The 113,904-nt window shown below is 61.3% G+C and carries 104 protein-coding genes, 9 tRNA genes and 1 pseudogene (1 of these 114 running past the window's edge); 50 read left to right on the top strand and 64 right to left on the bottom strand.

Annotation, left to right across the window (positions count from 1 at the left end; all coding sequences use genetic code 11):
* The 9 genes from ACW4DH_RS11500 to ACW4DH_RS11540 form a co-directional block, all read right to left on the bottom strand.
* On the bottom strand, nt 1–614 hold the 5' portion of the coding sequence (locus ACW4DH_RS11500) for a RodZ domain-containing protein (RefSeq protein ID WP_459636538.1). 442 nt of this gene lie to the left of the window's left edge; 614 of the gene's 1,056 nt are visible here — the first part of the coding sequence; it begins with the start codon at nt 612–614; its stop codon lies beyond the left edge, outside the window.
* Between the two features lie 39 nt (nt 615–653).
* Entirely contained in the window at nt 654–1,391 is a 738-nt protein-coding gene (pilW, locus tag ACW4DH_RS11505; RefSeq protein WP_459636539.1) for a type IV pilus biogenesis/stability protein PilW, read from the bottom strand.
* A gap of 127 nt (nt 1,392–1,518) precedes the next feature.
* Entirely contained in the window at nt 1,519–2,646 is a 1,128-nt protein-coding gene (rlmN, locus tag ACW4DH_RS11510; RefSeq protein ID WP_459636540.1) for a dual-specificity RNA methyltransferase RlmN, read from the bottom strand.
* Between the two features lie 99 nt (nt 2,647–2,745).
* Nucleotides 2,746–3,171 (bottom strand): nucleoside-diphosphate kinase, encoded by a 426-nt coding sequence (gene ndk, locus ACW4DH_RS11515; protein WP_459636541.1) that lies wholly within the window; start codon nt 3,169–3,171, stop codon nt 2,746–2,748.
* Nucleotides 3,172–3,351: 180 nt separating this feature from the next.
* Entirely contained in the window at nt 3,352–3,678 is a 327-nt protein-coding gene (locus ACW4DH_RS11520; RefSeq protein ID WP_459636542.1) for a HesB/IscA family protein, read from the bottom strand.
* Nucleotides 3,679–3,698: 20 nt separating this feature from the next.
* Nucleotides 3,699–4,880, bottom strand: a complete 1,182-nt coding sequence (locus ACW4DH_RS11525; RefSeq protein ID WP_459636543.1) for an aminotransferase class V-fold PLP-dependent enzyme — start codon at nt 4,878–4,880, stop codon at nt 3,699–3,701.
* Between the two features lie 68 nt (nt 4,881–4,948).
* A complete protein-coding gene (gene iscR, locus ACW4DH_RS11530) occupies nt 4,949–5,419 on the bottom strand; it encodes a Fe-S cluster assembly transcriptional regulator IscR (protein ID WP_459636544.1) in 471 nt (156 codons plus the stop codon).
* A 145-nt stretch (nt 5,420–5,564) separates the two neighbouring features.
* A complete protein-coding gene (cysE, locus tag ACW4DH_RS11535) occupies nt 5,565–6,446 on the bottom strand; it encodes a serine O-acetyltransferase (protein ID WP_459636545.1) in 882 nt (293 codons plus the stop codon).
* A 146-nt stretch (nt 6,447–6,592) separates the two neighbouring features.
* Nucleotides 6,593–7,354, bottom strand: a complete 762-nt coding sequence (locus tag ACW4DH_RS11540) for an RNA methyltransferase (RefSeq protein ID WP_459636546.1) — start codon at nt 7,352–7,354, stop codon at nt 6,593–6,595.
* A gap of 239 nt (nt 7,355–7,593) precedes the next feature.
* Here ACW4DH_RS11540 and ACW4DH_RS11545 point away from each other — a divergent pair, with 239 nt between their 5' ends.
* Nucleotides 7,594–8,388 (top strand): inositol monophosphatase family protein, encoded by a 795-nt coding sequence (locus ACW4DH_RS11545; protein WP_459636547.1) that lies wholly within the window; start codon nt 7,594–7,596, stop codon nt 8,386–8,388.
* A gap of 158 nt (nt 8,389–8,546) precedes the next feature.
* On the opposite strand, the gene mntR is transcribed toward ACW4DH_RS11545, so the two are convergent.
* Both mntR and ACW4DH_RS11555 read right to left on the bottom strand, forming a co-directional pair.
* Complete coding sequence (gene mntR / locus ACW4DH_RS11550) at nt 8,547–8,969, bottom strand: manganese-binding transcriptional regulator MntR (protein ID WP_459636548.1); 423 nt, start codon at nt 8,967–8,969, stop codon at nt 8,547–8,549.
* Nucleotides 8,970–8,981: 12 nt separating this feature from the next.
* Entirely contained in the window at nt 8,982–10,262 is a 1,281-nt protein-coding gene (locus ACW4DH_RS11555; protein ID WP_459636549.1) for an Nramp family divalent metal transporter, read from the bottom strand.
* Between the two features lie 477 nt (nt 10,263–10,739).
* On the opposite strand from ACW4DH_RS11555, the gene ACW4DH_RS11560 reads away from it, so the two are divergent.
* Nucleotides 10,740–11,375, top strand: a complete 636-nt coding sequence (locus ACW4DH_RS11560) for a hypothetical protein (RefSeq protein ID WP_459636550.1) — start codon at nt 10,740–10,742, stop codon at nt 11,373–11,375.
* Between the two features lie 73 nt (nt 11,376–11,448).
* Here ACW4DH_RS11560 and ACW4DH_RS11565 read toward each other — a convergent pair.
* The 5 genes and pseudogenes from ACW4DH_RS11565 to ACW4DH_RS11585 form a co-directional block, all read right to left on the bottom strand.
* A pseudogene (locus tag ACW4DH_RS11565) lies at nt 11,449–11,517 on the bottom strand (hypothetical protein); the annotation flags it as partial.
* Between the two features lie 61 nt (nt 11,518–11,578).
* Nucleotides 11,579–15,532, bottom strand: coding sequence for a hybrid sensor histidine kinase/response regulator (locus tag ACW4DH_RS11570; RefSeq protein ID WP_459636551.1), 3,954 nt, complete (start codon nt 15,530–15,532; stop codon nt 11,579–11,581).
* A gap of 103 nt (nt 15,533–15,635) precedes the next feature.
* On the bottom strand, nt 15,636–16,151 hold the full coding sequence (locus ACW4DH_RS11575; protein ID WP_459636552.1) for a hypothetical protein: 516 nt from the start codon (nt 16,149–16,151) through the stop codon (nt 15,636–15,638).
* 90 nt (nt 16,152–16,241) lie between these two features.
* Nucleotides 16,242–18,023: a sodium:solute symporter family protein gene (locus ACW4DH_RS11580; protein WP_459636553.1), complete on the bottom strand. Its 1,782-nt coding sequence runs from the start codon at nt 18,021–18,023 to the stop codon at nt 16,242–16,244.
* A gap of 5 nt (nt 18,024–18,028) precedes the next feature.
* On the bottom strand, nt 18,029–18,289 hold the full coding sequence (locus ACW4DH_RS11585; protein WP_459636554.1) for a DUF4212 domain-containing protein: 261 nt from the start codon (nt 18,287–18,289) through the stop codon (nt 18,029–18,031).
* Between the two features lie 636 nt (nt 18,290–18,925).
* Between ACW4DH_RS11585 and ACW4DH_RS11590 the strand changes: the two genes are divergently transcribed.
* The 3 genes from ACW4DH_RS11590 to ACW4DH_RS11600 are packed head-to-tail and all read left to right on the top strand — an operon-like array spanning nt 18,926 to nt 21,668.
* The gene (locus tag ACW4DH_RS11590) at nt 18,926–20,743 is read left to right on the top strand and encodes a DUF294 nucleotidyltransferase-like domain-containing protein (protein ID WP_459636555.1); all 1,818 of its coding nucleotides are present in this window, start codon (nt 18,926–18,928) and stop codon (nt 20,741–20,743) included.
* A gap of 30 nt (nt 20,744–20,773) precedes the next feature.
* A complete protein-coding gene (locus ACW4DH_RS11595; protein WP_459636556.1) occupies nt 20,774–21,391 on the top strand; it encodes a 3'-5' exonuclease in 618 nt (205 codons plus the stop codon).
* A 55-nt stretch (nt 21,392–21,446) separates the two neighbouring features.
* Nucleotides 21,447–21,668: a hypothetical protein gene (locus tag ACW4DH_RS11600; protein WP_459636557.1), complete on the top strand. Its 222-nt coding sequence runs from the start codon at nt 21,447–21,449 to the stop codon at nt 21,666–21,668.
* 52 nt (nt 21,669–21,720) lie between these two features.
* Here ACW4DH_RS11600 and norR read toward each other — a convergent pair whose 3' ends face one another.
* The gene (gene norR, locus ACW4DH_RS11605) at nt 21,721–23,289 is read right to left on the bottom strand and encodes a nitric oxide reductase transcriptional regulator NorR (RefSeq protein WP_459636558.1); all 1,569 of its coding nucleotides are present in this window, start codon (nt 23,287–23,289) and stop codon (nt 21,721–21,723) included.
* A 197-nt stretch (nt 23,290–23,486) separates the two neighbouring features.
* Between norR and ACW4DH_RS11610 the strand changes: the two genes are divergently transcribed.
* Both ACW4DH_RS11610 and ACW4DH_RS11615 read left to right on the top strand, forming a co-directional pair.
* The gene (locus ACW4DH_RS11610; RefSeq protein ID WP_459636559.1) at nt 23,487–24,662 is read left to right on the top strand and encodes a globin domain-containing protein; all 1,176 of its coding nucleotides are present in this window, start codon (nt 23,487–23,489) and stop codon (nt 24,660–24,662) included.
* Between the two features lie 347 nt (nt 24,663–25,009).
* Complete coding sequence (locus tag ACW4DH_RS11615) at nt 25,010–25,399, top strand: SirB2 family protein (protein ID WP_459636560.1); 390 nt, start codon at nt 25,010–25,012, stop codon at nt 25,397–25,399.
* Nucleotides 25,400–25,459: 60 nt separating this feature from the next.
* Here the strand turns inward: ACW4DH_RS11615 and hemN (ACW4DH_RS11620) are convergent, their stop codons facing one another.
* The 3 genes from hemN (ACW4DH_RS11620) to ACW4DH_RS11630 all read right to left on the bottom strand — a co-directional run bounded on the left by hemN (ACW4DH_RS11620) (nt 25,460) and on the right by ACW4DH_RS11630 (nt 29,369).
* Complete coding sequence (gene hemN / locus ACW4DH_RS11620) at nt 25,460–26,851, bottom strand: oxygen-independent coproporphyrinogen III oxidase (RefSeq protein ID WP_459636561.1); 1,392 nt, start codon at nt 26,849–26,851, stop codon at nt 25,460–25,462.
* Between the two features lie 129 nt (nt 26,852–26,980).
* Complete coding sequence (narL, locus tag ACW4DH_RS11625; RefSeq protein WP_459636562.1) at nt 26,981–27,634, bottom strand: two-component system response regulator NarL; 654 nt, start codon at nt 27,632–27,634, stop codon at nt 26,981–26,983.
* A complete protein-coding gene (locus tag ACW4DH_RS11630; protein ID WP_459636563.1) occupies nt 27,624–29,369 on the bottom strand; it encodes a histidine kinase in 1,746 nt (581 codons plus the stop codon). Before ACW4DH_RS11630 ends, narL begins: the two co-directional genes overlap by 11 nt.
* Before the next feature lie 210 nt (nt 29,370–29,579).
* On the opposite strand from ACW4DH_RS11630, the gene ACW4DH_RS11635 reads away from it, so the two are divergent.
* From ACW4DH_RS11635 to ACW4DH_RS11650, 4 genes are all read left to right on the top strand, one after another.
* Complete coding sequence (locus ACW4DH_RS11635) at nt 29,580–32,276, top strand: nitrate/nitrite transporter (RefSeq protein ID WP_459636564.1); 2,697 nt, start codon at nt 29,580–29,582, stop codon at nt 32,274–32,276.
* 90 nt (nt 32,277–32,366) lie between these two features.
* Entirely contained in the window at nt 32,367–33,554 is a 1,188-nt protein-coding gene (hmpA, locus tag ACW4DH_RS11640) for an NO-inducible flavohemoprotein (protein ID WP_459636565.1), read from the top strand.
* 81 nt (nt 33,555–33,635) lie between these two features.
* Entirely contained in the window at nt 33,636–34,040 is a 405-nt protein-coding gene (locus ACW4DH_RS11645) for a ribonucleotide reductase subunit alpha (RefSeq protein ID WP_459636566.1), read from the top strand.
* A 627-nt stretch (nt 34,041–34,667) separates the two neighbouring features.
* A complete protein-coding gene (locus tag ACW4DH_RS11650; protein ID WP_459636567.1) occupies nt 34,668–38,435 on the top strand; it encodes a nitrate reductase subunit alpha in 3,768 nt (1,255 codons plus the stop codon).
* A gap of 181 nt (nt 38,436–38,616) precedes the next feature.
* On the opposite strand, the gene ACW4DH_RS11655 is transcribed toward ACW4DH_RS11650, so the two are convergent.
* A complete protein-coding gene (locus ACW4DH_RS11655) occupies nt 38,617–38,766 on the bottom strand; it encodes a hypothetical protein (protein WP_459636568.1) in 150 nt (49 codons plus the stop codon).
* A gap of 65 nt (nt 38,767–38,831) precedes the next feature.
* Here ACW4DH_RS11655 and ACW4DH_RS11660 point away from each other — a divergent pair, with 65 nt between their 5' ends.
* Complete coding sequence (locus ACW4DH_RS11660) at nt 38,832–40,055, top strand: amino acid deaminase (protein ID WP_459636569.1); 1,224 nt, start codon at nt 38,832–38,834, stop codon at nt 40,053–40,055.
* Between the two features lie 76 nt (nt 40,056–40,131).
* On the opposite strand, the gene ACW4DH_RS11665 is transcribed toward ACW4DH_RS11660, so the two are convergent.
* Nucleotides 40,132–40,668 (bottom strand): cell wall hydrolase, encoded by a 537-nt coding sequence (locus tag ACW4DH_RS11665; RefSeq protein WP_459636570.1) that lies wholly within the window; start codon nt 40,666–40,668, stop codon nt 40,132–40,134.
* 161 nt (nt 40,669–40,829) lie between these two features.
* Nucleotides 40,830–41,054: a hypothetical protein gene (locus tag ACW4DH_RS11670; RefSeq protein ID WP_459636571.1), complete on the bottom strand. Its 225-nt coding sequence runs from the start codon at nt 41,052–41,054 to the stop codon at nt 40,830–40,832.
* Nucleotides 41,055–41,908: 854 nt separating this feature from the next.
* Here ACW4DH_RS11670 and ACW4DH_RS11675 point away from each other — a divergent pair.
* Entirely contained in the window at nt 41,909–42,994 is a 1,086-nt protein-coding gene (locus ACW4DH_RS11675; RefSeq protein ID WP_459636572.1) for a hypothetical protein, read from the top strand.
* A 225-nt stretch (nt 42,995–43,219) separates the two neighbouring features.
* On the opposite strand, the gene ACW4DH_RS11680 is transcribed toward ACW4DH_RS11675, so the two are convergent.
* The 3 genes from ACW4DH_RS11680 to ACW4DH_RS11690 form a co-directional block, all read right to left on the bottom strand.
* Nucleotides 43,220–43,990 carry an EAL domain-containing protein gene (locus ACW4DH_RS11680; protein WP_459636573.1) on the bottom strand — a complete coding sequence of 257 codons (771 nt, stop codon included), beginning with the start codon at nt 43,988–43,990 and terminating at the stop codon, nt 43,220–43,222.
* A 140-nt stretch (nt 43,991–44,130) separates the two neighbouring features.
* The gene (locus tag ACW4DH_RS11685; protein WP_459636574.1) at nt 44,131–45,063 is read right to left on the bottom strand and encodes a DMT family transporter; all 933 of its coding nucleotides are present in this window, start codon (nt 45,061–45,063) and stop codon (nt 44,131–44,133) included.
* A complete protein-coding gene (locus tag ACW4DH_RS11690; protein WP_459636575.1) occupies nt 45,063–45,536 on the bottom strand; it encodes a DUF4174 domain-containing protein in 474 nt (157 codons plus the stop codon). Before ACW4DH_RS11690 ends, ACW4DH_RS11685 begins: the two co-directional genes overlap by 1 nt.
* 480 nt (nt 45,537–46,016) lie before the next feature.
* On the opposite strand from ACW4DH_RS11690, the gene narH reads away from it, so the two are divergent.
* The 7 genes from narH to ACW4DH_RS11725 all read left to right on the top strand — a co-directional run bounded on the left by narH (nt 46,017) and on the right by ACW4DH_RS11725 (nt 52,268).
* The gene (gene narH / locus ACW4DH_RS11695) at nt 46,017–47,660 is read left to right on the top strand and encodes a nitrate reductase subunit beta (RefSeq protein ID WP_459636576.1); all 1,644 of its coding nucleotides are present in this window, start codon (nt 46,017–46,019) and stop codon (nt 47,658–47,660) included.
* Nucleotides 47,653–48,390 carry a nitrate reductase molybdenum cofactor assembly chaperone gene (narJ, locus tag ACW4DH_RS11700; RefSeq protein WP_459636577.1) on the top strand — a complete coding sequence of 246 codons (738 nt, stop codon included), beginning with the start codon at nt 47,653–47,655 and terminating at the stop codon, nt 48,388–48,390. Before narH ends, narJ begins: the two co-directional genes overlap by 8 nt.
* 15 nt (nt 48,391–48,405) lie before the next feature.
* Nucleotides 48,406–49,083 carry a respiratory nitrate reductase subunit gamma gene (narI, locus tag ACW4DH_RS11705; RefSeq protein WP_459636578.1) on the top strand — a complete coding sequence of 226 codons (678 nt, stop codon included), beginning with the start codon at nt 48,406–48,408 and terminating at the stop codon, nt 49,081–49,083.
* A 27-nt stretch (nt 49,084–49,110) separates the two neighbouring features.
* Complete coding sequence (locus ACW4DH_RS11710) at nt 49,111–49,932, top strand: peptidylprolyl isomerase (protein WP_459636579.1); 822 nt, start codon at nt 49,111–49,113, stop codon at nt 49,930–49,932.
* Between the two features lie 45 nt (nt 49,933–49,977).
* Complete coding sequence (gene moaB, locus ACW4DH_RS11715) at nt 49,978–50,562, top strand: molybdenum cofactor biosynthesis protein B (protein ID WP_459636580.1); 585 nt, start codon at nt 49,978–49,980, stop codon at nt 50,560–50,562.
* Nucleotides 50,559–51,776: a molybdopterin molybdotransferase MoeA gene (locus ACW4DH_RS11720; protein WP_459636581.1), complete on the top strand. Its 1,218-nt coding sequence runs from the start codon at nt 50,559–50,561 to the stop codon at nt 51,774–51,776. Before moaB ends, ACW4DH_RS11720 begins: the two co-directional genes overlap by 4 nt.
* A 123-nt stretch (nt 51,777–51,899) precedes the next feature.
* Complete coding sequence (locus ACW4DH_RS11725) at nt 51,900–52,268, top strand: putative zinc-binding protein (protein ID WP_459636582.1); 369 nt, start codon at nt 51,900–51,902, stop codon at nt 52,266–52,268.
* A gap of 88 nt (nt 52,269–52,356) precedes the next feature.
* Here ACW4DH_RS11725 and ACW4DH_RS11730 read toward each other — a convergent pair whose 3' ends face one another.
* The 10 genes from ACW4DH_RS11730 to ACW4DH_RS11775 all read right to left on the bottom strand — a co-directional run bounded on the left by ACW4DH_RS11730 (nt 52,357) and on the right by ACW4DH_RS11775 (nt 61,367).
* Nucleotides 52,357–52,671, bottom strand: a complete 315-nt coding sequence (locus ACW4DH_RS11730; protein ID WP_459636583.1) for a c-type cytochrome — start codon at nt 52,669–52,671, stop codon at nt 52,357–52,359.
* Nucleotides 52,672–52,764: 93 nt separating this feature from the next.
* Complete coding sequence (locus ACW4DH_RS11735; RefSeq protein ID WP_459636584.1) at nt 52,765–53,010, bottom strand: cytochrome C oxidase subunit IV family protein; 246 nt, start codon at nt 53,008–53,010, stop codon at nt 52,765–52,767.
* A gap of 7 nt (nt 53,011–53,017) precedes the next feature.
* The gene (locus ACW4DH_RS11740) at nt 53,018–53,632 is read right to left on the bottom strand and encodes a cytochrome c oxidase subunit 3 (protein ID WP_459636585.1); all 615 of its coding nucleotides are present in this window, start codon (nt 53,630–53,632) and stop codon (nt 53,018–53,020) included.
* Nucleotides 53,629–55,470 (bottom strand): VWA domain-containing protein, encoded by a 1,842-nt coding sequence (locus ACW4DH_RS11745; RefSeq protein ID WP_459636586.1) that lies wholly within the window; start codon nt 55,468–55,470, stop codon nt 53,629–53,631. Before ACW4DH_RS11745 ends, ACW4DH_RS11740 begins: the two co-directional genes overlap by 4 nt.
* A 67-nt stretch (nt 55,471–55,537) precedes the next feature.
* Nucleotides 55,538–56,959, bottom strand: a complete 1,422-nt coding sequence (locus ACW4DH_RS11750; protein WP_459636587.1) for a cbb3-type cytochrome c oxidase subunit I — start codon at nt 56,957–56,959, stop codon at nt 55,538–55,540.
* A gap of 36 nt (nt 56,960–56,995) precedes the next feature.
* The gene (locus tag ACW4DH_RS11755) at nt 56,996–57,442 is read right to left on the bottom strand and encodes a c-type cytochrome (protein WP_459636588.1); all 447 of its coding nucleotides are present in this window, start codon (nt 57,440–57,442) and stop codon (nt 56,996–56,998) included.
* 82 nt (nt 57,443–57,524) lie between these two features.
* The gene (locus ACW4DH_RS11760) at nt 57,525–58,346 is read right to left on the bottom strand and encodes an AAA family ATPase (RefSeq protein ID WP_459636589.1); all 822 of its coding nucleotides are present in this window, start codon (nt 58,344–58,346) and stop codon (nt 57,525–57,527) included.
* A 281-nt stretch (nt 58,347–58,627) separates the two neighbouring features.
* Nucleotides 58,628–59,356: an anaerobic ribonucleoside-triphosphate reductase activating protein gene (locus tag ACW4DH_RS11765; RefSeq protein WP_459636590.1), complete on the bottom strand. Its 729-nt coding sequence runs from the start codon at nt 59,354–59,356 to the stop codon at nt 58,628–58,630.
* 53 nt (nt 59,357–59,409) lie between these two features.
* Nucleotides 59,410–59,586 carry an anaerobic ribonucleoside-triphosphate reductase gene (gene nrdD / locus ACW4DH_RS11770; protein ID WP_459636591.1) on the bottom strand — a complete coding sequence of 59 codons (177 nt, stop codon included), beginning with the start codon at nt 59,584–59,586 and terminating at the stop codon, nt 59,410–59,412.
* A gap of 23 nt (nt 59,587–59,609) precedes the next feature.
* Nucleotides 59,610–61,367, bottom strand: coding sequence for a ribonucleoside triphosphate reductase (locus ACW4DH_RS11775; RefSeq protein ID WP_459636673.1), 1,758 nt, complete (start codon nt 61,365–61,367; stop codon nt 59,610–59,612).
* Between the two features lie 181 nt (nt 61,368–61,548).
* On the opposite strand from ACW4DH_RS11775, the gene ACW4DH_RS11780 reads away from it, so the two are divergent.
* The 6 genes from ACW4DH_RS11780 (at nt 61,549) to ACW4DH_RS11805 (ending at nt 66,603) form a co-directional block, all read left to right on the top strand.
* Nucleotides 61,549–62,019: a hypothetical protein gene (locus tag ACW4DH_RS11780; protein WP_459636592.1), complete on the top strand. Its 471-nt coding sequence runs from the start codon at nt 61,549–61,551 to the stop codon at nt 62,017–62,019.
* A 111-nt stretch (nt 62,020–62,130) separates the two neighbouring features.
* Nucleotides 62,131–62,526 carry a YbaN family protein gene (locus tag ACW4DH_RS11785; protein ID WP_459636593.1) on the top strand — a complete coding sequence of 132 codons (396 nt, stop codon included), beginning with the start codon at nt 62,131–62,133 and terminating at the stop codon, nt 62,524–62,526.
* Nucleotides 62,523–63,719, top strand: a complete 1,197-nt coding sequence (locus tag ACW4DH_RS11790; protein WP_459636594.1) for an NnrS family protein — start codon at nt 62,523–62,525, stop codon at nt 63,717–63,719. The genes ACW4DH_RS11785 and ACW4DH_RS11790 overlap by 4 nt, the downstream gene beginning before the upstream one ends.
* Before the next feature lie 69 nt (nt 63,720–63,788).
* Nucleotides 63,789–64,565 carry a meso-2,3-butanediol dehydrogenase gene (gene budC / locus ACW4DH_RS11795; RefSeq protein ID WP_459636595.1) on the top strand — a complete coding sequence of 259 codons (777 nt, stop codon included), beginning with the start codon at nt 63,789–63,791 and terminating at the stop codon, nt 64,563–64,565.
* Between the two features lie 127 nt (nt 64,566–64,692).
* Complete coding sequence (gene ttcA, locus ACW4DH_RS11800; RefSeq protein ID WP_459636596.1) at nt 64,693–65,544, top strand: tRNA 2-thiocytidine(32) synthetase TtcA; 852 nt, start codon at nt 64,693–64,695, stop codon at nt 65,542–65,544.
* 108 nt (nt 65,545–65,652) lie between these two features.
* Entirely contained in the window at nt 65,653–66,603 is a 951-nt protein-coding gene (locus ACW4DH_RS11805; RefSeq protein WP_459636597.1) for a LysR family transcriptional regulator, read from the top strand.
* Nucleotides 66,604–66,720: 117 nt separating this feature from the next.
* Here ACW4DH_RS11805 and ACW4DH_RS11810 read toward each other — a convergent pair whose 3' ends face one another.
* The 12 genes from ACW4DH_RS11810 to ccoN form a co-directional block, all read right to left on the bottom strand.
* Nucleotides 66,721–67,014 (bottom strand): hypothetical protein, encoded by a 294-nt coding sequence (locus tag ACW4DH_RS11810; RefSeq protein ID WP_459636598.1) that lies wholly within the window; start codon nt 67,012–67,014, stop codon nt 66,721–66,723.
* 255 nt (nt 67,015–67,269) lie between these two features.
* A complete protein-coding gene (fnr, locus tag ACW4DH_RS11815; protein WP_459636599.1) occupies nt 67,270–68,013 on the bottom strand; it encodes a fumarate/nitrate reduction transcriptional regulator Fnr in 744 nt (247 codons plus the stop codon).
* Nucleotides 68,014–68,134: 121 nt separating this feature from the next.
* Complete coding sequence (gene hemN, locus ACW4DH_RS11820; protein ID WP_459636600.1) at nt 68,135–69,520, bottom strand: oxygen-independent coproporphyrinogen III oxidase; 1,386 nt, start codon at nt 69,518–69,520, stop codon at nt 68,135–68,137.
* Nucleotides 69,521–69,590: 70 nt separating this feature from the next.
* Nucleotides 69,591–70,367, bottom strand: coding sequence for a sulfite exporter TauE/SafE family protein (locus tag ACW4DH_RS11825; protein WP_459636601.1), 777 nt, complete (start codon nt 70,365–70,367; stop codon nt 69,591–69,593).
* The gene (gene ccoS / locus ACW4DH_RS11830; protein ID WP_459636602.1) at nt 70,367–70,630 is read right to left on the bottom strand and encodes a cbb3-type cytochrome oxidase assembly protein CcoS; all 264 of its coding nucleotides are present in this window, start codon (nt 70,628–70,630) and stop codon (nt 70,367–70,369) included. The genes ACW4DH_RS11825 and ccoS overlap by 1 nt, the downstream gene beginning before the upstream one ends.
* Nucleotides 70,627–73,110, bottom strand: a complete 2,484-nt coding sequence (locus ACW4DH_RS11835) for a heavy metal translocating P-type ATPase (protein WP_459636603.1) — start codon at nt 73,108–73,110, stop codon at nt 70,627–70,629. Before ACW4DH_RS11835 ends, ccoS begins: the two co-directional genes overlap by 4 nt.
* Nucleotides 73,110–73,622 (bottom strand): FixH family protein, encoded by a 513-nt coding sequence (locus ACW4DH_RS11840; protein WP_459636604.1) that lies wholly within the window; start codon nt 73,620–73,622, stop codon nt 73,110–73,112. The genes ACW4DH_RS11835 and ACW4DH_RS11840 overlap by 1 nt, the downstream gene beginning before the upstream one ends.
* A 2-nt stretch (nt 73,623–73,624) precedes the next feature.
* Entirely contained in the window at nt 73,625–75,055 is a 1,431-nt protein-coding gene (ccoG, locus tag ACW4DH_RS11845) for a cytochrome c oxidase accessory protein CcoG (RefSeq protein WP_459636605.1), read from the bottom strand.
* Between the two features lie 314 nt (nt 75,056–75,369).
* Nucleotides 75,370–76,293, bottom strand: a complete 924-nt coding sequence (ccoP, locus tag ACW4DH_RS11850) for a cytochrome-c oxidase, cbb3-type subunit III (protein WP_459636606.1) — start codon at nt 76,291–76,293, stop codon at nt 75,370–75,372.
* Complete coding sequence (locus ACW4DH_RS11855; protein WP_459636607.1) at nt 76,290–76,508, bottom strand: cbb3-type cytochrome oxidase subunit 3; 219 nt, start codon at nt 76,506–76,508, stop codon at nt 76,290–76,292. The genes ccoP and ACW4DH_RS11855 overlap by 4 nt, the downstream gene beginning before the upstream one ends.
* Nucleotides 76,509–76,511: 3 nt before the next feature.
* A complete protein-coding gene (gene ccoO, locus ACW4DH_RS11860; RefSeq protein WP_459636608.1) occupies nt 76,512–77,120 on the bottom strand; it encodes a cytochrome-c oxidase, cbb3-type subunit II in 609 nt (202 codons plus the stop codon).
* Between the two features lie 21 nt (nt 77,121–77,141).
* Nucleotides 77,142–78,566, bottom strand: a complete 1,425-nt coding sequence (gene ccoN / locus ACW4DH_RS11865) for a cytochrome-c oxidase, cbb3-type subunit I (RefSeq protein WP_459636609.1) — start codon at nt 78,564–78,566, stop codon at nt 77,142–77,144.
* A gap of 176 nt (nt 78,567–78,742) precedes the next feature.
* Here ccoN and ACW4DH_RS11870 point away from each other — a divergent pair, with 176 nt between their 5' ends.
* The 11 genes from ACW4DH_RS11870 to ACW4DH_RS11920 all read left to right on the top strand — a co-directional run bounded on the left by ACW4DH_RS11870 (nt 78,743) and on the right by ACW4DH_RS11920 (nt 88,807).
* The gene (locus ACW4DH_RS11870; protein WP_459636610.1) at nt 78,743–79,459 is read left to right on the top strand and encodes an alpha/beta family hydrolase; all 717 of its coding nucleotides are present in this window, start codon (nt 78,743–78,745) and stop codon (nt 79,457–79,459) included.
* 77 nt (nt 79,460–79,536) lie between these two features.
* Nucleotides 79,537–79,612, top strand: a tRNA-Val gene (locus ACW4DH_RS11875).
* A gap of 53 nt (nt 79,613–79,665) precedes the next feature.
* Nucleotides 79,666–79,742 (top strand) — tRNA-Asp (locus tag ACW4DH_RS11880).
* 59 nt (nt 79,743–79,801) lie between these two features.
* Nucleotides 79,802–79,878 (top strand) — tRNA-Asp (locus tag ACW4DH_RS11885).
* Nucleotides 79,879–79,934: 56 nt separating this feature from the next.
* A tRNA-Val gene (locus tag ACW4DH_RS11890) sits at nt 79,935–80,010 on the top strand.
* 3 nt (nt 80,011–80,013) lie between these two features.
* Nucleotides 80,014–80,090 (top strand) — tRNA-Asp (locus ACW4DH_RS11895).
* 221 nt (nt 80,091–80,311) lie between these two features.
* Nucleotides 80,312–82,324, top strand: coding sequence for an FAD-dependent oxidoreductase (locus tag ACW4DH_RS11900; protein ID WP_459636611.1), 2,013 nt, complete (start codon nt 80,312–80,314; stop codon nt 82,322–82,324).
* Between the two features lie 164 nt (nt 82,325–82,488).
* Nucleotides 82,489–83,538, top strand: a complete 1,050-nt coding sequence (locus ACW4DH_RS11905; RefSeq protein WP_459636612.1) for a threonine aldolase family protein — start codon at nt 82,489–82,491, stop codon at nt 83,536–83,538.
* A gap of 322 nt (nt 83,539–83,860) precedes the next feature.
* Nucleotides 83,861–85,783 (top strand): PrkA family serine protein kinase, encoded by a 1,923-nt coding sequence (locus ACW4DH_RS11910; RefSeq protein WP_459636613.1) that lies wholly within the window; start codon nt 83,861–83,863, stop codon nt 85,781–85,783.
* Nucleotides 85,784–85,925: 142 nt separating this feature from the next.
* Entirely contained in the window at nt 85,926–87,206 is a 1,281-nt protein-coding gene (locus ACW4DH_RS11915) for a YeaH/YhbH family protein (RefSeq protein WP_459636614.1), read from the top strand.
* A 53-nt stretch (nt 87,207–87,259) separates the two neighbouring features.
* Nucleotides 87,260–88,807 carry a SpoVR family protein gene (locus tag ACW4DH_RS11920; protein ID WP_459636615.1) on the top strand — a complete coding sequence of 516 codons (1,548 nt, stop codon included), beginning with the start codon at nt 87,260–87,262 and terminating at the stop codon, nt 88,805–88,807.
* 70 nt (nt 88,808–88,877) lie between these two features.
* Here ACW4DH_RS11920 and ACW4DH_RS11925 read toward each other — a convergent pair whose 3' ends face one another.
* Entirely contained in the window at nt 88,878–89,192 is a 315-nt protein-coding gene (locus tag ACW4DH_RS11925) for a high-potential iron-sulfur protein (protein WP_459636616.1), read from the bottom strand.
* Between the two features lie 278 nt (nt 89,193–89,470).
* Between ACW4DH_RS11925 and ACW4DH_RS11930 the strand changes: the two genes are divergently transcribed.
* The 3 genes from ACW4DH_RS11930 (at nt 89,471) to ACW4DH_RS11940 (ending at nt 91,253) form a co-directional block, all read left to right on the top strand.
* A complete protein-coding gene (locus tag ACW4DH_RS11930; RefSeq protein ID WP_459636617.1) occupies nt 89,471–89,947 on the top strand; it encodes a methylated-DNA--[protein]-cysteine S-methyltransferase in 477 nt (158 codons plus the stop codon).
* 72 nt (nt 89,948–90,019) lie between these two features.
* A complete protein-coding gene (locus tag ACW4DH_RS11935; RefSeq protein ID WP_459636618.1) occupies nt 90,020–90,295 on the top strand; it encodes an Lrp/AsnC family transcriptional regulator in 276 nt (91 codons plus the stop codon).
* Between the two features lie 106 nt (nt 90,296–90,401).
* On the top strand, nt 90,402–91,253 hold the full coding sequence (locus tag ACW4DH_RS11940; protein ID WP_459636619.1) for a DNA/RNA non-specific endonuclease: 852 nt from the start codon (nt 90,402–90,404) through the stop codon (nt 91,251–91,253).
* A 161-nt stretch (nt 91,254–91,414) separates the two neighbouring features.
* On the opposite strand, the gene ACW4DH_RS11945 is transcribed toward ACW4DH_RS11940, so the two are convergent.
* The 8 genes from ACW4DH_RS11945 to ACW4DH_RS11980 form a co-directional block, all read right to left on the bottom strand.
* Complete coding sequence (locus tag ACW4DH_RS11945; RefSeq protein ID WP_459636620.1) at nt 91,415–93,562, bottom strand: acetate--CoA ligase family protein; 2,148 nt, start codon at nt 93,560–93,562, stop codon at nt 91,415–91,417.
* Nucleotides 93,563–93,586: 24 nt separating this feature from the next.
* The gene (locus ACW4DH_RS11950) at nt 93,587–94,426 is read right to left on the bottom strand and encodes a p-hydroxycinnamoyl CoA hydratase/lyase (protein WP_459636621.1); all 840 of its coding nucleotides are present in this window, start codon (nt 94,424–94,426) and stop codon (nt 93,587–93,589) included.
* A 170-nt stretch (nt 94,427–94,596) separates the two neighbouring features.
* Entirely contained in the window at nt 94,597–96,210 is a 1,614-nt protein-coding gene (locus ACW4DH_RS11955) for a benzaldehyde dehydrogenase (RefSeq protein ID WP_459636622.1), read from the bottom strand.
* Nucleotides 96,211–96,391: 181 nt separating this feature from the next.
* The gene (locus ACW4DH_RS11960; protein WP_459636623.1) at nt 96,392–96,841 is read right to left on the bottom strand and encodes a MarR family winged helix-turn-helix transcriptional regulator; all 450 of its coding nucleotides are present in this window, start codon (nt 96,839–96,841) and stop codon (nt 96,392–96,394) included.
* A gap of 704 nt (nt 96,842–97,545) precedes the next feature.
* A tRNA-Leu gene (locus ACW4DH_RS11965) sits at nt 97,546–97,632 on the bottom strand.
* 44 nt (nt 97,633–97,676) lie between these two features.
* Nucleotides 97,677–97,763: transfer RNA gene (locus ACW4DH_RS11970), tRNA-Leu, on the bottom strand.
* A 20-nt stretch (nt 97,764–97,783) separates the two neighbouring features.
* Nucleotides 97,784–97,870 (bottom strand) — tRNA-Leu (locus tag ACW4DH_RS11975).
* Nucleotides 97,871–97,963: 93 nt separating this feature from the next.
* Nucleotides 97,964–98,050 (bottom strand) — tRNA-Leu (locus ACW4DH_RS11980).
* Between the two features lie 202 nt (nt 98,051–98,252).
* Here ACW4DH_RS11980 and rnr point away from each other — a divergent pair.
* From rnr to hemH, 10 genes are all read left to right on the top strand, one after another.
* Nucleotides 98,253–100,712, top strand: coding sequence for a ribonuclease R (gene rnr, locus ACW4DH_RS11985; protein ID WP_459636624.1), 2,460 nt, complete (start codon nt 98,253–98,255; stop codon nt 100,710–100,712).
* Between the two features lie 95 nt (nt 100,713–100,807).
* Nucleotides 100,808–101,557: a 23S rRNA (guanosine(2251)-2'-O)-methyltransferase RlmB gene (gene rlmB / locus ACW4DH_RS11990; protein WP_459636674.1), complete on the top strand. Its 750-nt coding sequence runs from the start codon at nt 100,808–100,810 to the stop codon at nt 101,555–101,557.
* A 275-nt stretch (nt 101,558–101,832) separates the two neighbouring features.
* Entirely contained in the window at nt 101,833–102,231 is a 399-nt protein-coding gene (rpsF, locus tag ACW4DH_RS11995) for a 30S ribosomal protein S6 (RefSeq protein ID WP_459636625.1), read from the top strand.
* Between the two features lie 26 nt (nt 102,232–102,257).
* Nucleotides 102,258–102,485 (top strand): 30S ribosomal protein S18, encoded by a 228-nt coding sequence (gene rpsR / locus ACW4DH_RS12000; RefSeq protein ID WP_297460623.1) that lies wholly within the window; start codon nt 102,258–102,260, stop codon nt 102,483–102,485.
* 13 nt (nt 102,486–102,498) lie between these two features.
* Nucleotides 102,499–103,350 carry a hypothetical protein gene (locus ACW4DH_RS12005; protein WP_459636626.1) on the top strand — a complete coding sequence of 284 codons (852 nt, stop codon included), beginning with the start codon at nt 102,499–102,501 and terminating at the stop codon, nt 103,348–103,350.
* A gap of 15 nt (nt 103,351–103,365) precedes the next feature.
* Nucleotides 103,366–103,812, top strand: coding sequence for a 50S ribosomal protein L9 (rplI, locus tag ACW4DH_RS12010; protein ID WP_459636627.1), 447 nt, complete (start codon nt 103,366–103,368; stop codon nt 103,810–103,812).
* Nucleotides 103,813–103,991: 179 nt separating this feature from the next.
* Entirely contained in the window at nt 103,992–105,380 is a 1,389-nt protein-coding gene (gene dnaB, locus ACW4DH_RS12015; RefSeq protein WP_459636628.1) for a replicative DNA helicase, read from the top strand.
* Nucleotides 105,381–105,449: 69 nt separating this feature from the next.
* Nucleotides 105,450–105,749, top strand: a complete 300-nt coding sequence (locus ACW4DH_RS12020; RefSeq protein WP_459636629.1) for a hypothetical protein — start codon at nt 105,450–105,452, stop codon at nt 105,747–105,749.
* Between the two features lie 273 nt (nt 105,750–106,022).
* Nucleotides 106,023–106,325 (top strand): DUF6482 family protein, encoded by a 303-nt coding sequence (locus ACW4DH_RS12025; protein ID WP_459636630.1) that lies wholly within the window; start codon nt 106,023–106,025, stop codon nt 106,323–106,325.
* 189 nt (nt 106,326–106,514) lie between these two features.
* Complete coding sequence (gene hemH / locus ACW4DH_RS12030; RefSeq protein ID WP_459636631.1) at nt 106,515–107,504, top strand: ferrochelatase; 990 nt, start codon at nt 106,515–106,517, stop codon at nt 107,502–107,504.
* 83 nt (nt 107,505–107,587) lie between these two features.
* On the opposite strand, the gene ACW4DH_RS12035 is transcribed toward hemH, so the two are convergent.
* From ACW4DH_RS12035 to ACW4DH_RS12065, 7 genes are all read right to left on the bottom strand, one after another.
* On the bottom strand, nt 107,588–108,004 hold the full coding sequence (locus ACW4DH_RS12035; RefSeq protein ID WP_459636632.1) for a Na+/H+ antiporter subunit G: 417 nt from the start codon (nt 108,002–108,004) through the stop codon (nt 107,588–107,590).
* Between the two features lie 8 nt (nt 108,005–108,012).
* Nucleotides 108,013–108,282: a K+/H+ antiporter subunit F gene (locus ACW4DH_RS12040; RefSeq protein ID WP_459636633.1), complete on the bottom strand. Its 270-nt coding sequence runs from the start codon at nt 108,280–108,282 to the stop codon at nt 108,013–108,015.
* The gene (locus ACW4DH_RS12045) at nt 108,276–108,773 is read right to left on the bottom strand and encodes a Na+/H+ antiporter subunit E (protein WP_459636634.1); all 498 of its coding nucleotides are present in this window, start codon (nt 108,771–108,773) and stop codon (nt 108,276–108,278) included. The genes ACW4DH_RS12040 and ACW4DH_RS12045 overlap by 7 nt, the downstream gene beginning before the upstream one ends.
* Nucleotides 108,770–110,290 carry a monovalent cation/H+ antiporter subunit D gene (locus ACW4DH_RS12050; RefSeq protein ID WP_459636675.1) on the bottom strand — a complete coding sequence of 507 codons (1,521 nt, stop codon included), beginning with the start codon at nt 110,288–110,290 and terminating at the stop codon, nt 108,770–108,772. Before ACW4DH_RS12050 ends, ACW4DH_RS12045 begins: the two co-directional genes overlap by 4 nt.
* Nucleotides 110,287–110,637: a Na+/H+ antiporter subunit C gene (locus ACW4DH_RS12055; RefSeq protein ID WP_459636635.1), complete on the bottom strand. Its 351-nt coding sequence runs from the start codon at nt 110,635–110,637 to the stop codon at nt 110,287–110,289. The genes ACW4DH_RS12050 and ACW4DH_RS12055 overlap by 4 nt, the downstream gene beginning before the upstream one ends.
* Nucleotides 110,637–113,435, bottom strand: a complete 2,799-nt coding sequence (locus tag ACW4DH_RS12060; RefSeq protein WP_459636636.1) for a monovalent cation/H+ antiporter subunit A — start codon at nt 113,433–113,435, stop codon at nt 110,637–110,639. The genes ACW4DH_RS12055 and ACW4DH_RS12060 overlap by 1 nt, the downstream gene beginning before the upstream one ends.
* A 90-nt stretch (nt 113,436–113,525) precedes the next feature.
* Nucleotides 113,526–113,702: a hypothetical protein gene (locus tag ACW4DH_RS12065; protein WP_459636637.1), complete on the bottom strand. Its 177-nt coding sequence runs from the start codon at nt 113,700–113,702 to the stop codon at nt 113,526–113,528.
* Nucleotides 113,703–113,904: the final 202 nt, after the last annotated feature.

The raw sequence follows: 113,904 nt of genomic DNA on the forward strand, positions 1-113,904 counted from the left end.
GGATTCTCGTCTCCGGCCCCGGAGGTATCCGTCGGATTCATTTCGGCCGCGGGGGGCGCCGTTTGAGCGGGCTCTTCCTGCGACGGAACGCCTGCGACTTCGCCGCCTTCGGTAACGGTCTCGCCATTGAGCTTTTCGACCGCGATCGGCTCGGAGTGACCCAGGCCGAACAGGTCGTTTCCTTCACGACTCTGCCACCATAGCAGGGTCAAGGCGATCAGACCGAGAATCACCAGCAGTGTGACCAGCTTGAATATCCAGGCCCCCAGGCGCGACGGTGGCCGGGCGGGCTGCACCGTGCTGGTCGCCCTGCGCTCCCCGTCGCCGCGCCCATGCAGCGTGTTATAAGCTTCGACCACGGGGCGCTCGTCGATTCCCAGCAGGCGCGCATAGGCGCGCAGATAACCGCGCCGGTAGGCCACCACGGGTACCTGGTCGTAACGATCCTGCTCAAGCCCGGCGACGACAGCCGGACGCAGGTTGAGCTGTTCGGAAACCGTATCCAGCGCCAGACCCTGACGTTCGCGCTCACGCTTGAGCATGGCACCCGGCGCTTCCTGGGCAGAGGAGACGGGATGATCGGTCTGTTCCAAGGATTCGTTGTTCTCGCTCATGAAGAGCATCCTTCTTTAATCGGTGGTCAGGGTCGCGCCTCAGGAGTCGCTTAGCTGCTTAAGGTAAAAGTGGGCCGTAACATCATCGCCACGCGCCTTAGCGACATCATGCGCCAGTTGTAGGCTATCAGGCGAGGTGCCAGCCAAGGTGAAATAGCGTTGTAGCTGTTCCCAGGCCTGAGAGTCGTTACCCTGCGCGTGCTCGAGCCGTGCCAGCGTCAGCAGGCTTTGCGCATCCCGCGGGTTGAGAGCCTGGGCGCGCTCGAGGCTCTCGCGGGCTGTCTCGAGGCGGCCCTGTTGATACTGACACTGGCCCAGGTTGGCAAACAGCTGGCCCCGGTTGGAATAGGTCACATCCTGGGCCGCGTACTCAAGCTCCTGGCAAGCGGCATCAAGGCGCCCCTGCGCGTAGAGGAACGCCGCATAATTGTTGCGCGCCCGGGTGTAGTCCGGCCTGGCATTCAGAGCACGCTGGAAAAACGTCTCGGCAAGTTCGTTCTCGCCCTGACGTTGATAGAGCAGAGCCATGCCCTCCAGGGCTTCAGCGTCCTGGGGGCCGAGCTTCAGCGCATGTTCCAGCGCATCCTGAGCCCGCGGCAGGTTGTTGCGCTTGAGGTATGCCAAGCCCAGCCGGGTGTAGGCGGCGATGGCGTCATCATTGCTGGCTGCGTTGTAGGGATTGCTGCTCGCGACCTGAGTGGCACATCCCGACAGTAGCAACGCACCGCACAAGACGGCGCTCAGCAAGCGTATCAACGGTAAACGACGACGGGACATGCGCTTCTCTCAACAATTCTGACCATCAGCAAGTCTGGCCGTAGAGCCGGACGCTACCTCGTAGGTATGCGGCGTAAAACGCGCGTACCATCAAAGCGCCGCGCCCGGTTGAAGTCAAGGCGTCGGCCTAGTCGGCGTCGAGCTGAATCGACTGGATATAGCGCTCATGGCGACGTGTACGATCCTTGACGCGCCCCACCAACTGACCGCAGGCGGCATCGATATCATCACCACGGGTGGTACGCACCGGGGCGGTATAGCCGAGATCATAGAGCCACTGCTGAAAACGCATGACCTGATTGCGCGACGGTTTCTCGTATCCCGAATGCGGAAAAGGATTGAAGGGAATCAGGTTGATCTTGCATGGCAGCTCGCGCAACAGCTCGGCGAGCTGTTCGGCATGCTGCTGCTGGTCATTGACATCCTTGATCAGCGTATATTCGATGGTCACCATGCGTGTGTCGTCGCACTTGGCCAGGTAGCGCTGGCAGGCGTCGAGCAAGGTGCGAATGTTGTACTTGCGGTTGAGCGGGACCAGTTCGTTGCGTAACTCGTCATTGGCGGCATGCAACGAAATCGCCAGACTTACGTCGAGTTCGTCGCCGAGCTTGTCGATCATCGGCACGACGCCGGAGGTCGACAGCGTTACCCGCCGCTTGGACAGGCCGTAGCCGTTGTCATCGAGCATCAGCTTCATGGCCGGCACGACATTGGGATAGTTGAGCAGTGGCTCGCCCATGCCCATCATCACGACATTGGTCACGGGGCGGTTGGCGGTATCGCGCCGCGGCCCGACACTGCGTTGCGCCACCCACACCTGACCGATGATCTCGGCGGCCGTCAGGTTGCGCTGAAACCCCTGCTTGCCGGTGGAGCAGAAGCTGCAGTCCAGCGAGCAGCCGACTTGTGACGAGACGCACAAGGTGCGGCGATTACCGCTTTCCGACGGGATCAGCACCGTCTCCACGTAGCTGCCATCCTCGACTTCCAACACCCATTTACGGGTGCCATCGCTCGAAGTGCCCTCGTAGACCACGCCGGGGCCGCGAATCTCGGCGACATCGGACAGCCGGGTGCGCAGAGCCTTGGAGAGGTTGGTCATGGCGTCGAAATCATCACAACCCTCATGATGAATCCACTTCATTACCTGGGTGGCGCGAAACTTCTTTTCGCCGATGGAGGTAAAGAAGGCTTCCATCTGCTCGCGCGACATGCCGAGAAGATTGGTGCGGGGAGTGTCGTTGGTGGCGGTCATGGTGGTCAGCTTCGGTAGGGCGGTGAAGGATGAGCCCGAGCGGGAAGCGCTGCAGTAGCGCTTCCCTTGGAACCTGTTCACGGGCGTGAACAGAGATACTTAGCGCGGGCAGATCTCGTCACTGCTGAAGAAATAGGCGACTTCACGCTCGGCGGAAGCCGGGGAGTCGGAGCCGTGTACGGCATTGGCATCGATGGATTCGGCGAAATCGGCGCGGATGGTGCCCGGCGCGGCGTCCTTGGGATTGGTGGCTCCCATCAGGTCGCGGTTCTTGGCGATGGCGTTGTCACCTTCCAGCACCTGAACCATCACCGGGCCGGAAGTCATGAACCCTACCAGCTCACCGAAGAAGCCGCGCTCCTTGTGCTCGGCATAGAAGCCTTCGGCCTGCTCCTGAGAGAGATGCAGCATCTTGGCGGCAACGATCGAGAGACCCGCCTTCTCGAAGCGGGTATAGATTTCGCCGATGACGTTCTTGGCGACTGCGTCGGGCTTGATGATGGATAGGGTGCGCTCGTTAGCCATGATGAATCTCTCCGTGGCGATGAATCTGGATTGAGTGAGACAGCAACGCGCCGCACAGGGCGACGCGTTGGGAGACGTATTTGGCGAGAGCCGAAGCCGACGCCGAAAAATCGCCGTATTATAGCGTGTCAGTGCGCGCTACGCACCCGCTGCACGCGCCCTTTGCGCCATGTCGCGGCATCAGACGCTGAAGCTCTCTCCGCAACCGCACTCATCCTTGACGTTAGGGTTGTTGAAACGGAAGAAGCGGTTGAGTCCTTCGCTGACATAGTCGACTTCGGAGCCATCGAGAATGGCCAGCGCCTCGGGATCGACGAAGACTCTGACACCGTGATCCTCGAAAGTTGCTTCGTGATCCTTGATTTCGTCAGCGACATCCAGCACGTAGCTGTAGCCGGAGCATCCGCTGGGCTTGACTGCCACGCGTAGGCCCAAGCCGTGCCCCCGTTCGTCGAGAACATGGCGAATCTGCTGGGCAGCGGCGCGAGTAATGGAAATATGGGCCATAGGACCTCTCCTTTCCTGGGTCAGGAGGCGCGAGGCGCCTCCTGAGGTGATGATGACTGGCGCAAAGCGCCCAGAGCGTGGCTCAACTCACCGACAGCGGTATCGATCTCGGCTTCGGTAGTGAAACGGCCGAAGCTGAAGCGGATCGAGGCCAGGGCCCGGGGGCGTGTGACGCCAAGCGCCTGTAATACATAGGATGGTTCGACGCTTGCCGAATTGCACGCCGAGCCGGTGGATACCGCCAGACCCCGCAGGGCCATCAGCAGCGACTCACCGTCGACGCCGTCGAAGGCCAGGTTGAGAATGTTGGGCACCGAGACGGCGATATCTGTGTTGCGACGAATGCCTCCAATCCCGGCGAGCCCTGCCAAAAAACGTTCACGCAACCGGGTGACGTGGACGTTGTCGGCATCGCGCTCGGCGTCGGCCAAGGCGAACGCCTCGCCCATGCCGACGATCTGATGGGTCGGCAGCGTCCCGGAGCGCATGCCGCGCTCATGACCGCCACCATGAATCAAGGCTTCAACACGAATATCGGGGCTGCGTTTCACATACAGCGCCCCGACGCCTTTGGGGCCATAGGTTTTGTGAGCCGACATCGACAACAGATCGATACCCATGCGCGCCACATCCAGCGCCATCTTGCCGCTGGCTTGGGCGGCGTCGACGTGAAAATACGCCCCGTGCGCATGCACGACTTCAGCCAGCCCGGCGAGATCATGGATCGTGCCAAGCTCATTGTTGACCGCCATCAGTGACACCAGCACGGTATCGTTGCGCATGGCGTCGCGCAGTTGTTCCGGTGTCACGCGGCCATCGGGGCCGGGCGTCAGCCAAGTGACCTCGAAGCCTTCGGCCTCCAATGCCGTAGCGGTGTCGATGACCGCCTTGTGCTCGATGCGCGAGGTCACCAGATGGCGACCCCGGGCGCGGTTGGCGCGCATGAACCCGGTGAGGGCCAGGTTGTCGGCCTCGGTGGCGCCCGAAGTCCAGACGATCTCGCGCGGGTCGGCGCCGATCAGATCGGCGACCTGGCGACGCGCGCTCTCCACGGCTTGCTCGGCCAACCATCCCGGCATATGGCTGCGCGAGGCCGGATTGGCAAACACACCGTCGGGGGTCAAATGGCGCATCATGCGCTCGGCGACACGCGGGTCGACGGGAGTGGTGGCGGCGTAGTCGAGATAGACAGGTGCAGTCATGAGCGTGGCATCGTCGTGTTGAGGACAGTCATTTAAAGGCAGTCGCGCCCGACAACAGCATAATTCCGCTAGTGGGGCACGATGGCGATCGTGTCGCTGGTGGTCCGTTGACGCTGACGTTCGGCCACGGCGCAGACTTCATGCCGGGCGACCAGATCCTTCAGCGTGATGCCGTCGAGAAAGCCATGAATCTCGTCGGACAGCTCACACCATAGATGATGGGTCAGGCAGGTGTCGCCCTGCTGGCAATCGGACAATCCCTGGCAGCGTGTCGCATCCACCGATTCATCGACGGCATCGATGACTCCGGCGACTGAGATACGTTCTGCAGGGAGGCCGAGCAGATAGCCGCCGCCCGGGCCGCGCACGCTCGTGACCAGATGCGCACGCCGTAACCGGGCGAACAGCTGTTCAAGATACGACAACGAAATCGCCTGGCGTTTGGAAATGTCGGCCAAACTGATCGGGCCCTGCTCGGTATGCAGCGCCAAATCCAGCATGGCGGTGACGGCGTAGCGTCCCTTGGTGGTCAAGCGCATAAGAATATCGGTCAGGCAGTCGAATGGGTCAGGTAAGGCGCTGCGAACCGCCGGTCAGATATATCGGCAATTGGCACATATTGTCACCATTATGGGAAAACCCAGTAATTCGGTCAACCATTCGTCATGCGCGTGTCGTCCAGAATCACTCGGCGCGGCGTAGCGAGGCCTGTTCAGGGTTCGATGACGGATTTGCATCGGTCGCGGACGGGGTATCATCCGCCGCCTTTTCGCCGACAGGCGGGCAGGGATTTTCGAGAATGCCAGCGAAATCCTCGTCGCGCAGTTCGGGGAGCTGGCCGGAGCGATAACCGGCATCGAGCTTGCGCAGCGTCATGCACATCTGCTCGATGCGCTGATCCACCGCATGCATGTGGTCGAGCATGGCTTGCAACGAGCGCGCCATGGGATCGGGCATATCCTGGCTGACGCCATAGGCGTCGAAGCCGAATTTCTGGCAGATGGCCTCGCGACGTGCAGGATCGATATCCAGTGCCTCTTCGCTGTCCGGCTCGGCACGTTTGACGATCTTGCCGGGAATGCCCACTACCGTCGCTCCGTCGGGGACGGCCTTGGTGACCACGGCGTTGGAGCCGATCTTGGCCCCGCGGCCCACGCTGAAGGGGCCGAGTATCTTGGCGCCCGCACCGACGATCACCCCATCCTCAAGCGTGGGGTGGCGCTTGCCCTTATGCCAGCTGGTACCGCCCAGGGTCACGCCGTGATAGAGCGTCACGTCATCGCCGATCTCGGCGGTTTCGCCGATCACCACGCCCATGCCGTGGTCGATGAAAAAGCGCCGACCGATAGTGGCGCCGGGGTGGATCTCGATGCCAGTGAACCAGCGCGCCAGCGTCGACAGGGTGCGCGCCAGCCACTTGGCGTTGTGACGCCACAGCCAGTGACTGACATGATGCATCAATAGCGCATGCAGGCCGGGATAGTTGGTCAGGACCTCGAAGAAGTTGCGCGCCGCCGGGTCGCGGGCAAACACGCTGTCGATGTCTTCGCGCAGTCGATCAAACATGAGGGTGTCCTTGTCTTGCGCCAGTCGTTGCTGGCGTCTCGCGGTCGGCGGCGGGGCGGTGCAAATGGCCGGACTGGCTGCTCATTATTGGGGCGCGAACAGCGCCCTGCAAGCGCCGGCGACCGACGTCCGGCAAGGCAAGGAGGTTACTCATCGCCTGACGGGCGGGTCCGCTTGTCCACCGCGGTGAGAATGCCGCGCAGAATGTTCATTTCCATGCGATCGAGACGGCTGCGCAGGAACAGGCGCCGCAGGCGAGACATCAGCTGGCGGGGGTTGTCAGGATCGTGAAAATCGATGGTGGTCAGGGTGCGCTCGAGGTGCGCAAAGAAGCGCTCGAGATCCTCATGGCTGGCCGGCGGGTTGTCCCACTCCACGCCGAAGGGCATCGGCGCCAGCGTGTCTTCCTGCTGCGCCAGCCACGCCTGACGACATTCGTAGGCGAGTACCTGTACGGCCGCGGCAAGGTTGAGCGAGCTGAAATCAGGGTTGGTGGGAATGTGCACGTGTTGATGACAGCGCTGCAACTCGGCGTTACTCAAGCCGGTGTCCTCACGGCCGAAAACCAGGGCGACCCGAGCATTGTCCGGGGCGAGTTCGGCGGGCAGGCGCTCGCCGAGCTGGCGCGGAGTCAGCATCGGCCAGGGCAGATGGCGCGAACGGGCGCTGGCGCCGACCACCAGGGTACAGTCGGCGACGGCCTCCTCGAGGCGGGCATGTTCCACGGCCTGGGTAACGAGTGCATTGGCACCCGATGCGCGTGAATAGGCTTCGAGGCTCTGCGCAACGCAACGCGGCGCCACCAGAGCGAGATCCGTCAGGCCCATGTTCTGCATGGCGCGGGCTGCGCCGCCGATATTGCCGGGGTGGCTGGTGCCGATAAGCACGATGCGGATGCGGTCGAGCATAACAATTGCCGATTGGATAGGGAGCGCGAAGTTTACCATGATGCTACGGTCGAGCTGAAAAGTGCCTGCGCTGACGCATGTGGCGTTAAAAGCCGGTTCGTGCGCGAGCGCCCCCTGGCTTTTTGTTGGCTTTCCAGGCCACAGCCGGTGCGCTTTGCGCGCAGGCGATGGCGGCGCTGCCCGGTATCTGCTAGTATGCGCGCCGTTCTTTAACAGTTCCTGACTTCCAAGGCCCGATCATGCATCCGATGGTCCAATTCGCGTTGCGCGCCGCGCGCAGCGCCGCCGAACAGTTCATTCGCGTCCGCGATCGTATCGAGGTTGCCCACGAAGAGCGTAACCTCGATGGCTTGCTCGAGGACACGGCCCGCAATGCCGAAACGTTAATCGTACACCAACTCAGCCGCGGTTATCCGCAGCATGGCGTGTCCGGTCGCTATACTCCGCACCGTGATGGCGAAGGGGAGGGCCGTGATACCCACTGGCGAATCGAACCCTTCCACGGCTATTCCAACCTGTCGGTGGCCGCGCCCGGCTTCGCGCTGTCGGTGGTCTGCCTGGTCAAGGGCCGCCCCGAGCACGCGGTGATCATCTGTCCGTTTACCGATGACGAATATCTCATCAGTCGGGGGCGTGGCGCCCAGCTCAACGGCAAGCGTATCCGCGTGACCAAGACTACCGCCATCGGCGGCTCGCGCGTCGCACTGGGGTTGCCGGAAAGCTGGCTGCGCCACCGTCATCTGCCCGCTTACCTGACCCTGGTTCAGCAACTCGGCCCGCAAGTCGAAGTGCTGCGCACCAGCGGTTGTCCGCTGCTCGACATTGCCGAGATGGCGGCCGGACGTGTCGATGCCGCTTTCGTGCTGGGACTCGAAGAACAGGATCAGTTGGTGGGCTCGTTGTTACTCAAGGAATCAGGAGCGCTGACAGGCGGCCCCGACGGCAGCCCGAGCGTTGCGATCGAAGGTCAACTGATGGCCGCCGGCCCGCGCCTGTACAAGGCGCTGGTGCAGCAGCTCAAGCCGCACTTCTAGTACGGCACGAACCTAGCCGCAATATTGCGTAGATAAAAGCCCGCTCGTTTTGAACTGCACCCCGGAAGTTGGACAGCCAAGCCAACCTTCGGGGTGTTTTTATGAAGATGGATAGAAGGTTCCACGGATAAAGCGATCCATGCCGTTGAGAACGCTATCTATGAGGAGGTAGTCTGTTGAGCGAGAAAGCGCCGCATCGCCGTGACGGTGGCTTCGCTGCAGTGATGCTCGATTCCTTCGGAATCAGCGCGGGCGATCTCCTCCGGCACGCCCAGCTTGCGGAGCGTATCCAGCACGATGGTATGGCGAATCGCGACTTGCTCGGCCAGCGCTTTGCCCGATTCGGTCAGGAAAATGCCGCGGTAGGGACGGGCGAGTGCCAGGCCCTCGCGCTTTAGACGTCCAATGACCTTCGAGACGGCGGCCGTACTGACGCCGAAGCGCTCAGCGAGATCGCTGGCGCGCGCTTCCCCCATGCTGGCGTGAAGATGGGCGATTTCCTCCACGTAATCTTCAACCAGCTCGGTTTGGTGATCCTGTCGAACGCGTTTGAAGTGCTCGTGTTTTGGCATCGGAATCATAATCAAGCCCACCTAGTCGCCAAAAAAAGTGAAGAATAATACGTAAACATTGAGTGCAATGATCACGCTACAGATCAGCCCGCCGATCCAGGTCACTGCGCGCGTATTGACCAGGTTGCCCATGAGCTTGCGATCGGCGGTGAAAAACAGCAGCGGAAGCAGTGCGAACGGAATGCCGAAGCTGAGTACGACCTGGCTGGCCACCAATGCCTTCTGTTCGGAGACGCCGAGGATGATGATAGCCAGGGCCGGTGCCATGGTGATCAGCCGTCGAAGCCAGATCGGGATGGTGAAATTGACGAAGCCCTGCATGATGACCTGACCCGAGAGTGTCCCCACGACCGAGGATGACAGGCCCGCCAGCAACAATGCCATGCCGAAGATGTGGCTGGCCATCTGCTCCCCGAGCATCGGTGCCAGGAGCTTATAGCTGTCGCTGATCGTGGCGACATCAGTGCGGCCCTGTTCGTGAAATACCGCTGCGGCCATCGCCAGCATGCTCAGATTGACCAACCCGGCGATCGCCATACCGATGATGACATCCCAGCGGTAGAACTTCATCAAGCGTAGCCGTTGGGCGTCATCGGTCGCCTGGATGCGACGCTGCGACAGTGCCGAATGCAGATAGATGACATGAGGCATGACCGTGGCCCCAAGAATGCCGGCGGCCAGGTACAGCGCGTAGCTGTCGGGAAAACCGGGGATCAGCAGGCCTTTCAACAGCGGTACGGGTTCCGGGCGGCCGAGCAGCATTTCCAGCACGAAACCTGCCGCTACTGCCAGAATCATGGAACCGATGACGATTTCCATGAGCCGAAAGCCGAAGCGCTGCATCAACAGTGCCAGATAGGTAATCGCCCCGGTGAGCAGGGCGCCTTCCATCAGGCTCAGGCCGAACAGCAAGTTGAAGGCCAGTGCGGCACCCAGGAATTCGGCGAGATCGGTTGCGATGGCTACGATTTCCGCCTGAACCCAATACCCCCACACCACGGGGCGAGGGAAGCGCTCGCGGATGACTTCGGGAAGATTCTTCCCGGTGGCGAGGCCCAGGCGAGCGGAGAGACTCTGGATCAGCATGGCCATGAGGTTGGCGGTCAGCACGACCCACAGCAGAGCGTAACCGTAGCGAGAGCCGGCTTCGATATTGGTGGCGAAGTTACCGGGATCGATATAAGCGACGGCCGCAATCAGCGCGGGGCCAAAGAACGATATCCATCCCCAGCGGCTCCGCTGACCGCTAAGCGCGGAAGCGGCTGTACTCCGGATCGACTGGTCAGAAATCGACTTAAACATGCAAGGGCTCTTTTAACCATGGTTAACATCTTGAGTGAAGGTTAACTTGGGGTCTGGAGGTTGCCCAATAGTTTTTCGTCAAGCCGTGTAAAGTCTCGGCCTATCGAGTCGATTTTTCCGGTCAGCCGCCTGGAACGGCGGCACTGTAACGGTGTACCCGTCACCAGGGCTAACGTGCGTCAGTACTATCGTAGATCCGGCGGGCAATAAGTCAGTGTCATCATTGAGTCGGCATTTTTGATGATCGAGTAGAAGTGGCAATCCCGACGGGGCTCGTGCTGCATGGCTCGCAGCGACATCACTGGCTCCATCCGTAGCGGTCGCAGTGGTACGAGGGACCTCTCATCGGTCAACTCAATAGAAAGTGGGCAGCCCGAGCTGTAAAATAAGACGCTGCGAGGCAGGATGATGGTGTGCCGGAAGTGGGGCAGATCCTTGGCTGATAGTGGTGTGTCAAAGTTAAAGGGCTAAACTGATATGCTGGACGTTTTGATATTCATAACGATTTACATTGGCGTCACCATCTCTATCTATCAAATATATGATATTTATTACAAGCTGGACTCTCGGGACGACGAAGAAATGTCGTCCGCCGAGAATGGAAGTTTTCAAAGCTTATCGCTAAAGGCGAACGAGTATGCAAGGACAGGCGCCTCACCGGGTTTCATGCAAGCGGTAAAAAATGTCTTTGGATGTGATCTCGATCATCGAATCGTACTTGCGGCCTTTGCCGGAGAAAAACCACAAATCAACGCAGCGCCACTACTACGCCGAAAAAACAATATAGTTTGCAATGGTAAGATAAGGATTCTTCATCTTCCTTTCTGGAAAACGAACCCTCCCACGAAAGACATCAGGGGCGTGCTGCTTCCTGTCGTTATCATCAATAGCCTTTTGGTCCTTTTTCTGGCGGGCTTGAGTGTTTACACCCAAAGTTATGAAGTTACAGTAGATTACCTCTGGTGGTTTAATAGCGAATTTACTTTAATGGTGCTGATTTATACGCTGATATTGATTACGCACTTTTTGTCCAAGTTTGGCTTGTACATGCACGACATCTATCAGATCGGCAAGCTGAACGGTAGTTTTTGCGCAGACCATGGCGGCAGGTAAATGGAACGCTTAAATGTGTGTTCGGGCCGATTGCATTGTTGGGAAATGAACTGACCAATAGCTGAGAGTTCATTCAGCCGGCGCTCAAGGCCTGAGTCATGTACTGCACGGAGCTCAGGCCTTTTAGTTTCACCTTGATGCGCTCACGTCAGCGGGCCGGCACATCGCCGGCCCGAAATTCACAAAGGCTGCATCCGACGGGTTCAGGGTGTCTGGCGCATCGCCCGCCCGGCCTGCAGAGTGCGGGTCAGCAAGGCACGCAGCGCTGCTGGGCGAACCGGCTTGAGCAGTAGTTGATAACCGCCCCGACGGACCTCCTCGGCGACTTCATCGGTGCGGTCGGCGGTAATCACGATGCCGGGTACCGGCCCTTGGCACAGCTCTTCAAGCGCTTCGAGTGCCATCAGACCGGTAATCTCATTATCGAGGTGATAATCGGCAAGAATGGCTTCGGGGTCGCCGTCAAGATGGCGCAGCACCGACTTGGCGCCGCCGATCGTGGTGGCAGTAAACACCTCGCAGCCCCAGCCGCTGAGCATGGCCTTCATGCCCTCGAGGATCAGCGTTTCGTTGTCGATACACAGGATGCGTGCTCCCTTGAGCTTGTTACCGATCCGCCTTGCTGGCGTCTCCTCGGGGCTCTGCTCGGCAAGCTGGCCATGCACGATAGGCACCGAGACCGAGAATACCGTGCCGATGCCCTCCCATGAGCGGACCTTGATCGGATGGTCCAGCACACGGCTCATCCGCTCGGCGATGGACAGCCCCAGTCCCAACCCTTTTTCACTCTCCTTGTGTCGCGAGGCCTGATCGAGGCGCCGAAACTCCTGAAATATTTCGCTGAGCTTGGACTGGGGAATGCCGGGCCCGGTGTCCCATACCTCGATAAAGAGCCGCTCCCCATGGCGGCGACAGCCAAGCAGCACCCGGCCCTGCTGGGTATAACGGATGGCGTTGGAGAGAAAGTTCTGCACGATACGCCGTAACATCTGGGCATCGCTATCCACCCAGGCTCGGGTCGTCACCACATCCATGTCGAGGCCCCGGTCTTCGGCCATGACTTCAAACTCGGCACGCAGCGGCCGCAGGATATCGGCCAGGGCGAAGTGTGCGCGGCGCGGTGTCAGGGCGCCGGCATCCAGTTTGGAAATGTCCAGCAGCGTGCTGAGGAGCTCTTCGGCGGCCTGCAGAGAGTTGTCGATATGGCCGATGGTGCGTTTCAGGTCGACGGCATCGACCTGCTGACCCAGAGCCGAGGTAAACAGACGCGCGGCGTTCAAGGGTTGCAGCAGGTCATGGCTGGCCGCCGCCAGGAAACGGGTCTTGGAGGTGTTGGCATCTTCGGCGAGCTGCTTGGCCTGGCGTAGCGCCTGCTCGGCCTCGGCACGTACGCGGTTCTCCTGGCGCAGGGCGGCGTTGGCCTCGGACAATGCCTGGGTACGCTCGCGGACGCGCTCTTCGAGGTTCTCGTTGGTTTCGCGCAGGGCGATTTCCGCCAGGCGGCGCTCGGTGATGTCCTGATAGAGGGCGAAGAAACCCAGGATGCCGCCGGTATCGCTGAAGTGGGGGGTATAAGTCACTAGCATGTAGCGGTTGCCGCCATCGCCGTCGTCCAGCGAAATTTCGAAACTCACCCGCTCGCCGGCAAGTGCCCGGTGCATCCAGGGGGCACGCTGCTTGGCCACTTGGCGGGGCATGACGGTTTCCGCCCGTTCACCGATCACCGCGTTGCGGTCGATGCGCATGGCGGCCTCGTAGGCGCGGTTGGTGAAGAGGTAACGGCACTCCTTGTCGAAGTAGGCGATGAGCGCGGGCACGTTGTCGGTATAGATGCGGATGTTGTTTTCGGAGCGGATCAGCGCCTCTTCGGTGCGTTTCTGCTGGGTAATGTCCTGATAGGAGTAGACGAACCCGCCGCCGGGAATCGGATTGCCTTGCACGTCGAGCACACTGTCATCCTGGCGATAGCGCACATAGCGGTGCGGCTGCCCCTGGCGGATGTTCTCGAGCAGCAGATCGACGTGCTCCTCGGGATCGCCGGGGCCGTATTCGCCGTTATGGGCGTTATAACGAAATATCTTGTCGATTGGCGCCCCGACGCGAATGAGGTTGTCGGGAAAGCGGAACAGCTCCAGATAGCGCTGGTTCCACACCACCAGCCGCATGTTCTGGTCAACCACGCTGATGCCCTGATTGATGTTTTCGATGGTGGCCTGGAGCAGGGCACGGTTGAATTCCAATACCTGCGAGGCTTCGTCGACGATGGAAATAACGTCGGAAATGCCGATGCCGCGCCCCTGCAAGGCGGAATTGACCACGATGCGTGCCGAGGAGGCGCCGAGTACCGAGGCCAGGAAGCGTTCGGTGAACTGGATCACGTCGATGGAGGCACGGCTGTTGTCTTCCAGCATCGTGCCGCTGCGCTTGGCATAGTCTTCGAAGGCCCGCGACACCTGCTCCGCACCGAGAAAGCGCTGACACAGCACCTTGAGATCGCCCACCGTGGTAGCGCCGGTCCAGGGTCGGTTGACCGAGGTCTGGCGGGTTTCGATGCTGTCGACGAACAGCGAAGCCTGGATGCGTTCGACCACGCGCTGCGAGGTGACCTGCGAGACGAAGATATAGCAGAACAGATTGAGCCCCAGCGACAGCATGACGCCATGCGTGAAAGGGTCGCCGACGCTGAGGCCGAACAGCTGCGAGGGTGAGAGCCAGGTGATGCCCCACGGGCCGCTGTGCAGCCAGACCGACGATAGTAACCCCGCCTTGACCAAGGTCGGTAACAGCAGGGTGTAGGCCCATACCGCAAAGCCGGCATTCATGCCGACGATGACTCCCAAGCGGTTGCCGCGCTTCCAGTACAGCCCGCCGAGCAATGCCGGTGCGAACTGGGCCGCCGCGGCAAACGAGAGCATGCCGGTCGAGGCCAGGGAGCTGTACTCCGCGATCAGTCGGTAGAAACCATAGGCCAGGGTGAGGATGACGATGATGGTCAAGCGCCGGGCACGCAGCACCAGTCGTCCGTAGTCGCGTGGCTGGGTGTCGAACCAGCGCAGGCGAAAGAGCAGCGGGATGACGATTTCGTTGGAGATCATGATCGAGACCGCGACCGCCGCCAGGATGACCATACCGGTGGCGGCCGAAAAGCCACCGATGAAGGTCAGCAAGGTCAGCCATTCGTGGCCGCTGGCCATGGGCAGTGCCAACACGAAAGTGTCGGGTTCCACCGAGCCGTCGGGAAACAGCGTCAGACCGGCGGCGGCGATCGGCAGCACGAAGAAGCCGATCGCCAGCAGATACAGCGGAAACAGCCAACGTGCCCGGGCGGCATCGTCGGGATGGGTATTCTCCACCACGGCGACATGAAACTGACGAGGTAGGCAGAAGATCGCCAGCATGGCGAGCAGGGTCTGGGCCCAGAATCCCTGGCCGAAGTCCTGCTCGGCCAACTGGCGTTGCAACTGCAGGAAGGTATCGGCGCGACCGAACAGATCGCCGATGCCGTCGAACAGGCCCCAGGTGACGAAGATGCCCAGCACCAGAAAAGCGAACAGCTTGACCAGCGATTCGAAGGCAATGGCGTGGATCAGTCCCTCATGATGCTCCGTGGCATCGGTATGCCGGGTGCCGAAGAGAATCGCGAACAGCGCCATGACCACCGCCACGTAAAAAGCGGTATCCCCGAACAGCGGGGTGCGCGTCATGTCTGAGGTAACGGTCAGCACCTGAAAGGCCGCGGAAACGGCCTTCAACTGCAATGCGATGTAGGGCAGGGTGCCGATCAGTGCCACCAGGCTGGCGAACACGGCCAATGACTGGGTCTTGCCATAGCGCGAGGCGATGAAATCGGCGATAGAGGTGACGTTCTGGCGCTTGGCGACCCGGATCATCTTGGCCAGTACAGGCCAAAACAGCAGGAAGGTCAGCAGTGGACCGACGAAGATGCTGGCAAACGACCAGCCCGAGGCGGCCGCCTGTCCCACGGCGCCGTAGAATGTCCATGATGTGCAATAGACGGCCAGGGCAAGGCTGTAGACGATGGGGCGACGGCGGACCATGCCGTGCGTTTGTGCACGGCGATCGCCACGCCAGGCTATGGCGAACAGCACGGCGATGTAAAACAGCGAGACGGCGATCAACAGCCAGCCAGGAAACATGCGCTACCCCCTTTCGTTTGCGGCCATTCTAGGGCAATACGCAGGGCAACGGCAGTAGATGGCAGAGTGGGCGTATGAATAATCGGTGTGTCAGGGGGGGCCGTCAGGTGGCGGAGCAAACCGCCTGGAACAGCGGGGCTGATGCCTCGATGCGGTGCAGTTGCGTGTAACGCGGCTGATGGCTCTCGCCGGCCAGCGGGACCATTTCCTGCATCGTGCAGTTCAACAGGTAGGCCTGATGGGATACCTGATCGGTGTGCTGGCGCTCGAAGCGGTAAAGGATGAACTCGGCGAGGCGATCCCCGCCGGCGTCCTGCGTAACGAGGTGGCTATGGTCGATGACACTGAAGGCGGTGGTCAGGGGGAAGACGTAAGTCCAGGGGCGCCAGAACATCTGATGGGCTTCCGTGGACACGACCTGTGCCGATTCCGGCAGTTGAGCCTGCTTGTACTCGAACCAGGTATATTCGTAATGGATCTGGTAGCCGAGAACACCCAGACCGCCCAGCGCTGGAATGATCCAGCGGGGCAGGCGCTTGCCGCTGAGCTGTCGCAGAATCAGCCCGATCCCCGCAGCTCCGAGGCCAGCGAACACGGCCGCTATCAATTGCCAAATCATATGTGCGTCTTCCTGATGGAAACGGGCTTCCCGCTGGGAAGCCCGATATGGTGTGGTTCCACGACCCGGCTTGGCCGGGACTATTATGGCTTAGTGGTCGATGGCGCCACCAGCCCCTTTGGGGTAGCGCACGCTTTCCACCAGATCCTGGATCTCCTGCGGTGGTGCCTCGGTGGCGTTGGAAACGAGGTAGGCCACGGCGAAGTTGATGATGGCCCCCACGGCACCGATGGACAGCGGTGAGATGCCCAGTACCCAGTTTTCCGGGGTATCCGGCAGATTGTTGGTGCCCGGAATGAAGAACCAGCCCTTGTAGATGAAGATGTACACCAGGGTGAAGATCAGGCCGGTGAGCATACCGGCGATGGCGCCCTTGTTGTTCACCCGCTTGGAGAAGATCCCCATCATCAGTACCGGGAACAGCGAGGCGGCAGCGATACCGAAGGCCAGGGCCACGACCTGGGCCGCAAACCCTGGCGGATTGGCGCCGAGGTAGGTGGCCACGACAATGGCGACGGACATCGAGATGCGCGCCGTCAGCAGCTCGCCCTTCTCCGAGATGCCGGGATTGATCGCCCCCTTGACCAGGTCATGACTGATGGCCGAGGAGATCGCCAGCAGCAGGCCGGCAGCGGTGGACAGTGCCGCGGCCAGGCCGCCGGCAGCGATCAGGCCGATCACCCAGCCGGGCAGGTTGGCGATCTCGGGGTTGGCCAAGACCATGATGTCGTTGCTGACCACCAGTTCGTTGCCCGCCCAGCCGCGCTCCGAGAAGTCGGCGGCGTCGTTGTAGAGCTGGATGTTGCCATCGTTGTTCTTGTCCTCGAAGGTGATCAGACCGGTCTCTTCCCAGGTCCGGATCCAGTCGGGGCGGTTCTCGTAGGCGATGGGGTTGGCGGCGGCGTCTTCATAGTTCTCGACCTGGCCCGCCATGTCCGGATAGATGGTAGCCATCAGGTTCAGGCGTGCCATGGAAGCCACGGCCGGTGCAGTCAGATAGAGCAGGCCGATGAACACCAGCGCCCAGCCCGCGGACCAGCGTGCGTCGGCCACCTTGGGGACGGTGAAGAAGCGCATGATGACGTGCGGCAGGCCAGCGGTACCGATCATCAACGACAGGGTGAACAGCACCATGTTCAGCTTGTTGTCGACCATCGCCGTGTAGGCGTCGAAGCCCAGGGCAGTGACCACCTCGTTGAGCTTGGCCAGCAACGGTTCGCCGGACGCGTTGTGCTCGGAGAACAGACCGAGCGGCGGGATGGGGTTGCCGGTCAGCTCGAGAGAAATGAAAATCGCCGGAATGGTGTAGGCGATGATCAGCACGATGTACTGGGCCACCTGGGTATAGGTGATGCCCTTCATGCCCCCCAGTACCGAATAGAAGAACACCACCACGGCGGCGATGATCAGGCCGGTGGTCGCATCCACTTCCAGAAAGCGCGAGAAAGCCACGCCGGCACCGGCCATCTGGCCGATGACGTAGGTGACCGAGGCCACGATCAGGCAGATGACGGCTACCATACGCGCCGGCTTGCTGTAAAAGCGGTCGCCAATGAATTCGGGAACCGTGAACTTGCCGAACTTGCGCAGGTAGGGAGCCAGCAGCAAGGCCAGCAGGACATAGCCGCCGGTCCAGCCCATCAGAAAGGTGGAGGCGCCATAGCCTGCCGAGGCGATGATGCCTGCCATGGAAATGAACGAGGCGGCGGACATCCAGTCGGCCCCGATCGCCATGCCGTTGGTGATGGGGTGGACCCCGCCGCCGGCGACGTAGAAATCCTTGGTCGAGCCGGCCTTGGCCCATATCGCGATACCGATGTACAGGGCAAAGGAGGCGCCCACGAATAACAGGTTGATTACGAATTGACTCATGCCGGTTACTCCTCGAGCCCGAATTTCTTGTCCAGCCGATTCATCTTCCAGGCGTAGAAGAAGATCAGGACGATGAAGACCAGAATGGAGCCCTGTTGTGCGAACCAGAAGCCCAGGTCGGTCCCCCCGACGGGAATGCCTGACAGCAAAGGCCGCAGCAGAATGGCACAGCCATAAGACACCAGCGCCCAAACGATCAGACAGCCGGTGATCAGACGGACATTCGCCTTCCAGTACGCATCAGCATTGCTTTTATTTTCTGCCATGATGTTGCTCTCCGCGTTGTAACGAAAAATGTATCGAAAATGGTTCCGGTACGGCAGACATCCCCTATCTGCGATAACCTGCCGCCATGACTCCCAGCGACAAGCCTGTCGTTATGCGATGCTGTGATGATGAACAGCAGGCTTTCTCGTATAAGGCAACCGCTAAGTCTGATTTCTCGCAGTGAATCCGCATCCCGTAACGTCAGATGTTGTTGTCGCCGGGGCGTATTATCAGCATGCGGATGCCCTGCGTGGTTCGTCACCAATAGTGGGCAATAAATGGAAAAAATGAAATCCAATTCTTTAGTATTATGCATCCGCATTCTAGATAACGTTTTTTAAATATGCTGTATAAACAATAAGTTAAATAAGTTTAGCTGCCTATTAATTCTGCTTTGGGGAAATTAATGAGACGATGGTATAAAAAACAATACATAGCCCAATAGTCCAAATCTCTCCGGTGTAGAACCATAGTCTATCTAGTCAAAAGACATGATGTTTATATTCTATATTGGACGTTGTCAGCATAATGTTCATGGTGGTTCGCTGAAACTTCGGGGCGGTTTTGAAAATGCCCGGGCCGTTCGCTGCGAGGTGGAATGAACGGTACGGATTCGACATCACGAGGGCAGCTCGATGGTCCATGTTGATCTGTCACAACCGCCTTTTACGCTGCTCGACGAAAAGGCGCGATCGCGGGTCAGCCGCGGGCTCGACCTGGCTTATTACGATGCGGGCGACACCATCCTCGATAGCGGGCAGCCCGGCGAGTTCGTCTTTATCATTCATAAGGGCGAAGTTGCGGAGCTGGACATGACGGCACCCGAATCCCATCGACGTATCGGACACTACACGAACGGCGATATCTTCGGGGCGATCAGTATTCTAAACGGCAAGAGCCGCTATCGCTTCCAGGCCGAGCAGGAGAGCCTTTGCTACCTGTTGCCTAAAGCGCTGTTCACGGCGTTGTGTGAAGACACGCCCTCGTTCGGTGCGTTCTTTCAGCAGCGGCTGGCGGAAAAGACCCGGCGACTGCTCGAGCGGCGTGCCGACGGCGGCGTGACCATGGCCGGTTTCATGCTCGCGCGGGTTTCCGAGTGCATGCGTGAGCCATTGATCGTCTCCCCCGAGACGACGCTGGCCGAAGCCGCCACGCGGCTCAATACGCGTCATGCCGACAGCCTGCTGGTGAGCGATGGGCTGCGCTGCGGGATGGTCACCAAAACCGACCTGCTCAACGCCGCCATCATCGAGGGCATGCCGAGTGCGTCGCCGGTTCTGGGCATTGCCCATTTTGCCCTGGTCAGCATCCGTCCAGAGGCCTATCTGTTCGAGGCGCTGATCCGCATGACCCGCCACGAGGTGGCGCGGGTAGTCGTCATGGTAGGCGAAAAGGCGACGGGCGTGGTCGAGCTCACCGATGTGCTGAGTTTCTTCTCGAGCCGCTCTTATATGGTCGGCTTACAGATCGAGCAGGCTGGCAGTCTCGACGAGCTCGCCCTGGCCAGCGCCAAACTGCCGGATCTGATTCGCAGTCTCATGGCGCAGGGAATCAAGCTGCGCTTTGCCATGGAATTGATGGCCGCGCTCAATGGCCGCATCGTGTCCAAGGCGTTCGAGTTTGTCGTGCCCGAGCATTACCAGGCTCAGAGCTGTCTGCTGGTGATGGGCAGCGAAGGGCGCGGTGAACAGATTCTCAAGACCGATCAGGACAACGCCCTGATCCTCGCCGATGGCAGTGACTGGGCGACGGTCGCCGAGAGCATGCAACGTCTGAACGAGGCGCTGCTGTCACTGGGATACCCGCCCTGTCCCGGTAACGTGATGGTGTCCAATTCCGAGTGGGTCGCCACGGAATCGGCGTGGCGCGGCAAGATCACCCGCTGGGCCACGAGCCGTGACGGCGCCTCGCTGATGAACCTGGCCATCATGCTCGATGCGCATGGCATGGCGGGCAATGTCGCCCTGCTCGACAAGCTGCGCGAGCATATCTTCGAGCGCTGTTCCGGAGATGAGCTGCTGCTGTCGCAGTTCGCGCGCGCTGCACTGCGCTTTTCCACCCCGCTGACCATGTTCGGCTCGGTGAAGCGTCCGGAGCACGGAATCGATATCAAGAAGGGTGGCATCTTTCCCATCGTGCATGGCGTTCGGACTCTGGTGCTGGAGCGGCGCATCGCGACTACCTCGACGTTTGCCCGGCTGGATGCGCTGGTGACGGATGGACGCCTCGATGCCGAGTTTGCCGAAGACCTGGGCGCCGCGCTGTCGCTATTCGCCGAGTTACGCTTGAAACAACAACTCGAGCAACGGGACGGTGCTGCACAAACGGGCGATGCCAACCGTATCGTGGTACAGCGCTTGTCTTCGCTGGAGCGTGATTTGCTGCGTGAAGCGCTGCACACGGTCAAGGAGTTCAAACAGCGCCTGTCGCACCGCTATCACCTGGAATACTAGAAAGCATCTGTCATTGCGAGGAAATGCGTCATGCTGAGGACCCTGCGTCGTGCCAGCGATCGTCGCCGCCATGGCGATGGCGATTATGGCTGGTTGTTCGTGCCCTATGTGGGTGAGGAAATGGTCGCGCTGGATTGCGAGACCACGGGGCTCGACCCGAAGACCGCCGAGTTGGTATCGATTGCCGCCGTCAGGTTGCGAGGCGACAGGGTGTTGACCAGCGACTCGCTGGATATTCGTCTGCAACGTCCGGAGGGCCTATCCGGCGAGTCGATCAAGATTCACGGCCTGCGAGGTGTCGATCTATACGGAGGCGAGGCGCTAGGGGATGCGTTGGCGCAATTGCTGGACTTCGTCGGCAATCGTCCGCTGCTGGGTTGGTGCATCGATTACGACATGGCGGTGATCAATCGTCACCTGCGGCCGCGTTTCGGATTCGACCTACCCAATGAATGCATCGATGTCGCCCAGGCCTATGCGCGGGAAATACGCCGCACGCATCCCGAACTGGAACCGCATCTGGGTTTCGAGGCGATCGCCGACGCGCTGGGGGTGCCCATCATCGGGCGTCACACTGCACTGGGCGACGCCGTTACCACTGCCCTGATGTATTTACGCTTGAAAAAGCCTGCGCCCGCTCAGGCATGAACGCTCCTCGGCATCGGTCTGCACTGAAGAGTCATTGAATAAAGGAGGCGCCACCATGGCCGTATTCGAAAATCTGTCGTTGCTGACAGGGTTGGCCGTGGTACTGCTGGCCTACACGCTGTACCTGCGCCGCACCCAGGATATTCGCGGTATCCTGATGTTCTGGACACGGCGTCTGGTCATGACGCCGCTGGAATTCCGGTTGCAGCGTGGCGGTGTCGTGCTGATGTTTCTGGGCGTGCTGCTGCGTTATCTCTCCATACTGCAGCTGTTTTGATACCCAGGCAGGGCGCGCGCTAGCGCTGCGATCACCTGGGCATGCAGATGACTCAGGCCGGCTTGAGCCCCAGGCGTTTGGCCAGCCGATGCAGGTTGCTGCGATCAAGCTGTAACTGGCGGGCCACGCCGGCCCAGTTGCCGTTGCACTGCTCCAGGGACTGTGCAATCAGTTGGCGCTGAAAGGCATCGGTGGCCTCGCGTAGCGCAGGTATGGACGTGGCATCGGTGTCCGGAGCGGGCACGATCGATGGGGCCGCAGGCGTAACAAATGCAGGGGCATGTGGCGTCTGCGCCAGGTCGAGATGATGCGCTTCAATGCGGACCACGGTTTGGCGACGAATATCGCCTGCGCGGGTCTGCTCCGCCACGGCGCGCAGCGCGGCTCGCGCCAGGGTGTGTTCCAACTCGCGAACGTTGCCCGGCCAGCGCCATTCGAGCAGCCGCGCCTGTGCCTCGGGCGCCAGGCGCAGATTGGCCAAGCCCAGGCGGATGCGATTGTCTTCCAGAAAGTGCCCGGCCAGCACCGGCAGGTCGATGTAACGTTCACGCAGTGGCGGGACACGCAGCGGAAAGGCGTTGAGGCGATGGTAGAGATCCTCGCGAAAACGTCCTGCAGCGACTTCCTCGGCCAGGTTGCGGTTGGTAAGGGCAATGATGCGCACATCGACCTGTTGCGGCCGCTCGCTACCCAGTGGCTGAATCTCCCCCTCCTGTAGCGCGCGCAGCAGTTTGGGCTGCAACGCCAGAGGCAGCTCGCCAACCTCGTCAAGCATCAGCGTGCCGCCATCGGCCATGGCGAAATGGCCGCGATGATCACGTACCGCCCCGGAGAAGGCGCCACGGCGGTGCCCGAACAGCTCGCTCTCGATCAGGCTCTCGCTGATGGCGCCGCAATTAACCCGCACCATGGGACCGCGGCGACGTGTGGAGCGGGCATGCAGGGCGCGGGCGATGCGTTCCTTGCCGACGCCGGTCTCGCCGTACACCAGCACGCCCATGTTGGTGGCGGCCACCAGATCGATACTGGCGTCGAGTTCGCGCATCGCCGGGCTGTGCCACTGCAGGGAGATGTCCGCATGGCTGGCATCGTCCAGCACTTCGCTGAGACGCAATCGAGCGGTATCCAACTGCTCGGCCAGTCGCAGGCAGGTCGCAAGCAGGGCGGCAGAGGCGATGAGTTCGCCCTCATCCAGCGCCGTCAGGCTTCCCGGCGTTAGGGCATCTAGGGTCAGCATGCCGATCAGGCGCGAACCATCGCGCAACGCGACGCCAATGCAGTCGTGGACCTCGCTCAGCGTCTCGTCGAGCAGACCGTCGAAGGGGTCGGGGAGCTGGCTGTCCTGCGGAAAGCGGCACACGCCGGGGTGTGCCGCTATCGTTGCCAGACGCGGATGCGCGTCAAGCGCAAAGTGGCGGCCAAGCACCTCCCTGTCCAGGCCGAATACCGCCACGGGACGCAGCTCGCCTTCGACCATCACCAGTAATGTGCTGGCGTCGGCAGGGTAGTCGCGGACCAGGGCGCGCAGCAGGTCGGCCCAGTAGGGTTGGGTCTGTCTCCAGTTCTGTCCTTCGCTGAGTTGTTGCAGCAGATGTTTGAGAGCGATCAGGAATGCGGTCATTTTTACCCTCAGGGGGAGGTTGTTGTCGAAATGACGTCATTATTGTTGTCATAAAATCACGCAGGAGCGCACCAAGGCAAGTCCAACGTTTGAAGAAAATCGAGGTTAACGCTTGATTTAAAAGGATGTAACAAAACTGGCGTGCTTTTTGCCATAGACAGGGGGCAGTTATACGAATCCTCTCAGAAGGAGCCTCAATGCTCACCCCTGACCAAGAACGCATCATCGCCGCCACCGCCCCTCTGGTCGCGGAGAATCTCGACACCATTACGCAGCGCTTCTACCCGCTGATGTTTGATCGCTATCCCGACGTCAAGGCGCTGTTCAATGCCAGCCATCAGGCAAGCGGCGCCCAGCCACGAGCGCTGGCCGGCGCGGTGCTGGCCTACGTGCAGCTGCGCCAGGATCCCCGCGATACCAAGGCTCTGCTGGCCCCCATCGTCAGCAAGCACATCGCCCTGAATATCCGCCCCGACCAATACCCCATCGTCGGCGAATGCCTGCTGTCGGCGGTCGCCGAAGTGCTGGGCGATGCCGTGACGGTGGATGTTGCCGATGCGTGGGGCGCGCTTTATCAGGAGCTCGCCGGGCTGCTGATCGAGCTCGAAGATCACCGTTACCTTGAATTTGCCTCGCGTCCGGGTGGCTGGCGGGGCACGCGCGGCTTTCATGTCGCTGAGACCGTCGACGAGAGCTGCATGATTCGCTCCTTCGTGCTGGCGCCCGAGGATGGCGAAGCGGTCGCCGATTTCATGCCCGGCCAGTTCGTGGGCCTCAAGCTATCGATCGACGGGGAGCCGGCGTATCGCCATTACAGTCTTTCCGCCTCGCCCAATGGCCGCACCTATCGCATCTCGGTACGCCGTGACGCGCAGGGCAAGGCCAGCCGGTACTTGCACGATCGTTTGCAGGTCGGTGACAGGATCGAGCTGTTGCCACCCGCAGGCGAACTGGTTCTGGATGATAGCGAAGCACCGCTATTGTTGCTGAGTGGCGGGGTCGGGCAGACGCCGCTGCTGCCGCTGGCCCGCCAAGCGCTGGGGCAGGGCCGGCAGGTGAGTTACCTGCATGCGGCACTGGATGGCCGACATCGTGCCTTCGCCGAGGAGATTGAGACATTGAAGGGGCGTTATCCAGAATTGCTGACGGCGGTCTCGATCTACGAACGGCCCCAGGGAGAAGATACGCCGGAACACGTCGGGCTGGTGACGCCCGAACTGATCTCCCTGTATCTGCCAGGCGGCAGTCCTCAGGTCTACTTCGTCGGCCCGCAGGGCTTCATGTCATGCATCGACGACGCCCTGGAAGCGCTGGGCATTCCCCCAGCTCAGCGCCATTATGAGCACTTCGGCCCGGCCCGACCGTTGCACTGAACCCGCGCGGCACTGAACCGATGCGGTAATGAACCGGCCGGCGCCGTGACGAGCGCCGGCCGAAACGCATCGCCGATAGGGCCTCGAGGCGCTAAAAGCCGAGATCCGGCGCTGGTCAACGAGCGCGGCGACTGGCAGGCCCGTGTCGACGCACTCGAGAGAGGGCAATACGCTGCCTGCCCGCCGAACGCGAGCTGTACCTTGCGCTGGCATGAGTTCCCCATGTGCGACGGTGCGTAGACCCATAGCCATAGGCCTGACGGCGTAGACAGAGTGATATTGTGACGTGCATGAGGCAGGCTCACGAAGCTCTGCGACATGACGACCCGCCTGCCCAAGGAATCCGCATGGACTATTTACTGATCAAGCATATACATATGAGCGCGGCCGCCCTGAGCATTTCGCTGTTCACGCTCAGAGCCTGGTGGTCGGTGCGCGAATCGCCACGGCTCAGCCAGCGTTGGGTGCGGGTACTGCCGCATCTGATCGATACCGTACTGCTGACGGCGGGCGTGACGCTGATGATCATGCTGCACGCCTGGCCGACCCAACAGCCGTGGCTGGCGGCCAAGCTCGTCGGGCTGGTGGCCTATATCGGAGTGGGAACGCTGGCGATCAAGCGCGGACGTACGCCGCGCTCGCGGGGGTTGGCGGCGTTGTTTGCCATAATGATCTTCGCCTATATCGTGGGGGCGGCCATTGCCCACCATCCGCTTTCCTGGTGGTGGCTCGTCTGAGTCGCATCGGCCTTCGGCGAGGCCGGTTCCGGCCTCGCTGCTTCACCTGCCGCAGCGCGCTCAGATGGCGCGCGAAAAGCGTTTGGGCTGTTGTGGCTGCTTGAGATAGTGGTCGAAGACCATCGCCACGTTGCGCATCAACAACCGGCCGGTGGGCTTCAGCTCGATGGCATTCGGCTGAACGTCGATCAGACCGTCGGCCTCGAGCGTGCCGAGGGAGGCCAGTTCTGCAGCGAAATAGGCGGCGAAGTCGATACCGTGCTGGCGTTCGATGCTGGCGAAATCGATGCGGTCGTGGCACATCAGCTGATTGATCACGTCGCGGCGCAGCTCGTCGTCGGCGTTGAGCTCGTAACCGCGGCATACCGGCAGCTCCCCTGCCTCGAGGGCCTGGTAGTAAGCCGGCAGCTCTTTGCGGTTCTGGCTGTAGCTGGCGCCGACCTTGCCGATCGAAGTCACGCCCAGGCCGATCAGATCGCAGTCGGCATGGGTGGAATAGCCCTGGAAGTTACGCTGCAGCGTGCCGTTCTGCTGGGCCAGGGTCAGCTCATCGTCGGGCAGGGCGAAGTGGTCCATGCCGATATAGACGTAGCCGGCCGCCGTCAGGCGCGCAATGGTGAGTTCGAGTAATTCCAGCTTGCGTTCGGGCGGGGGCATGTCCTCGGGACGAATCAGCCGCTGAGCGCGGAACAGCTCCGGCAGGTGCGCGTAGTTGTACACGGCCAGGCGGTCGGGGCGCAGCGCGATCACCTTGTCGAGGGTGGCGTCGAAGCTGGCCACGGTCTGCTTGGGCAGGCCGTAGATCAAGTCCACGCTGACCGAGCGGAAGTTAGCCTGGCGGGCAGCGTCGATCAACTCGCGGGTCTGCTGCTCGGTCTGGATACGGTTGACCGCCTTCTGGACTTCCGGATCGAAATCCTGCACGCCGAAGCTGAGCCGGTTGAAGCCGATCTCGGCCAGGGTGGCGATCTGGGTGGGCGTCACCGTTCGCGGATCGACTTCCAGCGAGAACTCCCGGTTTTCGCTGTAATCGAGTTGAAAGTGCCGCTCGAGCTCGGCGAACAGCTCGGCGAGCTGCCCGCTGGTGAAATAGGTCGGCGTCCCGCCGCCCAGATGCAGCTGTTCGAGCTTGCGGCTTTGGTCGAACAGCGGCGCCTGCAGGGCGATTTCGCGCTTGAGATACTCCAGATATTCTGCGGCACGCTCGGTCTTGTGGGTAATGATCTTGTTGCAGGCGCAGTAGTAGCACAGGCTGCGGCAGAACGGCACATGGACATATACCGACAGCGGCTTGGGTCGCGCCAGCGCATTGCTGGCTTGTGCGACCCGGCGATACTCCGACGGCGTATAGCCGGCATGAAACTGCGGCGCCGTGGGGTAGGAGGTGTAACGCGGGCCGGGGCGGTCGTACTTCTCGAGCAGCGGGCGATCGAAGCGCAGGTCATGGTCCATCGTGTCGTCACCATTGGCAGGGGGGGCGTGCTGGCGTATTGCAGATATTGTTAAGTTTTCGCAGCACTATAGCGGGTGACGGGCTTGACGATGTTGATGTGCGTCATGCCGACGGCAGGCAGGCCATGGTCAGGAAATTCCCTGCTGGGCCGCCCACACGGCGGCTTCGGTACGCGAACGCATGTTGAGCTTCTTCAGCAGATGGCGGACGTGGACCTTGACCGTGCCTTCGCGGATCTCCAGCCGGTGCGCGATCAGCTTGTTGGAATGCCCCTTGACCAGCAAGCGCAGGATCTCCCGCTCGCGCCGGGTGAGGTTTTCGGCACTGGGGCCGCTCGGGGCCGAGGGACGCCGCAGGGCGCCGGCCAGCAGCGGAGTCAGCCGGCTGTCGAATGTCATCTCTTCCTGCGCCAGGCGATCCAGTGCCTCCAGCAGTTTTTCGGGGGCCATGTCCTTGAGCAGATAGCCGTTGGCGCCGGCGCGAATGGCGGCGATGATGTCCTCCTCCTGATCGGAAACCGTGAGCATCACGATGGGCACGCCGATACCGGCCTGACGCATGGCCTTGAGTACGCTGATGCCATTCATGTCGCGCATGTTGAGGTCGAGCAGGATCAGATCGGGAGCAATCTCCTCGACCTGGGCGAGTGCCTGGGCACCGCTGTCGGCTTCGCCGAGGCAGAACAGCTCGTCGCTCATGTCGAGCAACTGGCGAACACCGCTGCGAAACAGCGGATGATCGTCGACGATCAGTACTCCGAGTCGTTCGGCATCAGATGTCATGCTGTGTTCCTCTAGGTGTGAAGGAGAGATCGACACGCGCGCCTCCCAGCGATGAGGGCGAGAAGTGTAACGTACCGGCCAGGCTGCGTGCGCGTTCCTGCATGATGATAGTGCCGTAGTGCTGTGGGCGGCTCAGGTCGGCGGGCAGGCCGATGCCGTCATCCTCGACGCGCAGCATGACGCGTCCGTCAGCGTGATGTAGCGCGACGTCGACATGGCGGGCCTGGGCGTGCTGGACCACGTTGGCCAGCGCCTCGCGCAGGATTTGCACCAGGTGCAACTCCTCTTGCGGCGCCAGCAGGTCGTCACTCAGAGTCTGATGCTTTTCAATGCGCAGTTCGCCGCGTTCGGCAAATTCCCTGACGGTCGCCGAGACGGCACTGTTCAGACCCTGCTCGGTCAGACGCAGGCGGAACGTGACCAGCAGTTCACGCAGTTGACGGTAGGCATGGTCGATGCCTTGGCGCAGCTCGGCGAGTACGGCGCCGAGCTCGCTACTGGCTTCGCCGTTATCGAGATGCGGCTTGAGCTGGCGCTGCAGGCGCAGCGCCTGAATATTGAGATAACTCAGCGACTGGGCAAGCGAATCGTGCAGTTCGCGGGCAATGACCGCCCGCTCGTCCATCAGGTCCAGACGCCGCTGCTGGCGGCTGTGGGCCTGCAGGGCCATGGCCGCGCTCAGGTGGTCGGCGACGGTTTCGCAGATCAGCTGTTTCCATGCAGGCAGGGGCGTGTCGTCGGGTTGGGTGATCACCAGGGTGGCGTAACGGATGCCGGCGTCCTGTAGCGGGAAGCTCAGCGCGTGCGTAGCGCCGGCTGTCGAGGCCTCGGCCGGTTGCAGGCTGAGGGTGGCCGGCGCCAACAGCGAGGCGAAGGGGGCCAGCGCGTAGTCATAGTCGATGTCACGGGGCGCGGTGGCCGCCAGATAGCGCGCATTGGCATAGAGCAGGCTCAAGGCCTGGTGGCTCTCCTGGAGGCGCTGGGACTTGTCCTGAACCTGATTCTCCAGGTCCCGGTAGACCAGTGCGAGTTGCTCGGCCATGTCATCGACGGTGGCCGACAGCAGGCCGATCTCATCGTCGCGACGATAATGGCTGCGGGCGGTGAAATCACCCCGGCGCAGCGCCTCGACCACGTTCAGGAGATGACGCAGCGGAGGCAGGATGTGGCGGAATACCTGATAGCCGCCGTAGGCGAGGACGGGCAGCGTCAGCAACAGAAAGGTGATCTGCAGCCACTGCAAGCGTCTCAGTCGTTGTTCGGCGGCCTGCTGCATCAACCCGACCAGCCCGTCGAGCTGCATGACGTAAGTCTCGAGCTGCTGGGTCAGCGCAGCGTCAAGGGCTGTCGGAGATTGAAGCGCGGATTTCAGCCGAAGCTGCCATTGATGCTGTAAGGCATGCAGGCGTTGGGTCTGAGCAGCTTGTGGCTTGGCCAGAAGCTGCGTGTCGGAGAGTTCGGCATAAGTGGTATCCACGCCATCGAGCAGTTGCTGCCAGTACGCTGGCTCGGCGCGGGCAGCCACCGCCAGCAGGCGCCAGGTCTGCATGCGCAACGAGCCGGCCCGGTTGATGGCCTGGGCGTCGCCCTGGGCGGTTTCGGTGAGATAGAGGGTCGCGAACATACTGCATAGTGCCAGCAGCGTTATGGCGCCTAGCGTTGCGCTCATGGCGAAAGTCAGTGAGTGACGCAGATACGCCAGAATGCCTACTACCCCTAAAGATTCTTTTCTCAATAGCGATGTACTCCTTAAGAGGTAATTAACTAACGAATACGCCATGATTTCATAGATATAGCCGCTTTATTTCGCTACCTAATATGGGCAGGTGGCCGCTTTACGAGAAAAGATGCCTTCGCCGAGTTTGATATGGGTCAACAGGGTAGCGTCTGGAAGACGCCAGAGTATCCCCGTCGATGCCTCAATCGACCCACAGGGGGATATATCATGGCGACTTCCGCTTCACCGTCCCGCCGCGACCAGCATCGGGCACTCGGGTTGTCCACACTGGCGTTCACGCTGTGTTTTGCGGTATGGACCATCTTTTCGATCATCGGCCTGCGGATCAAGCAGGAAATGGGGCTGTCCGACACTCAGCTCGGCTTGTTGATGGCCACACCGGTATTGACCGGCTCGATCAGCCGGCTGTTTCTGGGGATCTGGACGGACCGTTTCGGCGGGCGCTGGGTGTTTAGCATCGTGATGCTGGCCACCGCCGGTTGCGTCTATCTGCTGACGCTGGCCTCCAGCTATCCCATGCTGCTGCTCGCCGCGCTGGGTGTCGGCCTGGCCGGGGGCGCCTTCATCGTCGGCGTGGCCTATACTTCGGCCTGGTTCGAACCCCGTCACCAAGGCACCGCGCTGGGACTGTTCGGCGCGGGCAACGTGGGGGCGGCAGTCACCAATTTCGGTGCGCCCTTCCTGTTGCTGGCCATGGACTGGCGCGGTGCGGCACTGGTCTACGCCACGGTGCTGGCGATCATGGGCGTGGTCTTTCCCCTGCTGGCCAAGAACGACCCGCTGAGCGAGGAGCGTCGCCGCAATCCGGTACCGCTCAAGGCCCAGTTGGCCCCGTTGGCCGAGATTCGCGTATGGCGCTTCTCGCTTTATTACTTCTTCGTCTTCGGTGGCTTCGTCGCCCTGGCACTATGGCTGCCGTACTACCTGACCCAGGTCTACGGCCTGAGTCTTGCCGCGGCGGGCATGGTGGCTGCGCTCTACTCGATTCCCGCCTCGCTGTTTCGCATCCTCGGCGGCTGGCTATCCGACCGCTACGGCGCGCGGCGGGTCATGTACTGGACACTAGTGGCCTCGGCGCTGTGCACCTTCCTGCTCAGCTACCCCCCCACCGAGTACGTGGTCGCGGGCGTGCATGACGAGATTCGCTTCTCCTTCTCGCTGGGATTGGCAGGCTTCATCGTACTGATCTTCGTGCTGGGCTTTTTCATGTCGCTGGGCAAGGCGGCAGTGTTCAAGCACATCCCCGTCTACTATCCCCGTCATGTCGGCGCCGTGGGTGGCGTGGTGGGCATGGTCGGTGGCCTGGGCGGTTTCTTCCTGCCGCTGACCTTCGGCATGCTCAACGATGTCATCGGCGTATGGCAGAGCAATTTCATGCTGCTGTTCGTGGTGGTCGTCGCCGCGCTGGCCTGGATGCATTACGCCATCCGCCGTGCCGAACGCGAGGAGTGGCAGCGTCAACAGCCGCACACCGACCTGCCGGAGCTGTCGACCCCCAACCGTTTCGTGCTGGAGGACTGGCGCCCCGAGGATCCGCAGTTCTGGGAAACCATCGGCAAGCGCATCGCCACGCGCAACCTATGGATCTCGATTCCCAACCTGCTGCTGGCCTTCGCCGTGTGGATGGTATGGTCCGTGGTGGTCGCCAAGTTGCCTCAGGTAGGATTCGACTACACCTCCAACCAGCTGTTCTGGCTGGCGGCGCTGCCGGGGTTATCCGGTGCCACGCTGCGCATCTTCTACTCCTTCATGGTGCCGATCTTCGGTGGCCGGCGCTGGACGGCGATCTCCACCGCCTCGCTGTTACTCCCGGCGCTGTGGATCGGCTTTGCCGTACAGAATCCGCAAACGCCTTATCTGGTCATGCTGATCCTGGCGCTGCTGTGCGGTTTCGGGGGGGGTAACTTCGCCTCGAGCATGGCCAACATCTCGTTTTTCTATCCCAAGCGCGAAAAAGGTAACGCCCTGGCCCTGAACGCCGGATTGGGCAATCTGGGGGTCAGCGTCATGCAGTTTCTCATTCCGCTGGTCATTACCGCCGGCGTATTCGGTGCCTTGGGGGGCGAGCCCCAGACCGGCGGGGAGGGCGCGCGCCTCTGGCTGCAGAATGCGGGGTTCGTCTGGGTGCCGTTCATTATCATCGGCACCGTGGCAGCCTGGTTCGGCATGAACGATATCGCCAGCGCACGCTCTTCCTTTTCCGACCAGGCGGTCATCTTCAAGCGTAAGCACAACTGGCTGATGTGTGTGCTTTATACCGGGACCTTCGGCAGCTTCATCGGTTATTCCGCAGGGTTTCCGCTGCTCGCCGCCAATCAGTTTCCCGAAGTCGATGTGCTCAAATTCGCCTTCCTCGGGCCATTTATCGGAGCGCTTTCCCGTGCCGGCACCGGCTGGGTCTCGGACCGCTTCGGCGGCGAGCGGGTCACTTTGTGGGTGTTCGCGGCGATGATCGCTTGCGTGGGGGGCGTGCTGTTCTTCCTCGGAATCAAGGATCAGCCTGGCGCGTTCTGGGGCTTCTTCGCCATGTTCCTGCTGCTGTTCTTCTTCACTGGCGTGGGCAATGCCAGCACCTTCCAGATGATCCCCGAGATCTTCCGTCAGGAGGTGGCACGCCTGATGCCCCACCTCGACGCTCCGGCGCAGCGCCAGCAGAGCGAGAAGGAATCTGCGGCGACCATCGGCTTCACTTCGGCCATCGCCGCCTATGGGGCCTTCTTCATTCCCAAGACTTTTGGCAGCTCCATTGCCTTGACCGGAGGGGCCGGGCCGGCGCTTTACGGGTTCATCGTGTTCTATGCGATCTGCATTGGGTTGACCTGGTTCTACTACACTCGGCGCAATGCCGAAATCCGTTTTCGTGACGCATCTGGCGTCACGTCTACCTCCGCTGCTGCGCCATGACCGATCGGGGCCGCCGTCGCCGGCGGCTCCGACATCGATGACAAACCTGCACAAGCGGAAAATAGACTGTCCGATTCCCGAGAGGTGTTCATGTCACGCGAGCTCAACGACAAGCAGCTAGAAGTGATCAACCAGACCGCGCCGGTGGTGGCGGAGCACGCCGAAACCATCGCCAGCACGTTCTATCCGCTGATGTTCGAGCGTTATCCCCACGTCCGCTCGATGTTTAACATGCGTCACCAGCAAACCGGTGCTCAGCCGCGTGCGCTAGCCCGGGCGGTGGTCAGTTACGCACTCAACCGTAGCGATCCCGAGGCGCTCGAGCAGCTCATGGTGCCGATCATCAACAAGCATGTCGCAATCAACCTACAGCCCGATCAGTATCCGATTGTCGGTGAATGCCTGATGGAGGCGATCGGCCAAGTGCTTGGCGACGCCGTCACGCCTGAGGTGGCGGATGCCTGGGGCGGGCTGTACTGGGAATTCGCCCATCGGTTGATCGATGCCGAGGAGTCGAACTATCAACGTCTCGAGCAGTCTCCCGGCGGTTGGCGCGGCGAGCGTGACTTCACGCTCGTCGACCGCGTTCAGGAGAGCGAGGAGGTGGTGTCCTTCTACTTCAAGCCCAGCGATCAACAGCCGATCATCAGCTTCAAGCCCGGCCAGTACATCGGCATTGCGTTGGATATCGAGGGCCAGCATGCGTTGCGCCAGTACAGTCTGACCTCCGATCCCCAGGCGGATTACTACCGCATCTCGGTAAAGCGCGAGGCGCAGGGCATTGCCAGCCGCTACCTGCATGATCGTTTGCGAGTCGGTGACCATGTCCGTTTGCTGCCGCCGGTCGGTGAGTTGATCCTCGACCAGCGCGAGGCGCCGGTCATGTTGATCAGCGCCGGTGTCGGTCAGACCCCGATGCTGTCAATGGTCGAGCAGGCATTGGGCGCCAATCGCCGCGTCATCTACCTGCACGGGGCACGCCATCATCAGGTTCACGCCTTCCGCGAGCATATCGACGCACTGGTCGAACGCTACGGCGATCGGCTGACCTATCGTTTCGTCTACAGCGAACCGACTTCCACGGACACCGAGCGCTACAAGGGGATGATCGACCGCCGCCTGCTGGCCGATTACCTGCCCGAAGGGGAAACGCCTAGCTGCTACTTCATCGGGCCGTTGCCGTTCATGCGTGATATCGACATTGCGCTGGAGGAACTCGGCGTGCCGGCCGAGCATCGTCACTATGAGTATTTCGGGCCGACCGCCGCCCTGCGATGATTCATCATGGAATCGCCAGCCGATTCCATGGTGTCGCGTGGTTTCTCACGCATTGATCTCTTTCCCCCTGAGGAGACGTCTGTGTCCATTTCCTGCTATGCCGATCTGTTGGCCGAAGCGCGCCGGCAACCCGAGCCCCAACGACTGCTGTTCGTCTTCACCCGCGCCGAACTGCCCGACAACCCCGACCAGGCGCAGCGCGAGCGCTTCGAGCAGGGGCAGGGCGGTGTACTGACACCGGCGTTATGCGTGGATAAGACGCCGGAAGAATTGAGCGACATGCCGGCGCTGGTCGAGGAGTCGCGGCGTACCGGTGTCGACTGGGACATCGTCTTTGTCGCCGCCCTGGCCGGCGACGGTCGCCAGTCTCCCACCAGCGAGGAGGCGGAGGGCCCTCTGCAGCGCATGGTCGAATCGCTTCAGATGGGCAGCATCGATAACTTCCTGGCCTTCGATCGCCACGGTGATGCGGTCAGCTTTCAGTGAGCCGACAATAGCCGGTCGAGTCCGGCGGGATTCTCCCATGCGGTAAACGCGCCTCGCATTAATGTTCTGGCCGTGCCGAGCACGGCCGATACATTTCCTGCCTGCCTCTCTTGCGTCTCTCTCTGTTTCGCGCTCGCCCTTCGTTATCGTTTCTGCCGAACCTCACGCCTGTCCTTTTGCCGCGACGAATAGACAGTTCGTTGCGCTGCGCTGGCATCGTGCGACGGGGCCTTCCTGGCCGAGGGGTAACGCTTTCTACCTCCAAATAATCCTGCCCTTTAAACACTTACCTCTAAATAGGTAGAGGGAAACTAAAATCTCATGGTTATTAGAAGGATACTGGGATGGGGTTGTGTATCGCTTACGGCATAGCGTCATGCAGTGACGGTTGAGGGGCAGTGACGTGCTTGACCTGTATCAAAAAACGCCCCGCGCATAGGTCGCAAAGTGGCCTCCTGAACAGGCGCTGCAATGGGTCAGTGGGGATAAGAACCGACATGCACGGTGTCGTTACCCCAACCTTCACGCCGACGATTTTCATTGAGGTATGGCGCTGACCGGGTGGGGTCCCACCCGCGGTAATGCTCCGGCAACTTGCTGACGCGCTCGCTAAAGAGGAACATCCCCATGAGTCATTTTCTCGATCGACTGCAGTATCTAGGCAAGGCGCGTGAAGCATTTGCCGACGGCCATGGCGAGACGCGTGGCGAGTCCCGCGAGTGGGAAGACGGTTATCGGGCGCGCTGGCAGCATGACAAGGTCGTGCGCTCCACCCATGGCGTGAACTGCACCGGGTCGTGCAGTTGGAAGATCTACGTCAAGAACGGCCTGGTGACCTGGGAAACCCAGCAGACCGACTATCCGCGCACCCGCCCCGACCTGCCCAACCACGAGCCGCGCGGTTGCCCGCGTGGGGCAAGCTACTCCTGGTACCTGTACAGCGCCAACCGCCTCAAGTATCCGCTGGTGCGCCGGACATTGATCCAGTTGTGGCGCGAGGCTCAGGTCGCGCATGGCGATCCGGTCGACGCCTGGGCCTCGATCGTCGAGAATCCCGAGAAGACCGCACAGTACAAGCAGGCCCGTGGCATGGGCGGTTTCGTGCGCGCTAATTGGGAAGAACTCGAGACGTTGATCGCCGCCTCCAACGTCTACACCGCCAAGCAGTACGGCCCGGACCGTATCATGGGCTTCTCGCCGATTCCGGCGATGTCGATGGTTTCCTACGCCGCCGGTGCCCGTTACCTGTCGCTGATCGGCGGGGTGTGCCTGTCGTTCTATGACTGGTACTGCGACCTGCCGCCGGCCTCGCCGATGACCTGGGGCGAGCAGACCGACGTGCCTGAATCCGCCGACTGGTACAACTCCAACTACATCATCGCCTGGGGCTCCAATGTCCCGCAGACACGCACCCCCGACGCGCACTTCTTCACCGAGGTGCGCTACAAGGGCACCAAGACCGTCGCCATCACCCCCGACTACGCCGAAGTCGCCAAGCTGTGCGACGAATGGCTGAGCCCCAAGCAGGGCACCGACGCGGCGCTGGCCATGGCCATGGGTCACGTGATCCTCAAGGAGTTCCACCTCGACAAGCCTAGCGCCTACTTCACCGACTACGTGCGTCGCTATACCGACATGCCGATGCTGGTCGAGCTGGAGGCTCGCGAGGATGGCAGCTTCGCGCCCGGCAAGCAGCTGCGCGCCAGCGACTTCGACGCCAACCTCGGTCAGGACAACAATCCCGAGTGGAAAACCGTGGCCTGGGACGAGACCCACAACCGCCTAGTCGTCCCGCGCGGCTCCATCGGCTTCCGCTGGGGCGAGGAGGAAGCGGGCGAAGGCCGCTGGAATCTCGAGCCGGTAGATGCCGACGGCCAGGACGTCTCCCTGCAGCTGTCGCTGATCGATAGCCACGACAGCGTGGCCAAGGTCGGCTTCCCCTATTTCGGCGGCATCGCCCACGAGCACTTCAGCCACGTCGCGGGCAACGATGTGCTCTATCACAACCTGCCGGCAAAGCGCCTGACGTTGGCCGATGGACGTGAAGTCCTGGCGGTGACCGTGTTCGACCTGATGATCGCCAACTACGGCATCGACCGTGGCCTGGGCGCCGAGGGCGAGGATGACGGCGCCACCGCCTACGATCAGGTTAAACCCTATACTCCGGCCTGGCAGGAAGCGATTACCGGCGTGCCCGCCGAGCAGGCCATCCGTCTGGCCCGCGAGTTCGCCGACAACGCTGACAAGACCCAGGGCCGCTCGATGATCATCGTGGGGGCCGGTCTCAACCACTGGTACCACATGGACATGAGCTACCGGGGGCTGATCAACATGCTGATCCTGTGCGGCTGTATTGGCCAGAGCGGTGGCGGCTGGGCGCACTACGTGGGCCAGGAGAAGCTGCGTCCGCAGACCGGCTGGACCCCGCTGGCCTTCGGCCTCGACTGGCAGCGCCCGCCGCGCCACATGAACGGCACCTCGTTCTTCTACAACCACTCCAGCCAGTGGCGCTACGAGAAGCTCGAGATCAAGGAGCTGCTCTCGCCGCTGGCACGTCCCGAGAAGTTCACCGGCAGCCTGCTTGACTTCAACGTGCGCGCCGAGCGCATGGGTTGGCTGCCCTCCGCACCGCAGCTCGATACCAATCCGCTGCGTCTGGCCGCTGCCGCCCGCGCCGCCGGGCAGGATACCGCTGACTACGTGGTCGATCAGTTGAAGAGCGGCAAGCTGCGCTTCGCTGCCGAGAATCCCGATAGCCCGCAGAACTTCCCGCGCAACCTGTTCGTGTGGCGCTCCAATCTGCTCGGCTCCTCCGGCAAGGGGCACGAGTACATGCTCAAGTACCTGCTGGGCACCCAGCACGGGCTGCAGGGCAAGGATCTCGGCGAGATGGGCGGGCCGCTGCCCGAAGAGGTGGTCTGGCACGACAAGGCGCCGGAGGGCAAAGTCGACCTGCTGGTGACGCTGGACTTTCGCATGTCCACCACCTGCCTGTACTCCGACGTGGTGCTGCCCACCGCGACTTGGTACGAGAAGGACGACCTCAACACCTCGGACATGCATCCGTTCATTCATCCGTTGACCGCGGCCACCGATCCGGCCTGGGAATCGCGCAGCGACTGGGACATCTACAAAGGCATTGCCAAGGCGTTTTCGCGGGTATGTGTGGGGCACCTGGGCGAGGAAACCGATCTGGTCACGCTGCCGATGCAGCACGATTCCCCTGGGGAGCTTGCCCAGCCCGACGTGCTGGACTGGAAGAAAGGCGAGTGCGAGCCGCTACCCGGCAAGACCATGCCGCACCTGATCGCCGTCAACCGTGACTACCCGGCGACTTACGAGCGTTTTACCTCGGCAGGCCCGCTGCTCGACACTCTGGGCAACGGTGGCAAGGGTATCAATTGGGAAACCGCCGCCGAGGTCGAGCTGCTCGGCAAGCTCAACCGGCGCAAGACCGAGGGTCCGGCTGAAGGGCGCCCGCGTATCGAGTCGGCGATCGACGCCGCCGAAATGATCCTCACCCTGGCGCCGGAAACCAACGGCCAGGTGGCGGTCAAGGCGTGGGGTGCTCTGTCCAAGATCACCGGACGCGAGCATGCGCATCTGGCGCTGCCCAAGCAGGAGGAGAAAATCCGCTTCCGCGACGTCGTCGCCCAGCCGCGCAAGATCATCTCCAGCCCGACCTGGTCGGGGCTCGAGGACGAGCATGTGTCGTACAATGCCTGCTATACCAACGTCCATGAGCTGATTCCCTGGCGTACCCTGTCCGGCCGTCAGCAGTTCTATCAGGATCACGCCTGGATGCGCGCCTTCGGCGAGAGCCTTCTGAGCTATCGTCCACCGATCAACACCAAAGCGATGAACGGTTTCAAGGCGCCGAAGAGCAACGGCAACCCGGAGATCGCGCTGAACTGGATCACCCCGCACCAGAAGTGGGGCATCCACTCCACCTACAGCGATAACCTGTTGATGCAGACGCTGTCGCGTGGTGGTCCCATCGTCTGGCTGTCCGAGGACGATGCCCGCGCCATCGGCGTCGAGGACAACGACTGGATCGAGCTGTACAACGCCAACGGTGCGGTGGCTGCCCGGGCGGTAGTCAGCCAGCGGGTCAAGAACGGCATGGCGATGATGTATCACGCCCAGGAGCGCATCGTGAACGTACCCGGCTCGGAAGTTACCGGCACCCGCGGCGGCATCCACAACTCGGTGACTCGCGTGTGTCCCAAGCCGACCCATATGATCGGCGGCTACGCCCAGTTGTCCTACAGCTTCAACTACTACGGGACCGTGGGCTCCAACCGTGATGAATTCGTCGTCGCGCGCAAGATGCACCATGTCGACTGGCTGGATGGTGAGGGCAACGACAGCGTGCAGGAGAAGGTGGAAAGCTAAGCCGGCTCTTCCATAATCCACCCATGAATCGCCCCGCTCATGCGGGGCGATTTTCTTATGGGCACGCTCGGCGGCAAGGAGGCGCATTCACGGCCTGAATGGCTGGCGTGACAATGAAAACCGTCCACCGGCACCATGCCGATGGACGGTTTTACTGTTGCTTCGCCATCTTATATCAACGTTATATCGACTCCCCGACAGCCGGAGACACCTCCATGCGCTGGCGCTCCTCATCCAGCCTGGCAAGGGCCTGCTCGCGAGTGACGTTGGAGCGTGGCGTGATCAGGGATACGACTACGCCCGCCACAATGGCGGCGAGGAGCGCAGACAAGTCGGCCCGCCAGTATCATGATGGCCATGCCATCAGGCGTCATCACCACCAAGGAGCGTCAGACGATGCACAATACTTCGCTCTCATCCGCCGGGGCGGTCAACCATTGCCTCGAAAAGGGCAGTCCGATTCTCGACCGCTCACTGCTGGAAGGGGTCAGCCTGCCGGCCATGGTGCTGCATCAGCACGTGGTGGACCACAACATCGCCTGGATGCAGCGTTTTGCCGACGCTCATGGCGCCAGGCTCGCCCCGCATGGCAAGACCACCATGATGCCGGCGCTCTTTCAGCGCCAGATGGCTGCCGGCGCCTGGGGTATCACCCTGGCAACCGCCACCCAGTGCACGGTGGCTTTCGCGCATGGCATCCAGCGGCTGTTGATGGGCAACCAACTGGTCGGTCGCGCCAACATGGCGCTGGTGGCGGACATGATCGAGGGCGGCGCGGACTACTACTGCACGGTCGATCATCCCGACAACGTACGCATGCTCAACGATTTCTTCGCCGCGCGCGGTCTCACCCTGCAGGTGCTGATCGAGCTGGGGGTGCCCGGCGGACGCTGCGGCGTGCGTGATGAGGCCGAACTGGCCGCACTGGTGGCCGCCATTGGCGAGGCGCCGGCCCTGTCGCTGGCCGGGGTCGAGGGGTATGAAGGCATTATCGGCGGCGATGATCCGATTGCGGCGGTGCGCGCCTATGGGCAGCGGCTGGTGCAGACGGTGCGTACCCTGCACGACAGTGGCGTGCTGCGCGTGTCGGCACCCATTGTCACCGCCTCGGGCTCGAAATGGTTCGATCTGATCGCCGAGGCGTTCGATCAGGCCGAGCTGCGCGAGCACTACACGCCGGTGCTGCGTCCGGGCTGTTATGTGGTGCATGACCACAAGCTCTACCGGGGCGCAATGGCCGAGGTCCGCCAGCGTCATCCCGAGCTCGAAGGCGAGCTTGCGCCTGCGCTGGAGGTCTTCGCCCAGGTGCAGTCATTGCCCGAGCCCGGGCTGGCCATCGTGGCGCTGGGCAAGCGCGATATCTCCTGCGACCCGGATCTGCCGATGCCGCTGCGCCTTTACCGTCCGGGACAGTCTGCGCGCGATGTCAGCGACTGGCAGGTCTTTCATGTCATGGATCAGCATGCCTTCATGCGGATTCCGCCTGATGCCGACATTCGCCTGGAGGACGTGATCGCCTTCGGCGCCTCTCACCCCTGCCTGACTTTTGACAAGTGGCGCCAGGGCCTGTGGGTCGACGAGGCGCTGCAGATTACCGCCATCGAGCCGACCTTCTTCTAACGCTTGACAGTCTGCCGCCCCAGCTCCGGCTCCGGCCAGGCGGGCGTGGCCTCGCCATCGGCCACGCCATGCAGGGTTATTTTGCGGCCCCGGCCGGAGGACGGTAGAAGGCATGCACGTCGGTTTCGTACGTCTTGACGAATTCCGAAGCCCAACTGGGCGTGATGCCGCGGCCATGGAAATACATGGCGCCATCGGTGCGGTCCGGCAGCTGCTGATTGAGCGCCTTGCGCGCCACTTCCTTGGCGCGTGTGTACGAGGACTCCTCCTGTACGCTATCGGGGCGGCCGTCACACCACCATGAAAACTGACAGCGGCCCTGTTCGGAGCCCTGGGTGACGACGTCGCATACCGTTTTGGGGAATTCTGCATGGCTCAGCCGGTTCATGACCACGTTGGCCACCGCTGCCATATCCGCTTCCCCCTGGCCTTTGGCTTCCCAGTAGATGGAGCGGGCCAGACAGGTGATCGCATCGTCCAGCGGCGCCGTGCCGGCCGGGTCCACCGCCTGCACGCCCGGCGGCGTGATCAGCACCGAGGGCGCCGGGCGCTCTCCGGCCTCGGCCCTCTGCTCGAGCACCTCGGCCTTCTGCTCGGCGATTTTCGCCCGCACCGACGGATCGGCCGCGAGCGCCTGACCCGTGAATAGGAGTGTCGCAAGGCAAATCAATAACCCTAACCGGCAATGAAGCATGATCGACCCTCGTGGCAAGCGGAGCCGCTTTTCGAAGGCGGCGCCCGCTGGAAATGATCTCTCAGTGTAGCGAGTGCTGGTTACGGTGCGGTAGATAAACGCTTATTGCTACGTTCTGTCTGAAAGCCGGCCCGCACACAACGCTCGATGCAGGTCAGTGTCACCATGATCCGAAAGCTGCTGGCCCGCTTGCCATAACGTCTACAGAGGCGATGTTTTTTCTTCAACCAACTGAACAGACGCTCCACGACGCTACGCTGAGAATATTTGGGGCGATCGAACTGATGAGGCAGACCACCATTCATGTGTCGGGATCCATGAACCCGTCCTGACGCAGGCGAAGATGTAGCCGGGTCAGTATCCGGTCGGAGGGCCATCTCACGCCACTGGCGAAAGCATTGGTAAACGGTCTTCAGGGCCCGTAACGCTCCGCAAGGTCCCGCCACTTGGCCGGAGCAGGGGTTCCAGAAGATGCTATTGAGTATCTGACGGTCGTCTCGTCGTAGACGCCCCATGATCTGGGACGGGGAAACGATAACCTCGATCACGTGCCAGCGGCGTCAGGGAATTCGTAACGTCCTGCCATACGCGCCTCCTATGCCATGGCAGGTTGTAGCGTAACAAGGACGAGGTTTCAGAAAAATCGTAAATACCGGACCTTGACGTTAATAACATTTTGGTTTGTCGGTACCGTTATGCCTCATGTCTTGTACGACATTTCCAGTGACTGCAACAAATGCTGCAAGCCACTAGTATGAAAATATTAAAAAACTAAATCTATTTTTTATCTTAAAGTATGGGTGTAAGCGTTAAGAGTGCCTTTTTAATAACATTAATGTATAAATAACAAAACAAATACTAACGTGGCGTATATGCTGTATCAGTCGCCGCACGCCACGTTGAGTTGCTGTAATAGGTTGTATGCCAACCACTTGTTAGCGAATTACGGGCACAGCGGCGTCAGCGTACATAGGGCGGCAAATTAGGCTATTCATATCGCAATATTTTGCGGCTTGGTTAGTCTGGCTACCAACCGCCTCTTTTCTATAACTGGTTATATAAGAAATAACGCATAACTGAGAGGCATATTGGTATGTTGTTTAATATTGTTTCAGGAATATTGGGCGCCGAAGGGCACTCTTACAAGAGCGCGTTTGGTTTGGGTAATAATTTAAGTTCTGGATACTTCAATAAATACCAGAGCGTTTTCGACGGTCACGGCCATAAGAAGAGTAACTTCTGGGGGCATGACGACCATAAGGGAGGTTTGGGCAATCATGGCGACAAGAAGGGAAGCTTCTGGAACCATGACGGATACAAGGGGGGCTTCGGCAAGCACGATGACAAGAAAGGTGGCTTTCATGACCATGACGGTAGAAAAGGAGGAATATGGCACCATGACAGCCCGCATGACAAGTGGGGACATGACAATGACTGTGCGCCTGAGCCGAAGAATTCTGCGCCGGAAACCGACAATATCTGCGTGGAAGGCAAGGAGGACAGCGCCGGTATTCCCGTCATTCTAAGCGGTAGCGATAGTGACGGTCGGATCGTGCAGTTCACGCTCAATGACCTGCCGGTACACGGTACGCTGTATAACGGCGATACCGTACTCGAGGCGGGCGATATTATCAACGCTACCGACAATACTGCCACGGTGCTGTTCGTCCCGGAACTCGATTTCGATGGCAAGGTGACGTTTCACTACGCTGCCAAGGATGATGATGGCAGTGTCGATCACACGCCAGCAACCGCCACCATTACCGTCGAGGATGTGCCCTCAAGCCACGGACGCTATATCGGCGATGATGACACCACCGAGGTCTGCGACGATACGGTGGGCGTGGAGCGGGGCGACAACGTGACATTGACCGGCGGCGCTCAGGATGTCGATGTCGATTCCACCTATGGCGAAACTGCGCTTATCGATGGGTTCGATGACGACGATACCCTGCTGTCGGGCGGTATACAGCTCGATAATGGCGAGGTCCTTACCCAGATCCGGATGTCGTGTGGCTGCAATTATGAGTCGATCGATCAGGGTTACGAAGTGGCGCTGCATGAATCCAATGCCAATGATGATCCATCGATGTACTACGTTTTCGAAGCTGGAGGCAATACCTTCGTCTTCGCTGATAACGGTGACGTGCAAGGAGAGTTGGACGATCGCGATTTTGCGGTCGAACTCGTCGGCCAACATGACCTGAACGGCCCCAACAACATCCAGATCGCCGATCCGGCCTGATCGGCCTTTCCATGCCATCTTGATGGTTTGGCAGAATGTCGGAACCCCACTGGCGGGTTCCGGCTTCTGAGAGACGCTCATCCTTGCCGACGCGCTGCTTGGGCACCAATACCCACATTCGGCCCTGTTGTTTCATGCGCCCGGCGCTTTCGGACATCACAACATTTCCTGCCTAGCCGATAGAGTTCCTGGCACTGTTATTACTCCACCGACATCAGCAATTAATTACCCTTTCACTTCGGCAAAGCGCGCTGCGGCCACCACCGGCAGCATTTCCAAGCCCGGGCGAGCGAAGAAGAAGCCCTGCTGGCGATGGATGCCATGCTGGAACAGCCAGCGAGATTCCTCGGCCAGTTCCACACCTTCGGCGACCAGTTCAATATCGAGCTCACCGGCCATGCTCACTACGGCGCGCAGCATCGCTTGGCGGTTGGGGTCGAGATGGACGTTCTGCACCAGTTGGCGGTCGAGCTTCAAGGTGTCGGGAGTCAGTTCGGTGAGCATGTCGAGGTTGGCGTAACCGGTGCCGAAGTCATCCAGCGCGGTGGAAAAACCCAGGCCGTGATAGGTGTCGATGATATTGCGCAGATGGCCGCGATCGTGGACCGCCTCGGATTCGGTGATCTCGAAGTTGATCCGTGAGGCGGGCCAGCCGCAGCGTCGCGAGGCTTCCAGCGTGGCCTGAATGCAGGCGGTGGGCTCGTAGACGGCATTGGGCAGGAAGTTGATCGACAGGGTCTGCTGCATGTCGAGTTCGCTTGCCAGTTCGATGGCCTTGACGCGACAGGCCTGATCGAAACGGTACAACACCTGACTGTCGACTTGGCTGAGTATGCTGTAGGCCGATTGCCCTTCGGGGCCGCGCACCAGCGCCTCGTAAGCGACAATCGTGGCTTGCCCGACATCGACGATCGGCTGGAAGGCCATGGTGAATTCGAATGGCAGCACGCCGTCGCAGCGACCGCAGTGGTCGTTCACTCTTGCACAGTGCGTCATGTCGCGTTTCCTCTGGTTCTTGTGACTCCCGCTCGACGGGGGAGCCTTTGCCGTTTTATCGGCCAACACGCGGCTCTCTTGAAACACGACTCTGCTTTTAACCCGGCACGCATGAAATGCTGCGCCATTCCCCCTCTGGATCAATGCGCGGCGTCGCCGGGTGGAGGTCCGCCACGCACGACCATTACCACCCCGACAATCGCTATGGCCATACCGGCCAGCGCCACGGGCCCCAGGGTTTCATCGAACAGCCACCAGGCCTCCAGCGCTGTCAATGGCGGCACCAGATAGAACAGGCTGGCGACCCGCGAGGCCGCGCCACGGCGGATCAGGGCCATCAACAGCAGAATCGCCGCGATCGATAGCCCTACCACCAGCCAGCCCAGCGCGGCGATGAAGGGAAGCGTCCATTCGACCTGGCGGGTTTCCAGAAGCAGTGCGCCCAGCCCCAGCGCGACGCTGGCGGCCAGGTACTGCACCACGCTGCCGCCGAGCAACGGCATGTTGGTGCAGAAGCGCTTCTGGTACAGCGTTCCGGCGGAGATCCCTAGTAGCGCGGCGAAGACGCAGGCCAGCGCGGCCCAGCCAAAGCCCTGGAACATTCCGCCGTCGCCGGGGGCGAGCTTGCCGCTCAATACCAGCGTGATCCCGATCAACCCCAGCAGCAGGCCCAGCCACTGCCAGCGCGACAGGCGCTCGCCGAGTAGCGGCAACGCCAGCGCGGCGGTCAGCAGCGGCTGCAAACCGACCAACAGCGACGCCAGTCCGGCCGGCAGGCCCAAGTCGATGGCGTAGAACACGCCGCCCAGATAGACGGCATGTACCAGCAGGCCGGTCACTGCGACGTGTCCCCAGAGTGCCAGCGAGGCGGGCCACTGCGCCTTGAGTCCCCACATCAGCGGCAACAGCACCAGCAGGGTGAGGGCGAAGCGGATGAACAGGAAGGTGAAGGGTTCGGCGTAAGGCAGGCCGAACTTGGCGCCGATGAAGCCGGTGCTCCACAGCAGCACGAAGAAGGCCGGCATCGAGGCCAGCCATAACGTCTGAGAGCGGCCGGGGGTGTCCGGGTGCATCAGTGGTCCTCGCCCAAGGCATCTGAGCGGGGCGCGGGTTGTCGTATGGCGATGTTATCGATGACGTCGAATATCTGCTGCGGCGCGACGTAGCCTTCGAGCTGCATCTTCTTGCCGCCGTCCAGGCCGACGAGGACAACCGTCAGCGGCCCCTGCGGATCGAGATCGAGCGCATTGAGCAGCGCACGTGTCTCGAACGGCGTCATCGGACGCCCCGCGCGTTGGCCTTTGCCGGCCTCGATGCGGTAAAGCATCAGACGACGCTGGGCGATATCGTCCTCGCGCTGACGCAGTTGCTCTTGCATGCGCCGGTAGGCATCGTCTTCGGCGCTGGGCGTGACCAGGATCAGTGCGCGGAACATGCTGCGATCGGTCATCAGCGGGTTGGCCGGATCGGCGGCCGATGCGGTGGCGGCCAGGGCGCTCCAGAGCAGTAGGCACAGCATCGTGAGCACGCAGGGACGAGACGACATGCTGGGTTTCCTTGTGAGGTAACAGCGGCCTAGCACAACAGATTGCCGGACGAAGCGCCAGCGTGGTGGCAGCTTAGCCGCTCCGGTCTTTCTCGTCATGGTCGTGCACGAGGATACCGATGGCCGCCGCGAATCGGTGGCCTGCCACCCCAGCTACCTCCAAATAACCCTTCTGTGTGTCGTTATAAGCCTAAAGAGGTAGTTGCTTTGAGAAAGCCTTTTTTTATTAGCGAGGTGGCTATCCTCATGCGTTTACCTCCTAAGAGATAAGGCAGCTTAAGCCTGCTGACGGCACTGGAAGCGCTTTGACCTGTATCAAAAAACCCCTTGGGCAAAAGACCCAAAGTGGCCTCCGAAATGATGCTTCAGCAGGTCAGGGAGACATCTTGTGGCGGCCTGATCGGGTACAAGTACCGCCCGGCCCTCGATGCACCGCGCGCCGACTGGTTGAAGACAATGATACGTACAGGAGATCGTGACATGAAGATCCGCTCGCAAGTGGGCATGGTCCTCAACCTCGACAAGTGCATCGGCTGCCATACCTGCTCGGTGACCTGCAAGAACGTCTGGACCAGCCGCGAAGGCGTGGAGTACGCCTGGTTCAATAACGTCGAAACCAAGCCGGGCATCGGTTATCCCAAAGAGTGGGAGAACCAGGCCAAGTGGAAGGGTGGCTGGATGCGTCGCAAGGACGGTAAGATCGAGCCGCGCATCGGCGGGCGTTTCCGGGTATTGGCCAAGCTGTTCGCCAATCCCGATCTGCCGGAGATCGACGACTACTACGAGCCGTTCAGCTTCGATTACCAGCATCTGCACAAGGCCGGCAAGAGCCAGCACCAGCCTGTGGCGCGCCCGCGCAGTGCCATCACCGGCAAGCGCATGAACAAGATCGAATGGGGCCCCAACTGGGAAGAGATCCTGGGCACCGAGTTCGCCAAGCGCCGCAAGGATAAAAACTTCGACCGGGTCCAGGCCGATATCTACGGCCAGTTCGAAAACACTTTCATGATGTACCTGCCGCGGCTGTGCGAACACTGCCTCAACCCGGCGTGCGTGGCGTCGTGCCCGTCTGGCGCGATCTACAAGCGCGAGGAAGACGGCATCGTGCTGATCGATCAGGACAAGTGCCGCGGCTGGCGCATGTGCATCTCCGGCTGTCCGTACAAGAAGATCTATTACAACTGGAAGACCGGCAAGTCCGAAAAGTGCATCTTCTGCTATCCGCGCATCGAGTCCGGCCAGCCGACGATCTGCTCCGAGACCTGCGTGGGCCGTATCCGTTATCTGGGCGTGCTGCTCTACGACGCGGACCGCATCCAGGAAGTGGCCTCATCGCCCGACGAGCGCGATCTCTATCATCGCCAGTGCGACATCTTCCTCGATCCCAACGATCCGGAAGTGATCGCCCAGGCGCGCCGCGACGGCGTGACCGAAAACGTGATCAAGGCCGCCCAGGCGTCGCCGGTCTACAAGATGGCCATCGACTGGCAGTTGGCCCTGCCGCTGCATCCCGAATACCGCACCCTGCCGATGGTGTGGTACGTGCCGCCGCTTTCACCGATTCAGAACGCCGCCGAAGCCGGCCACCTGGAGAGCGACGGTGTGCTGCCCGACATCGAGTCGCTGCGCATTCCGGTGCGTTATCTCGCCAACCTGCTCACGGCGGGTGAGGAAGAACCGGTGATCCGGGCACTCAAACGCCTGATGGCGATGCGCGTCTACAAGCGCGCCCAGCAGGTCGAGGGGCGCAAGGCCTCCGAAGTGCTTGAGGAGGTGGGCTTGAGCGAAGCGCAGATCGAGGAAATGTACCGCTATCTGGCCATTGCCAACTATGAAGATCGCTTCGTGGTGCCCACCAGCCACCGCGAGCAGGCCCGCGAGGCCTTTCCCGAGCGCGGCGGCTGCGGTTTCTCGTTCGGCAACGGTTGTCATGGCGGCGACAGCGAGACCAGCCTGTTCGGCGGACGCAAGCACACCAGCACCCTGGTCAAGCCGGTCGTCGAGCAGCATGACCCGGAAGACGAGCACGCCCTGCCTCTGGTCATGACCGACAGCCGTGTCAAATATCATCAGCCGAAGCCGGCGGCCAAGCGGGCCGAGCCGGAGGAGGAACACAATGCGTAGTCTCCGTGTCCTGGCGCGTCTGCTGGACTATCCCACGGCCGAGCTGAAGCGGGCCGCAGGGGAGATGCTCGAGGCCATCGACGCCGAGGAGCACCTGAGTCGCCGGCAACGCTTCGCCATCAAGTCGTGGATCACCCAGGTTGCCAATGCCGATCTGCTCGATCTGCAGGCCGACTACGTGGCGCTGTTCGACAAGGGGCGTTCGACCTCGCTGCTGCTGTTCGAGCACGTGCACGGCGAGTCGCGCGATCGCGGTCAGGCGATGGTCGATCTGCTCGCCCAGTACCGCGAGGCGGGATTCGAACTCGAGACGCGTGAGCTGCCCGATTACCTGCCGGTGTTCCTGGAATATCTCTCCACCCGCGAGGGGAGCGAGATCGCCCGTCAGCTGGGTGACGTGGCGCATATCCTGGCGCTGCTCGCCGCACGCCTGAAGGAGCGCGAGTCCGCCTATGCGTTGGTGCCCGAGTCGCTGTTGGCGATGATCGGCGCCGAAGACATCGTCGGCGAACATGCCGAGGCGGTACACAAGGAGGCCCGCGACGATACGCCCGCCGCACTCGATGCGGTATGGGAAGAGGAAGTGGTGCGCTTCACCGCCGACTCCGATCAGGACTGCGCCCTGCAGTCCGCCACCGGGCGCCGTCAGGCGGAACTCAAGCGTCAGTTTCAAGCCGACGTGCCGATTCGCATCGTGCCGCCGACCACCAACGCAGCCGCGGGTCATTAATTCAGGAGCCCCGTCATGAACTACTTGAATGAACTACTGTTTGGTCTCTACCCCTACGTGGCGGGCACGGTATTCCTGGCCGGGGCGCTGCTGCGCTTCGATCACGGCCAATACACCTGGAAGACCGGCTCCAGCCAGATACTCTCCAAGCATCAGATGCGTCTGGGCAGCAATCTGTTCCACATCGGCATTCTGGTGATCTTCTTCGGCCATCTGGTCGGCCTGCTCACGCCGCACTGGGTCTATGCGCCCTTCATCAGCGCCGGCACCAAGCAGATCATCGCCATCATCGTCGGCGGTATCGCCGGGATAATGTGCCTGACCGGCGGCGCCATGCTGTTGCATCGTCGACTGACCAACCCGCGCGTGCGCGCCACCTCCAGCCGCGCCGATATCCTGATTCTGGCCATGCTGGTGGCCCAGGTCAGCCTGGGGCTCTTGACCATCATTCCCGCCCTGGGCCACCTCGATGGCGGCGCCATGCTGATGCTCGCCGAATGGGCCCAGTCCGTGGTGTTCTTCAAGGGTGGCGCCGCTGAACACCTGGCGGAGATCGGCCTGATCTACAAGCTGCATATCCTGCTCGGGCTGACCATCATCCTGGTATTCCCGTTCACCCGGCTGGTACATGTGTGGAGCGCGCCGGTGGGCTATATGGGACGGCGTTACCAGATCGTGCGTCGCCGCGCCTGAAAACTGGCTGCGCTCGGGAGAGACACCATGCAAAAGATCGAAATCGAACAACTGCCGGGGCGCGCCAGCGCTCCCGCCATTCGCGTCGGCGAGACCGCCATCGACGAGCAGACCATTGCCAGTGAGATGCAGTACTACCCGGCCGAAAGCCTTGCCGAGGCCCAGCTGCAGGCAGCGCGGGCCCTGGTGATTCAGGAGCTGCTGCGCCAGCGCAGCGTCGAGCTGGGGTTGGCAGCCGCGCATGACGAAACCACCGATGCTGAGGAAGCCGATCTGGCAGGGATGCTCGACAGCGAGCTTGAGGTGCCCGAGCCGGAGGAGGCCGCCTGTCGACGTTTCTACGAGGCTAACCTTGAGCGCTTCCAGGTGCCGGCAATCCTTGAAGTGCGACACATCCTGCTGGCCGCCGCCCCCGACGATGCCGAGGCGCGCGATGCCCAGCAGCGCCAGGGTGTGGCACTGCTCGAGGCACTGCAGGAAGCACCGTACCGCTTCGACGAGTTCGCTCAGCGCTACTCGGCATGTCCCTCGCGGGATCAGGGTGGCCAGCTCGGCCGCCTGACGCCGGGACAGACCGTCGACGAGCTGGACCGGGCGCTGCGCCACCTGCCGGAAGGGTTGCACAATCGTCCGCTGGCCTCGCGCTACGGCTGGCATCTGGTCTGGGTCGACCGGCGTATCGAGGGAGAGCCGCTCGATTACGATCAGGTTGCCGACCGGGTCCGTCACACCCTGCGTGAGCAGGCTTCGCGCCGTGCCCTGCGCCATTACCTGCTGGCCCTGGCGGAGCGTTACGGTGTCGAAGGTATCGCGCTCGACGAGGATAACGCCGGTGCGCTGATGCAGTAATCTTGTATCTGTCCTGAACTTGCCTGACAGCGGGAGGCAACAGCCATGGCCCATGTAAAAGACGACGCCCCCTTCGTGCCGCTCAACGTGGCGGTGCTCACCGTCTCGGATACGCGGGGATTCGATCGTGACGGCAGCGGCGACCTGCTCAGCGCGCGCCTCGAGCAGGCCGGGCATCGCCTGGAGGATCGCCGGATCGTGCCCGACGATATCTATCGCATCCGTGCGGCGGTTTCCGCCTGGATCGCAAGCGATGACGTTCAGGTGGTACTGGTCAACGGTGGCACGGGTTTCACACCTCGGGATAATACTCCCGAGGCGCTGACGCCACTGTTCGACAAGGCCATCGAGGGCTTCGGCGAGCTGTTCCGCCAGCTTTCCCTCGATACCATCGGCACGTCGACGATCCAGTCGCGAGCGGTGGGTGGCGTCGCCAACCGTACCCTGATCTTCGCCATGCCGGGCTCGCCCAAGGCCTGCGCCACCGTCTGGGATGGCGTGCTCGCCGCCCAGCTCGATGCGCGCACGCGACCGTGCAACTTCGTTGCCATGGTGATGCCGGATGCCCCGCGCTGTGCCAGCCGCCAGCCAGCGGGTGATCTTCAGTCCGAACCTCGGGGAGGCGTATGAGCTGCGACGCGCATGCCCACGGTCTGCTCGGTGTCGAACAAGCCGTGACGCTGCTGCTCGAGCGGGCCCGGCCGCTGAATGAGAGCGAGAAGGTCGATCTGGCACAGGCTCGCGGGCGTATCCTGGCCCAGGACGTCGGGGCGCAACTGGATATTCCCGGCTGGGACAACAGCGCGATGGATGGTTATGCGCTCTGCAGCCGGGATGTAGGGGAGGGGCGCGACAGTCTGCCGGTCGGCCAGCGCATTCCCGCCGGGTCGGCGCCGGCCCCGCTGCCGGCGGACAACTGCGCACGTATCTTTACCGGCGCGCCGATTCCCGAGGGGGCGGATTGCGTGGTTCCCCAGGAGCGCTGCCAGGTACTCGAGGATGGCCGGGTGCGCTTTCTCGACCCCGTCATTCCCGGCAGCCATATTCGCCGGCGTGGCGAGGAATTGCGTCGCGGTGAACCGCTGCTGGCGCGTGGCACCTGGCTGGACAGTGCGGCGCTGGGTGTGCTTGCCAGCCAGGGACTGGTGCAGGTCGAAGTGGTACGTCGCCTACGCGTCGCGTTGCTGTCTACCGGCGACGAGCTGGTCGAACCCGGTCAGCCGTTGCATCCGGGGCAGCTGTATAACAGCAACCGGGTGGTGCTGAGCGCGGAACTCGCCGACGAAGGTATCGAGCTGATCGACCTCGGTGTGGTCGAAGACACGTTCGAGGCTGTCTGTGCCGCCCTGCAGCGGGCCCAGGCCGAAGCCGATGTCATCGTGACCACCGGCGGCGTGTCGGTGGGCGAGGAGGACCATGTACGCGGTGCGGTCGACCGCCTGGGCGGTCTGCATTTTCATGGCGTGGCGATGAAACCCGGCAAGCCCTTTGCCTTCGGCTGGGTCGGAGAGACACCGCTGCTGGGACTGCCGGGCAATCCGGTGGCCTCACTGGTGACTTGGCAGCGTCTGGCACGCCCCTATCTGCGCCGTTGTCAGGGGCGGAGTCCGTCGATGCCGCTGAGCTTCCCCGTGGTCGCCGGCTTCTCGCGTCCGCTGCGTGCCCGCGAGGAGGTGCTGCGGGTAACGCTCAGGCAGGGCGTGGCGCATCTGGCGGGCGGACAGGGTTCGGCGATGCTGTCGGTGCTGACCCGTGCCGAAGGCTATCTGGTGATTCCCGCCGGCCGGGAGGTCCGGGAGGGGTGGGAGTATGACTTCGTTCCCTTCGCCCGCACCGTCCTGTAGAGAAGCCGTCCTGTAGAGAAGCTGTTCTGTAAGGGACCGAGCGGTCTGGCAAGAAGCTCGGCTCCGAAGCATTGTCTCAACCGCAAGCGATGGTGAAGATATTCATGGCATAGGAGAACATCGATGAAGCGCAATCAGCGTCCTCTGATCTATTCCTGCTCGGGCTGTTCCGATGTCGCTCAGCTCGCCAATGAAGTGGCGGTGCGCCTCGACCATGCCGGCACCGCGCAGATGTCGTGTATCGCCGGAGTCGGGGGTGGCGTCGAGGCGTTGATCAAGATCGCCCATTCCGGGCGGCCTGTCATCGGTATCGACGGTTGCCCCCTGCACTGCGTGCAATCCTGCCTCGAACAGATCGACCAGCCACTGACCGAGCATGTAAAGCTCTACGACATGGGCTATCGCAAGCATCATGGCCGGCGTTACCGCGAGGAGGACATCCAGGCGGTGACGCAGGATGTCGGACAGCTGATCGCTCGCCTGTCCTGCTAGCCTTTGTTTATCAGGCATCACGCAAGAGCCCGCCAATTTGGCGGGCTCTGTCATGGAGGGAGTGTGCCGCAGGGCTTGAAGGCGGCGCTTACGGCTCCAGTTGGCTGAAGTAGGCGGCGATGTCGGCGATGTCCTGGTCGGACAGGCTCATGGCCTGCGGCGCCATGAGCGCGGCGTTGCCGCCCTGACGCTGCCCCTCGCGGTAGGCGGTCAGGGCGTTCTGCAGGTAGAGAGCGTTCTGCCCGGCGAGGTTGGGGTACATGGGGGCTATGCCCTTGCCATCCTTGCCGTGACAGGCGACACAGACGCCAATCTTGGATTCTCCGGCGGCGGGGTCGCCTGCAGCATGGGCGACACCGGTCATGGCCAGTGTCAGCGCGGCGAGGGTCAGTAGTTTCTTCATGGGTTTCTCCTTGCTTCATGTTGTTTACCGGTGGGAATCACCGGACGTTCTCGCTGGCAGTGTCCGCTCATCCGGGCGGGGGTTGATGGGCCGTCATGCCATGACTTCCAGTACGGCAATGACGATCAGGACGAATATCAGCCACCCGCTGACGAAGTAGCGAAACAGGCGCGGGGCATGGGCCAGCTCCATGAATCCGTCGATGATCAGCTGGCCCTTGAGCGCGGTCAGGCCCAGCACCAGCAGGGGTAGCCAGGCGACATGCAGGCGATGACCCAGCGTCCAGGACAGCAGAGTCAGCCCCAGCAGCACGATCCATATCCAGGTCAACGGTTTCATGACGGCCTCACATGAGTACGTAAACGATCGGGAACAGCACCAGCCAGACCAGATCCACCATGTGCCAGTAGCTGGCGCCGCTTTCCACGGCGCCCACGCCGCAGGCGGGGTCCTCGCGATACGCGCCGTGCCGGCAGCGCCGGGCCACGGCAAGGAGGATGATCATGCCCAGCACTACATGCATCAGATGGAAGACGGTGACGAAGAAATAGAAGAAGTAGAACGTGCTGCTGCGCAGGGTGTAGCCCGCACCGATCAGACCACCGTATTCGGTGAATTTGATCGCGACGTAGGCGAGACCGCTGGCCGCACCGGCCCGCAGCCAGCGGGTGCAGGTTGGCAGAGATCCGGCCCGAATCGCTGCCACGGCACGGGCGACACAGTAGCTGCCTGTCAGCAGAATCAGCGTATTGATCAGCCCGAACGCGGTGTGTAGCGTGCGTGCACCCGCCGCGAAGATTTCCGGTTCGTGGGTGCGTGCCACGACCAGGCCGATCAGCAACAGGCCAAAGACCGCCAACTCCACGAGGATGAAGAACCACATGGCCAGATCGCCGGGGAGATGGCGATACGCCACGCTGACGGGCTCGCCTGGCGGTGAGCAGGCCTGGAACGTTCTCATGACGGCCCTCCGGTGAGCAGCAGGTAGAGCCGGGGCAGCAACTCGGGTAGTTGCCCTGGCTGGCGCAGCAGCACGAAGCGCTGGCGGCCGAAGAGATACGGCAGATAGTCGGCGGCGTCCTGGTCGATGGTCACGCAGAAGGACTCCACCCCCGCCTGGCGCGCCTCGATCAGTGCGTGGCGGGTGTCCTCGACGCCGTAGCGGCCCTCGTAGAGATCCAGATCGTTGGGCTTGCCGTCGGTGAGCAGCAGCAGAAGCCGCTGGCCGGCAGGTTGTTGAACCAGTACCTCGGTGGCCTGACGGATGGCCGCTCCCATGCGGGTGTAATAGCCTGGCTCCAGCGCCTGGATGCGTCCGCGCACCGTGTCGTTCCAAGGCTCGGCGAAGTTCTTGATCATGTTGAAGCGCACGTGGTGGCGGCGCTTCGATGAAAAGCCGTAGAAGGCGAAGCGGTCGTGACCGGCATCCAGGGATTCACCCAGCAGTTGCAGGCTGTCGCGAACCACGTCGATGACCTGGCCATCGTCATTCACCCAGGCATCCGTCGATAGCGAAAGATCCGCCAGCACCAGGCAGGCCAGATCGCGATGACGCGTGTCGAGGTCCCGCCATAGCCGGGCGTCGGCAGGTGCCTGGCCACGCCGACGTTCGGCCTGGAAGCGAATGCAGGCGGCGATGTCCACCTCGCGGCCCTGGGGTTGCCGGTTGCGCCACTGGCGTTCGGGGCGCAGCGCTTCGAAGCGCCTGCGCAACTGGGCGGCCGTGGCTTGCAGGCGTGTGGGCAGCGGGGCGGGGGCGGCGTCGCGCGCGAGCATGGGGATTACCCGGCAGTGGCGTTCGCGCAGGACGCCACGCCGCCAGTCCCACTCCGGCAGCAGGCGGCCGTCGCCGAGGGGGATGTCGTCTTCGGCGCTAGCGGGCAGGTCGAGATCGAGGCGCAGGCGCGAGGCGGGGGCCGTCGCGCGTCGCGCCAGGCTGATGCAATCGAGATCCTCGGCAATTTTCGCCGCATCCTTGTCCTCGTGATCATCGGTGGTGCGATCCACCGGGACGTACTCGGACCAGGAAAACAGACTCTCCAGTCGGAAGATGAGCAGTCCATCACGGCCGTCGACATCCTCGACGTATTCGGCCTGTTTGCGTGAATGCGCCGCCTGCAGGCGATGGCCGGGTGCACCGGAAGCCTCGCCCGGATCACGCTCTTCCGGAGTGGGGGCCGGGCCGGCATCGGGACACGGATACAGCCACAGCGGTACCGGCTGCGGTTCGCCCGGGGCGTCAGGCAGGCCATCGCGACAGCCGGGCACCCGTAGGGCATCCTGAATCATGCGCTCACGCCGACCCTCGGCGCCGCCCAGTGTGGCGGGCGCGGGGCGCTGCGCCAGCAGGGCCTCGACGAGACGCCGGTACAGCGGTTGCAAACCGGGAAGGTTGGCAAGCGTCTCGCCGACCAGGCGCTGGTTATCGACGAACCAGTCGGCCTGGGTGACAAGGCAGTCGCGACTGGCGAGGGCGACCAGCCACAAGTAGAGGTCACGATTGAGAGAGGCCTCAGGAAACAGTGCGATGCGCTCGGGAACCCGCACGCTTTCCTGATCCCTCCAGGCCATGGGATGGCGGCGACCGGTGCCGGCGATGCGCTGCAGCCAGTGCCGGTGAGCCTTGATCTCGCGTGCGGTGGCCGGCGCCACGCGCAGTCCCGGATCGCCCCCCAGGGCGCGCAGGACGATCGCCAGGCGTGCCTGCTCGTCGGCCAGCGTGACTGTGACCTGGGCATGTTCGTCGTTGGCCAGCCGGGTGATCAGACGATGCCAGCGGATGCCGACCAGTTCTTCCATTGTTTTGTCCTCTTGGGGGGCGACGCGTCTTGGCGACGCCGCTCCTGCGGGAGCGGCGTCGTCCGGCTCAGACGGTGGCAGTCAGCGGAGCCGGCATATCGGGCTTGTCCTGGCTGGAGGTCTCGCGTGCGGCGACGTAGAAGCTGACGAGATACAGCACCAGGCCCAGGGCGAACAGGCAGCCTGACCCCAGGCGCAGCCAGTAGAAGATGCGCAGGGCGTCCTGAGTGGCCATGAAGGGCAGGGCCTGGCCACTCTCCGGCAGACGTTGCAGCCAGACCTGGGTCACGCCGGCCGCGGTGAGAAACACCGTGATCAGCAGCATGGAGATGCTCATCAGCCAGCAGGACTTGATTTCCAGGGCCTGGGCCCGTTCGCCGTTGCCGGTGCGCCCGCGCAGGATCGGCATGGCGTAGGAGATGATGGTCATCACGATCATCGCGTAGGCGCCGAAGAAGGCCAGGTGGCCATGAGCCGCGGTCAGCTGGCTGCCGTGGGTGTAGTAGTTCACCGGTGCCAGGGTGTGCAGAAATCCCCACACGCCTGCACCCAGAAAAGCCATCACCGAGGTCCCCAGCGCCCAGGTGGTCGCGGCACGGTTGGGATGGTTGCGGCGGCGACGCTTCACCATGCTGAAGGCGAAGACCATCATCATGAAGAAGGGCAGCGGCTCCAGGGCGGAGAAGATCGAGCCCAGCCATAGCCAGTACTGCGGCGCGCCGATAAAGAAGTAGTGATGGCCGGTGCCGATGATGCCGCTGATCAGGGCCATGGCGATGATCACGTAGAGCCACTTCTCGATGACCTCGCGGTCGACGCCGGTGGTCTTGATCAGCACGAAGGCCAGGATGCTACCCATGATCAACTCCCAGACGCCTTCCACCCACAGGTGCACGACCCACCACCAGAAATACTTGTCCAGGGTCAGCGAGGCGGGGTTGTAGAAGGAGAACAGGAAGAACACGGCGAGCCCGATCAGGCCGGTGATCAGGATCATGTTGATCACCGTCTTGCGGCCCTTGAGGATGGTCAGGCCGACGTTATACAGAAAGCCCAGGGCCACGATGACGATGCCGACCTTGGTGAGGGTGGGTTGTTCGAGGAATTCGCGACCCATGGTCGGCAGTATGTCGTTGCCGGTGATTTCGGCCAGTCGGGCGTAGGGCACGGCGAGATAGCCGATGATGGTCAGCGTGCCGGCGGCGGCGAAGACCCAGAACAGAATCCTCGCCAGCAGCGGGCTATGCAGCTCGCGCTGACACTCCTCGGGCACCAGGTAGTAGGTCGCGCCCATGAAGCCGAACAGCAGCCATACGATCAGCAGGTTGGTGTGGACCATGCGGGCCACGTTGAAGGGGATCGCCGGGAACAGGAAGTCGCCGATAAGGTACTGCGTACCGAGTATCAGCCCGAACAGGATCTGGCCGACGAACAGGATGATGGCGAAGATGAAGTAAGGCTTGGCCACCGCTTGGCTCTGATATTTCATGTGGGTTCTCTCTTCTTCCGATCGTGGTCGCAGGGCTCAGCCTTCGATGTTCGGCGGCCAGTTGTTGTCTTCGATGCGCGATGTCCAGATCAGGAACTCGGCCAGGTCGTCGACGTCCTCCTTGGGCAGGTTGAACTGGGGCATCTGGCGGCGGCCGGGTACATGCAGAGGCTGTGCCGCCATCCAGGCCTGGAAAAAGCCCTTGAAGGCTTCTTCGTTACCCATGCCACGGCGGTCGAAGACGTTGGCCAGCTCGGGAGCGAAATAGGCGCCTTCGCCCATCAGGGTGTGGCAGCCGATGCAGTTGTTCTCCTCCCAGATCTCCTTGCCATGGGCGACCGCTTCGGTGATACCTTCACGGTTTTCGCGCTGCGGCAGGGCCGTCACCGTGTCGAAGGTCAGGCCGAGAAACAGCAGGATGAAGAATGCGCTGCCTCCGTAGTAGATGTTGCGGGCCATGCCCTTGGTGAATCTGTCAGACATCACGGCTTCCTCTTGTAGGGCGCTCGGTTCGGTGTCTCTTGTGTTCGGTTCCGGGCTGAGCGCTGTCAGGTTGACTCGGTGCTCAATCGCGGCATCCGAAATGGGCTCGGACGACATCCATCAGGGCGCTCAGGGTGGTCGGATCGTCGCTCAACGGCTGTACCAGACACGCCTCGCAGGCCTCGGTCGGCTCCATACCGTCCTTGATGAAGCGTGCGGTGTGAATCAGCAGGCGGGTCGAGGCGGCTTCCTCGAGATCGTTCTCGCCGAGATGGCGCAGGGCCCGACCCAGTTCGACCAGGCGCGAGACACAGGGAGCGTCGAGCCCGGACTCGCGGACGACGATTTCGGCTTCAGCTGCAGCGTCGGGGTAGTCGAAGGCCAGCGCCACGAAACGCTGACGTGTACTCGGCTTGAGGCCCTTGAGCAGGTTGCGGTAGCCGGGGTTGTAGGAGACCACCAGCATGAAGCCGGGTGCGGCTTCGAGCAGCTCACCGGTGGCATCGATGGGCAGCATGCGTCGGTCGTCGGCCAAGGGATGCAGCACGACGGTGGTGTCCTTGCGTGCCTCGATCACCTCGTCGAGATAGCAGATAGCGCCTTCGCGTACGGCCCGGGTGAGTGGGCCGTCCTGCCAGAAGGTACCGTTGGCGCCGATCAGGTGCCGCCCCACCAGGTCCGCGGCAGTGAGATCGTCATGACATGCCACCGTGTAGACCGGACGCTGCAGCCGTTCGGCCATGTGCTGGACGAAGCGGGTCTTGCCGCAGCCCGTGGGGCCCTTGATCAGGACCGGCAGGCCGTGGCGGGCGGCGTGCTCGAAGAGAGCGGCTTCGCCTCCTGCGGCGCGGTAGTACACCTCGCGTGCGGAAGGCCGGATGGGTGTGGTTGCCGGTGTGGCCATGGTCTGTCCTCGCCCCGATACAGTACAGCAGGTTAATATGTATTTAATATACATCTTTAAGGAGTGCTGGATTTTGATCTGGAGCAATTTTTTGCCGAGACAGGCGTTGCTCGTCGCCTACGCTCGAAGCGTTTGCGGTCACCAAGGGCGTCATTGGGGCGCAGTCATCGAGGAAAGACGAGTCAATGGACGGGAGACCGTATCGCTTCGTCGAAATGTCGATGAATGCGTGCATCGGATAGAAGAGTTTCAGCAGAGAAGAGACGGTGGGCCGGACGAGATCAGGTGCGCAGCTCCAGCTGCGAGAAGCGTGGTCGCATCCAGGCAAGCAGGTTTTCCAGCGTTGCCTGGGCGAAGCCGGGATGGGTGGCATAGGCCGGGTCCAGACACTGCCCGGGGCGGGCCAGCTGCAGGGCGCAGTGCTCGACACCGGCGTCGGCAAGTTGTTCGAGCAGCAGGGCAATGCGTGCCGGATCGAAATCCAGCGGGTGCACGGTAGTGCGGACCTCCCAGGCGACCGTCGATGCCTGCAGTTGGGTCAGGCTGGCGGCGACGCTGACGGCCATGCCGGGACGCCCGCAGACGCGATCGTAGTCTTCCGGCAGCGCCTTGATGTCCAGCCCCACCCAGTCGAGCAGGGGTAGCAGCCGGGCCAGGCGCTGAGGATAGATGCCGGCGGTATGCAGGCCGATCTTGTAGCCCATGGCCTTGACCCGCTCGGCCGCTGCGATGATCGCCGGGTGCAGTGTCGGCTCGCCGCCGCTGAACACCACGGCCTCCAGCAGGCCGCGACGGCGTTCGAGAAACGCTTCTATCTCGGGCCATGTGTGGGCGGGGGGCGCATTACGGGGGATCAGCTGGGGGTTGTGACAGTAGCCGCAGCGTAGCGGACAGCCTTGGGTGAAAAGGACGCAAGCCAGATGACCGGGATAGTCGAGTGTGGTCATCGGCGTGACGCCCGCGACGGGCAGGCTAAGGGCCTGGTTGACATCGGCAGTTGCGTGTGTCACGTGTTTCTCCGACCGATCGATGGGCAGGGCGCCGACAGGCGCCCTGAGGCGTCTCATTGACGGGGCAGGCCGCGTTCGATGAAGTGGTGTCGTTCGGCATGTTCGGACTGCTTGCCCGGATTGAACTGGCTGACCGGGCGGTGATAGCCCATCACCCGCGTCCAGACCTCGCAGCGCTGTCGCTGGTCGGCGGGCAGGTCGGCACCAGTGAGAGTGGGGTTGGATTGCATGGCAGACTCCTTGTGGCAATAGCCTAGGGTTGGCAACAGGTCGTTGCGGTGGATTGGCGCAGCAGCAGGGCATCGTCGCAGCGCGGACAGAATTCGTATTCTCCGGCCAGGTAGCCATGTACCGGACAGATGGAGAATGTCGGCGTGATGGTGAGATATGGCAGACGGAAACGGGTCAGGGCGGTCCTGACCAGCTGTCGGCAGGCTCGGGCGCTGGAGATGCGTTCGCGCATGTAGAGATGCAGCACGGTGCCGCCGGTGTAACGCGTCTGCAGCGGGTCCTGCAGTGCCAGCGCCTCGAAGGGATCGTCGGTATGCCCTACCGGCAACTGGCTGGAGTTGGTGTAGTAGGGGTTGTCGGGCGTGCCGGCCTGAAGAATGCCGGGGTAGCGCCTGGCGTCCTCCTTGGCGAAGCGGTAGGTGGTGCCTTCCGCGGGCGTGGCCTCGAGGTTGTAGAGGTGGTCGGTTTCGGCCTGGAACTCACGCATCCGCTCGCGAATGTGTTCGAGCAGTTGCAGCGCGTATGTCTGGCCGTCGGGCATGGCGATCGTCAGGGCATCGTCGCTGAAGTTGCGCAGCATCTCGTTCAGGCCGTTCACGCCGATGGTCGAGAAATGGTTGTGCAGCGTGCCCAGATAGCGCCGGGTGTAGGGGTACAGGCCGGCGTCCATGAACTGCTGGATGGTGGTGCGGCGGATTTCCAGGCTATCGCGGGCCAGGACCAGCAGTTCGTCAAGATGGCGATAGAGGCCCGGCCAGTCGCCTTGGTGAAGAAAACCGAGACGGGCGCAGTTGATCGTGACCACCCCTAAGGAGCCGGTCTGTTCGGCGGAGCCGAACAATCCATTGCCGCGCTTCAACAACTCGCGTACATCGAGCTGCAGCCGACAGCACATCGAGCGCACCATGTGCGGCTCGAGATCGGAGTTGAGAAAGTTCTGGAAGTACGGCAGCCCGTACTTGGCGGTCAGCTCGAAGAGCCGCTCGGTGTTGGGGCTGTCCCAGTCGAATTCCGGCGTGATGTTGTAGGTCGGAATCGGGAAGGTGAACACCCGTCCGCGGGCGTCGCCCTCGCGCATCACTTCCAGGTAGGCGCGGTTGAGCAGATCCATCTCGGCCTGCAGCTCGCCATAGGTGAAGGGCTGCTCCTCACCGGCGATTATCGGTACCTGTTCGGCCAGATCCGCCGGACACACCCAGTCGAAGGTGAGGTTGGTGAAGGGGGTCTGGGTTCCCCAGCGCGACGGCACGTTGAGGTTGTAGATGAACTCCTGCATCGCCTGGCGAATCTGGACATAGTCCAGCTTGTCCTTGCGTACGTAGGGCGCCAGATAAGTGTCGAAGGAACTGAAGGCCTGCGCGCCGGCCCACTCGTTCTGCAGGGTGCCGAGAAAATTGACCATCTGTCCCAGAGCGCTGCTCAGGTGTTTGGGTGGACCGCTTTCGGCGCGTCCGGGTACACCATTGAAGCCTTCGAACAGCAGTTGACGTAGCGACCAGCCCGCGCAATAGCCGCACAACATGTCGAGATCGTGAAGATGCAGTGCGCCGTCGCGGTGGGCCTGGCCGATCGCTGTCGGATACACTTCGTCGAGCCAGTAGTTGGCCACCACCTTGCCGGCGACGTTGAGAATCATGCCGCCCAGCGAGTAGCCCTGGTTGGCGTTGGCGCTGACCCGCCAGTCGGCCTTGTGCAGGTATTCGTCGATGGTCCGGCGCACGTCGATACGAGGCGGGGCGCTTGAGCGGGGCTGGGCGTTACGCATGCTTTTCCTATATATGGGTGATTTTCGATTCTTTGGCACAATATGTTGTAGTTGGGAGATTAGCGGAGCCCTTGTGGCCTGCCTTGATCCAGATCAAGTGATGCCGCCATCCTCACGAGACAGAATAGGTCTTGCCCTTCTGCCCGGGCGGTTGGGCGGGGAGAGGCAACGCCGGAAAATCACAATCGGAGGCAAGATGGAATTCACTCTGGCCCGCGTGGTTCACGTACTGGCGATCGTGTTCTGGATCGGGGGTGTGGCGATGGTGACCACCGTATTGCTGCCCGCGGTACGTCGGTTGAAGAGTGCGGAGGAGCGTGTCGCCTTTTTCGAGAAGGTCGAGTCGCGCTTTGCCATGCAGTCACGCATCACCACTCTGCTGGCCGGCATTAGCGGTTTCTACATGCTGCACATACTGGGCTGGCAGCGTCTGGCGATGGGCGCGTTCTGGTGGGTCCACGCGATGATTGCGGTATGGGGGATCTTTACGCTGATGCTGTTCGTCATCGAGCCGCTATTCCTGCACCGCTGGCTCAAGGAACGGGCGAAACGGGCCCCGGCATCGACCTTCTCGATGATACAGAGCCTGCACTGGGGACTGCTGGTGCTGAGCCTGATCACCATTGCCGGGGCGATCTCCGGTAGCCACGGCTGGTTCTGGTTCTAGCGCTTTCGCCAGGCTCTTAATGTAGGCGCCTGCATGGACGACACCTGACCCAGGTCAAGCCTTGCCAATAAGATGTAATTAGAATAAATCTTATTGCTGCGGGAGGTGACCATGGCTTCGAACATTTTTTCTCGCCGCGCGCTGTATCGCGGGCTCGCTTACTCCAGTATCGGTCTCGGCATTGCCGGTATCGTGCTGCCTCTGCTGCCCACCACACCTTTTCTGCTGATCGCGGCCTGGGCGGCCCCTCGGGGGTCGGCGAGACTCGATCATTGGCTGCATACGCACCCCCGTCTGGGCCCCGTGTTGCACGCCTGGTATGAGCAGCGCGCCATACCGCGCCGTGCCAAGTGGCTGGCCGGTGCGCTGCTGGCGAGCAGTTGGCTGGGACTCTGGCTGACCACATCGGGGCCACGAATCCCTCTGTTCGCCGGTATGCTGTTTCTGGCCATTGCAGTCTTTGTCTTCACCCGTCCCACTGCGCTAGCGACTCGGGAGGCTTCATGATGCGTCATTCCCATAGAGCATCGGTACTGCTCGCTTATGCCTTTCGACCGTTCTTCCTGTTGACGGGACTTTACGGGGCGCTGGTGATACTGGCATGGACAGGCATGCTGCTGGGCGGTTGGTCCCTGCCGCTGGGCATGTCGCCCCTGTACTGGCATAGCCATGAGATGCTGTTCGGACTGGTGCCGGCGGCCATTGCCGGCTTTCTGCTCACCGCCATGACCAACTGGACGGGAGCCGCACCCCTGAAGGGCGGCGGATTGGCGGCGCTGGTGCTGCTGTGGCTGGCGGGACGCGTAGCGATGTGGACGGCCGGCTGGTTGCCGATGTGGCTGGTGGCGCTGGTGGATGTGGCGTTCCTGCCGGTGCTGGCGGGCTACGTGGCGTACGTGCTGTTGCGATACCGCAACCGCCGCAACCTGATCCTGGTCGCGGTACTGGGCCTCCTGACACTGAGCAACGGCTTCATGCATCTGGGCATGGCGGGTCACGGCCTGGCCTGGCTGCGGCTGGGGGAAATGCTGGCGTTCGATCTGCTGACGGTAATGATCGTGGTGGTTGCCGGGCGCATCACGCCGGCCTTTACCGCCAACTGGTTGCGCATGCATGGTGGACGGCCGGAGGCGGTGCGGCGTTCCGAGCGCTTCGATCGCTACGTGCTGATCACGACGGCGTTGATGTTTCCTGCCGATCTGATAGCCGGCCTGCCGGTGCTCGGGGCGCTGGTGGCGCTGGCGGCGGCAGGTATCAACGCCGTGCGCCTGTGGCGCTGGGCCGGCTGGCAGGCCGCTTCCCAGCCGTTATTGTGGATTCTGCACCTGGCCTATGTGTGGATCGTGCTGGCACTGGGACTCAAGGCGCTGGCGCTGGCGCCTTTTGCCGCTTCCGTTCCGGCCGCTGCCTGGCAGCATGCGCTGGGTATCGGCGGGATCGCCACGCTGATCCTGGGGGTGATGACCCGGGTGGCGATGGGACATACCGGCCGGCCCATGAAGCTCCCACTCTTCGCCGTGATCATCTATCTGGCGATCCTGGCGGCGGCCGTCAGCCGGGTACTGATGGCGCTGCTGATCATCGACTATCGCACCGGGCTTATCCTCGCTGCGGTCGGTTGGGTCGCAGCCTTCGCGCTGTTCGTCGCCCTGTACTGGCCGGTGCTGAGTCGCCCCCGGGCAGACGGGCGGCCCGGTTGAGAACCGCTGCTTTCACCATGGTCTACATTGGGGAAGGCGACATACCCAACGACCATTGCGGAGTGACTCATGACGATGTCAGAGATGCAGCGTTTCACCGACAAGGTGGTCGTGGTTACCGGTTCCGGTTCGGGCATCGGTGCGGCCACGGCCAAGCGTTTCGACAGTGAAGGTGCACATGTCGTACTGGTGGGGCGCACCCGGGAGAAGCTCGACAAGATCGCCTCGCAACTCTCCGAGCGGACTTATGTGCACCCCACGGATATCTCCCGGCTCGAGGATGTGGAGGCGCTGTTCAAGGAGGTCATCGACAGATTCGGTCGCCTGGATGTGCTGGTCAACAATGCCGGGACCGTGGCGTCCGGCAAGATCACCGAAGCGAGTGTCGAGGATTGGAGAGAAGTCATGGCGACCGATCTCGACGGGGTCTTCTACTGCAGCCGTGCAGCCATGCCCGAATTGATCAGGCAGCGGGGCTGTATCGTCAATGTCTCGTCGGTCTCCGGCACGGGGGGTGACTGGGGCATGAGCTTCTACAATGCGGCCAAGGGCGCGGTGACCAACTTCACGCGGGCTCTGGCCATGGATCATGGCGCGGATGGCGTGCGCGTCAATGCCGTCTGCCCGAGCCTGACCTGGAGCGAGTTGACGAAGGACATGACGGATGACGAAACGCTGATGAACAAGTTTCAGGAGCGCAACCCCATGGGCCGCGGGGCCGAGCCCGAAGAGATCGGCGATGTGATCGCCTTCCTGGCCAGCCATGATGCGCGCTTCGTCAACGGTGTCAACCTGCCGGTTGACGGCGGGCTGTCGGCTTCCAATGGCCAACCCAAGCAGGCGTGATCGGCATGGAGTCTGGATGCGGCCGCGCTGGTCGCATTTGGAGGCGTACATCGCCTCTCAAGTACCCAGACTTCCATGTCGATGGTAGGATAGGCGCCTTTCCAGTCATCCCACCGTGTTGTATCCCATGCAAGCACTCTCCGGCAAAGACAAGCGCGAGTTCGACAAACTCCAGAAACGCCTGCGTCGTCAGGTCGGCAACGCGATCATCGACTACGGCATGATTCATGACGGCGACAAGGTCATGGTCTGCCTTTCGGGCGGCAAGGACTCCTATACCATGCTGGAGATCCTGATGAACCTGCGGCGTAACGCCCCGGTGCGTTTCGAGCTGGTGGCGGTCAATCTCGACCAGAAGCAGCCGGGGTTTCCCGAGCATGTGTTGCCCGAGTACCTCGAACGTTTGGACGTGCCCTACCATATCCTCGAGCGGGATACCTATTCGGTGGTCAAGGAGAAGACGCCCGAGGGCAAGACCACCTGCGCGTTGTGCTCAAGGTTGCGGCGCGGCTCGCTGTACGGTTTCGCCGAGGAGATCGGCGCCAACAAGGTGGCGCTTGGCCATCACCGCGAGGATATTCTCGAGACGCTGTTTCTCAACATGTTCTTCGGCGGCACTCTGAAAGCGATGCCGCCCAAGCTGCTCTCCGATGATGGCAAGAATATCGTCATCCGCCCGCTCGCCTACTGCCGCGAAGCCGATATCGCCGAGTTCGCCCGGCTCATGGAATTTCCCATCATTCCCTGCAACCTGTGCGGCTCGCAGCCCAACCTGCAGCGTCAGGTGGTCAAGGAGATGCTCGCCGACTGGGAGACAAAGCACCCCGGACGCCTGGAAACCATGTTCAAGGCGGTGACCAACGTGGCGCCATCGCAGCTTGCCGATCGTAACCTGTTCGACTTCGAGGGACTGGAGGCCAAGCAGGCGGCATTGCTGGACAGCCGCATCGAGGCATTCGACCTGCTACGTCAGGCCTAGCCAGCGTTGCAGGTCGCATAGTCAAGCCGTGTGTCGCATCGGCCGACGTCATGGTTCTGGCAGAAGGGCGCAGTAGGACGGGCAGCGGGCCGCAAGAGGATCGAAGCGATGGACAGGGCATCTCGCCTGCTGCTGTTACTCGACATCGTCGAAGCGGGCAGCTTTACCAAGGCGGCGGACCGGCGAAACGTCAATCGCTCTGTCATCTCCCGCCAGATTGGCCACCTCGAAGAGGACCTTCAGGTACGTCTGTTCAACCGTTCGACGCGTAGCCTGTCGCTGACCGATGTCGGTCGGGAAATCTACCAGCGCAGCCTGTTGCTGCGCGCGACGCTCGAGGAAACCGAAGAGGTCGCCAGTGCCTACCACGGAACTCCGAAAGGCACTCTCAAGGTGTCTTGCCCTACCCACTTCGGGCGCTTGTATGTGGACAAGGCGGTACGCATATTTCTCGAACGCTATCCCGAAACGCACGTTGAACTTCAACTTGAAGAGCGCACCGTGGATATCATCGGCGGCGGTTACGATCTTGCGATACGCTTGTTACCGCTTGAAGACTCCAACCTGATCGCACGTCCTCTCGCGCGCAATCGCCCTATCATGTGTGCCAGCCCGGCCTTTATCGAACGCTTTGGCATGCCGAAAACCATTGAGGAGTTGGCGCAACTGCCTGCGGCTATCTATTCGCGCGACGGGCTGGTGCTCGACAGCGTGCGCTATACCAATCCTCAAGGGGGCACGGAAAGGATACCGTTGTATACCCGGTTACGCTCCAATGATCCTCTGGCCGTTTACAGTACCATGCGCCACGGATTGTGTTTCGGCGTGCTGTCGAGCTTCGTATTCAATGAGGAAATCACCAAGGGGGATCTGTTGCCGTTGCTGCCTCAACTGCCCTTGATGGATTATCCCGACATCCATATCGTTTATCCCCATCGTGAATATTTGCCGCTGAAGACGGCACGCTTTGTGGACTGCCTAAAAGAAGTGGTAGGTGATCCTCCGGTCTGGGAGCGCAGCATTCCCGGCTTTGCAAGCATGTACGGGCATGGAGGCTAAGATTGCTTTGCGGGCCTGCTCGACACCCCAAAAAAACCCGCCTAAGCGGGTTTTTTACGATTATCGAGACTGCTGACGAGTAGTCCTCAATAATTCTCAAGGGCAGCCTGTTACGCCTTATTCGGCTGTCGGGCCGATATCCAGCAATGGCTCGTTGACGTCCTCGAAAGCTTGCGCAATAGCGTTACGTGGCTCCTGAGACGTCAGTGACGGCGCAAAAGTGTGCGCGGCACTGGTATGGGTGCTCATGGTACGGGCCAACGGGTTACCGACATCCGCGAACGCCAGCGCCATGGCGGCATGACGATCGTTTTCTACGAAAGTGCTTTGCGGTGCGACGGCTGCCATCGCGGTGCTGGTAGTGACGGCAAGCACCAGGGCGGAGAGCGCTGCAAATGATGTAGATCGCATGATTAGCTTCCTTAAACATGTGGATAGCCAGCAAGACGAGAAAGCTTTTGAAGCAGAACGTATTCGCGCCTTTCTGTATGAAGCTAATTATACGCTTTGAAATAATATGATAAACGCATGAAAGGGCATATCACTGTTGTCATGAATGCAACAATGTCTGGGAGGGCGGAGGGTGATGCCGTCGGCACCGAAAGAGGGGACGAAGATTGCATGCGTGACGCCGGCTAAAAAGCTGGCGCCATGGTCAAATCGTGTTTAGTGGCAACCTTCGCCTTCGGCGAGGGCGGACAGCGCATCGAGGTCCAGAACGTGGACCTCGCGGCCCTGAACGGAAACCAGGCCTTGTTGCTGAAAACGGCTCAGAATGCGACTGACGGTTTCTACCGCCAAGCCCAGATAGTTGCCGATATCGGCGCGTGACATCGACAGGCGAAAGCTGTAGGGGGAGTAGCCGCGCCGTCTGAACCGCATCGACAGGGTGGTAAAGAAGTTGGCCAGACGCTCGTCGGCGGTCTTGCGTGACAATAGGCGCATCATGCGTCGGTCATCGCGCATCTCCTTGCTCATGCTGCGGTACAGCTGATTGCGCAATTGAGGAAGCTTTTCGGAGAGCACATCCAGACGGTCGAAGGGAATCTCGCAGACCGTGGTGGTTTCAAGAGCGATGACGCTCCCTAGATACTTCTGTTCATCGATGCCATCGAGACCGACCAGCTCGCTGGGCAGGTAGAAGTTGGTCAGCTGTTCCTCACCGGTACTGTCGGTGGTGACCTGCTTGAGACTTCCGGAGCGTACGGCATATACGCTCATGAAGGGGGTCCCCTGGCGGAACAGAACTTCACCTTTCTTCAAAGGAGCGCGACGCTGAATGATGGCGTCGAACTGGCTCATGTCCTCGAGCGCCAGCGCCAACGGCAGGCATAACGAGCTCAGGCTGCACGTCTGGCAGCGTGTCTCATTCAAACGAGCGTGTCGTGATGTGGCGACCGGGCTTAGCATGATGTCCTCCAGAATTGGCGGCTAATGGACATTATGACGGAAGTCCGGAGTGGAAAAAAGCGCTGTATTCGCCGTGCAACTTTTTGTATTTTTATATTCTAAACATTAGGCGAGAATGACGTTACATATCAGGCGCTAACGGTTCAACGAAGGTTGATGCCAGATAACGTATGGCCAAGCGTCCCAGCGGCGTGACGCGCAGATGTGTGGCGTCGCGTTCGATCAAACCGTCGCGTTCGGCGTGGATCAGGCGAGACAGGATGTCTGCGAAGTACTCAGTGGCATCGACGCCGAACGTTTCACTCAGTTGGGTGAAATCCAAGGCCCCGTCACACACCAGCCGCTCGATGGCGTAGCGGCGGAGTTGTTGATCCAGACTCAGTTGCATTCCTCTGGCGACCGCCAGGTGAGAGGTATCGAGGTGGCGCTGCCACTCGTCGATAGAGGTTGCGTTCTGGGTACAGTAATTCCCGACTTGGCTGATGGCCGCGACCCCCAGCCCTATCAAGTCGCTCTCGGCCTGCGCGCTAAACCCCTGGAGGGTCCATTTGAGGCGAGCTCCTCGCTGGGCGATGGCCAAGGAGTCGTCGCGGCGGACAAAGTATCCCATACCGAGATGCTGGTAGTTCGCTGCGCCGAGCCTTTCGTGAGCGCCGCGTAGAATCGCCAGTTTTTCCTCCTCACCGGGCAAGTCGGCGCCATTGATGCGCCGTTGCAGGCGGACACGTTGCGGCTGATGGGCGTAATCATGCAGTGAAATTCGGGCTGGCATCAGCTCGATGACTTGTTCGAGTGTCGCCTGGAAGCTGCCTTGGGTCTGGTGAGGCAGACCGTGGGTCAGGTCGATATTCAGCGAGCGGAAGCCCAGACGCATGGCTTCGTCGATCAGGATCTCGACCAGTTGGCGTGGCTGGATACGGTTGATGGCGCGCTGTACCTGCGGGTTCAGATCCTGTACGCCGAGATTCAGGCGATTGAAGCCCAGCGCTTGCAGGTGGCGCAAGGTGAAGACATTGGTCTCGCGGGGATCGATATCGATGGCATAGTCGCGATCCGGCAGGCTGGAAAGCCCGAAGTGAAAGTCGAGCTGGTCGACCAGTGCGCTCATCTGATCCAGGGACAGCAACGTCGGCGTACCACCGCTCCAGTACAGTTGTGTGAGCGTGCGCGAAGGGCGCAAATGCTTGGCAAACAGCGCCATTTCCCGCTCAAGGCTCGCCAGGTAGGGGCCGGTCAGCCGTGCTGATCCGTCGAGGATGGGATAGCGGTCGCAATGGAAGCAGGCGCTGCGGCAAAACGGAACATGCACATACACGGACAGGCTGCGGCCGCTGGCGTGGCCCTGCGCAAGCGCCTCTTCCAGATCGTGCGCCGCGAAGCGGGTATCCATGAGCGCCAGCGGCGGATAAACCTCGTGGCGCGGGCCGTTAGTGAGATGGCGGTACGTCAGGACATCGCTCCAGACCGGGGCGACGAAAGTGGGACTTGGTGCTGCATCGGCGGACATGGCAGGGCATCTCGAGTAGCGCAATGCTTCTCATGCTATGCCACCGCCTGGCGCGAATGGCTGACCTGCATCAATGCATGGGTAAGTGCTGACTCTTGTGAAGCGTGCCAATAGCGGCGGCATCGTGCATGGCGGAGTTGGTCATGCTATGCGACATTCCGCCCGGCCAGAGATGCCAGAGCTGCCACATCGCGAACAGGATGATCACGCTCGCCGCCAGGGTACGAGTGGCGGGATGTCGGATCAGCGTGGCCATCTGACGTGCGGCGACACCGGTGGCGAGTAGCGCGGGCAGGGTCCCCAGGCCAAAGGCGCCCATCAGGGCCGCGGCGAGCAATGGGTCCGCTTCGGCCAAGCTCCAGGCGAGCATCGAATACACCAGCCCGCAGGGTAGCCAGCCCCAGATAGCGCCCAGCGCCATGGCCTGGGGGACTTTCACGACCGGCATCAGCCGGCGTCCGGCCGGTTCGATACGTCGCCACAAGTGCCGCCCCAGAGCCTCGATACGCGTCAGCCCTTTCCACCAATTGGCGATGTAGAGTGCCATCAGAATCAGCATGACGGCCGCCAGCACGCGTAGCGCCAGCGCGAGGGTATCCATGGCATGGCCGAGCAGACTGCCCAGCAATGCCACCAGCGTGCCGGCCAGCATATAGCTGAAGATGCGCCCCAGGTTATAGCCCAGCAACAGTCCGGTAAGACGTGCCGGGTGGCGCATGCTGGGCGGTACGGCAAAGGTCAGTGCGCTCATGATACCGCCGCACATGCCGATGCAGTGCGCCCCGCCGAAAAGGCCGAAGACGAAGGCCGCCGCCAGCGGAGGTAGCGCAAGGCCGGTAGGGTCCATCAATGCGTGTCCGTATCGCGGGACGCCCGGCCGCGCGAAGCGCACGCCGGGGAAGCGTCTTTCTCGGCAGGCGTCGTGCGCTGGGCCGCCCGGCGCCGACGTTGTTCCGGTGTCAGGTCGTTTTCATCCTCGTCGAACAGGATGCGATGCGCCGGGCCTTCCAGATCATCGAACTGTCCCGACTTCACTGCCCAGAAAAAGGCCCAGACAGCAAAGCCGAGCAGTACCAAAGACAGGGGGATCAGCAGGAAGAGAATATTCATGAAGCCGGCTCCAGGGAAGACGCCTCTGGCGAGGGCATCCGTACGCGATTGAGGCGCAGGGCATTGCCGATCACGATCAACGAACTGATGGACATTCCCAGCGCCGCCGCCCAGGGCGGTACCCAGCCGATGGCCGCCAGGGGCAGGGCACAAAGATTGTAGATCAATGCCCAGACCAGGTTCTGCCGGATCAGGCGCCGTGTCATGCGGGCCAGGATGATGGCCTCGACGATACGCCACAGACGAGGGCTCATCAACACGGCATCGGCACTGGTGCGCGCCAGGTCGGTGGCACCGTTCATGGCGATCGAAACGTCGGCACCGGCGAGGACCGGAACGTCATTGATACCATCCCCGACCATAATAACGATCTCGTTCGCCGCTTGTAGCGCCCTGATCCGGGCCAGTTTGTCTTCGGGACTGGCTCCGGCAGTCCACTCGTCCACCGCCAGGTCATCGGCCAGGGTGGCCACGGCGCTGGAACTGTCGCCGGAAAGCAATTCCACCTTGAGCCCGGCGGCCTGTAGGGCGCTGACCGTGACGCGGGCATCCTCGCGGACGGTGTCGGCAAGCTCGAACCAGGCCAGCGGAACATTGTCGCGGGCGAGCAGCAACCACTGTCCGGCAACCGGCGCGGTAGGCGGTGAACTGGAAACGGCGAAGTCGGGGCGCCCGAGCCGGTAGCGTGCGCCGTCGATCTCCCCTTCGAGTCCTTGGCCGGGAATGCTGGTCACTTGATGCGCGCGGACCTCGGAGAGACGGTATTCACGAAATGCCCGCGCGATGGGATGTTCCGAGTGTGCCTCGAGGGCGGCGGCCAATGCGCGGCATTGCGACGTTGTCAGCACGGGCGAAACCACACGACTGTTGCGCAGCCTCATGCGTCCGGTCGTCAGGGTCCCGGTCTTGTCGAAGATGACGCGGGTCGCTTGGGTCAGCGTTTCGATCGCATGGGCACGGGTGACCAATACTCCCCGCCGACGCAGTTGGCCGTGGCTGGCGGTCAGCGCGGTTGGCGTGGCCAGAGCCAGGGCGCAGGGGCAGGTGACGACCAGCACCGACAAGGTGACCCACAGCACGCGGGAAGGATCGATGAAGGCCCAGGCGATGGCCACGCCGAGCGTGACGATTAGCAGCCGCAGCACGAAGTGGTGCGCCATGCGTGATGCCATCTCGGCGATCTTGGGCCGGCTGGCGAAGGCCCGGTCGGTGAGATCGAGAATGCCGGAAACGCGGGCATCGCGTCCGGTATGCGTGACGCGCACCACCAGCGGACTTTCGACGTTGAGGCTGCTGCCGGTGACGCTATCGCCGACCTGACGGACCACGGGCAGGTATTCGCCGGTCAGCATCGACTCGTCGAGGCTCGAGCGGCCGGATTCGACGACGCCGTCCGCCGGTACGCTCTGCCCCGGGCGCACCAGGACACGATCGCCGACGACGAGCGCGCTGGCCGGCAGGATCTGTTCGTGGTCCTGCTCATCGAGACGTACCGCACTGGAGGGCAGCAGGCTCGACAGGGCATTGCCGATGTGGCCGTTGCGCCGCCGCGCGCGCATTTCAATGTAGCGGCCGAACAGCAGGAAGAAGGTGAACATGGCCACCGAGTCGAAATAGACATCGTCTGCGCCGATCAGCACCGCATAGGTACTGGCGACGTAAGCGCCGAGGATGGCGATGGACACCGGCACGTCCATGCCCAACTGACGGGTGCGAACGTCGCGCAGGGCATTCTTGAAGAAAGGTACCGCGGAAAACAGTACCACCGGCGTCGTCAGAGCGAACGACAGCCAGTGGAACAGCAAGGTGAAGTTTTCGCTGATGTCCTCCGGTGCGGAGACATATAGCGGAATCGAGAACATCATCACCTGCATCATGCCGATGGCGGCGACGATCAGGCGGCGCACGGCCTGACGCTCCTCGCGTTGCAGCTTCTGCTGGGCGAGGTCGGGCTCGTAGGGTTGCGAGGGATAGCCGATGGCGGATAGCTCGGCGAGGATACGTGAAAATTTCAGGCGCTGCGGGTCCCAGGCGACCCGGACACGGTGATGGCTCAAGTTGACGGCACTGGAGTGGATACCGTCGAGTGCATTGAGACGATGTTCGATCAGCCAGGCGCAGGCGGCGCAGGTAATGCCATCGACCGCCAGTGTGGCATTGACTCGGCCTGTCTCATCTTCGGCATGAACGAATTCCCGCTGCAGGCTGGGATCGTCGAAAACGGCCCAGGTTTCGGCCTTCGCGGCCTGACGGTCATCGGGACGCTCCGGCAACTCGGTACGAAAGCGGTAATAGCTCTCCAGGCCGCCATCGACGATGGCGTGGGCGACCGCTTCGCAACCCGGACAGCACAGCGGGTAGCGCTGCTCGTCCAGTTGAATGTACCAAGCCGCACCGGCAGCTACCGGTGCGCCGCAGTGATAACAGGCCTTCCCCGTCTCGCTGGCATCGGCGGCGGTCTTGAGTGCGTCCTGAACCATTACGTGTCGATACCCGCTGCCCTCAGGTGCATCGCCGTCTCCAGGGGAAAGTGAGCCTCACCGTTCAACCGCCATTCGGGAGGGCCATCCTGCGCCACCGGCTGCAATTGTACATACCAGCGGTACTCCAACTGCCGGGGAATCTGGCCCACGTAGTGTCCGTCGCGTACGCGCTGCAGCAGAATGCTCTGATCCTGTCTGCCCTGTGCCGGGAATATCAGATTCAGCTGCAGTTGCTCGGGGCGCGAGTCGCCCTGCAACTCGACGGTGATGTCGCCGGTAAGGTCGTCGATGTTCAGAGCCGCGGCCATGTTCAGCTCGGCGGCATGCTGCTCTTGATCGAGGATTTCATTGATGGCCAGGCCTTTCTTGTAGTAGTTGTCCTCGACCATTCCATCGAAGCTGGTAATCGACAGCACCAGAAAGGTGGTGCCCATGGCGACGGACGCCGCCAGAATCGCGAGCAGAAACCAGGGCCAGAATTCTTTGTACCAAGGACGTGGAGGCGTCATGTTCATCTCCGAGTCTGCCCCAGGAAGCGAGCTTCCTTGGTCAGAGTGATGGCCGAGTCGTCTTGAGCCGCGACGCGGATCGTGATGGCCTCGCTGGGGGCCGTAATGGAATCCGTCGGAGCGGCGAGCTGGATCGGTAGGGTACGGCTGGAACTGGCCGCGACGGTGAGCGTGTCATTGCCGGTCAGATGCAGACCTTCGATGCCTTGGGCCGAGATCCGGTATTGGTGAGGCTGGTTGTCCAGATTGCGGATGCTCAAGGTATAAGCGTTGGTGATAGCGCCACCTTGTGTCACGCTGAAGAGCTGGTTACGGTCACGGTCGACATCGACATCGAGTGGCATACGGTCACTGACGGTATAGACAAACACCCCGATCATGGCGATCAAGGCGACCAGGTAGGCGATCAGGCGTGGACGCAGGATATGCGTCTTGCCGCCATGCAGGGCATGCTCCGTCGTGTAGCGGATCAGGCCGCGCGGATAGTTCATCTTGTCCATGACACTGTCGCAGGCATCGACGCAGGCGGCACAGGTAATGCATTCGTACTGCAGGCCGTCGCGGATATCGATACCGGTGGGGCAGACTTGAACGCAGAGGCCGCAGTCGATGCAGTCCCCCAGCCCCTGGGCACGTGGGTCGGCATTCCTTTTGCGCGCACCGCGCGCCTCACCGCGCGCTTCATCGTAGGACACGATCAGGGTGTCCTTGTCGAACATTACCGCCTGGAAGCGGGCGTAGGGGCACATGTAGATACACACCTGCTCACGTAGCCAACCCGCGTTGAGATAGGTGAACACGGTGAAGAAACCCACCCAGAACAGCGCCCAGCCACTCACGCTCAGTGTAAAGAAGTCGACGACCAGATCGCGTATCGGAGTGAAGTAGCCAACGAAGGTCAGACCGGTGAGGAAAGCAATGCTCAGCCACAGCGCATGCTTGGCACTCTTGCGCATTGCCTTGTCGGCGGTCATGGGCTGTTTGTCGAGCTTCATGCGCTTGTTGCGCGAGCCTTCGGTGACGTGTTCGGCCCAGATATACAGCCATGTCCAGACGCTTTGCGGGCAGGTGTAACCGCACCATACACGGCCGGCAAATACCGTGATCAGGAATAGGCCGAAAGCGCAGATGATCAGCAGCCACGTCAACAGCATGAAGTCCTGTGGATAAAAAGTGGCGCCGAAGAAGTGAAACTGTCGCGAGGGCAGGTCGAACCACACGGCCTGGCGGTCATCCCACTGCAGCCAGACAACGCCGAAGTACAGCGCCATCAACGCCCAGTTGGCGTAGCGGCGAATGTGTTGAAAGAAACCTTGAATCTGGCGCACATAGAGGTGACGGCGCTGGGCATACATCGCTTGCGTCGTCTGAGCGGGATCGTGGGTGCCTACGGCGGAGTTCGGGGTCACGTCCCGAAGCGGAATCTTGTTCATCGTTGGGCCACCAATAATGTCATTTACCCGGATATCTTTGCCGGGCCCCGGATGATGAAGCTCTCTCGGCAAGACAGGTCGGTCAAAAGCCGCAAGTTATGCCTGGTCAGGGTTGCGATCCTCATCAAGAGGGGCCGAGATATAACGCCGGAGAGGTAGTTGCCGGGTAAATAAGCGCTGCAATGCTGAAACTAAACTGGGTGCCACGTCCTGGTGGGAAAATCCATGAAGCAAGGCCGGAAGCCGAAACATATTATATCTGCGATAGCGGTACAGAAGAGAAAGGTGCGACGCCAGGCCGCACCCGAACCTCATTAGTTGGACAGGCTGTAAACGTAGGCCGAGACCAGATGAACCTTGTCTTCGCCGATATAGGAGGCCTGGGCCGGCATGTGTCCGTTACGACCATTGCGCAGGGTTTCCATGACCGAATCCATCGTGCTCTGGTCGGGACGGCGATAGAGCCAAACGGTGTCGGTCAGGTCGGCGGAACCGATATTGGGGTTACCCTTGGCGTCGGCGCCATGACAGGCCACGCAGGCCGAGGTGAAGATCGCTTCGCCCTGGCTGGCTCGTTCTGCATCGTGATCTTCACCGGAAAGGCTCAGTACATAGTTGGCCACGTTGCGTAGATTTTCTTCGCCCAACTGCTGCCAGGAGGGCATCAGACCATTACGCCCCTCGGCGATGCTGACCGTGATGGCTTCTGGTGTGCCACCGTACAGCCAGTCATTGTCGGTATGATCGGGGAAGCCGTAGCCGCCCTGGGCGTTGGAGCCGTGGCACACCGCACAATTGTTGAGGTAGATGCGTTCGGCGACCCGCATGGCCTCGCCGTTTTGAGCCAGCTCGGGAATCGGGACCTCATCATACTTAGCAAAGATCGGCGCGTACTGCTCCTGCGCATAGTTGATCTCTCCCTGCCACTGCTTCTCCTGTGTCCAGCCCAGCAATCCCTTATAGTTGCCCAGTCCCGGGAACAGCAACAGATAGCCCACGGCAAACACGATAGTGCCGATGAACAGCAGGAACCACCAGCGCGGCAATGGATTGTCGTATTCGTCGATGCCATCGGCGCTGTGCCCGGTAGTTTCGACTTCACCATGCGCGTTGGGCTGCTTGCTGGTCTTGCGGTTGGCGAACAGCACCCACCAGCAGAAGACGATCGTGCCCAGAGTGATGACAATGATCCAGGTGCTCCAGAAGCTGGAGAGGGAATCACCCCAAAGGTTACTCATGTGTTCTTGTCTCCCCTGTCAGGTCGGGAAATAGTGCTGTTTTTCGAATCCGCAGCATCACTCTCATGGTCAGGCAGATCTTCATCGGCGAACGGCAATTGGCTCGCTTCGTCGAAGTCCTTCTTGCGACGCTTCGAGTAGGCCCACCACACTACCCCGAGAAAGGCGATCAGGATCAGCAGGGTCGTAATACCTCGAAAGGTTCCGATATCCATGGCTTAGCGGGTGTCCTTGAGCACGGTACCCAACTGCTGGAGATAGGCGACGACGGCGGTGATTTCTTGCTGGCCGCGCACGGCACGGGTCGCGCCGGCGATGTCTTCCTCGGTGTAAGGAACGCCCAGGCTTTTCAGCGCACGCATCTTGTCCGGAGTGTCCTGTCCATCCAGCGTGTTCTCGAACAGCCAAGGGTAGTTGGGCATCTTGGACTCGGGAACGACGTCACGCGGGTTGTATAGGTGTGCGCGGTGCCAGTCATCGCTGTAGCGTCCACCGACACGTGCCAGGTCCGGTCCGGTGCGCTTGGAGCCCCACAGGAAGGGGTGGTTGTAGACGGATTCCCCGGCCACGCTGTAGTGACCATATCGTTCGGTTTCGGAGCGGAAGGGACGAATCATTTGTGAATGGCAGCCCACACAGCCCTCACGGATATAGATATCGCGCCCTTCGAGCTCCAGTGCCGTCAGAGGACGCAATCCCTCGACTGGCTGTGTGGTTTCTTTCTGGAAGAACAGCGGCACGATCTCGGCCAACCCTCCGAAACTGATCACAACCAGAATCAGCACGGCAAGCAGGCCTACGTTCTTCTCGACAATCTCGTGTCTCATCGGAGTCAGGTTCCCTGGTGATCAGGCGGTCTGCGGGACCGGCTTGTAAGCTTCTTCGCCGCGCTTCACGGTCATGTAGACATTGAGCGCCATCAGCAACATGCCTAACAGGAAGAAGCAGCCGCCGAGCCAGCGCACGATGTATCCCGGATGGCTGGCTTCAAGCGCTTCGATGAAGGTGTACATCAGCGTGCCGTCGGCGTTCACTGCGCGCCACATCAGGCCTTGCAGGATGCCATTGACCCACATGGCGGAGATGTAGAGCACGGTGCCGATGGTCGCCAGCCAGAAGTGCACGGCGATCAGCCGGATGGAATGCATCTCGGTGCGGCCGAACAAGCGTGGTATCAGGTGGTACATGGAGCCGATAGTGATCATGGCCACCCAGCCCAGCGCACCGGCATGCACGTGGCCGATGGTCCAGTCGGTGTAGTGCGACAGAGCATTGACGGTCTTGATCGCCATCATCGGGCCTTCGAAGGTCGACATGCCGTAGAAGGACAGGGCCACGACCAGAAAGCGCAGGGTCGGATCGGTGCGCAGCTTATGCCAGGCGCCGGACAGCGTCATCATGCCGTTGATCATGCCGCCCCAGCTCGGAGCCAGTAGAATGATCGACATGATCATGCCAAGGGACTGGGCCCAGTCGGGCAGTGCGGTGTAGTGCAGGTGGTGCGCCCCCGCCCACATGTAAGTCGTGATCAATGCCCAGAAGTGGACGATGGATAGACGATAAGAGTAGATCGGACGCTCGGCCTGCTTGGGCACGAAGTAGTACATCATGCCCAGAAAACCGGCGGTCAACAGGAAGCCAACGGCGTTGTGGCCATACCACCACTGCGCCATGGCGTCGATGGCGCCGGCATAGGCCGAGTAGGACTTGAGGGCGCTGACCGGCACCTCTGCCGAATTGACGATGTGCAACACCGCGATGGTCAGAATGAACGCCGCATAGAACCAGTTGGCCACATAGATATGCGAGGTCTTGCGTTGTTTTATGGTTCCCAGGAAGACAATGGCGTAAACGATCCAGACTACAGCGATCAGGATATCGATCGGCCATTCCAGCTCGGCATATTCCTTGGAGGTGGTGAACCCCAGGGGCAGCGTGATGGCCGCCAGAACGATCACCGTTTGCCAGCCCCAGAAGACGAACGCGGCCAGTTTGTCGGAGCATAGCCGCGTCTGGCAGGTGCGCTGTACGACATACAGCGACGTGCCGATCAGGGCCGAGCCTCCGAAAGCGAAGATCACGGCATTGGTGTGCAGCGGACGCAGGCGCCCAAAGCTTGTCCAGGGCAAGCCAAAGTTCAGTTCCGGCCAGACTAGCTGTGCGGCAATGAACACACCCAGGCCCATGCCCACGATGCCCCATACCACAGTCATGATCGCGAACTGCCGAACTACCTTGTAATTGTAGGTCGGGTGTTCAAATGCTGTACTCATCTTAGGTTCCCATCGAACGCGGTGTTGGGGGAAGTCCCAGGCGGCAGTGTGCCTTAAGCCTACCGCTCGCATGATGACGCAGGTCAAAATGCAGGCCTCGAATACTAGCGCAGCCAAGGGGTAACCTGAATAAGCAAACCTGGGCTGTTCCAACTAAAGGATGGAAGTCAACCACAATGTTTCATGGCGATGAATACCCAAAAATCAGTCCTGATCAGTTAGGCGAATTTTTTGCAGGTGATGGCCATCGTCGTCTGCATGTCGAGAACATGGGAACGCTGGAAATACGTGGTGGAGCGCATGCCGGCCGCTTACTGATGGCACACGGGGCCGGGGCTGGGCAGCACTCGGCTTTCATGCAGAACTTTTGCGAGTCGTTGGCGCAGGAGGGAGTGCAGACGCTGGCCTTCGAATTTCGCTACATGCAGCGAATGCAGCGGGAGTCTCGACGCTTTCCGCCGCCTAAAATCGACCGCCTGGTTGAAGAAACGGCTCAATGGCGCGACATAGTGATGCATCCGGCTTTTCCCGACGTGTACATGGGTGGGAAATCGATGGGTGGACGTGCCGCCAGTCTCTTGGCGGCACGCGATGGAGCGCAGGGCCTGGTCTTGTGCGGTTATCCTTTTCATCCGCCGGGCAAGCCCGATGCCACGCGCCTGTCGCATTGGCCTTTGCTGCAGTGTCCGACGCTGGTAATGCAGGGAACGCGAGATCCATTCGGCAACCGCCAAGAGGTGGCTGGGTATGATTTGCCCCGCAGCGTAACGGTTCACTTTCTTGAAGACGGTGATCATGATTGGAAACCGCGCAAAAGTGCCGGCCTCACCCAGGAGGCTCTGATCAAGGAGGCGGCAGTCGGCGTGGCGGCTTGGATGCGTGCAAGTCGATGAAAGCGATAAGAAATGCAGCCAAGAAAAGCTGTTGACTTTCATTCGAAGCTCTGTAGAATGCAGCGCCACGTGACCAGGGGTGGTTAGCTCAGTTGGAAGAGCACCAGCCTTACAAGCTGGGGGTCACTGGTTCGAGCCCAGTACCACCCACCATGTCGCATTCGAGCAACCGAATCGCATGGCCTGGAAACACGTAGTGAATATGCGGAGCGGTAGTTCAGTCGGTTAGAATGCCGGCCTGTCACGCCGGAGGTCGCGGGTTCGAGTCCCGTCCGCTCCGCCATTTTCATGAAAGCAGCAGGAAAGCGTCACGGTTGTACATGCAGCCAAGGCGTTATTGATGGAGCGGTAGTTCAGTCGGTTAGAATGCCGGCCTGTCACGCCGGAGGTCGCGGGTTCGAGTCCCGTCCGCTCCGCCATTATCCTGCAGAACGGCACTTGATGATTGAATTTGCCGTTGAAGTATGACTGATGTGGGTGGTTAGCTCAGTTGGAAGAGCACCAGCCTTACAAGCTGGGGGTCACTGGTTCGAGCCCAGTACCACCCACCATGCGGAGCGGTAGTTCAGTCGGTTAGAATGCCGGCCTGTCACGCCGGAGGTCGCGGGTTCGAGTCCCGTCCGCTCCGCCATTTCAGTTAACGGATATTAACCTCGAGATACGATATCTCGGGGTTTTGTCGTTTTAGGCCCCCCGCCTGAGCGCTGCATTCGAGCGCTTCTTCCCACTGGTTTTGTCCCGTCTTTCCGCTCATTCCCGTCCAGCTGCGCCCTTGGTCGAGATTGTGTATTGGCTGCCCTTCGCTACAATGTCATACAGTTGTTTGAATCGCGTCCAAGCGAGGCCCTGACCGTGACCCATTATCCGCACTTGTTCCGACCGCTCGAGCTCGGTTCCCTGACGCTCAAGAATCGTGTCCTCATGGGCTCGATGCATACCAATCTCGAAGAGGCTCCTAATGGGTTCGCCAGGTTGGCGGCCTTTTATGGCGAACGAGCAAAGTCAGGGGTGGGACTGATCGTGACCGGCGGGATTGCGCCGAACCCCGAAGGCGCAGTGTTTCAGAGCGCCGCCAAGCTGACTACGCTCGAAGAGAGTCGACTGCATCGGCAAGTCACCGCGGCCGTGCATGCCGAGGGGGGCCGGATCTGCATGCAGATACTCCATGCCGGCCGCTACGCCTACTCTCCTGATCTGGTGGCGCCGACTGCGCTTCAGGCCCCCATCAATCCTTTCATGCCGCGTGCGTTGTCGACACATGAAGTCGAGCAGCAGATCGAGGACTACGTGAACTGTGCCCGGCTGGCTCGGGAGGCGGGTTACGACGGTGTCGAGATCATGGGCTCGGAGGGCTATCTGATCAACCAGTTCATCTGCCCGCGTACCAACCATCGTGACGATGAGTGGGGCGGTGATTTCTCGCGCCGCATGCGCTTTGCGGTGGAGATCGTCAGCCGCGTGCGACAGGCGCTGGGCACCGATTTTCTGGTCATCTTTCGTTTGTCGATGATCGACTTGGTCGAGGACGGCAGCAGTTGGGAGGAGGTCGTGTCCCTGGGCAAGGCCATTGAGGCGGCCGGAGCCGATCTGATCAACACCGGAATCGGTTGGCACGAGGCGCGCATCCCTACCATCGTGACCAGCGTACCCCGCGCGGTGTTCACCGACGTCACGCGACGCCTGAAGGCGGAGCTCGACGTGCCACTGATCACCACCAACCGCATCAACATGCCCGAGGTGGCGGAAAGGGTGCTGGCAGAAGGGCACGCCGATATGGTGTCGATGGCGCGTCCCTTCCTTGCCGACCCTCAATGGGTCTATAAAGCGGCCCAAGGACGCAGCGAGGAAATCAATACCTGCATCGCCTGCAACCAGGCCTGCCTGGATCATACCTTTCAGGGCAAGCTGACCTCCTGTCTGGTCAATCCGCTTGCTTGCCATGAAACCGAGCTGGTGGTTGCCCCGACCGCAGCGCCGCGGCGTGTTGCGGTAGTGGGGGCAGGGCCGGCAGGACTGGCATGCGCGGTCACTGCCGCTCAGCGTGGACATCGGGTCACGCTTTTCGAACGCCAGGCTGAAATCGGCGGTCAGTTCAACTTCGCCCGGCGTATTCCCGGCAAGGAGGAGTTCGATGAGACGGTGCGTTACTACAAGGTCATGCTCGACAAGACAGGCGTCGAGTTGCGCCTTGATAGCGATGCCGACGTTCAGTTGCTGAAAGGCTTTGACAGCGTGGTGCTGGCCAGCGGTGTCAGACCGCGCGAGCTCTCGCTACCCGGCAGCGACCATCCCAAGGTGATCGCCTATCCCCTGGCAATCATGCATCCCGAGCGGGTCGGTCGGCGGGTGGCAATCGTCGGTGCGGGGGGCATCGGTTTCGATGTGGCGGAGTTGCTTACCCATGCCGGGCATCCCACCCTGGATGCCCATGCCTGGTGCGATGAATGGGGGGTGGATCTGTCCGTCAGCGAGCGCGGCGGAATGAAACCCCCGCAGCGACCTGAGACGCCGCGCGAGGTAACGCTGCTGCAGCGCAAGTCGTCGAAACCCGGTAAGGGATTGGGCAAGACCACCGGTTGGGTCCACCGAGCCTCGCTCAAGCAGCGTGGCGTGACAACTCTGGTGGGCTGCGAATATCTGAAGATCGATGACGACGGGCTGCATCTGAGTGTCGACGGCGAGGCGCGCGTGCTGTGCGTGGACAGCGTCGTGGTCTGTGCCGGGCAGGAATCGGTGGTCGATCTGGTCGAGCCGCTGAAATCCGCAGGCATCGATGTGCAGGTGATCGGTGGTGCCTACGAAGCGGCGGAATTGGATGCCAAGCGGGCGATTAGTCAGGGCACTCGAGTCGCTGCCGACCTGTAGGCGCAGTATGCGCTCTGGTTCAATCGGGGCAGGATGCCGTTAGGCTGCGCTAGTGTTAGGCTAAATGCATGCGCCATGCCTTGCCTGACCGGAAATGATAGCCGCCGTTGGGGTGTCGGCATGGTGGCTCCTTCCGTTTCCGGCATTCATACAAGGATCCAAGCATGGCCTTCGACCGTACTCCCCGCTTCTTGGCCAGCGATAACACCTCGGGCATCTGTCCCGAGGCGCTCGATTATCTGCTCAAGGCAAACGCTTGCGACGACATGGCGTATGGCAACGATGCCTGGACTCATAAGGCGGCGGATCGTTTCCGTGAGCTATTCGATTGTGACTGCGAAGTGTTCTTCGTTTTCAACGGTACGGCAGCCAACTCGCTGACCCTGGCGGCCATGGGCCAGAGCTATCACAGCGTGATCTGCCATGAACTGGCGCATATCGAAACCGATGAGTGCGGCGGGCCGGAATTCTTTTCCAATGGAGCGAAGCTGCTGACCTGCTCGGGAGAAGACGGCAAGTTGACCCCCGAGGGCATCGAGCGTCTGGTCACGCGGCGTAGCGACATTCATTATCCCAAGCCCCGGGTGGTCTCGATTACCCAGGCGACCGAAGTGGGCACCGTCTATTCACGCGAAGAGCTGTTGGCCATCCGGGCCACCGCCGACAAGTATGACTTGCATGTGCATATGGACGGAGCGCGCTTCGCCAATGCCTGCGCGGCTCTCAACGCCTCGCCGGCCGAGCTGACCTGGCAGGTCGGCGTCGATGCCTTGTGCTTTTCGGGAACCAAGAATGGCTTGCCGGTGGGCGAGGCGATCATCTTCTTCAACCGCGAGCTGGCCGAGGACTTTGCCTACCGCTGCAAGCAGGCTGGCCAACTAGCGTCGAAGATGCGGTTTATTGCCGCACCCTGGCTGGGGTTGCTCGAAACCGGTGCCTGGCTCACCAACGCCGCGCATGCCAACGCCATGGCCCGCTATCTTGCCGAAGGGCTCGCCACGCTGCCTGGCGCCAAGCTGATGTTTCCCGCTCAGGCCAACAGCGTGTTCGTTAGCCTGCCGGTGGAAGTGCTCGAGGCTCTTCGTCAGCGTGGCTGGGCGTTCTATACCTTTATCGGTGCGGGCGGCGCACGTTTCGTCTGTGCCTGGAATACCACGCGTGAGCTGCTTGATGCGCTGCTGGAGGATATCCGGGAGGCGTTGGCCAGCATGTGACTGGCCGCCTCATCACCCCTGCGCTTTCCTTGCGTCCCTTCCTCCCGCGTCGCTGGCGTCGGCTTTCGTGAATAGCTGACATTGTACGAAAGCGTGATGCTCGCCAGCGGTGTGGCAATACGAAAGCATGAAACATCCTGGCGGGTTTCAACGAAACAATCGCGGCGCGATGCGTTCTGACTCATGGAGGGGACGCACTGCGTTGAATCTTAAATGCCATGCCCATCTACGCCAGTCTTCCTTCATCCGTCTACTCTGATACATAACCAGCCGGAATCCGGACGTTAGTCAGCGACTGGTGGTCGCGATAAGGAGGCTTTCCATGAGCATCTTCGAACATGTGCAGAACCGCTATGAACAGGTTCAGCAGGAAGAGATGAGTCTTCAGGAATATCTGGAACTCTGTCGTAAGGACCCCAAAGCCTATGCGTCGGCGTCCGAACGAATGCTGGCTGCCATCGGTGAGCCGGAGGTCATCGATACGGCCAAGGATCCTCGTCTGTCGCGGATTTTCTCCAACAAGGTCATTCGTCGCTATCCGGCATTTTCCGAATTTCACGGCATGGAGGAGGCCATCGAGCAGATCGTGGCCTATTTCCGCCACGCCGCGCAGGGGCTGGAGGAGCGCAAGCAGATTCTCTACCTGCTGGGGCCGGTGGGGGGCGGCAAGTCTTCATTGGCGGAACGTTTGAAGCTGCTCATGGAGCGGGTGCCTTTCTATGCCATCAAGGGCTCGCCGATGTTCGAGTCGCCGCTGGGCCTGTTCTCTCCCGAGGAGGATGGCGAGCAGCTCGAAAAGGAGTACCACATTCCCCAGCGCTATCTGCGTGCGGTGATGTCGCCCTGGGCCGCCAAGCGACTCAAGGAGTATGGCGGCGATATCTCCAAGTTTCGTGTAGTGCGCCTGTATCCCTCCCGGCTTAATCAGATTGCCATCTCCAAGACCGAGCCGGGCGATGAAAACAATCAGGACATCTCCTCGCTGGTGGGCAAGGTCGACATCCGTCAATTGGAACTCTATTCCCAGGACGATCCCGATGCCTATAGCTTCTCTGGCGGGTTGTGCAAGGCTAACCAGGGGTTGATGGAGTTCGTCGAGATGTTCAAGGCGCCGATCAAGGTGCTGCATCCTCTACTGACCGCAACGCAGGAAGGCAACTACAACCCTACCGAGGGCATGGGGGCCATTCCTTTCGATGGCATCGTGCTGGCCCACTCCAATGAGTCCGAGTGGCATCAGTTCCGCAACAATCGCAACAACGAGGCGTTTCTCGACCGTGTATATATCGTCAAGGTACCGTACTGCCTGAGAGTCTCCGAAGAGATCAAGATTTATCAGAAGCTGCTCGAGCATTCCTCGCTCGATCAGGCGCCTTGTGCCCCCGACACCCTGCGCATGCTGGCCAAGTTCACGGTGCTTTCGCGTCTCAAGGAGCCGGAGAACTCCAGCGTCTACTCAAAGATGCGCGTATATGACGGTGAGAACCTCAAGGATACCGACCCCAAGGCCAAGTCGATCCAGGAGTACCGCGACGGGGCGGGCGTGGACGAGGGGATGGATGGCCTGTCGACGCGTTTCGCCTTCAAGATCCTTTCCAAGGTCTTCAACTTCGATACCCATGAGATCGCCGCCAATCCGGTGCATCTGCTTTACGTCCTCGAACAGCGCCTCGAGCAGGAGCAATTGCCCAAGGAAACTCACGAGCGTTATCTGCGCTACATCAAGGAGTACCTGGCGCCGCGCTACGTGGATTTCATCGGCAAGGAGATCCAGACCGCCTATCTCGAATCCTATTCCGAATATGGCCAGAATATTTTCGACCGCTATGTGACTTACGCTGACTTCTGGATTCAGGATCAGGAGTATCGCGACCCGGAAACCGGCGAGCTGTTCAATCGCCAGTCTCTCAACGAGGAGCTGGAAAAGATCGAAAAGCCGGCCGGCATTTCCAATCCCAAGGATTTTCGTCACGAAGTGGTCAACTTCGTGCTACGTGCCAGAGCTCAAAACAATGGCATGAATCCCAGCTGGCAGTCCTACGAGAAACTGCGCGGTGTGATCGAGAAGAAGATGTTCGCCAATACCGAGGAACTGCTGCCGGTTATCTCCTTCAATGCCAAGGCCTCCACCGCCGATCAGCGCAAACATGAAGATTTCGTGGCGCGGATGGTCGACCGCGGCTACACCGAAAAACAGGTCCGGCTGCTCTCGGAGTGGTACCTGCGTGTACGTAAATCGCAATAAGGCGAAGCCCAGACTGGGCGCCGTCATGAATTGAGCGCGTTTCGCGACCGCGGCATTTGCAATACGAGGATCGTGTCGCTTCGGGAGTTGTCGTCCGGCAGCTCCAGGAGGTCTTGGTAGGTAACGCGCAGCGGAGGTCAACATGAGCTACTTCATTGACCGCCGGGCCAATGCCCGGCACAAGAGTGCGGTCAACCGTCAACGTTTCCTGCAGCGTTATCGCACCCACATCAAGCGCTCCGTGGAGGAGGCGGTCAATCGGCGCTCGATTACCGACATGGAGCGCGGTGAGAAGGTTTCGATTCCGGCACGGGACATTTCCGAGCCGGTATTTCAGCATGGCCCCGGGGGGCAGCGCACCATCGTCAGCCCAGGAAACAAGGAGTTCGTCGAGGGGGATCGGTTGCGGCGCCCTGGTGGCGGCGGCGGTGAGGGTGGAGGCGAAGGCAGCGCCTCCAACCAGGGGGAAGGCATGGATGAATTTGCCTTCACGCTGTCGCGAGAAGAGTTTCTGGATTTCGTTTTCGACGGACTCGAACTGCCCCACCTCGAACGCAAGCAACTGGTCGACCTCGAAGAAGTCAAGCCGGTACGGGCAGGGATCTCGCGCGACGGCGTGCCGGCGCGCATCAATATCGTGCGGTCGATGCGTGAGGCCCAGGCGCGACGCATCGCCATGCGCGCGCCCATTCGTCGCGCACTGCGCGAGGCGCAGGAGGCTTTGGAGGCCGAGGAGCGTAAAGACCCGGTATTGCGAAATCCTTCTCGCGTGGCGGAACTCAAGGCGGAGATTGCACGCCTCGAGCACCGCCTGGAGGCGGTACCGTTTATCGATACCTACGATTTGCGTTACAACCACTTGGTCAATCAGCCACAGCCGTCGAACAAGGCCGTGATGTTTTGCGTCATGGATGTATCGGGTTCCATGACCCAATCCCACAAGGACATCGCCAAGCGTTTCTTCCTATTGCTCTATCTGTTTCTCGAGCGCAGCTACGAGAAAGTCGAGCTGGTATTCGTGCGCCATCACACCGCCGCCAAGGAGGTCGATGAAGAGGAGTTCTTCTATTCGCGGGAGACGGGCGGCACCATCGTATCCAGCGCCCTGACGCTGATCGATGACATCATTACCGAGCGTTATCCGCCCGGACAGTGGAATCTGTATGTGGCGCAAGCCTCGGATGGCGACAATTGGGATGACGATTCCACCACCTGCCGTGAACTGTTGGCCAAGTCGTTGATGCCGCGCTTGCAGTATTACACCTATGTCGAGATTACCCCGCATGCCCATCAGGCGTTGTGGGAGGAGTATGAGACGGTGCAGGACGACTATCCCGAGCGCTTTGCCATGCAGCAGATCGTTCAGGCAGGCGACGTCTATCCGGTCTTTCGCGAACTCTTCCGCAGCCGCGCCCAGGCCTGAGCATAGCGCCGGGTGGCGTGTGTCCGGCGAGTAGCATCCTTCGAGGAGGGTCCATGACAAAACGCATACCGCTTGCCAGCGGTTCCGACTGGAACTTCGAGGTGCTGACCGAGTTCGAGCGCGAGATTGCCCGCCTCGCCGACGAGTACCGCCTCGATACCTATCCCAACCAGATAGAGGTCATTACCTCGGAACAGATGATGGACGCCTATGCCAGTGTGGGCATGCCGGTCGGCTATCACCACTGGTCCTTCGGCAAACAGTTCCTGTCCGTGGAGCAGGCCTATCGGCGCGGGCAAATGGGACTGGCGTATGAGTTGGTGATCAACTCCGATCCATGCATCGCCTATCTGATGGAAGAAAACACCCTGATGATGCAGGTGCTGGTCATGGCGCATGCCTGCTACGGCCATAACTCCTTCTTCAAGGGCAATTACCTGTTCCGTACCTGGACCGACGCCTCGGCAATCGTCGATTATCTGGTGTTCGCCCGCAAATATGTCGCCGAGTGCGAGGAGCGCCATGGTGTGACCGCCGTGGAACAGTTGTTGGATGCCTGTCACGCATTACAGAACTACGGGGTCGACCGCTACAAGCGTCCTTCGCCGATTTCGGCCGAAGAGGAGGCGCGCCGTCAGCAAGAGCGAGAGGCGTATCTGCAGACCCAGATCAATGCCTTGTGGAGTACGATCCCAGTGCCGACGGAGTCCGCTGCACCTGATGCCGGGCATGACGAGGACGATCCGCTGGGACTGCATCGGCGGGGCCGCTATCCCGCCGAGCCTCAGGAGAACCTGCTGTATTTCATTGAAAAGAACGCGCCGCTGCTGGAACCCTGGCAGCGGGAAATCGTGAGGATCGTCAGGAAGCTGGCTCAGTATTTCTATCCGCAACGTCAGACCCAGGTCATGAACGAGGGATGGGCCACGTTCTGGCATTACACGCTGATGAACCGCATGTACGATGACGGCCTGGTCGACGAGGGGTTGATGCTCGAGTTTCTCCAGTCGCACACCGCAGTCGTCAATCAGCCCGATTTCGACAGCCCCTACTACAGCGGCATCAACCCCTATACGCTGGGGTTCGCCATGTTTTCTGACATCAAGCGGATCTGTCAGGCGCCGACCGACGAGGATCGCGAATGGTTCCCCGACATTGCCGGCAGCGATTGGCTGGAGACGGTCCATTTCGCCATGCGTAACTTCAAGGATGAATCCTTCATTCAGCAGTTCCTGTCACCCAAGGTAATCCGTGACTTGAAGTTGTTTGCATTGGTGGACGATGATCGTGACGAGATGCTGACCATCGAGGCTATCCATGACGAGCGCGGCTATCGGCAGGTACGCGAGGCGCTGTCGGTTCAGTACGCATTGTCGGTACGTGAACCCAACATCCAGATATGGGAAGCGAATATCCGCGGTGACCGTTCCCTGATGCTGCGCCATGTCCAGGATCGTCGCCGGCCGTTGGGCAAGAGCGTCTACCCGGTGATGCGCCATCTGCACCAGTTATGGGGATTTACGGTCAGGCTGGAGTCGATGGAAGAAGAGGCGGTGGTAAGGCGCTATCAGTGGCCCTTGCCCGACGAAGAGCGGATCTAGCCGGTTGGTGTCGGTGAGGGAGTACAGAGATAACAGAAAATTGCGCCGGAGCGTTCCGGCGCAAGGAGTATTACGGTTTCTTGGTCCAGGATTGACACCAGCCCTGTGGCTCGACGCTGTGTTGGGGAAAGAGCTGGCAGCCATGGTTGGCTTCTACAAAGAACATGCAGTTGGCGCAGTGCTCGCCTTCCGAGTAGGCCGGATGATCGCTGGCCTGGCTGGCATCCGTTACATAATTCAGTGCCTTGGCCTGCGGGTTGTCGGGGTCGAGCGGTGTCAGTTCCTGAGCTAGGGCGCGTTGCGATAGTATCCCGGCCCCCAGGGGCAGGGCGGCGAGGCCGAGAAGGCTGTGACGCACAAAATCACGGCGGCTTTGGTTGGCCATGGTATCTCCTTTTTTTCGTTCTTCACTTACACGGTAGACGCGGTGACTCCACTGGCAATGCCACTTGCCGAAGATGTGATGACACAGCGGTCGGCGGTATTCCGCTCTTGAATAAAACGACCCGAGATCGAGCCTCACCGCGTTATTCACGGTGAATTTTTGTACCGAGACCTCTACACTTGCATCCTACTTCACGCGGGTGCGACAGGGCGAGATGCTCCCTGATTCTGCGGCAATCCGTCGCGCCGCGGCGAGCCTTATTCTCGGGACAAGAGTCTATGAAATATACAATCTTGACGACCCCCTTGGGCGAAATTCTGCTGGCGGGCGATGAACGGGGATTACGCCATCTGCGCTTGCCTCGGGGAGAGGCCCCCGCCGAGCCCGAACCGACTTGGGCGCGGGATGACATTGCCTTGGCGGAGGCGGGACGTCAGCTACTGGCATACCTTGACGGACGTCGGCGCAGTTTCAGCATTGCGCTGGCGCCACAGGGCAGCGTTTTTCAGCGTGAAGTCTGGGCGGCGCTACTGCGGATTCCCTATGGCCAGACATGTACCTACGGCACGCTAGCCAAACGATTGGGACGCGAAGGGTCGGCTCGTGCTGTGGGGGCCGCCAATGGTGCCAATCCTCTACCATTGATTATTCCCTGCCACCGGGTGGTGTCCTCCCGAGGCATGGGCGGCTACAGCGGCGGAGAGACGTTCAAGCGCCGCTTGCTGCGCCTGGAAAATGCCGCTTACGCGAACTGATATACTGCCACCCTCGGCTGGCGAAGCCTTGCGCTGGCCTCAGAATGTCGACGAGCGACGGGAGAGAACGAGATGCAGAACGCGGTGATTCTGATCGATGTGGAGAAGGGCCAGGTTCGGCCGGTGGCTCAACGCCTGGCCGAGGTCGAGGGGATCAGCGAAGTCTATTCCACTTGTGGACGTTACGACCTGGTCGCCATTGCCCGTACGCGTGACTTCGAAACGCTGGCGGAACTGGTCACGGTTCGCCTGATGGCGGTCGAGGGCATTCGCGATACCGAAACCCTCAACGCCATGCAGGTCCATTCGCGTCACGACCTGGAAACCATGTTTTCCGTGGGTCTCTGATTGAATACTTTGGATTGCCGCTCCGCTGATGCCCGTGCGTGAGGGACGGTAGGCATGTTCCTGCGAAGTCATGGCAGGACACGATTTGTAAGGTGCATCGGCTGCAATGATCGCAAGTATTACATGGCAGGTTCGCCGCCTGGTCAGGGCCGGCGGGATTTCACTGGTTTTCGCTCTGGTCGGCAGCGGGCTATGGTATTGGCAGGAGCGTGATTACCGCGACCAGCTCAGCTGGATGGGCGTGCCGGAATGGCAGACGCCCCGCTGGGATACGGTTCATCGCGTATTGCGTAACGAGGGGTTTCTGGTCGGCTGGTCGGATATACGCGTCAGTCCCTTGTGGGCGAGCTACTACCTGCATGAGGTTGACAACCCCCGCAGCGGAAATCGCCCTGACGGTTTCAAGCAAGACTGGCGCTCGCTATGGCCGGTGATCTCGGACGACTATACGCACAGCGGTTATGACCGGGGACACCTGGCGCCCAACTATGCGATTTCCGTCGTGCATGGCCGTGAGGCCCAGCTACAGACCTTCCTGATGACCAACATCACCCCGCAGCGCCCCGACTTCAACCGACGTCTTTGGCAGCGGCTGGAAGAAGCGGTCATGGATGACTTCGTGCCGCGCTTCGGAGGTCTCTGGGTGGTCACCGGCCCGGTCTTCGGCGATGACTTCTTCCATCGGGTCGGCTTCGTGCAGATACCACAGGCGTTCTACAAAATTCTGGTGGTGCCGGGCAAGACCACGCATGTCCTGGCCTTTCTGGTGCCGCAAAACGTTCGCGGCAACGAACCGCTGGACCGTTATCTGGTGAGCATCGACGAAATCGAGGCGCGCACGGGGCTCGACTTCTTTCCGAGGTTGCCGGAGGCGGCCGAGCGGGTGCTGGAAAGCGGCATTCACCGTGAAGGCTGGGGGTTGGAGAAGATTGCCAAGCGACCGGGACGCTACCAGTGAGCGCAGCCGTGGCGGATACCACGCTGGCATTTCGATGAAGCCGTGGGCCATGCGCGGCACTTCTACGGACTCCACCGCCACGCCGGCCGTTTGCAGGACATCTCGATAGTTCTGTCGGCGCGGCCTGCTTCCCGCGGACTTGCCGCGCCGTCCGGTGGGGGTCAGTCGACCAGCATCAGGGCATCCAGGGCGAGCACGCCCTGGTCCTTGGGATAGACCATGACCGGGTTGAGATCGATCTCGGCGATTCGCGGCTCGGCCTGCATCAGGGTGCCCAGGCGTACGACCAGCTCAGCGAGGGCGCGGACATCGCACTCGGGCTTGCCGCGATGACCTTTCAGCAGCGCCGCGCCATGGAGGCGATCCAGTTCGCGCATGACCGCTGGAACCGTGAGATCCGCCGGCAGCAGGCGCACGTCGCGCAGTACCTCGGCGGCAACTCCGCCGAAACCGACCAGGATGACCGGCCCCCATTGCGGGTCGTGGCGGGCACCGACGATCATCTCGCAGCCGGGGGTGCTCATGCGCTCGATCAGGATGCCGTCGATATCGGTGCCCGGCGCGAGGCGGGCCAGATCGTCGTGCATGCGTTGCCACGCCTGGGCCACGGCCGCATCGCCTTCGACCCCCAGGATTACGCCGCCGACATCGCTCTTGTGACTCAGCGCGGGGGACTGCGCCTTGAGGGCGACCGCACCCCGCAGGCGTGTGGCGATGGTTCGTGCCTGACCGGCCGAGGTGGCCAGTTCGCCCTCGGCGAAGGGGATGCCGAGCGGTCCCAGCAGGTGTTTGGCCTGGTATTCGGGGATCACGCCCGCGCGTTCGGGCAGCGCCAGCGACAATGACGCGGGTGCTGCAACCTCGAAGTTGCGCTCGGCCAGGTGCCGCAGGCGGGCGAGGGCACGCAACGCGCGCTCGTGGCTGGGGAAGTAGGGCACGCCAAGCGCACGCAGCTCGCTCACGTACTCCTCGGGGATGACCGCTCCTTCGTCGAGGCCGGCACAGACGACGGGCAACGTCGGCCGATGCTCGCGAACCGCTTGCAGCACCGGCGGCAGCTTGATCCGGCAGGTGACCGGATCGGTCTGGATCAGGCCGATCATCACTGCGCCGAAGCGGGCATCGGCGAACAGCGCCGTCAGCGTACGCTGATAAATGTCCGGGTCCACCAGCCCCTGGGCGGTCAGGTCGAGCGGATTGCTCACTTCGACGAAGGCCGGCATGGCCTCGCGCAGTGCCGGCGAGTCCTCGGCGCCGATCTGCGGCAGTGGCAGCTCTAGCGTTTCGCAGAGATCGAGACACAGGGCCTTGAACGCGCCGGATTCGCCCAGAATCGCGGTGCCGGCGCTGGGCAGGCGCGGGCAGCGCAGGGCGATTTCGGCGATGTCGCCGAGCTCCTCGAGGGTGTCGGCGAGTACCACGCCGGCACGTTCGACCAATGTCCGCATCACCGCATGATCGCCCGCCATGGCGCCGGTATGGGTGGCGGCGGAGGCACGGGCGGTACTGCTCTTGCCCGGATGCAGCAAGATCAGACGCTTGTTCCGGTCCCTGGCCTGTCGGGCCAGTGTCAGCAGCCGCCGTGGCTGACGGAACTGCTCGGCGATCATCGCGATCACCGGCGTGCCCGGATCCTCGAGCAGATACTCGAGATAATCCTCGAGATGGCTGGCCGCCTCGTTGCCGGTCGAAATGGCGTAGGAGAGCGGTAGGTCGCGGCTGGCGATCGTGGTATTGAGCACCGTCATCATCGCACCACTCTGAGAGAGAATGCCGATCGCCGGATGCTGGCGGTGACGCGCGGCCTCGTCGACGCTGATCGCGACCTCGATGAAGGTCAGTGGCAGACGCTGGCGGTAGTGAATACAGCCCAGGCAGTTGGGGCCCTCCACCAGCATGCCGGCTCGTGCGGCAATGCGGGCGATCTCGCGCTGCTGTGCCAGCCCTTCCTCGCCGGCCTCGGCGAAGCCGGCGGAGAAGATCACGACCGCCCCGACACGACGCTCGGCCAGCTCACGAACCGCATCCAGCACGGCTGGCTGGGGAATCGCCAGCAACGCTACGTCGACGCCTTGCGGCAGTGCCGCGATCTCGTTCAGGCAGGGACGACCGCCGATTTCGCTGCGCTTGGGATTGATCAGGTAAATGTCGCCGCTGTAGGCGTTACGCTCCAGATTGCCGAGCACCGAGGCGCCCAGCGCGCCGGGCGTCGCCGAGGCGCCGACGATGGCGATCGAGCGCGGTGTCAACAGGCGCTTCACCGCGCCCTCGGGCGGACGCTTCGGCGCCGCGTTCGATGAGTCGAACATGATGGTGACTCCTCTCGGTTGTCGTCATTCGTCGCTGTGCTGGGAGCGGTCGTAGGCGCCCAGGCCGGGCTTGTAGCGCTTCTCGTCGAGGAACTGCTTGAGCCCTTCGTGACGCCCGCTGTCGTCGTAGCTGTTGGCAGCTTCCTGAGCACGTACCAGATAATCCTCGGCATTGTCGTAGGTCATCTCGCGCACGCGGCGCAGCGCATCCTTGGTCGCCTTCAGCGCAATCGGATTCTTCTCGAGCAGGACCTTGGCGACTTCGGTGACTCGTGTCTCGAGCCTTGCGAGCGGTATGGCCTCGTTGACCAATCCCCACTCGGCGGCAGTGGCGCCGTCGATCGGCTCACCGGTCATGGCGTGGTACATCGCGCGGCGGAAGGAGAGCAGTTCCACGGCGACCTTGGAGGCGCCGCCGCCGGGCAGGATACCCCAGTTGATCTCCGACAGGCCGAACTTGGCTTCTTCGGCGGCGAAGGCCAGGTCGCAGGCGAACAGCGGGCCGTAGCCGCCGCCGAAACACCAGCCGTTGATCATGGCGATGGTCGGTTTCTGGTACCAGCGCAGGCGGCGCCACCAGCCATAGCTCTCGCGCTGGGCCTTGCGGGTGCCGGCGAGGCCGTGGGCTTCGGTATCGCGAAAGTACTCCTGCAGGTCCATGCCGGCGGTCCAGGCACTGCCTTCGCCGGTCAGCACCAGCACGCCGACGTCATCGTCGAACTCCAGTTCGTCGAGGACGTCCATCATGCGTCGGTTGAGCGCCGGGCTCATGGCATTGCGCTTATCGGGGCGGTTGAACTTCACCCAGGCGATGCCGGATTCGATGGTGTAGGCGACGGTGTCTTTTTCGTGCTGCGATTCCATGGAAGTACCTCGATATGGTGTCAGGTGATTGAGTGGACGATTCGGGCGATAGCCAGACTTTCGATGGTCAGACTTTCGATGGTCAGTACGTATATGGCTGGTGGTTCGGGAGCTAAGAGGCACCCGGGACGCCGGCGCAGACCGCTTGTCGTTGCCCCGGGAGCTCATGCTCAGAACGGATAGGCCGGCGGCGCATCCTTGATCGTGACCCACTGCCAGTGGGTGTACTGCTCCCAGTCCGCGGGGCCGCCGACGCTGGTGCCGTTACCCGAGCTGCCGGTACCACCGAACGGGTTGACCGCCTCGTCGGCGACGGTCTGGTCGTTGATGTGCAGCAGCCCGGTGTCGAGCCGTTCGCCGAGCGCCATCGCGCGGCCGACCGAGGCCGACAGGATGCCGGCGGAGAGGCCGTAGTCGGTGGCGTTGGCCAGAGCCACGGCGTCATCGTCGTCGTCGAAGGGGATGATGTTGGCGACCGGGCCGAAGATCTCCTCCTCGAAGGCGCGCATTCCCGGGCGCACGTTGGAGAGCACCGTCGCGGCGTAGAACAGCCCGTCGTGGGTACCGCCGGCTTCGATCACCGCACCCTCGGCGACGCTCTCGTCGACGATCGTCCTGACGTGGTCGAGCTGGCGCTGGTCGATGATCGGTCCCAGTGCGACCTGCGCCCTGGCAGGGTCGCCTACCGGCAGCTGTCTGGCCTTGTCGGCGAGACGCCGGGTCAGCTCCGCGGCGATGCTGCGCTGGACCAGGACGCGTCCTGTCGCCATGCAGATCTGCCCCTGATGGAAGTAGGCCCCGAAGGCGATGGCCGAAACCGCCTGATCGAGATCGGCGTCGTCGAGCACGATCAGTGCGTTCTTGCCGCCGAGTTCCAGCGAGACCTTCTTCAGATGGCGCCCCGCCAGTTCGCCGATTTTGCGTCCGGCGGCGGTCGAGCCGGTGAAGGCGATCATCGGTACGCCCTTGGCCTCGACCAGGGCCTGGCCGGCGTCGGCACCCCCCGGCAGTACGTGCAGCAGCCCCTTGGGCAGCCCGGCGGCGGTTAGTACCTCGGCGATCACGAAGCCGCCGGCGTAGGGTGTGCGCGGATCGGGCTTCACCACCACGGCGTTGCCCACGGCGAGTGCCGGTGCCACCGAGCGCAGCGACAGGACCAGCGGGAAGTTGAACGGCGAGATCACGCCGACGACGCCCAGCGGCAACTGCCGCGCCAGACTCATGCGGCCCGGAGTACTGGGGAGTACCTGCCCCGTCGCCTGCAGCGGCATGGCGGCGGCACGCTGCAGCAGTACGATGGCTTCGCGCACCTCGTGTTCGCCCTTGGGCAGGATGGCGCCCGTTTCGCGGGCGATTCGGTTCGCCACCTCGATCGCGTTGTGCTCGAGCAGCGCGGCGGCGCGATGGAAGACGGCCGCGCGCTCACGCGGTGGTGTCGCCGCCCAGGCACGCTGGGCCGCGATGGCCTTTTCCACGGCCCGGGTGACATCCTCGGCACCCGCCTTGCCGACCCGATGCAGCATCTGGCCGGAGCCCGGCTCGATGACGTCCAGAGGCTCCGGGGCATCGATCCAGTCGCCGTCGAACAGCTTGCCGTGCCAGCTATCCGGATGCGGGAAAGTCGGTGTCGTCGTGCCGTTCATGCAAATCTCCTCGTGTCGCTGTCGAGCGTGGATTGCCTGTGAGGGCCAAGGATGAGAGTTAGGAGGCTCTGCTTGGAGTCGTCGGCCACGTACTCGCCGTTGGCGTACTTGATCGCGTTCAGGTGGGAGAGCCGGCCGCACTGCTGGAAGGGCCAGCCGGGGGCGGTGCGACCGAAGGCGTCGAGAAGGCGGGGGGCGCCGGTGTGTATCCCGGCTCTGAGTTGTACCGTCTGAGGCACTACCTGGGCTTGGGCCATCGGCACTCGGAGCCCGGACACACCCAGTAGTAGACACGCGGACAGCAGACTGCGCGGCCCTGGCGTCAGGGCAGCTTTTCCAGCCTGTCCAAGCCCTGCAGCAGCGCCTCGCCATGCTCGGCGCCGATGTGTGCCAGCAGGCGCGCCTCCATGCGCTGCACCGCTTTTTCGGCATGCTCCAGCAGCGATTTGCCGGCGGCACTGAGGTGCAGATGCTGCATACGCCGGTCCTGCTGGCCTCTGACCTGATGCAGCAGGTCGCGCTTCATCAAACGGGCGACCACGATCGCCAGATTGGGCGGCGACACGTCCAGCACTTCGGCCAGTTGCCGCTGATTGGTGCCGGGGTTGGCATCCACCAGTACCAGCAGCGAGAAGTCGACCGGTTTCAAATCGAAGCGCGCCACACAATCCAGAAACTGTCGACGGATTTGCAGCTCGGCCCGGGTGATCCGGAAGCCGAGAAATTGCGTCAGGCGCGACTGGTCGAGTGGATCGTGATCGTCGGGAATCATGGTATACGAACGCTACCTGCCATTGTGTGTGATCCGGGCCGTTGTCCAGGACAACGGTCAAGCATCGCGTCGTGGGCTCATCCCCTGAACCGGTGCGGGAGTGGTTCAGGACGCTCGGTGTGTTGTCATCATAGCGGGTCGTGAGTCGGGAATGGCGTGAGAAGGTTTGTTTTAGCATTGTTTTATCCCCAGCGAGGGCGCTGATCGGGTCATCGTCAGGGCTCGTGGAGCCTCTGCGTTCTCTCTCTCGGCCGAGTACATCGTCGGGCGTGCAAGCGAGTATTGAGGGATAATTAGTTATTGGAAATAATCATTATGTATAATAACTAATCGCCGAGACGTCGATGGTCGGGCGTCCGGAAGGCGTTGCGTCGGACAAGATCCGTGAGCTGCACGAGGATGAGGCGGATAAGCAGGCGTGAGGGTTAACGAAGATAAAGAGAAGGGAGAGATGAGTCGAGAGTGGGCGAGGCCAAGCGCTCGAGCGACGCTGAGCAAGCAAGTGCCTACGATAGCGTGAGGGGCGATCCCGTATCGTCGGTTGCCATGTATCGCCAACGACTAGAAGATGGCCACTAGTCAGCTGCAAAACAACGTTCGTCTGGATGAATATCCGGCAGCGGTCGTGACGGCTTGGAGCGTTATAGGGAAAAGCTGAGGGAGAAAGAATCGAAACCGGGGATGTTTCGATGTGCATGACACGTTGGTGCCCAGAAGAGGACTTGAACCTCCACGTCCGTAAGGACACTAGCACCTGAAGCTAGCGCGTCTACCAATTCCGCCATCTGGGCAATACGATATCTACGTGAACTCAGCTGTAACTGCATGACGACGATGGTGCCCAGGAGAGGACTTGAACCTCCACGTCCGTAAGGACACTAGCACCTGAAGCTAGCGCGTCTACCAATTCCGCCACCTGGGCGCGTCATGAGCATGTCCGATTGGTGCCCGGAAGAGGACTTGAACCTCCACGTCCGTAAGGACACTAGCACCTGAAGCTAGCGCGTCTACCAATTCCGCCATCCGGGCGAACATGTCGAGCTGATTTTCAGTTGCCTTAGGTTCCGCGTCGTAAACCTGTATTAGCGGTTCCTGACATCTCATCATATGATATGAGTCATCTGGTGCCCAGGAGAGGACTTGAACCTCCACGTCCATAAGGACACTAGCACCTGAAGCTAGCGCGTCTACCAATTCCGCCACCTGGGCAAGGCGCGATGCATATTACCGATTCCTTGCCTGAATGCAAGAGGCAAATACGTGCCGGAGCGGAAACATTTTCTTCGCCAAACAGCCGATGGTTGGGTCTGCCAGTTGTCAAGGCTATACTGGCAGGCATGACATCAAATATCTGCTCGCGAAATCACGGCCGCTGCTTCTCGCACCCTCGTCTTCAAGGAAGTTGTTTTATATGAATCATTGGACGCTCAGTGACGATCCGCATGCGGAACGTGAAGCCAAGAAATATGACCAGCCTGTTCCCAGTCGCGAATACCTTCTGGCGCGCCTGGAGGAGTACGGCAAGCCCATTACGCACGAAAACATGAGTCGTATGCTGGGCCTCGAGGATGAGAATCAGACCGAGGCCGTGCGTCGCCGGCTGGCCGCCATGGAGCGTGATGGCCAGGTGTTGCGCGACCGGCGTGGCGCCTACGCGCTGATCGACAAGCTCGACCTGATCAAGGGGCGCGTACAGGGCCACCGCGACGGCATGGGGTTCTTGATTCGCGATGACGGCAAGAAACCCGACCTGGTCCTGCCGCCGCGTCAGATGCGTCGCGTCTTCGACGGCGATCATGTGCTGGCCCGTGTCAGTGGGCGTGATCGGCGTGGCCGCGACGAGGCCACGATCGTCGAGGTCATCGCCCGCAATACCCAGACGCTGGTCGGTGTCTATCGCCAGAACACCGCCGAATTTGCCGTGCTGATCCCCGAGAACTCCCGCATCGCCCAGGAAGTCATCGTGCCGCATAGCGCCAGCGGCGGTGCCAGGGATGGACAGATCGTTTCGGTACGCATTACCCAGCAGCCCGATACGCGGATACAGCCGGTCGGTGAAGTCGTCGAAGTGCTCGGCGAGCGCATGGATCCGGGGCTCGAGATCGATATCGCGATCCGCTCGCATGACATTCCGGCGGTCTTTCCGCCCGAAGTTGAGCAGGAAATCGCCGGCATGTCCGCCGAAGTGCTGGATGCCGACAAGACGGCACGTATCGACTTGCGCGATACACCGCTCGTGACCATCGACGGCGAGGACGCCAAGGATTTCGATGATGCCGTCTGTGCATGGAAAACCCGCTCCGGCAGCTGGAAGCTATTGGTCGCGATTGCCGACGTTTCGCACTATGTACGCACCGGCAGTGCGCTGGATAATGAGGCTTTCGTCCGCGGCAACTCGGTTTATTTCCCGGGACAGGTCGTGCCGATGCTGCCCGAGCTGCTGTCCAACGGCCTGTGTTCACTCAACCCGCAGGTCGATCGACTGACGCTGGTTTGCGAAATGAATATCTCGCAGACCGGGGCGATCAGCCGCTTCAAGTTCTATGAGGCGGTGATACGTTCGCATGCCCGCCTGACCTATACCGAAGTCGGGGCGATGCTTGAGACACCCGACAGTCCCGAAGGGCAGGCGCTGCGTGAGCAGTACCGGGATCTGGTACCGTCGATCGAGAACCTGCACGGCCTGTATCAGGTGCTGCGTGCGGCGCGCAGCGAGCGCGGTGCGATCGACTTCGAGACCACCGAGACGCAGATCCTCTTCAACGAAGAGCGCAAGATCGAGAAGATCGTCCCGCGGACGCGCAACGATGCGCACAAGCTGATCGAGGAGTGCATGCTGGCGGCCAACGTGGCCACGGCGCGCTTCCTCGATAAGCATGACCTACCGGCGCTGTATCGCGTTCACCAGCCGCCCGCGCCCGAGCGGCTCGAGAACCTGCGCCTGTTCCTGGCCGAGCTGGGATTGACGCTGGGCGGCGGAGACGATCCCGCGCCCAAGGATTACCAGAATCTGCGCGCGGCGATCAAGGATCGTCCCGACGCCGATATCATCCAGACCGTGATGTTGCGCTCGATGAGCCAAGCGGTCTATTCGCCGCACAATGAAGGGCATTTCGGCTTGGCCTACCAGGCCTACGCTCACTTCACCTCGCCGATTCGGCGCTATCCCGATCTGTTGATTCACCGTGCGATTCGCTCGGTGATCCGTGGGCCGCGCCAGACCTCCAACGTCATGCGTGCCGAGGGGGCGCCGGTAGAAAAGCCCAGCAAGTGGTGCCCTTACACGTTCGAGCAGATGGTCGAACTGGGCGAGCACTGCTCGATGACGGAGCGCCGCGCCGATGACGCGACGCGCGATGTGACGGACTGGCTCAAGTGCGAGTTCCTCTCCGATAAGGTGGGCGACGTCTTCGAGGGCACGATCGCGGCGGTCACGCAGTTCGGCATCTTCGTGCGCCTCGATGACGTTTATGTCGAGGGGCTGGTGCATGTCACCGGTCTGCCTTCCGATTATTACCATTACGAGCCCGAGAAACACCGCCTCAAGGGCGAGCGTGGCGGAATCTCCTATCGTCTGGGCGACGGCGTAACGGTCCAGGTGGCGCGTGTCGATCTCGATGACCGCAAGATCGATTTCGAGTTGGTCGATGCGCAGCCGCGGGCTCGTCGCCAGCCGCGGCGTCGCAAGCCGGGGCTGGAGGCGCCGGAGGTCGTGAAAGAGGCTAGCGCTGACAAGCCGACGCCGCGCAAGCGTAAGCAGCGTCCCGGCAAGCAGGAGCGTCAGGGGCAGGAGGCGGGAACGGAGGCCAGTCGCGGGCGTCGCTCACGGAGCCGGGGGCCTCGCAAGCCGAAAGGCGGTGACAAACAGTGAACGACAAGCGTCATGTAAACGCCAAGAGACATGTCAGGCGCAAGGAGACGCGTCAGAATGTCGCTGTTCCCGGCGGCCTGGAGCCCGTTTATGGGGTGCATGCCGTACAGGCGTTGCTCGCGCGTGGCGAAGCGCCCCGTGAGATATGGGTGCAGGCGGGGGATGCCGAAGCACGTCTGGCCGAGCTGCTTGAGCAGGCGCGCGCGCAAACGGTACGCCTGTCTACGGTGTCTCGCGAGGTGCTTGACGACCTGGCCCGGGGCGCTGCGCATCAAGGCGTGATCGCCTTCTGTCCACCGCTGAGCATGGAAAGCGAGGAGTCGCTGTGGTTCAAGCTCGGGGCCTGGCCGCTCGCAGAACCGCCGCTTCTGCTGATTCTCGATGGCGTGACCGATCCGCACAATCTGGGAGCCTGCCTGCGTAGTGCCGATGCCGCTGGCGTGCATGGCGTGATCGTTCCCAAGGACAAGTCGGCGTCACTCAACGCGACGGTACGCAAGGTCGCCTGCGGCGCTGCCGAAGTGGTGCCCATCTACCAGGTCACTAACCTGGCCCGCGCCATGGCGCGGCTCAAGGAGCAGGGCGTGTGGATCACCGGAACCGCCGGCGAGGCGGAGTCGCTTCTCTATGCCGGCGATTTTACCGGCCCTTGTGCGCTGGTCATGGGGGCGGAAGGCAAGGGCCTGCGGCGCCTGACCCGTGAGGCCTGCGATAGTCTGGTCAAACTGCCTATGGCGGGAAGCGTCTCGAGTCTCAACGTCTCGGTCGCTACCGGTATCTGTTTATTCGAGGCCATGCGACAGCGTTCGCAGCGACAGGAACCGGGACTAAACGCCGCTCTTTGAGCCCGCGAAGGATTACTGCTGTTGCCGGTTGCAACGCAAGGGGCGGATCACTACAATTATGCGGCTGTTTTGAGAACGCGGGTCAGTTCAGTCGAATTGGCCCGCGCTTGTTTTGCGTGCAGTTATGAGTGGCTGACTCGTGACACAGCAGCGGCTGGGGAGTGGCTCGTCACCGAACGATCCGGCCTCCGGTGCAATACTTCCATTTCACTCCTTGCTTCCAGCGGCGCAGGTCTTGCCGCCTCATGGAAGCTGTCAAACCGCAAGGAGCTATCATGCGTCACTATGAAATCGTGTTCATGGTCCATCCGGATCAGAGCGAGCAGGTTCCGGCCATGGTCGAGCGCTATACCAGCGTGATCACCGAGAATGGCGGCACCGTGCATCGCCTTGAGGATTGGGGGCGCCGTCATATGGCTTACCCGATCAACAAGATCCACAAGGCCCACTACGTGCTGATGAATGTCGAATGCAGCGGCGAGACACTCGATGAACTCGAGAACATCTTCCGCTTCAATGACGCCATCATCCGTAGCCTGGTCGTGCGCTGCAAAGAAGCGATCACCGAAGCGTCTCCGATGATGAAGCCGACCGAAGAGAAGAGCCGTCGGCGCGACGACAAGTCCGACCGCCCCCGGTCAGAGCGCTCTGAAGAAACCGCTGAAGCCAACTGATCCGCATTCACCAGGAGAAATATCCCATGGCACGTTTTTTCCGTCGCCGTAAGTTTTGCCGCTTCACCGCCGAAGGCGTGAAGTACATCGATTACAAGGATATCGATACGCTCAAGGCCTACATCACCGAGACCGGCAAGATCGTTCCTAGCCGTATTACCGGTACCAAGGCCCGTTATCAGCGCCAGCTGTCCACGGCTATCAAGCGCGCCCGTTATCTGGCGCTGCTGCCCTACACCGACAGCCACCAGTAAGCTGCCACACGCGATGCTGGCCCTGGCCCGATGGATGATGCGCGGCACCCCGTATGCTGTGGGGGCCGCGGCGATTACCGCTCTGATCCCCTGGCTGTTCTGGTTCAGTGCGGCCACCGTCGCTCTGGTGACGCTGCGACGAGGCTTGGGGCCGGGAATACCGGTGCTGATAGCCGCTGCGCTACCTGCTGGCTGGTGGTGGATGCAAGGGGATGCCGTGCCGTTGGCCAGCGTCCTGCTTGTCACCCTGATGGCAACGGTATTACGCGCCAGGCTGCGCTGGAGCGATGCCTTGATTGCTGGCACCTTGGTCAGTGCGGCCATGGTTCAGCTGGGCATCTTCCTGCCGCCCGGGGGCGCGGGCCCGCTGCTTGAGCAGCTGCGTCAGAGTTCTCCGGAAATAGACCGCATGCTTGGCGAGCTGACGGCCCAGGGCGTTTCCACCGAGCAGCTCGCAGGTCTGTTGATCAGTGGTGTGACGGGGCTGGTGGTGTTGCTCGCCGCGACGGCCTGTCTAGCGCTGGCTCGCAGCTGGCAGGCGGGACTCTATAATCCGGGCGGTTTTCGTAGTGAGTTTCATGCGCTGCGTCTGTCCGGCAAGGAGTTGCTACTGCTCGTCGCCGTCGGGGGGGTGGGTATGGCTTTTTCCATGCCCGCCGCCGCCATGCTGGCCTGGGTGCCGTTGCTCGTTGCCGGTGTCGCGTTGGTACATGGTTGGATTGGTTTGAAAGGGATGAACGGGCTGTGGTTGGTTGGCTTTTATGCATTACTGCTGACCACCTGGCCTACGATTCTGATTGTGCTGTTGCTGGCCGTTATTGACACCTTTGCGGATTTCCGCAGTCGTCTGGCCCGCAGCGATTGACAAGAGGTTAACGAGATGGAAGTCATTCTGCTCGACAAGATTGGCAAGCTGGGCGCCCTGGGTGACAAGGTCACCGTCAAGCCCGGTTACGGCCGCAATTATCTGGTGCCTTACGGACTTGCCGTACCGGCAACGCGCGATAACGTAGAGGCTTTCGAGGCCCAGCGTGCGGAACTGGAAGCCCAGGCGGCGGATCGCAAGAGCGAAGCGGAAGCCCGCGCCGCTCAGCTGTCCGAAATCGAACTGTCACTGGTGGCCCGTGCCGGTGATGAAGGCAAGCTGTTTGGCTCCATCGGCGCGCGTGACCTGGCTGAGGCCATCGCTCAGGCGGGTATCGATATCGCCAAGAGCGAAGTGCGCATGCCGGAAGGTCCGATTCGTCAGACTGGCGAGTATGACATCGCGCTGCAACTGCATGCCGAGGTCTCTGCCACCGTACGTGTGGTGGTTGTCGCCGAGTAAGCAGTCGCGTTACTGACGCTCAAGGTACCAAGGGCGCGGAGGCTATCCTTCGCGCCTTTTTTATTTGTTCTCCTCTTGCCAGCGCATTTCGTGTTATGACAACACCGCGCCCCAAGGCTTGGTAGAATAGCGCGGCATGCAACAGGCAATGTCGCGGCATAATTTGTCGAGAACCGTCCATGAGTGAACTCGCTGAGCAGGATCTTGAAACCGCTTCCCTCAAGGTGCCGCCGCACTCGCTCGAGGCCGAGCAGTCCGTGCTGGGCGGCTTGATGCTGGACAACAGCGCTTGGGACACGGTGTCCGAGCGCCTGGTGGCCGACGATTTTTATCGTTATGAGCACCGCTTGATCTACAACGCCATGACGCAGCTTGCGGATAGTAGCCATCCGATGGACGTGGTGACGCTTTCTGAGGCGCTGGAAAATCGCGATCATCTGGAGAACGTGGGCGGGCTGGCGTATCTGGCCGAGCTGGCACGCAACACGCCGTCCGCAGGAAATATTCGCGCCTACACCGATATCGTTCGCGAGCGGGCTACGTTGCGCAAGTTGATCCAGGCCGCCAATCAGATCGCCGAGGGGGCTTTCAGCCCTCAGGGGCGCCCCGCCGACGAATTGGTCAACGAGGCCGAGCGGCTGGTGTTTCAGATCAGTGAGTCGCGGCCCAAATTCGGTGGCCCGGTGGGCATGAGTCAGCTGCTCAGCAAGGCCGTCGACAGGATCGACGAATTATTTAACATGAAGGGGCAGATGACCGGTCTCTCCACCGGCTTTCGCGATCTCGACGAGATGACCTCGGGGCTGCAGCCGTCGGATCTGGTGATCATTGCTGGCCGACCGTCAATGGGTAAAACCACCTTCGCGATGAATCTGGTCGAGCATGCGGTGGTCTCGGGGGACAAGCCGGTCGTGGTGTTCTCCATGGAAATGCCGGGCGAGGCGCTGATGCTGCGCATGATTTCGTCACTCGGGCGTATCGACCAGACGCGTGTGCGTACCGGGCAGCTCGAGGATGAAGACTGGCCGCGGCTGACCTCGGCGGTCAACCTGCTTAAGGACAAGTCCCTGTTTGTCGACGATACCCCGGCGCTGTCGCCCAACGAGTTGCGCTCGCGGACTCGCCGGTTGGCCCGTGAAAACGGTGGCATCGGCTTGATCATGATCGACTATTTGCAGTTGATGCAGGTGCCGGGCATGTCGGAGAACCGCACGGCGGAAATTTCCGAAATCTCCCGCTCGCTGAAGGGGTTGGCCAAGGAGTTCAGCTGCCCGGTAGTGGCCCTCTCCCAGCTCAACCGCTCCTTGGAGCAGCGCCCCAACAAACGCCCGGTAATGTCCGATCTGCGCGAGTCGGGGGCCATCGAGCAGGATGCCGACCTTATCGCCTTCGTCTATCGCGATGAGGTCTATAATTCCGACAACCCCGACAATAAGGGGCTCGCGGAGCTGATTATCGGCAAGCAGCGTAATGGGCCGATCGGCACCGTGCATATGGCCTTCATTGGCAAATACACACGCTTCGAAGATCTGGCCCCGGATAGCTACGGCCAGCATTTCGGTGAGTGATACGATTCTTGAGCCTCGCGGCTAGACCCTTATAATGCCGTCCTTATCACGATGGCGTAAGGAGACGATATGGCAGGTGGATTTCGACGCGGCAACCGCAATCGGGCGCCCAAACTGGAAGCACGGGGACAACTGGAAAGCATTGAGCGCGAAGGGCCATTCAAGGAGTGGCTGGGGATGCCGGACCTGTATCGCTTCATGCTGGTCGTGGACGGTGAAACTTACAGCTACCAGACAGAAGATGCGGAATTGCCGGTAGAGGTCGGCAATCGCGTCGTGTTTCGCTACAAGGAAACCAAGGCTGGCAAGTGGGTCGACCGTAACTCCTTGGGGGTAGCCATCGACCCTTCCTCCTACCAACGCGACTGAACGCCGCCGTGGCTGGCTATCGGTCTGTCGATGGCCAGCATATATGAATGATGGTATTCCTCCTGTCTGTCTTGCCTCTCGCCAGAGGCATGCCTGATGCTTCGCTCATTCGCGCCGGGTGATGGCATTATTCTGATGTTGAAAGTTACGTATTTGAATGCTATGCCTTTTTTCAGGCAAGCGGCCACGACGTGCCAACATAAAATTGTCATCTTTGCGCGTTAGGGTGTCGGACACCGCCGACATCGCATACGTTACGACATGGAGGGAACCATGGAAATTTCTCAGCTTAAACACTTTGCGCAACACCATGAGCATTTCGAGATATGCGTGATCAGTCACGCTGGAAGCCGCTACTATCAGGTTGAACTGGAAGACATTGACGCTAAGCGTCATCTGCTCACCCAGCGTGGCAAGCCGATGCTGTTTCGCACATTGGACGACGTATATGGCGAGCTTAAATGTGCGGGGATTCGCCGCGCCTATCTGGTTCAGCACATAGCCAACGATGATGCCGTCTGCGGCGAAGTCGCCTATCAGACACCGCTGTCGTCGCGTGTCCCCTTGGCGTTCTGATGTACGTTTGGCAAGCCTGTCCTTGGCTTGCCGTTCGGTTTTGTCCGCGCCCGAGCTTTCCCGCCCTAGTAGTCAATCCTTGCAGCGTAAATTTATACGAATGCTGACGATAGGATAACCTTATTCTCCTGTACCCGATGCGCGCTGGTACAATCGGCGCATGGATAATATTTGCATAGGAGAGTGGCCATGACAGCGGTGCGCTATGGCGTGATGCTGGTGAACCTCGGGACTCCTGATGCCCCGACACCGGAAGCGGTAAGACGCTACCTGGCCGAGTTCCTTGGAGACCGCCGGGTCATCGATCTGCCGCGCTGGAAATGGTGGCCAATCCTGCATGGTGTAATATTGCGCATTCGTCCGCGTAAGGTGGCCAAGGCATATGCCTCGGTCTGGGGGGAAGAGGGCTCGCCGCTGCTGAGCATCGGGCTTCGCCAGCAACGCGCCTTGAAAGAGTGCCTGGCCGAGCGTAGCGGAGAAGAGATACCCGTCGAACTGGCCATGACCTACGGCAACCCCAGCATGGAAGCGGCCGGGTTGGCCCTGCGGCGGGCAGGCGCCGAGCGGATCCTGGTCCTCCCGCTTTATCCTCAGTTCTCAAGTAGCACCACTGCGGCAGTATTCGACCGCCTGGCTCGGGCCCTGGCGCCCTGTCCGCATCTCCCCGAGTTGCGCTTTGTTCGCGACTATCATGATCATCCGGCCTATATCCAGGCCCTGGCGAATAGCGTGCGTGAGCATTGGACCCGCCACGGTGAGCAACGTGGGCGGCTGCTGATGTCCTATCATGGCATTCCCAAGCGCTATGCGGAAAAAGGCGATCCGTATCCCCGGCACTGCGAGACGACCAGCCGTCTATTGGCCGAGGCGCTGGGGTTGGAAGAGAGCGCGTGGCTGCAAACGTATCAGTCTCGGTTTGGCCGCGAAGAGTGGCTCAAGCCTTATACCGATGAGACGTTGAAGGCGTGGGGGGAAGCAGGTGTGGAGCACGTCGACGTGATGAGTCCGGCGTTCGCTGCCGACTGTCTGGAGACGCTTGAAGAACTCGAGGTGGAGAACCGCGGTTACTTCGAAGAGTCGGGGGGCAAGACTTACCGCTATATTCCGGCACTCAACGATCGTGCCGACCATATTGCACTACTTGCGGAACTGGTCGAGACCCATACCCAGGGGTGGTGAATCACTTCGCATCGCCTTGCGCTGGGTCACAAGGCGATGCGTGAGCATAAACTCAGACCCAGGGCCCGGTGCATTTGCGGAGCTCAGGGCAGGCGTGAGCCGTTGAGTGGCTCTTCCTCGCCGGCTGCCGTTTCCGCTTCCTCTTCTTCTTCACCCTCATGGAATTCTCGAGGATCACCCCGGGTGCGCGGGTCCCGTGCCAGCTTCTGGTGCAAGGCACTCTTGGCCAGCAGGTGTGCGGATACCGGAGTGGTAATGAACAGAAAGAGGGTAATCAGCATCTCCTGCAAACTGAGGCCATCGTGAACCAGACTGAAATAGATCATGCTGGCCACCAGCACGCAGCCGACCCCAAGCGTCGTCGTCTTCGACGGACCATGCAAGCGCATGTAGAAATCCTTCAGGCGTGCCAGCCCCAGAGAACCGATAAAGGCGAAAATCCCACCGGCGATCAGGAAGAATGCAATGACGCCCTCCATCACGGTATAGAAGCCGATCATAGTGTCCCTTATTCGATGATGTCACCGCGCAGCAAGTACTTGCATACTGCCACGGTGCTTATGAAACCCAGCATGGCGATCAGTAGCGCTGCTTCGAAGTAGGTTTTGGAATTCAACCAGATGCAGAACAGGATGATCAATGCGATGGAGTTCACATACATGGTATCCAGTGCCAGGATGCGATCCGGCAGCGTCGGGCCAATGGCCGCTCGGTAGAGATTGAGCAGGATCGACGCCATGAACAGCGCCAGGCTGGTCCAGAGTGCGACGTCTAGCATTCGAATATCTCCTTGAGCGGACGCTCGTAGCGCTCGCGAATTTCGTCGATCAGCTCCTGTTCGTCAGCAATATCCAGTGCATGAATGAGTAGGGTTTTGCCATCCAGGCGCAAGTGGGCGGACACCGTGCCGGGGGTCAGCGTGATGGTGCTGGCCAGCATGGTGATCGGAAAGTTTTCCTTCAGCTCCAGCGGATATTCGACGAATGCCGGACGCATGCGTCCCCTTGGGTCGAGAATGATCCGTGACACCTGGAGATTGGCGGTCACGATATCGCCCAGCACGCGTAGCAGATAGCGCAGCATGAGCAATGGACGTTTCATGTCAGGCTGAGGCTCCCAGAAGGAGCGGGTCAGAATAGGAATGATCAAGGCAAGAAAGCCGCCTAGCAGCCACTGGCCTGGCGCAACGCTCTGTTGAAGCAATAGCCAGACTACAAGCAGCAGAACGGACAGCAATGGCATGGGTAACCAGGGCCGGGAACGCATCATGCCTCGTCTCCTGTCGTCGATTCGGATATAAGAATAGCGCGGATATAGGCCTCGTGATCGGCTAACTGTTCCGCGGTCGCCTGGGTGAACTCGGTCAGCGGGCCGCCAAAGATCACCAGTAGCGGAGAAGCGCTCAGCAACAAGGCGATGCCGAACGCTCGTAGCGGCCCCATCCTGACCGCGGAGCCTTCGCCTGGTGTCGAGCGCCAGAATATGCTCGAGCCGGCACGGCCGAGAGCGACAATCGAGACCAGGCCGTTGCCCAGCAGAATCGACCATAGCCAAGGCTGCTGTTCAGGAGCGGCGGCCTGCATCAGTAGGGCCTTGCCGACGGCGCCCGAAAACGGCGGCAAGCCGACTACGGCTGCGGCGCCGATGAAGAAGAAGATGCCCAACGGCACCACTTGGTTGACGGTGCGGGCACGAACGATGCGTGCCCCCGCCTTGCCACGCTGGTTGGCGATGGCATCAGCGAGCAGGAACAGGCCTCCCGTCACCAGTGTGGTGTGGATCAGATAGTAGATCAGTGCACCGTTAGCCTGAGGTGAGTTCATGCCCACCCCGGCGAGCATGGTGCCTACCGAGACGAGGATAAGGTAGGCCACCTGCGAGCGCAGATCGCGGGCCGACAGTACGCCCACCGTGCCCAGCACCAGTGTGGCCAGCCCCAACCACCATACCCACGGCTGGGCGAGATTGGCCAAGGGGCCGGCATGGGGGCCGAAAATCAACGTATAGACACGAATGATGGCGTAGATGCCCACCTTGCTCATGATGACGAACAGGGCCGCCACCGGCGCGGAGGCCGCTGCGTAGGCACGCGGCAGCCAGAAATACAGCGGCACCATGGCTGCCTTGAGCCCGAACACGACCAGCAGCAGCATGGCGCCCACCTTGACCAGGCCCGCCTGATCCGCATCCAGCGTGGTGACCAGAACGGCCATGTCGGCCATGTTCAAGGTGCCGGTCACCCCGTAGAGGACGCCCAGGGCGATCAAGAACAGTGAAGAGCCGGCCAGGTTCAAAGCGACATATTGAAAACTTGCATGAATGCGGACTTTTCCACCGCCATGGATCAGCAGTGCATAGGAGGCGATCAACAGCACCTCGAAGAACACGAACAAGTTGAACAAGTCGCCGGTCAGGAAGGCCCCGTTGATGCCCATCAGCTGCAGCTGGAACAGGCCATGGAAATTGGAGCCCTTCTCATCGTCGCCAGCACAGGCGTAGGCCAGGCTGGCCAGGGCGAGTACGGCGGTCAGCAGCACCATGATTGCCGACAGGCGATCCTGGACCAGAATGATGCCGAACGGTGGTTGCCAGTCGCCGAGGGCATAGTAGCGAATCACGTCGTCGCTGCTTTGCATGACCTGCAGAATGCCGACGATGACCAGCAATGCGGTGGCCGACAGGGCGATGAAACGGCGGAGATGTATTGCGGCATCGCGATGTATCAACAACGCCAGTCCAGTCAGGAGCGGCAAGAGGATCGGCAGGATGATCAAATGCTGCATCAGGTCTTGTCCTCGCGTGTCTCTTCGGCACGGCGAACATTGACATGATCATTGCCCAGGTCACCCCGCACGCGCATGGCCAGGATGATCGAATACGCGGTCATGGCGAAACCGATGACGATGGCGGTCAACACCAAAGCCTGGGGTAGCGGGTCGGCATAGGGTCCGCCTTCCTCGCTAATGACCGGGGCCGCTCCCGTGGTGAGGCCCCCGGTAGAAAACAGGAACAGGTTGACCGCATAGGTCATCAGGGTCAGACCTACCACCACCGGAAAGGTGCGCCCCCTTAACGCCAGATAAAGGCCACTGGCGGCGAGTACCCCGGTGAGAGTGGCAAAGAGCGCTTCCATCAGGCTTTCTCCTTCTGCTTGGAGGGGCGGTGCGGCGTGGTGAGTTTGCCAAGGTTGGCCAGGATCATCAGCGTGGCACCCACCACGGTGAGATAGACGCCCAGGTCGAAGAGCATCGCGGTCGCCAGCTCGATATCGCCGATCACGGGAATGTGAAAATGGCCGAAGGAGGAGGTCAGGAAGGGATAACCGAACAGCCAACTGCCGAGACCGGTCAGCGCTGCGATGCCTACCCCCGCCACGGCAATCGGCTGGAATTGAAACGACAGACGCTGCTGTGTCCAATCCACGCCGCGGGCGATATAGATCAGAATCAATGCCACTGCCGTGACCAGGCCGGCAATGAAGCCGCCTCCCGGAGCGTTGTGCCCGCGCAGCAAGATGAAGATCGAGACCAGCAGGGCCAGTGGCAGCAAGGTCTGGGACACCGTGGACAGGATCATGGGATGGCGGTCGGGTGACCATGCCCGGCCTTCAAAGTCGCTGGAAGGCATGAACAGGCGCAGACGATTGAGCAGCTTGTAGATACCGATGGCGGCGATGCACAGCACGGTGATCTCCCCCAGGGTATCGAAGCCACGAAAGTCCACCAGAATCACGTTGACCACGTTGTGTCCGCCTCCGCCGGGAACGCTATGCGTCAGATGGAAATCGGAGATCGACTCCAGGGGCCGTGTCAACAGCGCATAGTTCAGGCTGGCGACAATCCCGCCGAATCCCGCCGACAGCAGTACATCGCGAACGATGCGCGGCCCGCTGGACTCCTTGGGGGTGCGCTGTGGCAGAAAGAACAGCGCCAGCATCAGCAGGATCATCGTCACCACTTCGACGGCCAACTGGGTCAGCGCCAGGTCGGGTGCCGAAAAGCGGGCAAAGGCCAGCGACACCATTAGTCCCACGACCGAGAGCATCAGTAGCGAAATCAGGCGTTGGCGATGCAGGAAGGCGGTAGCCAGCCCGGCGAACATGGTGATCAGAGCGCCAGCGATCAGTAGACCATCGAGCGGCTGATGAGACTGCGCGCCGGCGAGAGAAGCAATGCCCATCAGGCCGCCACCGGCCATGCACAATACGGTAATCACTACCCACAACATGTAGCGCTGCAGCGAGCCGTTCTCCAGCGTATCCAGTCCCCACTGGGCGGCACGCACCAGTCCCTGGACGGAGCCTTCATAGATCTTGAGCGAATCGAGCGGCTTGAACTGGCGCTGAAAACTAAACAGGTAACGACGCAGGAAGTACAGACCGACCCCGCCGCTCAGTGCCACGATGCTCATCAACAAGGGAAGGTTGACGCCATGCCAGATGGCCGGGTGGAATTCGGGCACCGGGCCGGCCAGTGCGGCATCGGCAGCGGCATGCAGCAAGGCGGTGGTCATGATTGCCGGAAGTAGACCGATGACCACACATAACGCCACCAGCAGCAGAACCGGGACTCGCATCAGGATCGGCGGCTCGTGCGGAGTATTGGGCAAGTCGCGCGGTTGACCATCGAAGAAAACGTTGCGCACAAAGCGCAGGGCGTAAGCGGCCGACAGCAGGCTGCCCACGGTCGCCAGCACTGGAATCAGCCAGGACAGCCCGCCCAGCAGATGGGTTTCCAGTGTTTCGGTGAGCATCATTTCCTTGGACAGGTAACCGTTGAGTAACGGCACTCCCCCCATGGAAGCGGCCGCCAGAGTCGCCAGGACCATGGTCATCGGCATGTAACGCCACAAGCCCTTGAGTTTGCGGATGTCCCGGGTGCCACACTCGTGGTCGATGATCCCGGCGATCATGAACAACGACGCCTTGAATATGGCATGGTTGAGAATATGAAATATCCCGGCGACCACCGCCATGCGGGTATCGAGACCGAAAAGCATGGTGATCAGCCCCAGGTGACTGACCGTCGAGTAGGCGAGGATGCTTTTCAGGTCGTACTTGATCAGCGCGAAGTAGGCTCCGTAAAGCATCGTTACCAAGCCGGTGAGGCCCACCAGGTAGAGCCAGATATCCGGCCCCGCCAACGCCGGGTGCAGCCGGGCGAGCAGGAATACCCCCGCCTTGACCATGGTGGCCGAGTGTAGATAGGCCGATACCGGGGTGGGCGCGGCCATGGCCTGGGGAAGCCAGAACTGGAAGGGGAATTGGGCCGACTTGGTAAAGGCGCCAAGCAGCACGAGCAATACGGCCGGCAGGTAGCGCGGGTCCTGCTGGATGATATCGCGACTGTCGAGCACGATCTGCATATCGTAGGTGCCGACGATCTGCCCGATCAGAATCAGTCCCGCCAGCAGGGCGAGCCCGCCCATGCCGGTGACAGTCAGCGCCATGCGAGCGCCGCGCCGGGCCTCCGACTGGGTGTGCCAGAAGCCGATGAGCAAAAACGACGAGAGACTGGTCAATTCCCAGGCGACCCACAGCAGTAGCAGATTGTCGGCGAGTACCACCCCTAGCATGGCGGACATGAACAGCATGAGAAAGGCATAGAAGCGCGGCATGCTGTCCTCTTGCGCGAGATAAAAGCGCGTATAGAGGATAATGAGCAGGCCAATGCCCAGAATCAGCAGGGTGAACAGCAGCGACAGCCCGTCCAGGCGCAGCGCAAGATCCAGTCCCAAGGCGGGAATCCAGGGGATATCGAGACGCAATGTCTCGCCGCCGAGTACCGGCGCCATCTGCGATACCGTCAGCGCCAGGGCGGCGGCGGGCGCCAGGACGGTCAGCAGAGCACAAGTATTGCGCCTTTCATTGGAGCCTATCAAGGGCACCAGACTGCCCAGCAGGGGCAGCAGCAAGATCAAAAGCAGGGGCATGAACGACTCGCTCTTGTCGTGAATATTCGCGCGCAGCCGTCATGCGACGTGCAGGCACGGTTAAGAGTATGGTCGCTACAGGTGCGACCGTCAGTCGTTTTGGCCGGGGGGATCGGTGAGATAGGGGCGCCTGACGCCACGCGGAGCCAGCATCCAGGCCGGCGTGCGATCGGTCAAGGCCGTTGCCGGGCGGCACGGTAGAGTTTCGGCACCGTTATGGCAGGGCACGCGGCATTCCCGGAGACCGCGCAATTCTTGGCCTGTCATGGTGTCTTTCCTCCCTTCAAGGTTTCCCGGCGCGTCGTTCTTGTTGTCCTAATGGACTGAAATTATTGGCGAATTTGACGTGATTCACGACGCCGAACCGAAGTGATCATGCGACTGTAGCATGGCCCACGAGCCCCTGCCAGCATGCCAATGCGGGTAAAATGTACAAATGCCATATATAAACTTTTGTTTTATAAGGCGG

This window comes from Halomonas sp. WWR20, from assembly GCF_054602495.1.

Bases quoted from the DNA above. Each gene is read 5' to 3' on its own strand.
- ACW4DH_RS11600 (WP_459636557.1), top strand. From the start codon at position 21,447: ATGGCCGTATTCGAAAATCTGTCGTTGCTGACAGGGTTGGCCGTGGTA.
- ACW4DH_RS11925 (WP_459636616.1), bottom strand. From the start codon at position 89,192: ATGGCCAACCAAAGCCGCCGTGATTTTGTGCGTCACAGCCTTCTCGGC.
- ACW4DH_RS11840 (WP_459636604.1), bottom strand. From the start codon at position 73,622: ATGACGCCTCCACGTCCTTGGTACAAAGAATTCTGGCCCTGGTTTCTG.
- ACW4DH_RS11915 (WP_459636614.1), top strand. From the start codon at position 85,926: ATGAGCTACTTCATTGACCGCCGGGCCAATGCCCGGCACAAGAGTGCG.
- ACW4DH_RS11920 (WP_459636615.1), top strand. From the start codon at position 87,260: ATGACAAAACGCATACCGCTTGCCAGCGGTTCCGACTGGAACTTCGAG.
- ACW4DH_RS11835 (WP_459636603.1), bottom strand. From the start codon at position 73,110: ATGGTTCAGGACGCACTCAAGACCGCCGCCGATGCCAGCGAGACGGGG.
- ACW4DH_RS11555 (WP_459636549.1), bottom strand. From the start codon at position 10,262: ATGTTTAAGTCGATTTCTGACCAGTCGATCCGGAGTACAGCCGCTTCC.
- ACW4DH_RS11590 (WP_459636555.1), top strand. From the start codon at position 18,926: ATGGTCCATGTTGATCTGTCACAACCGCCTTTTACGCTGCTCGACGAA.
- ttcA (WP_459636596.1), top strand. From the start codon at position 64,693: ATGCAAGCACTCTCCGGCAAAGACAAGCGCGAGTTCGACAAACTCCAG.
- ACW4DH_RS11710 (WP_459636579.1), top strand. From the start codon at position 49,111: ATGCAAAAGATCGAAATCGAACAACTGCCGGGGCGCGCCAGCGCTCCC.
- ACW4DH_RS11870 (WP_459636610.1), top strand. From the start codon at position 78,743: ATGTTTCATGGCGATGAATACCCAAAAATCAGTCCTGATCAGTTAGGC.
- ACW4DH_RS11760 (WP_459636589.1), bottom strand. From the start codon at position 58,346: ATGGCCACACCGGCAACCACACCCATCCGGCCTTCCGCACGCGAGGTG.
- narH (WP_459636576.1), top strand. From the start codon at position 46,017: ATGAAGATCCGCTCGCAAGTGGGCATGGTCCTCAACCTCGACAAGTGC.
- mntR (WP_459636548.1), bottom strand. From the start codon at position 8,969: ATGATTCCGATGCCAAAACACGAGCACTTCAAACGCGTTCGACAGGAT.
- ACW4DH_RS11805 (WP_459636597.1), top strand. From the start codon at position 65,653: ATGGACAGGGCATCTCGCCTGCTGCTGTTACTCGACATCGTCGAAGCG.
- hmpA (WP_459636565.1), top strand. From the start codon at position 32,367: ATGTCACGCGAGCTCAACGACAAGCAGCTAGAAGTGATCAACCAGACC.
- ACW4DH_RS11790 (WP_459636594.1), top strand. From the start codon at position 62,523: ATGATGCGTCATTCCCATAGAGCATCGGTACTGCTCGCTTATGCCTTT.
- rlmN (WP_459636540.1), bottom strand. From the start codon at position 2,646: ATGACCGCCACCAACGACACTCCCCGCACCAATCTTCTCGGCATGTCG.
- ccoS (WP_459636602.1), bottom strand. From the start codon at position 70,630: ATGAATATTCTCTTCCTGCTGATCCCCCTGTCTTTGGTACTGCTCGGC.
- ACW4DH_RS11960 (WP_459636623.1), bottom strand. From the start codon at position 96,841: ATGATTCCCGACGATCACGATCCACTCGACCAGTCGCGCCTGACGCAA.
- ACW4DH_RS11945 (WP_459636620.1), bottom strand. From the start codon at position 93,562: ATGTTCGACTCATCGAACGCGGCGCCGAAGCGTCCGCCCGAGGGCGCG.
- rpsR (WP_297460623.1), top strand. From the start codon at position 102,258: ATGGCACGTTTTTTCCGTCGCCGTAAGTTTTGCCGCTTCACCGCCGAA.
- ACW4DH_RS11730 (WP_459636583.1), bottom strand. From the start codon at position 52,671: ATGAAGAAACTACTGACCCTCGCCGCGCTGACACTGGCCATGACCGGT.
- ACW4DH_RS11905 (WP_459636612.1), top strand. From the start codon at position 82,489: ATGGCCTTCGACCGTACTCCCCGCTTCTTGGCCAGCGATAACACCTCG.
- ACW4DH_RS11560 (WP_459636550.1), top strand. From the start codon at position 10,740: ATGCTGGACGTTTTGATATTCATAACGATTTACATTGGCGTCACCATC.
- hemH (WP_459636631.1), top strand. From the start codon at position 106,515: ATGACAGCGGTGCGCTATGGCGTGATGCTGGTGAACCTCGGGACTCCT.
- ACW4DH_RS11615 (WP_459636560.1), top strand. From the start codon at position 25,010: ATGGACTATTTACTGATCAAGCATATACATATGAGCGCGGCCGCCCTG.
- ACW4DH_RS11755 (WP_459636588.1), bottom strand. From the start codon at position 57,442: ATGTCTGACAGATTCACCAAGGGCATGGCCCGCAACATCTACTACGGA.
- ccoN (WP_459636609.1), bottom strand. From the start codon at position 78,566: ATGAGTACAGCATTTGAACACCCGACCTACAATTACAAGGTAGTTCGG.
- ACW4DH_RS11660 (WP_459636569.1), top strand. From the start codon at position 38,832: ATGCACAATACTTCGCTCTCATCCGCCGGGGCGGTCAACCATTGCCTC.
- ACW4DH_RS11635 (WP_459636564.1), top strand. From the start codon at position 29,580: ATGGCGACTTCCGCTTCACCGTCCCGCCGCGACCAGCATCGGGCACTC.
- ACW4DH_RS11950 (WP_459636621.1), bottom strand. From the start codon at position 94,426: ATGGAATCGCAGCACGAAAAAGACACCGTCGCCTACACCATCGAATCC.
- ACW4DH_RS11910 (WP_459636613.1), top strand. From the start codon at position 83,861: ATGAGCATCTTCGAACATGTGCAGAACCGCTATGAACAGGTTCAGCAG.
- ACW4DH_RS11595 (WP_459636556.1), top strand. From the start codon at position 20,774: ATGCTGAGGACCCTGCGTCGTGCCAGCGATCGTCGCCGCCATGGCGAT.
- ACW4DH_RS11745 (WP_459636586.1), bottom strand. From the start codon at position 55,470: ATGGAAGAACTGGTCGGCATCCGCTGGCATCGTCTGATCACCCGGCTG.
- ACW4DH_RS12025 (WP_459636630.1), top strand. From the start codon at position 106,023: ATGGAAATTTCTCAGCTTAAACACTTTGCGCAACACCATGAGCATTTC.
- ACW4DH_RS11680 (WP_459636573.1), bottom strand. From the start codon at position 43,990: ATGACGCACTGTGCAAGAGTGAACGACCACTGCGGTCGCTGCGACGGC.
- ACW4DH_RS11740 (WP_459636585.1), bottom strand. From the start codon at position 53,632: ATGAGAACGTTCCAGGCCTGCTCACCGCCAGGCGAGCCCGTCAGCGTG.
- ACW4DH_RS12065 (WP_459636637.1), bottom strand. From the start codon at position 113,702: ATGACAGGCCAAGAATTGCGCGGTCTCCGGGAATGCCGCGTGCCCTGC.
- ACW4DH_RS11785 (WP_459636593.1), top strand. From the start codon at position 62,131: ATGGCTTCGAACATTTTTTCTCGCCGCGCGCTGTATCGCGGGCTCGCT.
- ACW4DH_RS11575 (WP_459636552.1), bottom strand. From the start codon at position 16,151: ATGATTTGGCAATTGATAGCGGCCGTGTTCGCTGGCCTCGGAGCTGCG.
- ccoG (WP_459636605.1), bottom strand. From the start codon at position 75,055: ATGAACAAGATTCCGCTTCGGGACGTGACCCCGAACTCCGCCGTAGGC.
- ACW4DH_RS11725 (WP_459636582.1), top strand. From the start codon at position 51,900: ATGAAGCGCAATCAGCGTCCTCTGATCTATTCCTGCTCGGGCTGTTCC.
- ACW4DH_RS12035 (WP_459636632.1), bottom strand. From the start codon at position 108,004: ATGATCGGCTTCTATACCGTGATGGAGGGCGTCATTGCATTCTTCCTG.
- nrdD (WP_459636591.1), bottom strand. From the start codon at position 59,586: ATGCAATCCAACCCCACTCTCACTGGTGCCGACCTGCCCGCCGACCAG.
- iscR (WP_459636544.1), bottom strand. From the start codon at position 5,419: ATGCGCTTGACCACCAAGGGACGCTACGCCGTCACCGCCATGCTGGAT.
- ACW4DH_RS11525 (WP_459636543.1), bottom strand. From the start codon at position 4,880: ATGACTGCACCTGTCTATCTCGACTACGCCGCCACCACTCCCGTCGAC.
- ACW4DH_RS11780 (WP_459636592.1), top strand. From the start codon at position 61,549: ATGGAATTCACTCTGGCCCGCGTGGTTCACGTACTGGCGATCGTGTTC.
- ACW4DH_RS11720 (WP_459636581.1), top strand. From the start codon at position 50,559: ATGAGCTGCGACGCGCATGCCCACGGTCTGCTCGGTGTCGAACAAGCC.
- ACW4DH_RS12020 (WP_459636629.1), top strand. From the start codon at position 105,450: ATGGCAGGTGGATTTCGACGCGGCAACCGCAATCGGGCGCCCAAACTG.
- moaB (WP_459636580.1), top strand. From the start codon at position 49,978: ATGGCCCATGTAAAAGACGACGCCCCCTTCGTGCCGCTCAACGTGGCG.
- ACW4DH_RS11690 (WP_459636575.1), bottom strand. From the start codon at position 45,536: ATGTCGTCTCGTCCCTGCGTGCTCACGATGCTGTGCCTACTGCTCTGG.
- ACW4DH_RS12040 (WP_459636633.1), bottom strand. From the start codon at position 108,282: ATGCTAGACGTCGCACTCTGGACCAGCCTGGCGCTGTTCATGGCGTCG.
- dnaB (WP_459636628.1), top strand. From the start codon at position 103,992: ATGAGTGAACTCGCTGAGCAGGATCTTGAAACCGCTTCCCTCAAGGTG.
- ACW4DH_RS11520 (WP_459636542.1), bottom strand. From the start codon at position 3,678: ATGGCCCATATTTCCATTACTCGCGCCGCTGCCCAGCAGATTCGCCAT.
- ACW4DH_RS11670 (WP_459636571.1), bottom strand. From the start codon at position 41,054: ATGAATGGTGGTCTGCCTCATCAGTTCGATCGCCCCAAATATTCTCAG.
- ACW4DH_RS11810 (WP_459636598.1), bottom strand. From the start codon at position 67,014: ATGCGATCTACATCATTTGCAGCGCTCTCCGCCCTGGTGCTTGCCGTC.
- cysE (WP_459636545.1), bottom strand. From the start codon at position 6,446: ATGTTTGATCGACTGCGCGAAGACATCGACAGCGTGTTTGCCCGCGAC.
- narI (WP_459636578.1), top strand. From the start codon at position 48,406: ATGAACTACTTGAATGAACTACTGTTTGGTCTCTACCCCTACGTGGCG.
- ACW4DH_RS11545 (WP_459636547.1), top strand. From the start codon at position 7,594: ATGCATCCGATGGTCCAATTCGCGTTGCGCGCCGCGCGCAGCGCCGCC.
- ACW4DH_RS11650 (WP_459636567.1), top strand. From the start codon at position 34,668: ATGAGTCATTTTCTCGATCGACTGCAGTATCTAGGCAAGGCGCGTGAA.
- ACW4DH_RS11940 (WP_459636619.1), top strand. From the start codon at position 90,402: ATGATCGCAAGTATTACATGGCAGGTTCGCCGCCTGGTCAGGGCCGGC.
- budC (WP_459636595.1), top strand. From the start codon at position 63,789: ATGACGATGTCAGAGATGCAGCGTTTCACCGACAAGGTGGTCGTGGTT.
- rpsF (WP_459636625.1), top strand. From the start codon at position 101,833: ATGCGTCACTATGAAATCGTGTTCATGGTCCATCCGGATCAGAGCGAG.
- ACW4DH_RS12060 (WP_459636636.1), bottom strand. From the start codon at position 113,435: ATGCCCCTGCTTTTGATCTTGCTGCTGCCCCTGCTGGGCAGTCTGGTG.
- ACW4DH_RS11685 (WP_459636574.1), bottom strand. From the start codon at position 45,063: ATGCACCCGGACACCCCCGGCCGCTCTCAGACGTTATGGCTGGCCTCG.
- hemN (WP_459636600.1), bottom strand. From the start codon at position 69,520: ATGTCCGCCGATGCAGCACCAAGTCCCACTTTCGTCGCCCCGGTCTGG.
- fnr (WP_459636599.1), bottom strand. From the start codon at position 68,013: ATGCTAAGCCCGGTCGCCACATCACGACACGCTCGTTTGAATGAGACA.
- ndk (WP_459636541.1), bottom strand. From the start codon at position 3,171: ATGGCTAACGAGCGCACCCTATCCATCATCAAGCCCGACGCAGTCGCC.
- pilW (WP_459636539.1), bottom strand. From the start codon at position 1,391: ATGTCCCGTCGTCGTTTACCGTTGATACGCTTGCTGAGCGCCGTCTTG.
- ACW4DH_RS11855 (WP_459636607.1), bottom strand. From the start codon at position 76,508: ATGGATATCGGAACCTTTCGAGGTATTACGACCCTGCTGATCCTGATC.
- ACW4DH_RS11570 (WP_459636551.1), bottom strand. From the start codon at position 15,532: ATGTTTCCTGGCTGGCTGTTGATCGCCGTCTCGCTGTTTTACATCGCC.
- ACW4DH_RS12045 (WP_459636634.1), bottom strand. From the start codon at position 108,773: ATGATGCGTTCCCGGCCCTGGTTACCCATGCCATTGCTGTCCGTTCTG.
- ccoO (WP_459636608.1), bottom strand. From the start codon at position 77,120: ATGAGACACGAGATTGTCGAGAAGAACGTAGGCCTGCTTGCCGTGCTG.
- ACW4DH_RS12005 (WP_459636626.1), top strand. From the start codon at position 102,499: ATGCTGGCCCTGGCCCGATGGATGATGCGCGGCACCCCGTATGCTGTG.
- ccoP (WP_459636606.1), bottom strand. From the start codon at position 76,293: ATGAGTAACCTTTGGGGTGATTCCCTCTCCAGCTTCTGGAGCACCTGG.
- narL (WP_459636562.1), bottom strand. From the start codon at position 27,634: ATGACATCTGATGCCGAACGACTCGGAGTACTGATCGTCGACGATCAT.
- ACW4DH_RS11610 (WP_459636559.1), top strand. From the start codon at position 23,487: ATGCTCACCCCTGACCAAGAACGCATCATCGCCGCCACCGCCCCTCTG.
- narJ (WP_459636577.1), top strand. From the start codon at position 47,653: ATGCGTAGTCTCCGTGTCCTGGCGCGTCTGCTGGACTATCCCACGGCC.
- ACW4DH_RS11825 (WP_459636601.1), bottom strand. From the start codon at position 70,367: ATGGACCCTACCGGCCTTGCGCTACCTCCGCTGGCGGCGGCCTTCGTC.
- ACW4DH_RS11935 (WP_459636618.1), top strand. From the start codon at position 90,020: ATGCAGAACGCGGTGATTCTGATCGATGTGGAGAAGGGCCAGGTTCGG.
- ACW4DH_RS11735 (WP_459636584.1), bottom strand. From the start codon at position 53,010: ATGAAACCGTTGACCTGGATATGGATCGTGCTGCTGGGGCTGACTCTG.
- ACW4DH_RS11540 (WP_459636546.1), bottom strand. From the start codon at position 7,354: ATGCTCGACCGCATCCGCATCGTGCTTATCGGCACCAGCCACCCCGGC.
- ACW4DH_RS11585 (WP_459636554.1), bottom strand. From the start codon at position 18,289: ATGGCAGAAAATAAAAGCAATGCTGATGCGTACTGGAAGGCGAATGTC.
- rplI (WP_459636627.1), top strand. From the start codon at position 103,366: ATGGAAGTCATTCTGCTCGACAAGATTGGCAAGCTGGGCGCCCTGGGT.
- norR (WP_459636558.1), bottom strand. From the start codon at position 23,289: ATGACCGCATTCCTGATCGCTCTCAAACATCTGCTGCAACAACTCAGC.
- rnr (WP_459636624.1), top strand. From the start codon at position 98,253: ATGAATCATTGGACGCTCAGTGACGATCCGCATGCGGAACGTGAAGCC.
- ACW4DH_RS12055 (WP_459636635.1), bottom strand. From the start codon at position 110,637: ATGGAAGCGCTCTTTGCCACTCTCACCGGGGTACTCGCCGCCAGTGGC.
- hemN (WP_459636561.1), bottom strand. From the start codon at position 26,851: ATGGACCATGACCTGCGCTTCGATCGCCCGCTGCTCGAGAAGTACGAC.
- ACW4DH_RS11750 (WP_459636587.1), bottom strand. From the start codon at position 56,959: ATGAAATATCAGAGCCAAGCGGTGGCCAAGCCTTACTTCATCTTCGCC.
- ACW4DH_RS11930 (WP_459636617.1), top strand. From the start codon at position 89,471: ATGAAATATACAATCTTGACGACCCCCTTGGGCGAAATTCTGCTGGCG.
- ACW4DH_RS11580 (WP_459636553.1), bottom strand. From the start codon at position 18,023: ATGAGTCAATTCGTAATCAACCTGTTATTCGTGGGCGCCTCCTTTGCC.